Annotated in this window: 83 protein-coding genes, 3 tRNA genes and 1 riboswitch; of the genes, 31 read left to right on the forward strand and 55 right to left on the reverse strand. The window is 32.7% G+C overall.

The features are described 5' to 3' along the window. Nucleotides 1-338: 338 nt before the first annotated feature. The 6 genes from J2Y38_RS23900 to J2Y38_RS23925 form a co-directional block, all read right to left on the reverse strand. Complete coding sequence (locus J2Y38_RS23900) at nucleotides 339-890, reverse strand: DUF6252 family protein (RefSeq protein WP_309847747.1); 552 nt, start codon at nucleotides 888-890, stop codon at nucleotides 339-341. A gap of 305 nt (nucleotides 891-1195) precedes the next feature. Then, nucleotides 1196-1594, reverse strand: coding sequence for an inner membrane protein YiaA (yiaA, locus tag J2Y38_RS23905; RefSeq protein WP_232682648.1), 399 nt, complete (start codon nucleotides 1592-1594; stop codon nucleotides 1196-1198). Between the two features lie 399 nt (nucleotides 1595-1993). Next, complete coding sequence (locus tag J2Y38_RS23910; protein ID WP_309847751.1) at nucleotides 1994-2530, reverse strand: DUF4252 domain-containing protein; 537 nt, start codon at nucleotides 2528-2530, stop codon at nucleotides 1994-1996. 2 nt (nucleotides 2531-2532) lie between these two features. After that, complete coding sequence (locus J2Y38_RS23915; protein ID WP_073486241.1) at nucleotides 2533-3060, reverse strand: DUF4252 domain-containing protein; 528 nt, start codon at nucleotides 3058-3060, stop codon at nucleotides 2533-2535. A 17-nt stretch (nucleotides 3061-3077) separates the two neighbouring features. Then, entirely contained in the window at nucleotides 3078-3533 is a 456-nt protein-coding gene (locus tag J2Y38_RS23920; protein ID WP_309847754.1) for a hypothetical protein, read from the reverse strand. Continuing rightward, nucleotides 3520-4029, reverse strand: coding sequence for an RNA polymerase sigma factor (locus J2Y38_RS23925; protein ID WP_053474321.1), 510 nt, complete (start codon nucleotides 4027-4029; stop codon nucleotides 3520-3522). Before J2Y38_RS23925 ends, J2Y38_RS23920 begins: the two co-directional genes overlap by 14 nt. Before the next feature lie 161 nt (nucleotides 4030-4190). On the opposite strand from J2Y38_RS23925, the gene J2Y38_RS23930 reads away from it, so the two are divergent. Then, on the forward strand, nucleotides 4191-5627 hold the full coding sequence (locus tag J2Y38_RS23930) for a S41 family peptidase (RefSeq protein ID WP_309847757.1): 1437 nt from the start codon (nucleotides 4191-4193) through the stop codon (nucleotides 5625-5627). A gap of 105 nt (nucleotides 5628-5732) precedes the next feature. Here J2Y38_RS23930 and J2Y38_RS23935 read toward each other — a convergent pair whose 3' ends face one another. The 8 genes from J2Y38_RS23935 to J2Y38_RS23970 form a co-directional block, all read right to left on the reverse strand. Next, nucleotides 5733-6770 carry a DUF5074 domain-containing protein gene (locus tag J2Y38_RS23935; protein ID WP_309847760.1) on the reverse strand — a complete coding sequence of 346 codons (1038 nt, stop codon included), beginning with the start codon at nucleotides 6768-6770 and terminating at the stop codon, nucleotides 5733-5735. Nucleotides 6771-6775: 5 nt separating this feature from the next. After that, the gene (locus J2Y38_RS23940; RefSeq protein ID WP_309847763.1) at nucleotides 6776-8626 is read right to left on the reverse strand and encodes a TonB-dependent receptor domain-containing protein; all 1851 of its coding nucleotides are present in this window, start codon (nucleotides 8624-8626) and stop codon (nucleotides 6776-6778) included. Between the two features lie 26 nt (nucleotides 8627-8652). Further along, a riboswitch (cobalamin riboswitch) is annotated at nucleotides 8653-8855 on the reverse strand. 66 nt (nucleotides 8856-8921) lie between these two features. Further along, on the reverse strand, nucleotides 8922-9458 hold the full coding sequence (gene cobC / locus J2Y38_RS23945) for an alpha-ribazole phosphatase (protein ID WP_309847767.1): 537 nt from the start codon (nucleotides 9456-9458) through the stop codon (nucleotides 8922-8924). Continuing rightward, a complete protein-coding gene (locus J2Y38_RS23950; RefSeq protein ID WP_309847769.1) occupies nucleotides 9443-10228 on the reverse strand; it encodes an adenosylcobinamide-GDP ribazoletransferase in 786 nt (261 codons plus the stop codon). Before J2Y38_RS23950 ends, cobC begins: the two co-directional genes overlap by 16 nt. A 110-nt stretch (nucleotides 10229-10338) precedes the next feature. Next, nucleotides 10339-12018 (reverse strand): nicotinate-nucleotide--dimethylbenzimidazole phosphoribosyltransferase, encoded by a 1680-nt coding sequence (gene cobT, locus J2Y38_RS23955; protein WP_309847772.1) that lies wholly within the window; start codon nucleotides 12016-12018, stop codon nucleotides 10339-10341. Nucleotides 12019-12163: 145 nt separating this feature from the next. Further along, nucleotides 12164-12673 (reverse strand): bifunctional adenosylcobinamide kinase/adenosylcobinamide-phosphate guanylyltransferase, encoded by a 510-nt coding sequence (gene cobU / locus J2Y38_RS23960; protein WP_309847775.1) that lies wholly within the window; start codon nucleotides 12671-12673, stop codon nucleotides 12164-12166. 30 nt (nucleotides 12674-12703) lie between these two features. Continuing rightward, nucleotides 12704-13084 carry a four helix bundle protein gene (locus J2Y38_RS23965; protein ID WP_309847895.1) on the reverse strand — a complete coding sequence of 127 codons (381 nt, stop codon included), beginning with the start codon at nucleotides 13082-13084 and terminating at the stop codon, nucleotides 12704-12706. Nucleotides 13085-13121: 37 nt separating this feature from the next. Next, a complete protein-coding gene (locus J2Y38_RS23970) occupies nucleotides 13122-13484 on the reverse strand; it encodes a DUF5522 domain-containing protein (RefSeq protein WP_309847778.1) in 363 nt (120 codons plus the stop codon). A 95-nt stretch (nucleotides 13485-13579) separates the two neighbouring features. Between J2Y38_RS23970 and J2Y38_RS23975 the strand changes: the two genes are divergently transcribed. The 3 genes from J2Y38_RS23975 to J2Y38_RS23985 all read left to right on the forward strand — a co-directional run bounded on the left by J2Y38_RS23975 (nucleotide 13580) and on the right by J2Y38_RS23985 (nucleotide 16678). Next, the gene (locus J2Y38_RS23975; protein ID WP_309847780.1) at nucleotides 13580-14722 is read left to right on the forward strand and encodes an ABC transporter substrate-binding protein; all 1143 of its coding nucleotides are present in this window, start codon (nucleotides 13580-13582) and stop codon (nucleotides 14720-14722) included. A 1-nt stretch (nucleotide 14723) separates the two neighbouring features. Then, on the forward strand, nucleotides 14724-15752 hold the full coding sequence (locus J2Y38_RS23980; protein WP_409025154.1) for a FecCD family ABC transporter permease: 1029 nt from the start codon (nucleotides 14724-14726) through the stop codon (nucleotides 15750-15752). Between the two features lie 149 nt (nucleotides 15753-15901). Then, nucleotides 15902-16678 carry an ABC transporter ATP-binding protein gene (locus J2Y38_RS23985; RefSeq protein ID WP_309847782.1) on the forward strand — a complete coding sequence of 259 codons (777 nt, stop codon included), beginning with the start codon at nucleotides 15902-15904 and terminating at the stop codon, nucleotides 16676-16678. Here J2Y38_RS23985 and J2Y38_RS23990 read toward each other — a convergent pair. The 4 genes from J2Y38_RS23990 to J2Y38_RS24005 are packed head-to-tail and all read right to left on the reverse strand — an operon-like array spanning nucleotide 16675 to nucleotide 19092. Further along, nucleotides 16675-17481 carry a hypothetical protein gene (locus J2Y38_RS23990; protein ID WP_309847785.1) on the reverse strand — a complete coding sequence of 269 codons (807 nt, stop codon included), beginning with the start codon at nucleotides 17479-17481 and terminating at the stop codon, nucleotides 16675-16677. The two genes, J2Y38_RS23985 and J2Y38_RS23990, sit on opposite strands and share 4 nt — an antisense overlap. Nucleotides 17482-17518: 37 nt before the next feature. Then, nucleotides 17519-18001 (reverse strand): hypothetical protein, encoded by a 483-nt coding sequence (locus J2Y38_RS23995; protein ID WP_309847787.1) that lies wholly within the window; start codon nucleotides 17999-18001, stop codon nucleotides 17519-17521. Nucleotide 18002: 1 nt separating this feature from the next. Further along, complete coding sequence (locus tag J2Y38_RS24000) at nucleotides 18003-18458, reverse strand: tRNA (cytidine(34)-2'-O)-methyltransferase (RefSeq protein WP_309847789.1); 456 nt, start codon at nucleotides 18456-18458, stop codon at nucleotides 18003-18005. A 58-nt stretch (nucleotides 18459-18516) separates the two neighbouring features. Further along, nucleotides 18517-19092, reverse strand: coding sequence for a pseudouridine synthase (locus J2Y38_RS24005; protein ID WP_309847790.1), 576 nt, complete (start codon nucleotides 19090-19092; stop codon nucleotides 18517-18519). A 138-nt stretch (nucleotides 19093-19230) separates the two neighbouring features. Between J2Y38_RS24005 and J2Y38_RS24010 the strand changes: the two genes are divergently transcribed. The 3 genes from J2Y38_RS24010 (at nucleotide 19231) to J2Y38_RS24020 (ending at nucleotide 24216) form a co-directional block, all read left to right on the forward strand. Beyond that, a complete protein-coding gene (locus tag J2Y38_RS24010) occupies nucleotides 19231-19605 on the forward strand; it encodes a hypothetical protein (protein WP_309847792.1) in 375 nt (124 codons plus the stop codon). Nucleotides 19606-19750: 145 nt separating this feature from the next. After that, nucleotides 19751-20503 (forward strand): glucose 1-dehydrogenase, encoded by a 753-nt coding sequence (locus J2Y38_RS24015; protein WP_309847795.1) that lies wholly within the window; start codon nucleotides 19751-19753, stop codon nucleotides 20501-20503. Between the two features lie 302 nt (nucleotides 20504-20805). After that, the gene (locus J2Y38_RS24020) at nucleotides 20806-24216 is read left to right on the forward strand and encodes a T9SS-dependent choice-of-anchor J family protein (RefSeq protein ID WP_309847797.1); all 3411 of its coding nucleotides are present in this window, start codon (nucleotides 20806-20808) and stop codon (nucleotides 24214-24216) included. 56 nt (nucleotides 24217-24272) lie between these two features. Here the strand turns inward: J2Y38_RS24020 and J2Y38_RS24025 are convergent, their stop codons facing one another. The 4 genes from J2Y38_RS24025 to J2Y38_RS24040 form a co-directional block, all read right to left on the reverse strand. Continuing rightward, a complete protein-coding gene (locus J2Y38_RS24025; protein WP_309847798.1) occupies nucleotides 24273-24800 on the reverse strand; it encodes a MepB family protein in 528 nt (175 codons plus the stop codon). A gap of 122 nt (nucleotides 24801-24922) precedes the next feature. Continuing rightward, nucleotides 24923-26788, reverse strand: coding sequence for a hypothetical protein (locus tag J2Y38_RS24030; RefSeq protein WP_309847801.1), 1866 nt, complete (start codon nucleotides 26786-26788; stop codon nucleotides 24923-24925). Continuing rightward, a complete protein-coding gene (locus J2Y38_RS24035) occupies nucleotides 26785-27336 on the reverse strand; it encodes an RNA polymerase sigma factor (protein WP_073486209.1) in 552 nt (183 codons plus the stop codon). Before J2Y38_RS24035 ends, J2Y38_RS24030 begins: the two co-directional genes overlap by 4 nt. A 162-nt stretch (nucleotides 27337-27498) precedes the next feature. Next, nucleotides 27499-28350 (reverse strand): protease complex subunit PrcB family protein, encoded by an 852-nt coding sequence (locus J2Y38_RS24040; protein WP_309847803.1) that lies wholly within the window; start codon nucleotides 28348-28350, stop codon nucleotides 27499-27501. Nucleotides 28351-28550: 200 nt separating this feature from the next. Between J2Y38_RS24040 and rmuC the strand changes: the two genes are divergently transcribed. From rmuC to J2Y38_RS24060, 4 genes are all read left to right on the forward strand, one after another. Then, a complete protein-coding gene (gene rmuC / locus J2Y38_RS24045) occupies nucleotides 28551-29936 on the forward strand; it encodes a DNA recombination protein RmuC (protein ID WP_309847805.1) in 1386 nt (461 codons plus the stop codon). A 178-nt stretch (nucleotides 29937-30114) separates the two neighbouring features. Continuing rightward, the gene (locus J2Y38_RS24050; protein WP_309847806.1) at nucleotides 30115-30663 is read left to right on the forward strand and encodes an acyl-CoA thioesterase; all 549 of its coding nucleotides are present in this window, start codon (nucleotides 30115-30117) and stop codon (nucleotides 30661-30663) included. Between the two features lie 42 nt (nucleotides 30664-30705). Then, entirely contained in the window at nucleotides 30706-31101 is a 396-nt protein-coding gene (locus J2Y38_RS24055) for a VOC family protein (protein WP_053474301.1), read from the forward strand. A 519-nt stretch (nucleotides 31102-31620) separates the two neighbouring features. Beyond that, nucleotides 31621-32190, forward strand: a complete 570-nt coding sequence (locus J2Y38_RS24060) for a YceI family protein (protein ID WP_309847809.1) — start codon at nucleotides 31621-31623, stop codon at nucleotides 32188-32190. A 2-nt stretch (nucleotides 32191-32192) separates the two neighbouring features. Here the strand turns inward: J2Y38_RS24060 and J2Y38_RS24065 are convergent, their stop codons facing one another. Then, nucleotides 32193-33104: a TIGR01777 family oxidoreductase gene (locus tag J2Y38_RS24065; protein ID WP_309847811.1), complete on the reverse strand. Its 912-nt coding sequence runs from the start codon at nucleotides 33102-33104 to the stop codon at nucleotides 32193-32195. A gap of 99 nt (nucleotides 33105-33203) precedes the next feature. On the opposite strand from J2Y38_RS24065, the gene J2Y38_RS24070 reads away from it, so the two are divergent. Beyond that, on the forward strand, nucleotides 33204-33866 hold the full coding sequence (locus J2Y38_RS24070; protein WP_309847812.1) for a TetR family transcriptional regulator C-terminal domain-containing protein: 663 nt from the start codon (nucleotides 33204-33206) through the stop codon (nucleotides 33864-33866). Further along, nucleotides 33863-35167: an AarF/UbiB family protein gene (locus tag J2Y38_RS24075; RefSeq protein WP_309847813.1), complete on the forward strand. Its 1305-nt coding sequence runs from the start codon at nucleotides 33863-33865 to the stop codon at nucleotides 35165-35167. The genes J2Y38_RS24070 and J2Y38_RS24075 overlap by 4 nt, the downstream gene beginning before the upstream one ends. A 179-nt stretch (nucleotides 35168-35346) precedes the next feature. Here J2Y38_RS24075 and J2Y38_RS24080 read toward each other — a convergent pair whose 3' ends face one another. From J2Y38_RS24080 to J2Y38_RS24130, 11 genes are all read right to left on the reverse strand, one after another. Then, nucleotides 35347-36642 carry a deoxyribodipyrimidine photo-lyase gene (locus tag J2Y38_RS24080; RefSeq protein ID WP_309847815.1) on the reverse strand — a complete coding sequence of 432 codons (1296 nt, stop codon included), beginning with the start codon at nucleotides 36640-36642 and terminating at the stop codon, nucleotides 35347-35349. A 192-nt stretch (nucleotides 36643-36834) separates the two neighbouring features. Further along, on the reverse strand, nucleotides 36835-37344 hold the full coding sequence (locus J2Y38_RS24085) for an SRPBCC family protein (RefSeq protein WP_073486194.1): 510 nt from the start codon (nucleotides 37342-37344) through the stop codon (nucleotides 36835-36837). 51 nt (nucleotides 37345-37395) lie between these two features. Beyond that, nucleotides 37396-37836 carry a sterol desaturase family protein gene (locus tag J2Y38_RS24090; protein WP_309847816.1) on the reverse strand — a complete coding sequence of 147 codons (441 nt, stop codon included), beginning with the start codon at nucleotides 37834-37836 and terminating at the stop codon, nucleotides 37396-37398. Between the two features lie 225 nt (nucleotides 37837-38061). Beyond that, nucleotides 38062-38901, reverse strand: coding sequence for a phytoene/squalene synthase family protein (locus tag J2Y38_RS24095; protein WP_309847818.1), 840 nt, complete (start codon nucleotides 38899-38901; stop codon nucleotides 38062-38064). Nucleotides 38902-38904: 3 nt separating this feature from the next. After that, nucleotides 38905-40371: a phytoene desaturase family protein gene (locus J2Y38_RS24100; RefSeq protein ID WP_309847820.1), complete on the reverse strand. Its 1467-nt coding sequence runs from the start codon at nucleotides 40369-40371 to the stop codon at nucleotides 38905-38907. A gap of 39 nt (nucleotides 40372-40410) precedes the next feature. Next, the gene (locus J2Y38_RS24105; protein WP_309847823.1) at nucleotides 40411-41310 is read right to left on the reverse strand and encodes a MerR family transcriptional regulator; all 900 of its coding nucleotides are present in this window, start codon (nucleotides 41308-41310) and stop codon (nucleotides 40411-40413) included. Between the two features lie 71 nt (nucleotides 41311-41381). Next, nucleotides 41382-42341 (reverse strand): ion channel, encoded by a 960-nt coding sequence (locus J2Y38_RS24110; protein ID WP_309847826.1) that lies wholly within the window; start codon nucleotides 42339-42341, stop codon nucleotides 41382-41384. A gap of 14 nt (nucleotides 42342-42355) precedes the next feature. Then, a complete protein-coding gene (locus J2Y38_RS24115; RefSeq protein ID WP_309847829.1) occupies nucleotides 42356-44422 on the reverse strand; it encodes a CotH kinase family protein in 2067 nt (688 codons plus the stop codon). Between the two features lie 142 nt (nucleotides 44423-44564). Further along, complete coding sequence (locus J2Y38_RS24120; protein ID WP_309847831.1) at nucleotides 44565-45065, reverse strand: tetratricopeptide repeat protein; 501 nt, start codon at nucleotides 45063-45065, stop codon at nucleotides 44565-44567. 121 nt (nucleotides 45066-45186) lie between these two features. After that, nucleotides 45187-45960 (reverse strand): hypothetical protein, encoded by a 774-nt coding sequence (locus J2Y38_RS24125; protein WP_309847833.1) that lies wholly within the window; start codon nucleotides 45958-45960, stop codon nucleotides 45187-45189. A 166-nt stretch (nucleotides 45961-46126) separates the two neighbouring features. Continuing rightward, nucleotides 46127-47713: a C1 family peptidase gene (locus J2Y38_RS24130; RefSeq protein WP_309847836.1), complete on the reverse strand. Its 1587-nt coding sequence runs from the start codon at nucleotides 47711-47713 to the stop codon at nucleotides 46127-46129. A 391-nt stretch (nucleotides 47714-48104) separates the two neighbouring features. Between J2Y38_RS24130 and J2Y38_RS24135 the strand changes: the two genes are divergently transcribed. From J2Y38_RS24135 to J2Y38_RS24145, 3 genes are read left to right on the forward strand one after another with little or no spacing between them, the layout of a single operon-like run. Next, entirely contained in the window at nucleotides 48105-49940 is a 1836-nt protein-coding gene (locus J2Y38_RS24135; protein WP_309847901.1) for a tetratricopeptide repeat protein, read from the forward strand. Between the two features lie 10 nt (nucleotides 49941-49950). Continuing rightward, a complete protein-coding gene (locus J2Y38_RS24140) occupies nucleotides 49951-50712 on the forward strand; it encodes a LytTR family DNA-binding domain-containing protein (RefSeq protein ID WP_056201482.1) in 762 nt (253 codons plus the stop codon). Nucleotides 50713-50744: 32 nt separating this feature from the next. After that, on the forward strand, nucleotides 50745-53882 hold the full coding sequence (locus J2Y38_RS24145; RefSeq protein ID WP_309847839.1) for a T9SS type A sorting domain-containing protein: 3138 nt from the start codon (nucleotides 50745-50747) through the stop codon (nucleotides 53880-53882). A 73-nt stretch (nucleotides 53883-53955) separates the two neighbouring features. Here J2Y38_RS24145 and J2Y38_RS24150 read toward each other — a convergent pair whose 3' ends face one another. Continuing rightward, nucleotides 53956-54654 carry a hypothetical protein gene (locus tag J2Y38_RS24150; protein WP_309847840.1) on the reverse strand — a complete coding sequence of 233 codons (699 nt, stop codon included), beginning with the start codon at nucleotides 54652-54654 and terminating at the stop codon, nucleotides 53956-53958. Nucleotides 54655-54860: 206 nt separating this feature from the next. Here J2Y38_RS24150 and J2Y38_RS24155 point away from each other — a divergent pair, with 206 nt between their 5' ends. After that, nucleotides 54861-55187 (forward strand): helix-turn-helix domain-containing protein, encoded by a 327-nt coding sequence (locus tag J2Y38_RS24155; protein WP_309847841.1) that lies wholly within the window; start codon nucleotides 54861-54863, stop codon nucleotides 55185-55187. Between the two features lie 15 nt (nucleotides 55188-55202). Here the strand turns inward: J2Y38_RS24155 and J2Y38_RS24160 are convergent, their stop codons facing one another. The 5 genes from J2Y38_RS24160 to J2Y38_RS24180 all read right to left on the reverse strand — a co-directional run bounded on the left by J2Y38_RS24160 (nucleotide 55203) and on the right by J2Y38_RS24180 (nucleotide 57335). Beyond that, nucleotides 55203-55691, reverse strand: coding sequence for a hypothetical protein (locus tag J2Y38_RS24160; RefSeq protein ID WP_309847842.1), 489 nt, complete (start codon nucleotides 55689-55691; stop codon nucleotides 55203-55205). A gap of 55 nt (nucleotides 55692-55746) precedes the next feature. Then, entirely contained in the window at nucleotides 55747-56898 is a 1152-nt protein-coding gene (locus J2Y38_RS24165; protein WP_309847843.1) for a DUF6438 domain-containing protein, read from the reverse strand. 125 nt (nucleotides 56899-57023) lie between these two features. Continuing rightward, nucleotides 57024-57106: transfer RNA gene (locus tag J2Y38_RS24170), tRNA-Leu, on the reverse strand. 43 nt (nucleotides 57107-57149) lie between these two features. Then, nucleotides 57150-57222: transfer RNA gene (locus tag J2Y38_RS24175), tRNA-Lys, on the reverse strand. Nucleotides 57223-57262: 40 nt separating this feature from the next. After that, nucleotides 57263-57335, reverse strand: a tRNA-Lys gene (locus J2Y38_RS24180). Nucleotides 57336-57462: 127 nt separating this feature from the next. Between J2Y38_RS24180 and J2Y38_RS24185 the strand changes: the two genes are divergently transcribed. Next, nucleotides 57463-57981 carry a shikimate kinase gene (locus J2Y38_RS24185; RefSeq protein ID WP_309847844.1) on the forward strand — a complete coding sequence of 173 codons (519 nt, stop codon included), beginning with the start codon at nucleotides 57463-57465 and terminating at the stop codon, nucleotides 57979-57981. On the opposite strand, the gene J2Y38_RS24190 is transcribed toward J2Y38_RS24185, so the two are convergent. Together J2Y38_RS24190 and J2Y38_RS24195 are read right to left on the reverse strand one after the other, a co-directional pair. Further along, the gene (locus tag J2Y38_RS24190; protein ID WP_073486159.1) at nucleotides 57973-58473 is read right to left on the reverse strand and encodes a phosphoribosyltransferase domain-containing protein; all 501 of its coding nucleotides are present in this window, start codon (nucleotides 58471-58473) and stop codon (nucleotides 57973-57975) included. The two genes, J2Y38_RS24185 and J2Y38_RS24190, sit on opposite strands and share 9 nt — an antisense overlap. Before the next feature lie 76 nt (nucleotides 58474-58549). After that, nucleotides 58550-58942 (reverse strand): RNA-binding S4 domain-containing protein, encoded by a 393-nt coding sequence (locus tag J2Y38_RS24195; RefSeq protein ID WP_309847846.1) that lies wholly within the window; start codon nucleotides 58940-58942, stop codon nucleotides 58550-58552. A gap of 79 nt (nucleotides 58943-59021) precedes the next feature. Here J2Y38_RS24195 and J2Y38_RS24200 point away from each other — a divergent pair, with 79 nt between their 5' ends. After that, entirely contained in the window at nucleotides 59022-60179 is a 1158-nt protein-coding gene (locus J2Y38_RS24200) for an FKBP-type peptidyl-prolyl cis-trans isomerase (RefSeq protein WP_309847848.1), read from the forward strand. Between the two features lie 76 nt (nucleotides 60180-60255). On the opposite strand, the gene J2Y38_RS24205 is transcribed toward J2Y38_RS24200, so the two are convergent. The 4 genes from J2Y38_RS24205 to J2Y38_RS24220 form a co-directional block, all read right to left on the reverse strand. After that, entirely contained in the window at nucleotides 60256-61209 is a 954-nt protein-coding gene (locus tag J2Y38_RS24205) for a transketolase family protein (RefSeq protein ID WP_256635855.1), read from the reverse strand. A gap of 74 nt (nucleotides 61210-61283) precedes the next feature. Continuing rightward, complete coding sequence (locus J2Y38_RS24210; protein WP_309847852.1) at nucleotides 61284-62132, reverse strand: transketolase; 849 nt, start codon at nucleotides 62130-62132, stop codon at nucleotides 61284-61286. A 239-nt stretch (nucleotides 62133-62371) separates the two neighbouring features. Further along, entirely contained in the window at nucleotides 62372-62674 is a 303-nt protein-coding gene (locus tag J2Y38_RS24215; RefSeq protein ID WP_309847855.1) for a hypothetical protein, read from the reverse strand. A 111-nt stretch (nucleotides 62675-62785) separates the two neighbouring features. After that, a complete protein-coding gene (locus tag J2Y38_RS24220) occupies nucleotides 62786-63661 on the reverse strand; it encodes a polysaccharide deacetylase family protein (RefSeq protein WP_309847856.1) in 876 nt (291 codons plus the stop codon). A gap of 438 nt (nucleotides 63662-64099) precedes the next feature. Between J2Y38_RS24220 and tgt the strand changes: the two genes are divergently transcribed. The 12 genes from tgt to J2Y38_RS24280 all read left to right on the forward strand — a co-directional run bounded on the left by tgt (nucleotide 64100) and on the right by J2Y38_RS24280 (nucleotide 76219). Beyond that, a complete protein-coding gene (gene tgt / locus J2Y38_RS24225; protein WP_309847857.1) occupies nucleotides 64100-65230 on the forward strand; it encodes a tRNA guanosine(34) transglycosylase Tgt in 1131 nt (376 codons plus the stop codon). Between the two features lie 86 nt (nucleotides 65231-65316). Further along, a complete protein-coding gene (locus J2Y38_RS24230) occupies nucleotides 65317-66405 on the forward strand; it encodes an LptF/LptG family permease (protein WP_309847859.1) in 1089 nt (362 codons plus the stop codon). Next, entirely contained in the window at nucleotides 66392-67279 is an 888-nt protein-coding gene (locus J2Y38_RS24235; protein ID WP_256635853.1) for a DMT family transporter, read from the forward strand. The genes J2Y38_RS24230 and J2Y38_RS24235 overlap by 14 nt, the downstream gene beginning before the upstream one ends. Before the next feature lie 112 nt (nucleotides 67280-67391). Beyond that, nucleotides 67392-68345, forward strand: a complete 954-nt coding sequence (locus tag J2Y38_RS24240) for an acetyl-CoA carboxylase carboxyltransferase subunit alpha (protein WP_053474271.1) — start codon at nucleotides 67392-67394, stop codon at nucleotides 68343-68345. Nucleotides 68346-68485: 140 nt separating this feature from the next. After that, on the forward strand, nucleotides 68486-70033 hold the full coding sequence (dnaB, locus tag J2Y38_RS24245; RefSeq protein ID WP_309847864.1) for a replicative DNA helicase: 1548 nt from the start codon (nucleotides 68486-68488) through the stop codon (nucleotides 70031-70033). Nucleotides 70034-70221: 188 nt separating this feature from the next. Then, the gene (locus tag J2Y38_RS24250) at nucleotides 70222-70575 is read left to right on the forward strand and encodes a hypothetical protein (RefSeq protein WP_309847866.1); all 354 of its coding nucleotides are present in this window, start codon (nucleotides 70222-70224) and stop codon (nucleotides 70573-70575) included. 18 nt (nucleotides 70576-70593) lie between these two features. After that, nucleotides 70594-71229: a hypothetical protein gene (locus J2Y38_RS24255; protein ID WP_309847870.1), complete on the forward strand. Its 636-nt coding sequence runs from the start codon at nucleotides 70594-70596 to the stop codon at nucleotides 71227-71229. Nucleotides 71230-71260: 31 nt separating this feature from the next. Beyond that, nucleotides 71261-72019, forward strand: coding sequence for a hypothetical protein (locus J2Y38_RS24260; protein WP_309847872.1), 759 nt, complete (start codon nucleotides 71261-71263; stop codon nucleotides 72017-72019). 124 nt (nucleotides 72020-72143) lie between these two features. Further along, nucleotides 72144-72893, forward strand: coding sequence for a hypothetical protein (locus J2Y38_RS24265; RefSeq protein ID WP_309847874.1), 750 nt, complete (start codon nucleotides 72144-72146; stop codon nucleotides 72891-72893). 156 nt (nucleotides 72894-73049) lie between these two features. Further along, entirely contained in the window at nucleotides 73050-73838 is a 789-nt protein-coding gene (locus tag J2Y38_RS24270) for an ATP-binding protein (protein WP_309847875.1), read from the forward strand. Nucleotides 73839-73949: 111 nt separating this feature from the next. Continuing rightward, a complete protein-coding gene (locus J2Y38_RS24275) occupies nucleotides 73950-74615 on the forward strand; it encodes a response regulator transcription factor (RefSeq protein ID WP_309847878.1) in 666 nt (221 codons plus the stop codon). A 344-nt stretch (nucleotides 74616-74959) separates the two neighbouring features. Beyond that, nucleotides 74960-76219 (forward strand): asparagine synthetase B, encoded by a 1260-nt coding sequence (locus tag J2Y38_RS24280; protein ID WP_309847881.1) that lies wholly within the window; start codon nucleotides 74960-74962, stop codon nucleotides 76217-76219. Nucleotide 76220: 1 nt separating this feature from the next. Here J2Y38_RS24280 and J2Y38_RS24285 read toward each other — a convergent pair whose 3' ends face one another. From J2Y38_RS24285 to thrS, 9 genes are all read right to left on the reverse strand, one after another. Beyond that, entirely contained in the window at nucleotides 76221-77027 is an 807-nt protein-coding gene (locus J2Y38_RS24285; protein WP_309847883.1) for an endonuclease/exonuclease/phosphatase family protein, read from the reverse strand. 52 nt (nucleotides 77028-77079) lie between these two features. Further along, on the reverse strand, nucleotides 77080-77310 hold the full coding sequence (locus J2Y38_RS24600) for a hypothetical protein (RefSeq protein ID WP_409025155.1): 231 nt from the start codon (nucleotides 77308-77310) through the stop codon (nucleotides 77080-77082). 15 nt (nucleotides 77311-77325) lie between these two features. Then, on the reverse strand, nucleotides 77326-77994 hold the full coding sequence (locus J2Y38_RS24290) for a response regulator (protein WP_309847886.1): 669 nt from the start codon (nucleotides 77992-77994) through the stop codon (nucleotides 77326-77328). Nucleotides 77995-78426: 432 nt separating this feature from the next. Continuing rightward, complete coding sequence (locus J2Y38_RS24295; RefSeq protein ID WP_053474261.1) at nucleotides 78427-78861, reverse strand: carboxymuconolactone decarboxylase family protein; 435 nt, start codon at nucleotides 78859-78861, stop codon at nucleotides 78427-78429. Between the two features lie 79 nt (nucleotides 78862-78940). Then, nucleotides 78941-79513: a Crp/Fnr family transcriptional regulator gene (locus J2Y38_RS24300; RefSeq protein ID WP_309847889.1), complete on the reverse strand. Its 573-nt coding sequence runs from the start codon at nucleotides 79511-79513 to the stop codon at nucleotides 78941-78943. Nucleotides 79514-79636: 123 nt separating this feature from the next. Further along, entirely contained in the window at nucleotides 79637-79981 is a 345-nt protein-coding gene (rplT, locus tag J2Y38_RS24305) for a 50S ribosomal protein L20 (protein WP_309847892.1), read from the reverse strand. A gap of 101 nt (nucleotides 79982-80082) precedes the next feature. Then, on the reverse strand, nucleotides 80083-80280 hold the full coding sequence (rpmI, locus tag J2Y38_RS24310) for a 50S ribosomal protein L35 (RefSeq protein ID WP_007810722.1): 198 nt from the start codon (nucleotides 80278-80280) through the stop codon (nucleotides 80083-80085). 104 nt (nucleotides 80281-80384) lie between these two features. Then, nucleotides 80385-80936 (reverse strand): translation initiation factor IF-3, encoded by a 552-nt coding sequence (gene infC, locus J2Y38_RS24315; protein ID WP_073489566.1) that lies wholly within the window; start codon nucleotides 80934-80936, stop codon nucleotides 80385-80387. A 22-nt stretch (nucleotides 80937-80958) separates the two neighbouring features. After that, on the reverse strand, nucleotides 80959-82905 hold the full coding sequence (gene thrS / locus J2Y38_RS24320; RefSeq protein ID WP_053474258.1) for a threonine--tRNA ligase: 1947 nt from the start codon (nucleotides 82903-82905) through the stop codon (nucleotides 80959-80961). Nucleotides 82906-83968: the final 1063 nt, after the last annotated feature.

The following is an 83968-nucleotide window of genomic DNA, read 5'->3' on the forward strand; positions in this document are numbered from 1 at the left end:
ACTTTGCGCATAAGACGCACTGCTGTGCGTTTCTACGATATACTTTGTGTATTTGTTTGTCGAAAAATGTATATAAATTCCATTCCAATTTTCCGTAGAGGCGCACAGCAGTGCGTCTACGTCCAGTATTCACATCTGTTGATTTACTTTGCGCATAAGACGCACTGCTGTGCGTCTCTACGATATACTTTGTGTATTTGTTTGCTGAATAAAATATATATTCATCCCAATTTTCTGTAGAGGCGCACAGCAGTGCGTCTACGCCCAGTATTCACGATAGGATTAAAATAAAAAAGCTCCCATTAAAGGAGCTTTTTTTATATGGAAACATGTCAGAATTATTTTTCTGGTACATCATATCTGTAGCTAAAAGTACCGTCGGTTACTTTTGTTGTAACAGGGTTAGTAACGCTAATTGGTTCATCATCATCATCTACACAATTAAATGAAAATGTTCCGGTTACTTTTTTAGCAGTTAAGTCAATTGCTGTAATTGATACTGAACCATTAACAGGATATTGACTTTTTCCTTTAGTGTTAAATGAGATTTCAACTTGTGTTTTAGAAGCGTCAAAAGTGTTTTTTGTTATAGGATATGTTCCTACTTTTAGATCGCTTCTTTTAATGTAAAGTCTAATTTCATCTACAAAATTTTTGTTTCTTCCTTGTAAAAGAATATATTCTTCTGCAGGATACATATCAAATAATGTTTTTGTAGCATAATCTGAACCAAACGGATTTTGCATTTCCCATAAAGTACCGTCAACTTTTGCAGTCATTGCAAATTTTGATGATGGTGTTTCTTGATCTTCCGGGTTGTCGCTGTTATCGCTTGAACAGCTGTTTAATGCTAAAAGTAAAAATAGAAAAAGGATTTTTGGTGTTTTCATTAATGGTATTTGTTATATTAAGAAGTAAATGTAAATGAATTTATTTTAACATTTTATTTGTAAGATTGAAAAAAATGTATATTATACAATAAAAAAAGCTCCAATGAAAATTGGAGCTTTTTGTTTTTTTTACTTTGCGCATAAGACGCACTGCTGTGCCGTCTCTACGATATGCTTTGTCTGTATATTTTGTGTGATTTGTTGGTCGAAAAATAATATTCACCCCAATTTTCTGTAGAGGCGCACAGCAGTGCGTCTACGTCCAGTATTCACAATATGATTCAAAACAAAAAAAGTTCTAAAATCTATTCGTTTTGACTAAAGTTCATATTGTCTCTGGTATTTTTTTGTACTGAAATAGCACCAAATAAAGCCAATAAAAATGCAAATGCATAAAATCCTTTTTCGCTTGGTAAAATAGTAGCATTCCATAATCCTACAACTAAAAGAACAATTGACAACAATGTTCCAAACCAGCAGATTCCGTAATAAATATCAGTTACAGGAAGTTTTTCTAAACGATCTCTAACACTTTTTTGCAGCGAAACAACAGCAAAAAGTCCGAACATTAAAACGGTAAAATAATATCCTTTTTCGTTTAACAGCATTTCGGCTCTGGCAAGTCCAACTATAAAACCAATTGTTCCGGCTCCAAGAGCAACCCATGATGCCGCGATAAAGGCATTTGATGTTTTTTGTATCATAATTAATCAGGTTTATTTAAATTTTGAGATCTAAGTTTTTGGCAGCTTTAAATCTCATTTTGTAAATGTAACTAAATTCAATTAAGATCAAAATAAAAATTATCACGTATATTCTTAATTATTTGATTAAAATAATCCGTCCCAAATTTCTGTAGAGGCGCACAGCAGTGCATCTACGTCCAATATTCACGTTTGTTATACTTTGCGCATAAGACGCACTGCTGTGCGTCTCTACGATATGCTTTGTGTGGATTTTTTAGATTGAAAATATAATGAAGTCCGCCCCAATTTTCCGTAGAGACGCACGGTAGTGCGTCTACGTCCAGTATTTATAAAGTAGGATTAAAAACAAAAAAAGCTCCCAAATGGAAGCTTTTTTTTGTTTAAAAGTAAGATGTTTTATTTAACCAACTGCTGTAAAAGTTTCAATTGTTCCATGTCTATTTTTGATTCTTTCAAAACAGACATTAAAGTCATAATGTTATTCGGGTTCATATTGTTTCCTAAAACGCGGACAACGGCAAAACCATTTTCTTTTCTGTTTGCAAAAACTATGAATTCTTTGATGTTGTCATCAGAGCCGACATAACTAATTGATGCGCCGTCTTTACCGGAACCAACTTTCATTAATTCCTGATATTTTGGGTCTTTTAATATGGCCTTAACTTTATTTCGTTCTGCTTCAAATTGTACCTGATTTTTATCATTTGCTTTAAAGGCTAATATGTTCATTTTGTCGAATGAATTTATCGCTTCTTTTTGCTCTGCAGACAATTTAGTACTTTCGAGATTTAAAATAGAAGACGAAACATCGAGTGCAATAAAGTCTTTTTTGTCTGTGTTTTCGACAAAATACTTTTGCAGAGAAGGCTCAGAATTACAACTTACAAAAGTTAGTAATGCTAAAATGGCTGTGGTGAAAACGCTGATTTTCATGATTATTTTTTGCCTTTAGAAGCTTTTTTCAAGTCAGTTCCGCCAGGAAGCTGCATTTTGTCTGTAAGTACTGAGATTTCATTTAAATCGAAATTACCTGTAAGAGACAACAAAACAGATTCTTCACTTTTTGCACCGTCAATAAACATTAGCAATTCTTTTACCTGCGTATCTGTAGCGCCAGATTTCACTAATATTTTTACGTTTCTTCCGCTGTCATTTACTCGCATTAATTCTTCTAAACCGGCAGATTTTACATATTTGTCGGCAGAAGCTTTCATATCAGCTTCGATTTTAGGGTTCTTTGTGGTAAACACTTTTAAGTAGTCTAATTTTTTAATCAGATTAATGTATTGCTGTGTTTCTTTATCAGAAGCATCAACTTTTACTTTACTCATTAAATCAAACATTTTTTTGTTTACAATTACTGAGGTTACATCGTCCTGACCGTCATATTTGTCAAAGGCACTTTGAGCATAAAAAGCTTGTGTAACGAATGCGAAAACTAGTGTTATGATGAAATTTTTCATTTTATTTTTGTGTTTAATTACTGTTTAAAAATTTTGTTTTTTGATTGTTCATATTCGCCAATGTATTGTACACTTTCAATACCTACATTAACATTGTTTGACAATAGAGCTAAAGCTTTTTGCGTTGCTGCAAGAGCTTCTTCAGGATCGTCGTAGGTTCCTAATTCTGACTGTGCGACAACCGGAGTCGTTTTTTCGCCTGCAAAATAATAGGTTCCAATTCCTAGTAAAACAACAACTGAAGCTGCAATCGATATCCACGCCACATTTCGTTTTTTAGTTTTTAGTGGAATTTCCTGCGTTGATTTTTGTTGTTTTACCTGAGAGAAATAACCAAAAATTGGTTTGTACTGCTCCAAATGCTGCGCAACATCTGATGAAGAAAAATAGTCTTTTAATTGATTTTCTTCGGCAATAGTAGTTTCTCCCTGAAAGTATTTTTCTAATATATTTTCTATTTTATCTAATTCCATAACTGTGTGCATTTACCATTGATTCTCTTATTTTTTTTCTTGCTCTCGAAAGTGCCACCCGAATTGCGGTTTCGTTCATATTAACGATTTTTGCAATTTCTTCAAATTCATATTGTTCAACATCCCGTAACTGGATTAATATTTGAAGCTGTTCCGGCAGCTGATTTATAATTTTCCCAACCCATTCTAGACTATCAGCATCTTCTAATTTCCGGTCTAACTGCGGCTCGCGATCTGTAAAATTATTATGAACGATCTGGAGGTTTCCGGCTCTTTTCGATTTTAACTGATCTAAACAATAATTTTTTGTCATGGTCATGGCCAGTGCTTCAACATTATTGTAAGTGTCCAGATTCTCTTTTTTATTCCATAATTTTACCATTACTTCCTGAGTAGCATCTTCGGCTTCCTCGGTACTGGTAAGCAATCGTTTTGCCAGACGAAAAACTTTGTCTTTAAAAGGATTAACTAATTCTATAAACACATTCTGGTTCATAAATTAAAAGGTTATTCGTTAGCTTATATAGTCAAGACGAGCCACAATTATTTTTGTTACAGGAATAATGTAAAATTTTTTTAGGTAAAAAGAATACTACTTAAAACTAAAGGTAGTATTTTTACGTTAATAGAATACCAAGACACCGAAACCTAATTTCTATGAAACCAATTTTAAAGTCAATACTGCTTTTATTTGTATTAACATTTGCCCTGCAATCTTGTGAAGATGAGGATGATGTTAGAGCTCCTGCGGAGTTACAGGTAAACGATTTTGTTTGGAGAGGATTAAATACGTACTATTTATGGCAGGCAGATGTGCCTAATTTAGCCGATGATCGCTTTGGCACAAAAAGTGAATTAAATTCTTTTTTAGCCGGATATTCACATCCAGAAGACTTATTTCAGGATTTATTAAACAAACCGGTAAGCAAATATCCAAGTAATGCTATTGATCGTTTCAGCTGGATTGTAGAAGATTATACCGTTTTAGAACAAGAACTTAACGGAATCACTAAAAATAATGGTGTTGATTTTAAACTTACCAGAGTTGCAGAAGGGTCTAATGATTTAGTAGGTTATGTTCGTTATATTATCCCAGGTTCTGATGCTTCTGGTAAAGATATCAAAAGAGGGGATTTATTTACAGCTGTAAACGGAACTAAATTAACCGTTTCAAATTACCAGTCGTTATTATTAGGGCCTGATACTTATACTTTAAATTTTGCCAATTCTAATGGCTCTTCTTTTGTTTTGAATGGAAAATCACTTTCTTTAACTAAAACCACTTTAGAAGAAAACCCAATTTTAATTAATAAAGTAATTACTTCAGGCAGTCATAAAATTGGCTATTTAATGTATAACGGTTTTTATCAGGAGTATGATGGTCAATTAAATGAAGCATTTGGAGAATTAAAAGGGCAGGGTGTTACAGATTTTATTTTAGATTTAAGATATAACGGAGGAGGTTCTGTACGTACTGCAACACGTTTAGCAAGTATGATTACGGGACAGTTTGACGGCGAAATATTTTCGAAAAGACAATATAATTTTAAACTAATGGCTGGTTTGAGCGCCGAAAGATTAGAGGAGTTTAATGAAAGATTTGTTACTAATTTTGGCGGTAATTCTGTAAATAGCCTAAATATGGCTACGGTTTATGTTTTGACAACTTCAAATACGGCGTCTGCAAGTGAATTGGTTATAAATGGATTAAAACCATACATCAACGTTGTTCAAATTGGCGAAACCACTATTGGTAAAAATGTTGGATCTATAACTCTATATGATTCAAAAAGTTTTGATAAAATAAATGTAAACCCAAATCATAAATATGCAATGCAGCCTTTAGTATTTAAAATTTCTAATGCTGCAGATTTTGGAGATTATACAGGAGGTTTGGTTCCAACGTATGTTCAGTATGAGTATATTAATAATTATGGTGTTTTAGGCGATCCTTCTGAGCCATTGCTGAATTTGGCAATCTCTAAAATTACAGGTTCTGCTGCTAAGAAAATCCAAACAGATCATAACGCAGTTTTACCATACATAAGCGATTCTAAAAAAATCAACGGATTACGTAATGAAATGTATTTGTAAAATGCTCTAAAAGGGTTTTGAAAATATAATAGAAATAAAAAAAAGGCTTTCAGAAATGAAAGCCTTTTTTTACCAAAAACAAATAAAAACTAATTCTAAAGTAAATTAATCATTAAAGTAAAAACCGTTTGGACCCACTCCAACAGTTAATTCTTTTTGTAAACTTCCAGTTAAACTGTAAATGTATGCTTTACTATCAGCCTTATAATCGCCGCTGTCAGCTAAATAAATACGGCTTTTGTTAACTGCAAATCCGTATAAATAACCCAAATTAGCCGTTAATATTGCAGTTGTTGAAGCTTCAGTTGCGCTTGTAGCGATAGCGTAAACAGAATTTCCAACTGTATAATAAATTTTATTTTCGTAAACATCTAAAAATCCAGCTCCGTCTAATGATTCTGGGAATGTAATTCTAGAAATAGAGTTGTCTGCTAATTTTACTTTTACAATTTCGCTTCTGTCTCCGTTAGGGCCTCTTAGGATATATAAAGTTCCATTGTCTTCTTCGATAGAATCTGCATTTGGACCAATTGCTACAGGAGTTTCTAATGCTTTTGTTGCAATATTTACTACTAATAATTTATCACTATTATAGTATTCCGTGATATATAATTTACCGTTTTCTTCTACAAGTCTGTTACCTGTTGCGTTTAAGTTAATTTTAGACTCATATGTATTTGTAGCTAAATTGATTACAGCAACATAATCATCAGTATTTCCGTTTGGATTATTTACTGAAAAATAAGTATTAGCATTAGTTACATAAGCTTTACCATCTTTTACAACACCATATCTTGGATTTGCAAGTCCAGTATCGATTTTAGCAATCAGTTTAAAAGTGTATTTATTTACAACATTTATAACATTTGATCCACCAGCAATAATATAAGCTCTGTCTCCGTCAAAAAAGATATTTTGAGCATATTTTCCAAGCAAATCATTTCCATTTGCCGCCGTATATACATCTTTTGTGAACGAACTGAAATCATTGCTGGAAAAAGAAATACTTCCAACATCAGCACTTCCTTCATTTAAAATAAGGAATCCGTTTTTATATTCTACCTGGTCATTATCGTCATCATTCGAACAAGAAACGAACAACGAAACGCTAAACGCCATTAAAAGTAATTTACTAAGTTTCATAATTATTAAAATTTTAGAGTTAAATACATATTGAAATTTCGGCCCGGCATAGGTCTGTTTTCCAGACTTTCATAATCTTTATTGAAGATGTTTAAAACCTGAAAACCAAGTTTGAAAGAGTCAAGGAATTTAAAATCGTAATCGATCCCAAGATTTGAAATGTTATAATCGTTTATAATTTCGTCCGGATTATTATCGGCCCTTGTGTAAACAAAACCGTTGTATAAAAATTGATAGTAAGCAGAAATTCTGTTTCTTGAATAAGCGACAGAACCCGTTACTTTATTATAAGGAACAAAGAAAAGCTGCTTTTTAGTGGCTTCATCTTTTGAAGCAGTATAAGCATATGAAGCATTTGCACTGAAGTTATTTTTACCGAATTGTTTTTTCCAGCTCAATAAAGTTTCTGCACCGTAACTATTAACATTGTCTTTATTAGTAGGACTCCAGATGCCATTTTTGCCAGGAACCCATTGCAGTAAATCTTTAATTTTGATATAGTAGAAATTCTGTGTAAGCGAAATATTTTTGAAAGTAAACACGTTTCCAATTTCTGCCTGATATGAACTTTCAGGTTTTAAATCAGGATTTCCACCTTCTTCCCAATACAAATCATTATAAGTAGGAATTCTGAAGTTTCTAGATACATTCAGTTTGAAATTGTACAATTTGCTAAACTGATACGAAGATCCTAAAGAGAACAAAACCGGAGATTTATAATTATCCGTAAACTCTTTTCGGATGCCAAGTTCGTTTTTCCACGCCTCAGAAAAATCTTGTTTGATCAATATCCCTGCAGAACTTATTTCACGAACGTGATCGCCAAAACTGCTTCCGTAACCTTTAGTTCTGTTATAATCTAAAATTCCGTTTATTTGGGTTGATTTGAATAAGGTATATCCTAAATCAACTTTTGTAATTAAACTTTCGGTTTTTCCGTAAGTGTAAATATTGCTCGAATTATCAGCAAAATATTGATAGTTTTCAAAGATATACGCGGTTTTAAAATTGGTTTTAAATTTTCCAAAATCACCGTCGTACTCTAATAAACTTCGATTGAAACCATTTACATATTTACTTTTTGTATCAGTTTCTACAACTAAAGAAGTATTTCTGTCCGTATTTGAAAACTGACTATATAGTTTTAAAGTGTTTTTTGAGTCGATTTTATAACCCGCATTAGCGCTCATGGTTATAATATCATATTGACCGTTTTGGTTCCAGCGCTGTTCGCCTCGCCAGGTGTAACGGTTTAAATATTTATAATCGTTTGTGGAACTGTTTTTAGAAAAACCAATTTGTGCGCTCCATTTTTCGTTAGAAATATTCGTTTTATAATTTATTCCAATAGTATTAAAACTTCCGTAATCCAGTTTTAAATTATTCTCAAATCGATTATAAAATGCCAGATCGTTATTTAAATGCACCGTTCCGCCAATTGCACCGCTTCCGTAAATAACACTTCCACCGCCGGCTTTTACACTAATCGAATTATAATCAGAACCCGAAATTGTGTTGAAATCGGTGCTTCCGTTCATCTGTGAATTAATGTTAATTCCGTTCCAGATTACAGCCGTTTGAGAAGAGGTCGTTCCGCGAAAAGAAACTGTAGAAAGCATTCCGCGTCCGTATTCCTTAAAATAAATAGTTGAATTGAAATTTAAAAGATCAGTTAGTAAAGCTTCATTTTTATTGATAATCGAATCACTAAGCTTTAAAACCGATTGTGAATTGGAGTATTTTTTAAGATTGGCATCAGAAACTACAACTTCTTTTAATTTAATAGAATCGCTCTGCGCCGAAATCAATTGGCACAACATTAAAAGTAAAAAAGCAAAACGTATTCTTAAAGTCATAATTTCTACACTCTTTTTCCCGAGAGCTCGATATTTGTTACAAAGGCAGGTCTCCTGGCTTGCGTCTTGTTGTTTACCTTCCCATTCGCCGGGGCGAGCAGTGGTTTTGTAGTTTACAACAAGCATTCTTTTTAGAACTAAGCTTACAGTTGCGGGAACAGCTCAAGATTTTACTTGATTCCCTTTTAATGTGTTTTATAAAAACACAACCTTAATTTGCTGCAAAGATAAAGTTAAAATTATTGAATATTCAAATTTGTTTTACTATTTCAATTAAATACTAAACAAAACTAAATTAAAATGTAATTTTTATAACTTGTCCAAAATCAACTTTATTTTGAAAAGCCTCTTTTAATGGCAGTGAAGTTTGATGGCATAATATGCTTCTGATACTTCCGGCATGCGCTACAATAATTACCGGCTGCTGAGTTTTTGACGAGATTTGTTCTTCTAAAAAATCACCAACTCTTTTATGTAATTCTACAAATGATTCACCATTTAAAACTTGAATGTTTACAAAATCTTCCATCCACGGATTTAATTGTTCAGGCGGAATTTCGTTCCAGTTTTTCAATTCCCAGTCGCCAAAATTCATTTCTTTTAAACGTTCGTCTTCCTGATAAGAAATTGTTTTTATATTTTGCTGAATGTGTTTTGCTAAAATAGAACAGCGTTTTAGCGGACTTGAAAAAATAATAGCTTCAGTAGGTAATTCTGAAACAATTCGGTTAAAAATTTCATCAAAAGGTTCCGCAATATTAACATCAGATTGTCCGTAACAAATTCCTTTTTCGCAGATAGTTTCGGTGTGGCGAACTAGATAAATTTCCATATAAAAAGAATACTTAAATAATAAATTACTTCGCAAACTTGCTGTGTTGCGCCAAGACAATCTCCCGTATAACCGTCAATCCATTTTTGGTAATATCTGGCCAGAAAATATCGGGTTATAAAAACTGGAATTAAAGCTAAAAGAACTTTATAATTGAAATAGGAGAGTGCCAATAACGGAATTAACCCAAAGAAAAAAGATCCAAAAACTTCTTTCCAGCTATGTTGTTTGGCAATTGGTTTACTTTTGCTCGAAGCATCATCACGAGAATATTGATGTGTAAAAATAATGCTGATCGCCGCCAAACGACTTAAAGAATGTGCCGAAATAAATAAAAGATAAATCAGCAAAATGTTATTGGTGAAAAGTAAGATTGATTCTGAAAGCAGTTTGAATTTTGCCAAAAAAAGTAAAACTAATCCAATTGCTCCATAAGCACCAATAGCGCTGTCTTTCATAATCATTAGGATTTTTTCTTTGGTCCAGCCGCCGCCAAATCCGTCGCAGACATCTGCAAATCCATCTTCATGAAATGCTCCGGTTGTTAGAACTGAAATTATTATTGCAAAAATTACAGCTGTTTCTGTTGAAAGAAAAAGGGAAAAAATATAAAAAGCCAGAAATGAAATAGATCCTACAATCCAGCCAATAAAAGGAAAATATCTTGTTGCTTTGTTTAAATAATCTGGATCGTGAGTAATGTTTTTTGGACAAGGAATTCTGGTGTAGAACATTAAACAGGTAAAGAAAATGTGTAGTTCTTTTTTCATTTAAGATAAATTTTTGGTTTGGTTTTGTCATTGCGAGGAACGAAGCAATCACACTAACAATTGATTTAGATAATGAGATTGCTTCGTTCCTCGCAATGACAAATTGAAGTTTACTTGCGGCTAACTCCAGCGCTTTCAAAACTAGCCATTTCATTTAAAAAAGCCTCAGCCGATTTTAAAATAGGAAAAGCAACTGCACAGCCCGTTCCTTCGCCAAGACGCAAATCTAAATTTAAAATAGGTTTTGCACCAAGGTAATCTAATAATTTTTGATGCGCTTTTTCGGCAGAGCAATGGCAGAAAACGGCATTTCTTTTAATATCAGGATTTATTTTAGAAGCAATTAAATAAGCAACAGAACAAATAAAGCCATCAACAAGAATCAGCATTTTATTTTCATAAGCCGTTAACATTCCGCTTGCCATTTGCATAATTTCAAAACCTCCAAAGTAGGCGATTTGTTGTTTTAATTCGGCTTGACCGGAATAATTCCCGATTGCTTTTTTTAGAATATTTTGTTTGTTGAGAAGCTTTTGATCGTTAATTCCGGTTCCTTTTCCAACGCATTCTTCGATTGAAAAACCAGTTAGAAAACTCATTAAAATCGATGCTGTAGAAGTATTTCCAATTCCCATTTCCCCAAAACCAATACAATTAGAACCAGTTTTAGCAATATTTTCTACAATTGATTTTCCTTTTTCAAAACACAAATTCAATTCTGTTTCACTCATGGCGGGAACATGAAGAAAAGATTGTGTTCCTTTTGCAATTTTAGCATTAATCAATTTTGCATTTGTTGGAAAATCATAGTTTACGCCCGAATCTACAATTGATAATTCTATATTATTTTGTTTACAGAAGACATTTATTGCAGCGCCGCCTTCCATGAAATTTGTCACCATTTGTCGTGTTACATCCTGCGGATAATCACTCACGCCATGATTCGCAATTCCGTGATCTGCTGCAAAAACAACAATATTAGGATTTAAAATTTTAGGATTTAAAGTTTCAAAAACGGCCGCCATTTGAAAAGCTAAAGTTTCTAACGTTCCCAAAGCACCAACAGGTTTTGTTTTTGAATCTATTTTTTCTTGTAAAAGTATATTGAAATCGGTTTTGTTTTCAATCTTATTTTCTGTCTTTAAATCAAAATCAGAAATAGTGACTTGATGAATTTCATTGATTTCTTTACAGTCTGCAGTTTCAGATTTTTGTTTCCAATGCAATTGCTGCAGCATAGGCTGATTGCCGTAATTTGTGGCAGGTTTTCCAATACAGAAATAACCAAGAGGTTCTATGTTTTCTGGTAAATCAAGTATTTTTTTAAACTGATAGTAATTCAAAATTGAAACCCAGCCCATTCCATAACCTTGTTCTGTGAGCGAAAGCCAGATATTCTGTGCCGCACAAACCGAACTAAATTTTACCGCTTCATTACTGCCAATAGTTCCAATCGTAAACTGATTTAAAACAGAACGATCGTAAGCAATGATAAGACCAATTGGAGCTTCTTCAATTGCTTCTAATTTTAAGGATCTATAAAGTTCTTTCTGCTCTGGATTATCGGTAAGTTCTTCGGCTTTTTTATTATAGTCTAAAAATAGGTTTTTAATGGCACATTTAACTTCATCGGATTTGATGATATAATATCGCGTTGCATCAGTCAACCCAACAGAAGGCGCCCAATGTCCGGCCTGTAAAGCTTTTTGAATTACTTCATCAGGAACTTCATCGGTTGTAAAATGTCGGGTATCGCGACGTGATTTTAATATATCGTCTAAATGGCTCATAATTTTTCAATTTCAAAAATCAATATCAATTTCAAAGTTCAATATCAATTTTTTCTCTTTATGTAAAGATACTTCACGATATTGGAATTTGGAATTTAAAAGTTTAGAATTTGATTTTTGCAATTGATATTGATTTTTGCCATTGTTAACCTTTGATCTTGACCGGAATTCCAGAAACCATCAAAACAACTTCATCTGCATTTGAAGCAAGGAACTGATTCATCCAGCCTTGAAGTTCGGTAAATTTTCTACCAATTTCGGTTGAAGCGTGAACGCCCATTCCAATTTCGTTGGTTACAATAATTAGTGTCGCGTTTTCCTGATTGGCAATTGAAAGGAATTCTTTTTTAGCTTCTTCTAAACTTAAGGTTACGTCGTTTTTATTGTCTACAAAAAAGTTGGTCAGCCAAAGCGTTACACAGTCGATTAAAGCAACTTTTCCGGAAAAGGCTATTTCGCTTAAATGTTTTTCTTTTTCAATATTCTTCCAGCGTTCGTCTCTTTCCTGCTGATGGCGATCAATTCGATTCTGAAAATCCGAATCCCATTTTCTGGCCGTCGCCACATAAATTGGAGAATTAGAAAGCTGCAAAGCCAGATTTTGAGCATAACTGCTTTTTCCTGATCGCTCGCCGCCGGTAATTAAATAAATCATTTATAATGGTTAATTATTGATTGTTAATTATTAATTTAATTTGGAAACTTTTTTTGCTTCTAAATGATTTTTGGAAGTTTTGAGAATACTCGTTATTAATTTCAAAATTGAAATGGCGTCATTATTAATATTTTCGAATTCCTTTCCATTTAAATAATCAGTTGCTTTTAATAATTCTAACCAATAAACAGTTTCATTAGCTTCTTTCTGAGCAATTGCAAATTTATGAATGAAGTCACTTTTGCTTTCAGCATGTTCAGCTTCTCTAATCATTGCGCCAACGCTAATTCCTGATCTCAGAAGTTGTTTAGAAAGCACAAATTCTTTTTTATCGTTATTTAAATATTGATATAGCTTGACAATTCTGATCGCAAAATCAAAACTTTTATTTTTAACAACGTTGTTTTTCATAATCAACAACTAACAATTTATAATTTATAATTAACAATTAGTACGGGCAATGACGACATTTATTTCCGCAGCAAGTTCCACGTTTTAAATGAAACCAGGCTTTAAAAACCATGTTGCCATCTTCTGTATAATAGTCAATTCCCTCAATTAGTTTTTCTGTTTTGGGTAAAGATATAGCTTTATTTTTAAGGGCATTTTTAGGAGTAATAGTTTCAATATAAGCATCGATTTTATCCTCGCATGCTTCTTTAAAACAAACGGGACAAAGACAGTCTCCTCCTTCAGAAAGATTGAAAATAGGCGGGTAATCATTACACCAGCATTTATTTTCAACCGAAATATCTCCACAGCAGAATTGAGATTCACAGCTCGAGCAAACTTTAATTTTTGTGGTATTCATGATGCAAAGATACAAATTGTTGAATTTTGTAAGAATAAAGATAAACAAAAAATTTAGAAAATGCTTTACCTTTGTTCCTTTCGAAAACGTAAAATATGAGACATTTATTCCCTAAATTGATTTTTATTTCTTCTTTTTTTATTCTCTTCGGATGTAAGAAGAACGAAACGAGCGAAGTAGCTAAAATTGAAACTGCAAAAAATAGTATCGAATACGCATCTGGACTTTCTATTGTGAAATATGATGCTTATTCAGTCGTAACAGTTTCAAATCCATGGCCTAACGCAAATAAGGACTTCAAATATATTTTAAAAGAAAAAGAAGCAAAAGTTCCGGATAGTCTTCAATCATACACTACAATTCAGGTTCCGTTAGAATCTGTTGTGGTAACTTCAACAACTAATATTCCGTTTTTAGAAATGCTGGAAGTGGAAAATAAACTGGTTGGTTTTCCGCATACCGATTATATTTCATCTGAAAAAACCAGAGCCTTAATTGACAAAGGTTCTGTGAAAAACGTTGGACAAAATGAAAAATTAAATATCGAACAATTAATAGAATTATCGCCAGATTTGATTGTGACTTTTGGTGTTGACAACAATAATCCGATGCTGGATAATTTGAAAAAAAGCGGTTTAAATGTTTTAATTCAGGGCGACTGGATGGAACAATCTCCACTTGGAAAAGCGGAATGGATAAAACTTTACGGAGCCTTATTTGGTAAAGAAGAAAAAGCAAAAGAATTGTTTGATAAAATCGTTCAGAGTTACGATCAGGCTAAAAAACTGGCTGCAGAAAAAACAGCAAATTCAACCGTTTTATACGGATCAATGTATGAAGATGTTTGGTACGTTGCCAAAGGAAACAGCTGGGTTGCCGAGTTTATGAAAGATGCTCACGCTAATTATTTATGGGCAGATTTAAAAGGAACAGGAAGTGAAGGTTTGTCTTTTGAAAAAGTTTTAGATAAAGCCAAAACGGCAAATGTTTGGATTGCTTCTGGTTCTTTTAAAAGTTTAGATGAATTGCAAAAAGCGAATCCGCATTATAGTGAATTTGATGCTTTTACAAATAAAAGTGTTTATAGTTTTGAAGGGAAACTGGGTGCAACTGGCGGAACGGTTTATTACGAATTAGCGCCAAGCCGTCCGGATTTAGTTTTAAAAGATTATATCAAAATTTTTCATCCTGATTTAATGTCGAACTACGAATTTACTTTTGCATCAAAACTGAATTAAATTGGCAAACAAAAAACGAAATACCATTTTATTTGTCGTTTTGGCTTTAGGTCTTTTATTGATGTTTTTTGCGAGCATTAGTTTAGGATCTGTCACGATTCCGTTAAAAGATGTTTTTACGAGTTTAACCGGAGGACATGCGACAAAATCAACTTGGGAATATATCATTATCAATTATCGTCTGCCAAAAGCCATTACTGCAGTTTTAGTGGGAACGGGTCTTTCGATCAGCGGACTTTTAATGCAGACTTTATTTCGGAATCCGCTTGCTGGGCCCTATGTTTTGGGATTGAGTTCCGGAGCGAGTTTAGGCGTTGCTTTCGTGATTTTAGGAGCTGGGTTTTTACCTTCGTTTTTAAGTGTTATTGCTTTATCGTCATACGGAATCGTTATTGCTTCCACATTTGGGAGTACATTAGTTTTATTGTTAGTTTTAGTAGTTTCACAAAGATTGCGGGACACAATGGCAATTTTAATTGTCGGATTAATGTTTGGAAGTTTTACAACGGCAATCGTAAGTGTTTTGACTTATTTCAGTACAGCAGAACAATTGCAGAAATTTACCTTTTGGTCAATGGGAAGTCTAGGGAATCTTTCCTGGCCAACCATTGGAATTTTGACGTTCTGTGTTGGAATTGGATTGCTTTTAAGTGCTAAAAGTATTAAACCTTTAAATGCTTTGCTTTTAGGAGAAAACTATGCAAAAAGTATGGGCTTGAATTTTAAAAGTGCCAGATTGATTATCATATTTGCAACGAGCATATTATCTGGAGCGATTACGGCTTTTGCCGGGCCTATTGCTTTTGTTGGATTAGCGGTTCCACATATTGCAAAGCTGACTTTTCAAACTAGTAATCATACTATTTTGTTTTGGAGTACTTTGTTTTTTGGATCGATTATAATGTTGTTTTGTGATATTGTGTCTCAAATGCCGGGGTTTGATGTTACGCTTCCAATAAATGCTATAACGTCTATAATTGGTGCGCCGGTTGTGATTTGGCTTTTGGTAAGGAAAAGAAATTTTCAATAGATATTAATTAGCCCACGGATTTTACTGATTAAACGGATTTTAGCAGATTGTTTTTTTAATCATTTTAATCCTTTATCCCGATAACTATCGGGAGTGGCAAGAAAAAACTTAGCAGCTTAGTATCTTAGAACCTTAGCAACTTTAAAAAAATGATAAGTATTTTAAAAACTTCAAACTTAAATATTGGATATAAATCCAAAAATGCGGTTGTGACTATTGCTGAAGACCTTAATTTAAATTTAAGCTCAGGAAAACTTATTTCTTTGATTGGAGCAAATGGAATAGGAAAATCGACTTTATTGCGAACCATTACCGGAATTCAGCATCCTTTATCTGGGAATGTTTATTTGAATGATAAAAATATTTCAACATATAAACCTTTAGATTTAGCACAGAATTTAAGTCTGGTTTTAACCGAGAAATTACCGCCAAGTAATCTTTCTGTTTTTGAATTGGTGGCACTTGGTCGTCAGCCTTATACCAATTGGGTGGGAACTTTAACCCAAACGGATATCGAAAAAGTTCAAGAAGCAATGGAGCTGACACAAATCGAACATCTTTCGCATAAAAAGCATTACGAAATAAGCGATGGACAACTGCAAAAGGTTTTAATTGCCAGGGCTTTGGCACAAGATACTCCGCTGATTATTTTAGATGAACCAACAACGCATCTTGATTTACTTCATAAAGTTTCTCTATTTAAATTATTGAAGAAGCTAACTCAGGAAACTCAAAAATGCATTTTGTTTTCTACACACGATATTGATTTGGCAATTCAATTAAGCGACGAAATGATTGTTATGACACCAGAAAATGTTGTTCAGGACGAACCGTGTAATTTAATTTCAAACGGAAGTTTTGCAGCTTTATTCAAAGATGAACATATTATTTTTGATGCCGAAAAAGGGAAGTTTATTGTGACTTAGAGATTGTTTTCATAACGTACTCTATAAACATGAAGTAAATTTTCTAAGTCATCAAATTTTACATTTAGATCACCGATATCTACCATTTCATTGTTAAAAGCAAGATAATTAGTGGAATTTTTTCCTCTTGTTTGTGTGAAAACTCTATCGTTATGTATTCTTTTCCATGAAACAAGTTTCTCATTTTTCAATTTAATTCCCTGATCATTTATTGTAATTTGAGGATCGTTGTCTCTTAACTTTTTTATATTATCGTAAGCCATATACAGTCCAAATCCGAGTAGAAATAAAGCAAAGTACTTTTCATGCCAAACAAAATATATTCCTAAAGAAATTAATACTGTACTTACAGCTAATAAGAACATTAAAGAGCCTTTTGAATAAAATATTAATGTTTCTTTAGGAACACTAATATCATCTTTATAAACATCTTTTTCAAGGAATCTTTTCTCTAATTTTTGGAGCTTTGCCTTTTGCTCAAGACTTTTAAATTCTGTTTTTTCAAACCAGCTGTCAGTTCTCCAAATTAACTTTTGATCAATTGCTTTTTGTTTTAATTCATGAACATTTCGAACATTTTCAAATGCCCAAATTTTCCATCTATTAACAAAATAACTCCAAGTTAACCAGCCACATAAAAATCCGAAGACAAAACCTATCGGAATAACCCAGCTTGGAAGTATTTTCATTCCGGTCAACACAAAGCTTAAAATAATGCTGGCTAAAATTATGACTGTGGGCAAATAGACAAGAGTTAATTTTCCTTTGCTTATAGCTTCATTAACTGTAACTGTTTCTTTCATATTATTTTTTAATACTCAAAAGTGAAGTTTATCACGACTAAATTATATTATTTTCTTTTTTAAATCTATTTCGATGAACATTGAGAGCAATACTTAATTCACTTACATCTGTACTTAATTCTTCAAGATCAAACTTCATTACCTGACCCGGTTCGATAATATAATAAATGAAATATTGGCTGTCGTGTTCTCTGTTGGCAGTATGTTCCCAAACTGCTCTTTCGTTTTCAATATTACTCCAGGGGACTAAGAGATCATCCTGGTACTGAATCCCTTTAGAATTAATTCTAAACTGGATTTCGTCAATTCTTTTTATTGCTTTGATAAGAAGAGGAAGTTGAAAAACAAAAAAGCAAAATAATGCTGTAACTACAATAAGTTGGTTTTGGATATAAAAGTAAATAAAGCCTGTAAGAGATCCAGTGACAAATAATAGTCTCTGAAGAATTTCTCTTCTTGAATAATAAATCAGGAATTCTTTAGAAAAACTAAGATTATTTTCATCGACAAGTGGTCTCATATTATTTCTTTAAGCCAATCTGTCTCTTAGCTTCACCAACCACAAAAGCAACAGAATTCGCAATATTAAAAGAGCGAATAAGCGGAGACATAGGAATCGTTAAATGATTTTCGAATCGGGCCATAAACTCTATGCTTAAACCAACGCTTTCTTTTCCGAAAACTAACCAGTCGCCATCCTGAAATTCATTTTCTAAATACGATTTATCAGAATGAGAACTCATTAAAAATACACGGGAATGGTCTGGAATTTGAGCAATCCATTCATCAACATTTTGATATTCGGTTACATCAAGATGAACCCAATAATCCAAGCCGGAACGTTTTAGGTTTTTATCATTAATTACAAAACCAAAAGGATGAATTAAATGCAGTCGGCTTTCAGTTCCTACGCACAATCTTCCAATGTTTCCGGTATTATTTGGTATTTCGGGTTCTACAAGAACTACATTTAGCATTTTTTTGAATTATGAGTTATAAGTTATGAATTATGAGTTTCTAAAAATTATCTAATTATCAAATTGACATATTATCAAATTGATTTACTTCTAAAACCTCACCGGCTTTTAAGTTCTGCAAATATACATTTCCTATCCGAACACGAACTAAACGTAAAGTGGGAAAACCAACTGCGGCAGTCATTTTTCGAACCTGACGAAATTTTCCTTCGTTTACAGTAATCGAAGCCCAGGAAGTTGGGCCGTGTCGTTCGTCTCTGATTTTTTTGGCTCTCGGACCAAAATCGGGAATTTCAGTAACGATAAAAGCAGAGCAGGGTTTTGTTTTATATTTTCCGCCTTCAAAACCTATTTCTACGCCTTTTTGCAATTGTTCAATCGCTTCGAGCGTAATGATTCCGTCAACCTGAACGTAGTATTCTTTGTCGACTTTTTTACTTCTTATCTGCTCGCTTACTTTTCCGTCGGTTGTCAGCAAAAGTAAACCTTCAGAATCTTCATCTAATCGGCCAATCGCCATTGTGCCTTCGGGAAAATCATGAAGTTCGCCCAAAAGCTTTTTCTTTCTTTTCAATTCATAAATAAATTGACTTAAATAGCCGTAAGGTTTAAAAAGAATGAAGTGTCGGTGCATGTTTTATTTTTTGCAAAGATAGCCTTGTTTTTTCTTCATTAGAAATAATCGGTTAATAAACTAAAAGCAATGTTAAACCACTTTCTTTTAAAATTTAAAATTCGTAATATTAAGATAGAAACTCAAAATAATAAGGATATGGAAACTAATAATTTAGGCTCTAAAAAGATAAATGGAGTACAAAAAGATATAGACGAAACGAAAGGAAAAAATATTTCACACGACGGAAAAGCAGATGATGCCAACCTGAAAAAAGAAGTGGTAGCAGATAAAGAAGGAAATAAAGAAATCGTAGACAGAGCACGAAATGAAAATGAAGATATTCAAAAAGTTAAGGACGATGTAAATCCAGATAATCCAAATGCAAACCGCGGCGTTTCCTCTGATGAAGAAGCAAAAAAGACGGTAGAGAATAAAGACAGAAATTCAGATGTTGAACCAAACCGCTATCCAAACTCACATCCGGACAATCATGAAGATCGCGGTAATATGAAATTAGACGAAGATAAATAAGGAAAATTTTCTTGATTTACGGGCTTTTAATGCCAAATAACATTTGATTATGATAAAGTCTTAATCTTATTGTAAACTCCGTTTTTACTATGGTCAGCCGTCAATATCTTCGTAAATTACAGCTACAAATTTAAATTTTAAGAATATGGCACTTTTAGAAAACAAAGTAGCTTTTGTATCTGGCGGCGGTTCAGGAATTGGACGTGCAGTTGCAGAATCCTACGCTCGAGAAGGAGCAAAAGTTGTAGTTTCGGATATTAATGTGGAACACGGGGAAGAAACCGTAAAAATTATAAAAGAAAGCGGCGGAGAAGCCTTTTTTGTAAAAGGCGATTCGTCGAGTGCAAGCGATAATAAACGCATGGTTGAGGTTACGGTTTCAAAATACGGCCGACTTGATATTGCCTGCAACAATGCGGGAATGGGCGGCCCGGCAAAACCAACCGGAGAATATGAACCCGATGCCTGGGATCGCGTAATTGCGCTTAATTTAAGCGGTGTTTTTTATGCCTGCCGTTATCAATTAGAGCAAATGGAAAAAAGCGGCGGAGGAAACATCGTTAATATTGCTTCTATTCACGGACAAGTTGCTGCTCCGTTAAGTCCGGCTTATACCGCATCTAAACATGGAGTTGTAGGACTGACTAAAAATATTGCGGCAGAATATGCTCAAAAAAATATTCGTTGTAATGCCGTAGGTCCCGGTTACATTGAAACGGCATTATTAAAAGATAATTTGAATAATGATGCAATGAATGCTGTTGCTTCAAAAGCGCCAATGAATCGTTTAGGAACTGCTGAGGAAATTGCCGAATTGGTAACTTTTTTAAGTTCTGAAAAATCTTCTTTCACCACAGGAAGTTATATTATTGCCGATGGAGGATATACTGCAGTCTAATTTTCTGTTTTTTATATAATTTAGAAAAAAGCTGTTCTGTTTGGAGCAGCTTTTTTATTGACAAAATAATTTAAAATAAAGTTTTTTCTTATAAAAATAAAGCAGTGTTTCCAGATTTCATAATTCTTAAAAATTAATGGGAAAACGCATTCTGCCTAAATCAGAAAAATTTTAGAATGTAAAATTAGACTTGTTGTTGAAAAAATATTTATGTAAAAACTTACAATTAATTTAAGTTTTTACAATATTCTCTTAACTTTAAACAGTATAACTTTGATTTCTAAACCCCTATTATTAAATTTATGAAAAACATTTACTCAATTCGCCATCTCGTGGCCTTTTTAAGTTTTTTTTGTTGTTCACTAAGTCTGGTTGCGCAAACCTTTTCAACACCTCAGGATTTGCCATATCAGCAGAATTTTTCTATTGCTCCAAGTATTACAGCATATCCTGCTGGATTTCAAGGATGGACAGCAAGTACAGTTCCCGGATCTGCTTTTAATACCAATGCAGCATTAGTTGCAGACAGACCTTTAGTTGCCAACAGTACTGCCGCAACTACAAGTGGTAATTTTCATAATTATGATGGCAAAATTGGTTTTTTAAACACAGGCTCATTAGACTTAACAATTGGTTTTGCTTTTGATGCTACAGGAGAAACAGCCATACAAGTTCAGTATGATGCCATGACAATTCGTAACCCATATGATGTCGCTGCAAACAGTTCACGTATAAATGAAATGGTTTTGCAATATAGAGTAGGTACAAGTGCTCCTTTTATTTCATTATTATCTACTGCTTATGTAAATAATGATGTAAAGCAGACCACTGCCATTACAACGCCTCAAAACTTGAAAACCATAAAAGTAACTTTGCCAGCAGAATGTGATAATCAGCCTGTAGTTCAAATTAGATGGATTTCAAGACAAGTTTCAGGATCAGGTTCGCGTCCATCATTTGCCATTGATAATATCGATATTAAAAGCGATGTTGCAGCTCCGGTAAATGCGTCCGGATATCCAAAAGCAGATAATATTTTAGCACAAAGTTTCGATTTTATTAATAAAGTAGATGAACCGGCAAAAACGTATTATGTATTATTGCCAGGCGGAAGTGCAGAACCTACAATTGCTCAAATAAAAGCCGGACAGGATGCAGCAGGAGCAGCAGCTTTACAATCTGGATTTTTAGATATTACAGATGCATCTCTGGAATATGTAAAAAGTTTTACAGGATTAAGTTTAAGTACGGCATATTCTGTTTTTTCTATTTCCGAAGATGCTTATGGAAACATTCAGTCTACAGTAAATAGAATTGATGCAGCGACATCAAGCGTTGCCCTTCCTAATTTAGTTCCTTCGGTTGTTTCTTTGAATTTAGGTTTTTCTGAAACAAATTTTGATTCCGATATTTTTTCGTACCAGCTTCAAGCTTTAAATCTTACAGATGATGTTGTTTTAACTTCAACAGCAAATTTTACTATTTCTAAAGATAACAGCACTTTTGCATCAACATTAACATTTGCTGCTGCTGATTTTGCTTCAAATGCAACTCCAACAGTTTATGTAAAATTTACACCAAATGCAGTCAACAGTTTTACTGGCGAAATAACGCATGAATCAAACGGTGCCGCAACAAAAATTGTGACACTGACAGGAATAGGAATTAATCCGTATGTGCAGGGATTTAATGACCCTAATGTTTTATCAAATAGCGGATGGACACAATATAACGTTGCCGGAACCATAAACAAATGGTCACCAACAACTGTGGCAAGAAACGTAAATTCAGGATCTGGAGCTGTTTTAATGAACGGATTTTCAGATACAGGAGCAAGTAAAGACTGGTTGATTTCACCAAAATTACATTTAGATACCTTTACTCATTTTGCATTATTGTCTTTTTACTCTCGTAAATTTTATGCCGGTCCTGGTTTAAAATTAATGGTTTCTACAGATTATGATGGAAAAAGCAATCCGGAAACGGCAACCTGGGCAGAAATAGATGGTAAATTTCCAACCGTAACCGGAACGTATACAAAATCACAATATATTGATTTAAGTGGATTTAAAACTGGTAATACTTATGTTGCATGGGTTTATGAAACAACGGCTGGAGGAAATAATTTCGCTGCCGAGTGGTCATTAGATGATGTTGCAATTACGAATGAAACGGGTTATGTAAATTCAAATCCTGTTCTGGATTTTGGAGATGTTGCACAAAATACTGTTTCTGCAAGCCAATCTTTTATTTTTAAAGCCGAAGGTTATGGAGATATTACAATCACAGCTCCGGCAGATTATCAAATCTCATTAGATAATATTACATTCCAGTCAAGTGTAACTGTTGAAGCTACAGAAGCTGCAAATGGCAAAACAATTTATGCAAGATTTACACCTTCAACAAAACAATTAATTATTTCCGGGCCATTAACAGTAACGGGAACAGGATTAAACAAACAAATTGGTTTATTGACTGGTTCTTCTTTACCAAAAGCAGATACATTTGATGTTGTAACCTATAATTTAGAATTTTTTGGAACTGATGTAAAAGGAACTGACGGAGTAGAATTTGGTCCAACAGATGATGCCTTGCAAATTGATAATGTTGCCAAAGTAATGAACAAATTAAATGCAGATGTTTATGTAGTTCAGGAAGTTTCTGATGATCCATCGATTGACGCTTTAATCCAAAAAATAAACATCAACGGAAAAACATTTGACAAAACAACTTCAACGTCATGGTCGTATTCTTTTGAGGCACCAGATCCGAATTTCCCGCCGCAAAAACTAGTAGTACTTTATAACACGCAGACAACAACAGTAAAAAAGACTCGTGTTATGTTTAAAGAGTTTTATGATGAAGTTCGCGCCGGAACAAAAACGTTATCAAATTATCCTGGTGGAAACGGTTCAAGTTTTTTCTCTTCTGGACGTTTACCATATTTAGTAACAATCGAAACCAATATGGGTGGATTTACAAAAGAAATCAATTTGGTAGATCTTCATGCACGCGCCAACAGCGGAACCGATATTTCACGTTACAACATGCGTAAATATGATGCTCAGGTTTTAAAAGACAGTTTAGATGCACATTATTCAAATTCTAATTTAATTATTTTAGGAGATTATAATGATGATGTAAAAGCATCTGTAATTACGCCAAATCCTTCTTCTTACGAAAGTTTTGTTACAGATACTAATAACTACAATCCACTTACTTTAGGAATAAGTCAGGCGGGTGCTTACAGTTTTTTAAGTTCAGGCGGATTTTTAGATCACATTATTATTTCTAATGAATTAAGCGATCAATATATTCCTAATTCAATTGCAGTTTACGATCCTCGTAATGATATTCCAAGTTATACCACAACAACATCAGATCACGGGCCTGTAATTGCTCGTTTTGAATTAAAACAAGATGTTTTATCGACTCCTGATTTTGGAACTAAAAATGGATTTTTTGTAACAGCCTATCCAAATCCGGCAGTTGATGATTTAAATTTCGCAGTAAAAACAAGCGAAAATAGAAACTTTAAATTAAGACTTTACGATATAAACGGACGTGTATTAGGAAATCCTATTGAAATTAAAAGCAGTCAGGAACTTTCAAACACCGTAATGTCAGTTCGTAATTTATATCCGGGACTTTACATTTATACTTTATCAGAAAACAATAAAGTAATTTATAAAGAAAAAATCCTGAAGAAATAAGCTAAGGATTAATTCATAAAAAAGGCAGTTCAATTTGAACTGCCTTTTTGTTTTTATTATTTTCCAAGTAAAAACTTAGCCCGATTTATATCTATTGGATCAGAAATGGGTAAAAAATAATCTAATTGCCATTGCTGGGTTTTTTGTGCCTGTTTGCTTGTTGTTTCATCCCAAGGCGGATACACTCTCGTAGCTCTTATTCCTTCTTTTAAAGTTGTAGTAAAAATTCCTTTTTTGAGTAAAATCTCTTTCGGAAAAATAAACTGCCCCAAAAGATTTTCTTTTTGAACATTTACAATTACAAAATCTATTGTATCAGAATAATCAAAAGGTTCGATAATTCCAGATTTGTTGCGTTTCCATAAAGTTACGAACTGACCCGTTTTGGTTGGCGTAATTTTAGCCGATCTGAATTTAATCTGGCTTTCGCCGATTTTAAAATCGAAAGCTTCATATTCCTGACTTTCCTTTTCGGGTTGAGGTTCAGAACATTCGAAACCGCAAACGTCGTAAATTAGTTCTTTTGCAATTTGGAGATTTTTAGGAACAAATTTTAGATCTTTCCAATCCTTTTTTAGAGTCATTTATTGTTTTATTTTTCCTGCAAATTACAATAAATCAAACATTAATTCAATAAAAAAAGCAGTTCAATTCGAACTGCCTTTTCGTTATATCTATTGGAATTAAAAACAATAAACTATAGATATTAAAAGTTAACATTCAACCCAAAATTCAATCCCCATTGAAATTGATTAAAAGATTGATTGCTTAAAGGATTTGCATAATAATTAACAGCAGGTTCAACAAAAACGTTTGTCTTTTTATAAACTCTATATTGTACCGTACTACTCAAAGTTGTGCCATAAACATAATCGTTTGCATTGACATTTTCGCCCATAGAATTTCCATCGATGGCAACACTGTTCGAAATCAGTTTACCAACAAATCCGCCTGTGTTTAGATTAATGTTTGTTCTGTTTTTATTAAAAACAGAATACGAAACTTCTAAAGGCATTTCGATGTAACGAAGATTTTGGCTCAGATTTCCAGTTTCGATATTATCGCTTTGCAGCACATCTTTTGTAGTATTTGAAACTAAAACATAACGTGTATCGCTTGCAATTTGTGGAACACTTTCATTTTTTACAAAATAATCGCTTGAACTGAAAAGAGCTTGATTTCTTGTGCTTAAATACGAAACATTTGCAACACTTTGTCCCAGTTCATTGATTTTAAAACCAGAAGCAACGGCCCATTTTTTATTGATTTTATACTGTGTTTTTACACCGTACGAATTACTTTGTTTAGAATCGTTTACGTTTCCTAAAGTTTTATTGTTTTTATAATTTTCAGAATTGGCAACACCGGCAAAAAGTTGTAAAGCCCATTTTTCTGATTTAGACAATGTTTTGTCTTCTTTTTTCTTTTTCTCCTCTTCCGGAGTAACAGCAGCAATTCCCTTTTCTAAATTTTGAAGTTCCGCTAATTGCACAGAATCTTTTTTACTCAAAACAGTTGAATTGGCAAAAGCAGTATTGCTTTTTGAATTCCCATTTTGAACACTTGCAATATTTTTGTCAGCAGTCGTTTTTTGAATGTTTTCTTTCTCTTTATTCAACGAAGGACTTAAAGCATTTGGATTTCTTTTTGCTGCAGAATTTGAAGCATTAAGTGCAAGTGCATTTTTATTTTTTGAAGAAGAAAGATTCTCAAAAATTGAATTCGGTAATTGATTCCCTGAAACAGCATTAAAATTATTTGTTTTTGCCGGAGCAAATTTCTTCTCTGCTAAAATCTTGTCAGCATTTCTTTTTTCAATGTCTGACTGACTTTTTGAACCGTAATTAAAAGAATCCGATTTGTTTGGGGCAAATGATTTCTCGGCAACAGCCTTGTTTGAATTCTCTTTTTTAGTGGTCGAAAGTTGATTTTTAGATGCCGCATTAAATCCATTTTCTCCAGCTGAAACAAATGTTTTTTCGGCGACAGCGCGATTTATATTTTCTTTTTTATTGTTAGAAATTTGACTTTTAGAATCTGCATTTAACCCATTTTCTCTAGCTGGAACAAATGATTTTTCGGCTACGGCATTATTTCTTTCGACATTTACTTTTGGTTCAAAGCTGCTATTATTTGTTTTGTTTTGAGAACCCGTTTGAGCTTTAACTGTTTTTGAATTTTGGTTTAATTGATTTTGGTCTGATTGATTAGTTGTTTTTTCTGATGACGAAACCCGATTATTATTAGATTCTTTTTCAAGGATATTTTCTTTAGTTTCAATGCTTCTGGTTTTATTGGTATCATTATTTTCCTGATCCAGAACAACATTGTTATTTTCAATAGAATTGTTTTGTATTGTTTTAATTTCTGAATTATCAGAAGTAAAATGCAATACAGAAGGGAGCAGTAAACCTAATAATAAGCATGCAGCCGCCGACCACCAAAGAATTGCTCTCTTCTTCTTTTTAGGTTTGTCGAGTTTTTCTTCAATCTGACCCCACAATTCAGGAGGCGGAACACTCGAAAAGTCTTCCATTGATGAAAAAATATCTTCTATTTTTTGCTTCTTCATGCTATCTTAAAATTTTTTATGCTCAGTATTCTTTTTTGCAAAATATGTTTGGCTCTATTTAAATTTGATTTTGATGTTCCTTCAGAGATTTTTAGTAATTCGGCAATCTCTTTGTGTTTCATCTTTTCAAATACATAGAGGTTAAAAACCGTTCGATATTGATCCGGTAAATCTCTAATATATTCTAACAGTTTTTCTTGTTCTATTGGGATAACGTCCAGTTCCTCTTCTTCGATAAAATCAGTATCGGGATCAAAAACATCAAGAAAGAAACTCTCTTTTTTCTTCTTATTTAAAGTTTCAATCAGCTTATTAATGAAAATCCGTTTTAGCCAGCCTTCAAAACTTCCTTCAAATTTATACTGACCGATTTTTTGAAAAACAATTACAAATGCTTCCTGGAAAACATCCTTCGCATCATCTTCATTTTTCATATATTTTAGGCAAATACCATATAAAACAGGAGAGAACAACTGATATATTTTCAGTTGTCCTCCTCTGTCATTTTTCATGCAAAGCTTAATATATTTCTCTAAATCGTCTTTCAAAAAATGGATTAATTTGGTTTTGCAAAAATAGTTCTTAAAAGCTTACAAAACTACATTTTGTAAATAGTTAGAACTAGTGGTATTTTGTGTTAGTTTTTGATTATCAAGTATATCTGTGTCTTTTGTTGGGTCGCAAAAGATACAGATGTTACTCAATGAGTATTATTTTAAGCTGTTAATTTTTGACTTAAGCGCCATTCTGAAAGCTTTTATTTCGCTGCTCATATCTGGAGTATCATTATTATCAATAGTAATTTTAGTTACCGTAATTCCCTGACGAAGCTCAAAATAAACGCCACCTTGAGCACCTGGTGTACCATACGTTTTTGTCTGGCCTTTAATTGCTGTAATTTCTGTAGGGATAGTTTTTGACAATGTAGTATATTCACTTCTTACCGTTTTAGCATTGTATTTATATTGCTCAAACTCGTAGTTTCCGGTAGTAACACCTAGGAATTTTAAAATATTGTAGTCATTGATCTGAAAAAAGTCATTTGTAGTTCCAAAACTTCCAATTACGATATTATCAGGACTTTCATTTGTTCTGTTAAACAAAATTGCTTTTGCTGTTTTTGGGATCAAAATGAAATCTGTTGGATAAGTTGGAGTCTGCGTTAAAGTTTCTCCTGTTTGTGGTCCTTTTTCGTAGAAATTAACAATGATTTCGCAGTTGTTTTGTACAATTGAAGTAATTTTTATTGCGTAACCATTTGTAGGTTTTACGCCTGCAAAAAGTGCAATCATATAGTTATCACTAAAATTAATGTTAGGATCGCTTGCAACTGTACAGGTATTGGCATGTTTTGTAAAATAAGCGTCCATTTTTTCCTGCGAAGTTATAATAAGTGCACTCGGATTATTAGGTAAAGTTTTTACACTATAGTTACATAAAACAGGGAAGCCCGAAAAAGGTAAATCTACATTAGTTCCACAGTCAACATTCAGGTCGTCATTACTAAGAGAGCAGGCGCTAAATCCAAAAGCGATAAATAAGCTCAACATTAATTTTTTCATGATTATTTTTTAATAGGTTATATAATGTAGATGAAGCTGCTTTAAAATGGTTGCGTGAAAAATTATTTTTTTAAAGGATTTCCGTAAATCTTATTTAGATTGTTTGATTAATTTAGACCCCATACTAATTCGTGATATTTTAATTTTTAAAACCACGAACTACGTATTATTGCGTACTTTTACTTAAAATAAACTTAGATATGATAGAATTTCTTCCACTTTTATTGGCCTTTGTAATTGCTTTGTTTCTTGGGATATACTTAGGGAAAATGTTGTTTTCGGCTAGATTTCAGGCAGAAAAAGTAAGTTTAGAAGAAAGACTTAATGCAAATGCAAATCAGTTTCAATTACAAAAAGAGCAGTTTGAAACAGAAAGAAATAATTTTCAGAAGCAGCTTCATTTAATTAATTCTGAAAAAGAAAGTATCAGAACAGAAAAAGACAGTCTGGCGATTCAGCTTTCTAAAAAAGAAGTTGATTTTGAGAATCTTTGGGAACGCCATAAAGAACAAAAAAGTGAAATAAACGAACTTCAGGAAAAATTTACCAAGGAATTTGAAAATCTGGCGAACAAAATTCTTGAAGAAAAATCGGCAAAATTTACAGAACAAAATAGTGAAAACATGAAAAATATTCTACTGCCGCTTCAGGATAAAATTCATGTATTTGAACAAAAAGTAGATCAAACACATAAAGAAAGTATCGATTATCACGCAGCATTGCGCCAGCAGATTATTGGTTTAAGCGAAATGAATGCTCAAATGAGCAAAGAAACCCTAAACTTGACCAAAGCATTAAAAGGCGACAGTAAAATGCAGGGAAATTGGGGCGAACTTGTTTTAGAACGTGTTCTGGAAAAATCCGGTTTAGAAAAAGGGAGAGAATATGAAGTACAGCAAAGTTTTGTAAATGCTGAAGGAAATCGTGTTTTTCCTGATGTTGTAATCAATCTTCCAGACGGAAAGAAAATGATTGTCGATTCTAAAGTTTCTTTGGTCGCTTATGAAAAATGGGTAAACGAAGAATCTGATTTACTAAAAATCGATTGGCTTAAAGAGCACGTTTTGTCTATTAAACGCCACGTTGAACAACTCGGAAATAAAAATTATCACGATTTATATCAAATAGAAAGCCCGGATTTTGTTTTACTTTTTATCCCGATAGAACCCGCTTTTGCGATTGCGTTGAACGAAGATTCTACTTTATATAATAAAGCTTTCGACAGAAATATTGTAATCGTTACGCCAAGTACATTATTAGCAACGCTGCGTACCATAGACAGTATGTGGGCAAACCAAAAACAGCAGGAAAATGCTTTTGAAATTGCCCGACAAGCCGGAGCTTTATATGATAAATTTGAAGGTTTTGTTACCGATTTAGTTCGAATTGGAAATAAAATTAAAGATACCAAAACAGAATATGAAAGCGCCATGAACAAGCTTGTTGACGGCAAAGGAAACTTGATTTCAAGTGTAGAGAAATTGAAAAAAATGGGTGCAAAAGCCAAGAAATCACTTCCGGAAAACATTATAAACAGGGCCTTAAACACGGATGAAACCGAATTATTGAATCAAGAAAATATTTAAACACATAGTCCCGATAGCTATCGGGATATTTTTCTGTGAAAGAATTAAAAAGAAACTAGTTTCTAACACATAGTTATCTATGTTTGTTAATACAAGTGAAACGCCTTTAACGACATTGAAAAACTATGTTCCTATGTGTTTAAAATAATAACTATAGAAATTTCCAAAAACAAAAAACATGACTACAGATTTTAAACCCGTTTCTTCATCAAAAATCAGCATTTCAGAATTAATGCTTCCGTCGCATACTAACTTTAGCGGTAAAATTCACGGGGGATATATTTTACAGCTTTTAGATCAGATTGCATTTGCTTCGGCTTCAAAATTTAGCGGTAACTATTGCGTGACGGCTTCTGTTGATACAGTAAACTTTCTTAAACCAATAGAAGTTGGAGAATTAGTAACCATGAAAGCCTCAGTAAATTATGTGGGAAGGAGTTCGATGATTGTGGGTATTCGTGTTGAAGCAGAAAATATTCAAACCGGAGCTGTAAAACATTGTAATTCATCTTATTTTACAATGGTCGCCAAAGATAAAGAAGGAAAAAGCGTTCCCGTTCCGGGACTTATTTTATCTAATCTTGAAGAAGTGCGACGTTTTAGAAAAGCAATTAAACATATCGAAGTTAGAAAAGAAGTAGAAGAACATGAAAAAGTTGCTAATATAAATTCAATCGAAGACTTAGCAAGCTTAGATAAATACAATGTGCTTTTAGAAATCAGCTAAATTTTCCTATCTTTATTTAATACACATTTAAATAAAGAAATCATGATAAAGTTTGGATATACAATTTTATACGTTGAAGACGTAGAAAAATCAATAGAGTTTTATGAAAATGTATTTGGGTTCGCAAGAAAATTTATAAGCCCGGATAATGATTATGGAGAATTAAATACGGGAGAAACAACCATTTCTTTTGCGTCAAAAAAATTAGCATCGCATAATTTGAGCGAAGGTTTTATAGAAAGCAGTTTAGAAGACAAACCTTTTGCAATAGAATTAGGTTTTATTACAGAAGATGTTGGTGACCTTGTTCAAAAAGCAACTTCGTTTGGAGCTGTTTTAGTTACAGAACCAAAGAAAAAACCGTGGGGTCAAGTTGTAGCGTATGTTAGAGATACAGATGGTTTTTTATTGGAAATTTGTACGCCAATGCATGGATAAAATGTCATTAATAATAGCAGTATAGTCCCTACGGACATTTTGGAACTATTCATTGTTTCTTTCTTTCTTTCTTTCTTTCTTTCTTTCTTTCTACCGATATGTAATCTCTACGAGATATTCCGTTAGGAATTAAATATCGGTAGAAAAATTAAAATTGACATACCGTTTTTGTCCCGTAGGGACTATACGGCATTTATTATTTCGCTGTCAAAAAAAATATCTCGTAGAGATATCTCATAGGTAGAAAAAATAAAATTTTAGACCCCAATATTTGTTCCGTAGGAACATCTCATTTTACCTCTCACAAATTACATTTCACATTTTATATCCACCATTTCGTACACCAAAATATTCACAAATATTTAGCACTAGTTCAAGAACTCCGCATCTTGAAATTTCGTAACTTTAAGTATAAACATTAGGTTACGAATTTTTTCACGGAGTACTGCCGTTCTATTTTTGAACTTGTAAAATTCTTCTTAGAAATAGAATGACATAATTGTTTAATTGATGACGATTATGAAAAGAACTACATTACTTATTTTATTTTTTACTGCATTTTCATTACTTGCCCAAGACAAATTTAAAACCACTACGGCTGTTGTAAATTTTGAAGCTTCTGTTCCTTTTTTTGAAGAAGTAAAAGCAGTAAATAAACTCGGAACTATTATTCTCGAACCTGAAACAAGTACTTTAATCTGTACTGTTGTAATCAAAGATTTTCGTTTTAAAATGGATTTAATGCAAGAACATTTTAATGAAAATTATATTGAAAGCCATCGTTATCCAAAATCAGTTTTTAAAGGGAAAGTTCAAAAATTTGACTTGAAAAACGTTGATGAAATTGAAAAAGAGTATGACGTAAAAGGAAAACTTTATCTTCACGGAAAATCGAAAATCATTGAGATGAAAGCCTTGATAAAAAGAGTTCCGGAAGGAATACAAATTTCGTGTAATTACCCCATTTCAGTTTCAGATTTTAATATAGAAATACCGAGTGTTGTTGCCAGCAAAATTTCAAAAACGGCCAATACTCATTTACTTGGAGTTGTACAAAGTGAAGATATGAAGTATCTAACTTTGAAATAATTTTAATTAATGCTTGCTATAAGCGCTTTTTCTAAATCAGTAAACTGAAATTCAAATCCGGTTTTTTGTATTTTTTCTGATGAAACCCTTTGTCCGGTTAAAACAGCTTCGCTCATTTCTCCTAAAACAATTTTAAGAATAAAAGGAGGAATTTTAGGGAGCCAGATCGCATATCCGTATAATGAAGCCAGTATTTTAGAAAACCTCGAATTTGTAGTGTTATCTGTCACAGCCGCATTATACGGGCCATGCATTTGGTCATCTGAAACTGCTTTGCAATAAATTTGAGATAAGTCCTCGATATGAATCCAGGGTAAATATTGCTTTCCTGATCCTAAAACCGCACCAAAACCAGCTTTAAAATTAGGATTGACTTTTTTCAAAAAACCTTCATCTTTTCCCAGCACAATTGCAGTTCTGATTTTTACGGTTCGAATGCCTAATGCTTCGATTTTATCAACTGCATTTTCCCAAATTTGACAGGTTGTGCCTAAAAAGTCATTTGCTGCAGGCGTTTCTTCGGTACAAATTTTATGACTGGTAACAGCACCGTAAATGCCAACTCCCGAAGCTGAAATAAAAGCATCAAGTTTTTTATTGTTTTTTTCTAAAACAGAAAAAATCAAATCAATTGGTTTTGTACGGCTTTCCAGAATTGCTTTTTTTCTTTTTTCTGTCCATCTTTTTTCAACGATTCCTTCGCCCGCAAGATGAATGATGAAATCAGCATTTAAAACAGCATTTTCATCTATATAATTTTTGTTCAAATCCCATTTATAATACGTGATTCCATTAGTGTTCTCTTTATCTGAACGACTCAAAACAGACACAGAATATCCCGCTTCAATGAGAACATTTGTTAAATGTTTTCCAATGAATCCGCTTCCTCCGGTTAATAGAACATTTTGAGCCATAATAGTTTATAATATATTTAACAGTACTTGCCGTTTAATCATTAGTAAAGGTACTTAAACAATGTTTACCTTTATGGCAAATTCTAAATTTTAAATAAAATGACGACTAAAAAGAAGGTAATTACCAAAGATGATATCGTTTCAAAATACATGGATGAAGTTTTAGAAAAAGGCCAAAAACCAAAATCAGTTTATCATTTTGCCAAAGAAAATGATTTTACCGAAGCGGAGTTTTATTCCTTTTTTGGAACATTAGAAGGTTTAGAAAAAGAAATATTCCGACTGTTTTTTGAAAACACAGTCAACTTACTTCACAAAAATGAAGAATATCAGGAATATGACATGAAGAATAAAATGCTGAGTTTCTATTTTACGTTCTTCGAAATCTTAACCGCAAACAGAAGTTACGTTTTACAATCGCTTAAAATTGATAGAAATCCGCTTAAAAATCTGGTTCAGTTAACTACACTTAGAAATAGTTTCAAAGAATATGTTGCAGAAATCCTAACTGATGATTACAGGTTGGAATTAGAAAAACTGCAGAAATATCAGGAAAAAGCCATTCAGGAATCGGCATGGTTGCAATTAATGATTACGATTAAATTCTGGATGGAAGATGAATCTGCTGCTTTTGAAAAAACAGACATTTTTATCGAAAAATCGGTTAATGCATCATTTGAATTAATGAATGTTGCACCAATGAATCATTTAATAGATTTTGGAAAATTTCTATTCAAAGAAAAAATATACAGCAAACAATGAAAACAATCGATTATATTCCAACTTCAAAAATAGAAAGAGCCGGAAAATTAGTTCAAACCGGCGCCAAAATCGGAGTAAATTATATAAAGCACTATGCTGAAAAAGTAGTAAACCCAGATTTAACCCGCGATAAACTTAACGAAAATAACGCCGAAGATATTTACGACGGACTTAAGAGCTTAAAAGGAAGTGCTTTGAAAGTAGCTCAAATGTTAAGCATGGACAAGAATTTTCTGCCTCAGGCTTATGTGGAGAAATTTTCTTTGTCACAATTTTCAGTTCCGCCGCTTTCTGCACCTTTAGTTTTAAAAACTTTCAAAACTAATTTTGGTAAAACTCCTTATGAAATTTTTGATGAGTTCAATGCAAATTCAGTAAATGCAGCAAGTATTGGTCAGGTTCATCTGGCTAAGAAAAATGATAAAAAACTGGCGGTTAAAATTCAATATCCCGGCGTTGCCAATAGTATTTCTTCAGACTTGGCTTTGGTAAAACCTATTGCGATCAGAATGTTTAATCTGCAGGGAAAAGACTCAGATAAATATTTTAAAGAAGTTGAAGATAAACTTATTGAAGAAACGAACTATTTGTTAGAATTAAAACAAAGTCAGGAAGTTGTAGAAGCGTGTAATAAAATTGAAAACATCATTTTCCCGAATTACTATCCTGAATTTTCGTCAGAGAAAATCATTACAATGGATTGGATGACGGGAATTCATCTTTCTGAATTTACGGCAATTAATAAAGATCAGGAAGTTGGCGATAAAATAGGGCAGGCGCTTTGGGATTTTTACATGTACCAAATTCATGTTTTGCGAAAAGTACACGCAGATCCGCATCCGGGAAACTTTTTGGTTAATAATGAAAATCAATTAATTGCGTTAGATTTTGGCTGTATGAAACAAATTCCTGAAGAATTTTATACACCGTATTTTGAGTTAATCAACAAAAATGTAATTACAGACGAGAAGCTTTTTAATAAAAAATTATTCGAATTAGAAATCCTTCGTCCAGACGATACTCCGGCAGAAGTGGAATATTTCACCGATATGTTTCATGATTTATTATCACTTTTTACAAAACCTTTTCAAAACGAAACTTTCGATTTTGCCGATGAAACTTTCTTTAATGCGATTGCAGAATTAGGCAAACGTTTTTCTGAAGATACAAATTTGAAAAAAATGAACGGAAATCGTGGTTCTAAGCACTTTATTTATATGAACCGTACTTTCTTCGGACTTTATAATTTAATGTTCGATTTAAAGGCGAAAATTGTTGTTGAGAATTATTTGAAGTATTAGTTTTTGTTTCAGGTTTCAAGTTTCAGGTTATTAGATTGAACACAATTGTTGTCCTCCTGAGCGAAGTCGAAGGATTGCAAAGTATAGACACACAGTATGGATATGCACGCGATCCTTCGACTTCGCTCAGGAGGACACACTGGATGTAACTTGAAACTTGAAACCTGAAACAAAAAAACTTATTTCAAAATCCCCGCCTTATAAGTCGCAATCGCACGATCTCTCGCAAAGGCATGCTCAACCATAGGTTCATTATAACCAAAATCAAACTCAGGAATCCATTTACGAATGTATTCACCTTTTTCGTCAAATTTCTTTTGTTGGATTTCAGGATTAAAAACTCTGAAATACGGCGCGGCATCGCAGCCTGTTCCCGCGGCCCACTGCCAGTTTCCTACGTTTGAAGCCAATTCGAAATCCAGTAATTTTTCGGCGAAATAAGCTTCGCCCCATTGCCAGTTAATCAATAAATGTTTGCATAAAAAACTGGCGACAACCATGCGAACACGATTGTGCATATAACCTGTTTCGTTGAGTTGACGCATTCCCGCATCGACCATAGGATATCCGGTTGTTCCGGAACACCAGCGTTTAAAATCTTCTTCATTATTTCGCCATTGAATTCCGTCGTAAGCTGATTTGAAATTATGATTGACACAATTAGGAAAACTAAACAGAATTTGAATAAAGAATTCTCTCCAAATCAATTCGCTTAAAAAAGTCTGATTTTTTCGATTTGCCCAGTTTACTAATTTCCGGATACTCACGGTTCCGAAACGTAAATGCGGAGAAAGATAAGATGTACTGTCTAAAGCTGGAAAATCCCTTGTTTCTTTATAATTGGCAATTTGTGTTAAGTTGTGAGGCTGAACTTTTATGGAGCTTCTTTCAAAACCAATTCCTGCTAATTCAGGAAATGGAAATTTATTTTTTGCAAAATTAGATTGAAATGAAACTGAATCATATTCTGAAGCTGATCCTGAAAAATGATATTTTTCAAGCCATTTATTTTTATAAGGAGTATAAACCGTGTACGGAAGTCCGTCGGCTTTTGTGATTTCTTTTTCTTCGAAAATAACATGATCTTTAAAAGAGAAACATTCGATATTATTTTCTTTTAATAGAGAACAAATTGCAGTATCACGCTGGATAGCAAAAGGTTCATAATCTTTATTGAAAAATACGTTTTGAATATCAAATTCTTCTATAAGTGATTTCCAAACTTCTTTTGTTTTTCCTTTTTTGATTAAAATCGAAGATTCAAAAGTGTTTAATTCGGTATTTATTTTTTGAAGTGAATCGTAAATAAAACTTACTCTGGCATCGTTTTTTGGAAGATTGTCCAGAATATCTTCATCAAAAATAAATAATGGAATTACAGGAAAATTCGATTGTAAAGCTTGAAATAATCCGGTATTGTCTTCTAAACGCAAATCGCGTCTGAACCAGAAAAAGGAAACTTTTTGTTTTGTCATTGTATAATTTTCGCTTGACGAATATTTTTGTATTGTGTATAGTCCTTAAACACATAGAAACATAGGTTTTATTTTTCTTGTGAAAGAATATGGAAAGAAACTAGTTTCTCACATATAGCTATGTTTGTTTATGCAAGTGAAACGCCATTCGGCGCTATGCTAACTATGTTTCTATGTGTTTAAATAAAATATTTATATGCTTTTTTGTTCGGCATTAATCTGTATAATCTTTGGCTGCGATTTTGAATTAAACAATTCTTCGATCTTGTTATAACGGAAATCAAAAATGGTCTTTAGTTTGTTCTTCACCACTAATCGATTCATAATTCTCCCCAATATTCCGAGTGGAAGAGCATAATGAACGATGTCTGTCATTTTGGTTCCGCCATCGATTGTTCGTTCAAAAAAGTGTTTGTGATGCCATAATTTATAAGGGCCAAAACGCTGAACATCGATAAAATAGTGATTTTCTTTGCAGGCTGTAATTTCGGTAACCCACGAAATTTTGATTCCTAAAAGCGGTCGCAAAGTATAGGTTATAATCTGTCCGTGATACATTCGCTTTTCGTCGAAATCCTTGATTTCAAAATTCATATTGTCGAGTGTAATCGTCTGCAGGTTTTTTGGACTGGAGAAAAAATCCCAGCAGTCTTCGACCTTGGCGTTTACATATTGTACGGTTGCTATCTTGTATAATTTCATCTTCTAACTAAATCAATTGTTACAAATGCTTCTTTTGGAACGCCCAAATAGCTACATTTTATAATATTTTAAGGGTACAAACAACATTCCGAAACATTCTCCTTTTTCTTTATTTAGGTGTTTGTGGTGTATTTTATGTGCCTTTCGGAGTCCGATGAGGTATTTGTTTTTGGTATTTTTGAACCATTTAAAACGCTGATGGATCAATACATCGTGAATTAAAAAATAACAGACTCCGTAAAGCGTAATACCACAGGCAATAAAAAACAAATAGTTGAACCCGCCCTGAACTCCAAAATAAAATAAAAGAATACTCGGAGTCGCAAAAATGACGAAGAAAATGTCGTTGCGCTCAAAAGTATGCTCATATTTTGGCTGATGATGATCAGCGTGAAAATACCACATAAAACCGTGCATTACATATTTGTGCGTAAGCCAGGTAACACATTCCATAAACAGAAAAACGCCTAAAAAGATTAAAAAAGAAATCATTTTATAAATGTTGTTATTAAAATTATGATTTAAAATCTGTAGAGTTTAGCTTTAGTTTATAAAAGATTGACTCTAAAGATTATTTTTTTGTTTGGTTTTTACTCAATCTTGTCATTCCGAGGAACGAGGAATCTTCGTAAGTAGCTCCGCAATCTAAAGTGACAATCTTTGTCGATCTAGCAACGAAGATTCCTCGTTCCTCGGAATGACAAAACTGAACAAAATTTATACTAACTTCAATTTATAAGTCACAAACGACTGCGCTAAAAGCCCGGCTTTTGTATAATTTGAAACCCGGATTCTTGAATTTCCAATTTCATGAGACGGCGTATTTTTTAGTTTTTTAAGCAGTTTTCTGTAATAAACATAAGCCGTATAAACACCAAATTTGGCTTCAATTGGCAGTTTTACAATTCCCTGATACGCAATGCGGAAATCTTCTTCAATTTCTTTTATGATCTGTGCTTTTGAATCTTCGTTGAAATTGTTGAGGTTAACGCCCGGAAAATAAGTTCGGTTTAAGATCGTATTATCATCTTTTAAATCTCTCAAAAAATTTACTTTCTGAAATGCCGATCCTAATCGCATGGCTTCGTTTTTTAACTGCTCGTATTTTTGTTCTTTTCCCGATACAAAAACCTTTAAACACATTAAACCCACTACATCGGCAGAACCGTAAATGTAATCTGCATATTCCGCTTGTGTGTTGTAAGTTGATTTTATAAGGTCAAGTTTCATGCTTTTTAAAAAAGCCTGAACTAAATCGTCGGTAATATTATATTCTTTCACCGTATGCTGAAAAGAATTTAAAATAGGATTTAGGCTGATTCCCAATTCCATTGCTTTGTAATATTCTTTTTCGAAATCGTCGATAAGATATTCTTTTTCGTAATCATGAAAAGAATCTACAATTTCATCAGCAAAACGAACAAATCCGTAAATGCTGTAAATGGCATCGCGAATGCTTGGTGACAGCATTTTTACTGCTAGGGAAAAAGAGGAACTATAGTTCTTGGTAACTAGTTTGCTGCATTTAAAAGAAACGGCGTCGAATAGTGATTTCATTTTTTAAGATCTTAAAGATTTTTGAATTAATTCAGCGGCTAGTTTTCCTGAAATTAATGCAGGAGGAACGCCTGGCCCCGGAACAGTCAATTGCCCTGTGAAATATAAGTTACGTACTTTTTTGCTTTTTAGTTTTGGGCGCAAAAATGCCGTTTGCAATAATGTATTAGCCATTCCGTAAGCGTTTCCTTTATAGGCATTGTAATCTGCTTCAAAATCGTTTTTACAGAATGATTCCTTAAATATAATGTTATTTCTGATTTCTTGTTGTGTAAGCAGCTCGAAACGTGTAATTATCTTTTCGAAATATTCTTCTCTTAGTGTTTCGTTATCTTCTATTCCGGGTGCAAGCGGAATCAGGAAAAATCCGGTTTCCATTCCGTTTGGCGCTGCAGTCTGATCTGTTTTAGATGGGAAATTGGCGTAAAATAACGGAGCTTCCGGCCATTTTGGATTATCGTAAATATCAGCGGCGTGCTGATTAAAATCGACATCAAAAAATAAAGCATGATGTGAAATGTTTTCAATCTTCTTATTGAAACCCACAAAAAATAGGAGTGAAGATGGCGCAAAGATCCGGCTTTCCCAGTATTTTTCAGAATAAACCTGATGTTCTTTTTCTAGTAAAGTTTCGGTATGCTGATAATCGGCTCCGCTTAAAATAATATCGGCATTTATAATTTCACCTTTAATAACAATTCCTGTGGCGGTTTTATTTTCAACGATTATTTTTTCAATAGGAGAATTTGTTTTGATGGTAACGCCAAGTTCTACGGCTAATTTTTCGATTCCTCGAATGACATCAAACATTCCGGTTTTAGGATGCCAGGTTCCAAGTCCGAAATCGGCATAATTCATAAAATTGTAAAATGAAGGTGTTTTAGTTGGTTTCGCGCCGAGAAATAAAACGGGAAATTCGAGAATTTGAATCAGTCTTTCATTTTTAAATTTCCGGCGAATATCAGAACTGACATTGCTAAAAAACTGATTGAGTTTTAAAGCGGTTTCTTTTGTAATTAATTCAAGGGGAGAAACTCCGGGACGGTAAACTAAATCTTTTATGGCAATATCATAATTGCTTTTAGCTTGATTGATAAAGATTTGAAGTTGTTTACCGCTTCCTTTTTCGATTTCTTCAAACGTAGCTTTAATCTCTTCTAAATTGTCGTAAATGCTGATAAAATCATTTATTCCAAAATAAACACGATAGGCGGGATTTAGCTTTATAAGCTCGTAATAATCGGATGGTTTTTTATTGAAGTCATTAAAAAAACGTTCAAAAACATCTGGCATCCAGTACCAGCTTGGTCCCATATCAAATGTAAAACCATCTTTTTTGAATTGTCTTGCCCGACCTCCAATTGTTGGATTTTTTTCATAAATAGTGACCTTGTTTCCTTGCTGTGCCAGGTAACATGATGCGGCTAACGAAGAAAAGCCCGAACCTATAATTGCGATAGTTTTTGTCATTTTTGTTTAATAAAAGTACAAAAACTTTAAACAAAAAAATTAAATTGTTTCAATTGTTTCTTCCATCGAATCAAAAATACGAATTCTTTCCGGCAGTACTTTTTGATCGATATGTTCGACCATTTTACCCATAAGCCAGATTTCATTGTTTTTTTGCAGTAGTTTTTGTCCCATTGACTTTACGTATTGGTTGATAACGCTGCGATCCGGCTGGATAGTCATGAAGGAAACAAAAGTGATATTTTCAAAATGTTTGGTTAAATCCTGCAGGTTTTCGATAGGCATGCTTTCGCCTAAATAAATGGTTTTGTAACCTTTAGATAAAATTTCATATTGAAGATAAAGTAATCCTATTTGATGAATTTCATTTAATGGAAGGGAAAGAACAAAGATTCTGTCTGTTTTTGTTGGTTTTTGAATCTGAAGGCTTTCGGTATAAATTAAGATTTTCTGCTTGATCAAATGACTCATAAAATGTTCATTTGCAGGCGTGATCGTTTCCGACTGCCACAATAATCCCAATTCTTTTAATAAAGGTAAAAAATGGTCTTTAAAAACTTCTTTAAACGTTTTTTCAGAAATAAGCCAGTCAAACGTGTTGAAAAACAGTTCCTGATCAAAATTCATCATCGCCATTTTAAAAGATGTAATGGCGTAGTTTTGAGAGTTTTTCTTCGAAATAATTTCACGTACCAACTGCGGAATTTTTTCTTCCGGGTAAGTTGCTATTTTAGAAATTTTATAACCGTATTCGTGTAATAATGTGATGTTTAGAAGTTTCTGAAGGTTTTGCAGATTATAAAGTCTGATATTGGTATCAGTACGCATTGGCTCCAAAATGTTATATCTTTTTTCCCAAATGCGAATCGTGTGTGCTTTTATTCCGGATAAATTCTCAAGATCTTTTATACTGAAAACAGTTTTTATATTGTTTACCATTTGATACGATTATGTAAACAAAAGTAAAATAAAATCTCAAAAAACCTTAAAAACTTGATAAAAATGATTCTTTATGAGAAGTTTGTAGTATCAAACTGATCTAATTTGTCTAAATGTAAAATCGTTTTAGTATTATCTTTGCTTCTGTTGTACATAATTTTGAATTTTGCACCGTAAATAATTTCGTTAAAAGTGTACGAAGTTCTGGCTGCTACGGTATTACTAAACATATCATCAAAAGTGGTGATGAAAACTAAAATCTCGCCATGTGTATTTTTAAAATCTTCTTCGGTAAAAGTGTACAAAGGGCTGTTTTCATCAATGGGATGAACTAATGTCCAGCTTAACGAAAGCGCATTTATACGATCTATTTCGAGGTTAAGATTGTAGAATTTATTTACTCGCTGACCGTTTTCTTCAATACTCATTCCTAAAGTAACTTTTGCCGTTGCATCTGTAAAGTTGGTATTTTTAAAAGGAACAAGACGTATCATTAAGCCTTTTCCTTCTCCATAAGGAGAAATTAAAGCATTGTGCGAAAATTTTAAAAAAGCAGTTGGTTTGCTGAACCTTCCAAAGAATAAACCTGTTGCAATGGCAAAACTCAGCAAACCAATTAAAGCTTCGGCTGCAGACAAAGCACTTGTCAGGAATCCGGTTGGGCTGATATGTCCGTAACCAACCGTTGTAAAAGTCTGTGCACTAAAAAAATAAGCCTGTCCAAACTGTGTTAAAAGACTTCCAGACGGTGAAATTCCGTCCAGGTGTTCAATCCCTATGGCATAATAAACAACCGCAAAAATGAAATTGATTATAATATAGAAAGAGAATAAAATAAGCATGAATTTCCAGTTGGGCATATCGATCATGGTATGATACCAGCTTATTCTTCGAAGCAGGTTCATACCTCTTTTTTCGATATTTGGAGTTCCGTTTTTATTTACAAATCTTCCGCCGTAGCTTCCGGCATTCGTGCCAAATCCTGAATTTTTATCTGTTTGAAGGTTATTTATTTTTCTTAAAAGTGACATGCAGTTTTTTACTGTTATTGTTTGATTACCTTTTTGGTGCTGTATCCATTTTCATTGAAAATCGAAATATAATAAATTCCTTTTGGATACAAACTCCAATCTGCTTTTATTGTATTAGAATCTTGTTTTGATTCATACAATAAGCGTCCCAGTACATCATACACTTTATAATTTAAAATAGGTTTGCTCGCCTGAATGGTCAATGTATTTTTTACCGGATTTGGGTATAAAACCGCATTTTTTAATTCAATACTTTCCGGAACAGATAAATTAGTATCAGATGCTGCAATCCAGCTTGAAGCCAGCGCATTGTCAAGATCAGTACTGGAAAGCTGTAAATAGCTTCCGTTTCCATCTGCATTTGGCCACGGAGATACATTTGTATATTCAACAGAATCGATTGTGTTTCCAAAACCATCTGCTAAAACTATTTTTTGTGATGTATTGGATAAATTGCGTGAGAACTGCCCAAAAGCGGTTACTCCGTATTTAGATTCAAAAGTAGTTTTATTGCTTGTAATATAAATACCTTGATTTGCGGCTAATGTTGAATTGGCAGGAAATTGATATGAAAGCCCCAATTCGCTTAAATAAATGCCGGTTAAATTAACAGCAGTGTTTCCTGTATTTCTAATTTCTATAAATTCCAGATCATTGCTGGTTGGAAAAGTTGCCGAAACTCCGGGATTGTAATTTATTTTTGTGATAACAAGCGAAGGGGTTTCGATATTACTGCAGCTGCTAAAACTTCCTAATTGTCCTGTTATCCATGAAATTCTATTGGATAAAAATGATTTTAGATTGCTGATTTCAAGTGCATCGTTTGGAATTGTTCCCCATTTTTGATTTTCTCTCGCTTTTGCTTCGCTGATATAATTTACAGTTTCGTCTATAAACTGAGTAAGGCTGTTGTAGTTTAAAGGCTTTCCTTGTACTGTCAGTTCATTCCATCTTTTGGAGAAATAACATTTAAAAGTAGTGTCATTAAATAAATCCTGCCAAAATCTGGCACCTTCATTATCGCCGTTTGAAAATTGCCAAACGTTATATTTGCTTCTGTCATATCCCCAGCTAAATAAATCATTTCCGTATGTTAGATTAAAATCCCAAATAGGGCCGGCGCGCAGTTTTCCTTCTTTGTCTTTATGGAAATATGTGCTGTATTGATAACTGTCGACATTTGATGCAAATTCAGCCAAAATCATATAATCAACAAATGAAGGAACATCAATAACCGATGAATATCCTGTTGCTAAATCAGTATTATGTGCAGTAGATGTAATTTCCAGATTTTTAAACTGGTTTTTTATATAATCATTTTGCTCAATAGTAACGTTTTCCGGTTTTGGTAATTCGTGTATAAAATCTACAGTACCAAAATAAGAAGACATTGTCCAGGCAACTGGATCTCCGCCTGTTGTTTTATCGGCTTTTGTAATATAACCTCCGCTTACATTTGGAAGTGTATTGTCGGTATCAGCCATTTTAATAACATTTACTCTGTTAACGTTCGATTTTACTTTTTCCTGTAAAATGTATAATCCTTTATATTCATTGTTAATGACCACTTCACAATAAACAGTTCGTGTAGCATAATCGCCAATTTGTCGGGATAAATTATACGAAATATAATCGCGAATACAAGAAGGATCAAAAGCTAATGAATTTAAAATCCAGTCATTTTCTACAGGCATTCCCAGTAAACTGACGTTGTTATTGCTGGTGTTATTTGCTTTTAAAGTGGTAAAACCATAAGGTTTTTTAGGAAGAGACTGTGAAGACGATCCTCTCAGTTCAATACCAATTCTTCCGTTATAATTTAAATAAGCGGCAGTATTACTATCGGTTAAATAATTTCGGGTTCCGTCTGGTCTTTTAATGATTTTCATCGTTGCCAAAACCTTTGGATCATCCGGAATTTCGATTGGTTGATTCGTATTCGGATCTATGTCTGTATTGATAATGACAATAGGTAAATTACTGTCTGTAAAGGTTTGTGATTTTACATTGACTGTAAAAAGAAAAACCAATATAAAAAAGATAGAAGGTGTGTAAGTTTTTGAAAAGTAGTGTTTTATCATGGTTAGGCTAGTTTTGTAACAAATGTAACAACTAACCGGATTATTAAAAAACGGACACTATTTTTTTATGAATAAGATATAAAAAGTAATCTGCAAAGCCATTCTTTTGCAGATTACTTTTTGTTAACACAAATTTGATTTATTATTTACAAAAAGTGCTTTTGTTTTTTATAGCACTTTGACTTCCTAATTCGATTGCTTTTAAGAAATCTTTGCAGGAATTGGCCTTTTCTCCAACTTTATTGTAAGCTAAACCTCGTAAATTGTAAGCAACATAGTCTCTTGGATTTAAGCTAAGTGAAGAAGTACAGTCTTGAATTGCTTCTTTAAATTTTGATAGTTTGAAGTTTACGTTTGCACGGCCCGTAAAAGCATCGGCATTCATATTGTCAAGTTCAATTGTTTTGCTAAAGTCGTCCATTGCGCCTTGTAAGTCATTCAATTGGTATTTTGCAACGCCACGATTTTGATACGCTTCAACAAATTTAGAATTTTTGCGAATGGCTTTTGTGTAATCAGCAATTGCGCTTTTGTAATTTCCGGTTGCAGCTTTGTTAAAAGCTTTGTTAAAATAAATTTCTGCGGTTTGTGACCACGACGAAAAGCTTATCATAATAAATGATAATAATAGTAGGTTTTTCATAAAACTAATTTGGGATTAGCAGGTTAATTATTCTTTAAACGAATTTAGCAAAGTTTTGTTTTTGTGAAAGAATTCTTTTGTAAAATAATTACTAATTATGAATTGTGTTTTGAATAAAAGCTTATTTTTTCTCTGTTACTATTAAATACAGTACAACTCCAGGGCCGGATTTTACCCTGTTAATCTGCCAGTTATAAGATTCTGTATTATGTAGGTCTTTTACAAGATCATTCATTTCTTCAACTGAATAAGTTCTTAAGGAAGAAACAATACCATCCCATAAAACAAAAAGAGGAACTATAGGAATTAAATAAGTGAAAATAATGCGGCCAATTTTAAAAGGCCTGATGAATGGCGTAGTCAATAAAACGCTTATTGGAGAAAATATCATAGCAACAATACTAGCGAAACTTCTTTCCTGAACTTCAAAAATGGCGATTGGAGATTTTGAATCTACAGCATTTTGCAAAATCTGTTTTGCATCGTTTGGTTTAAAATGATGTAAGGAAAGAAATTGAGTTCTAAGTCCGTTTAAGTCTGAAGGAACATTTCGTGCATCAACAGAATGACTTATATATTCAAAATTATCAGCTTGCTTTTTAGTGTATTCAAAAGCTGGAATGTTTGGGTAATAATCGGTCAGAATGATTTTTAAGTTTGGAATTTCTTTTTTTAATTCATTGTTTAACCAAATAAGTCCGCCGCCTCCGCCAGAAGCGAGATCAATAATTGTTGTTGTATTGTTCGCTTTTAAAATATCGACAAGTAAAGGAACAACGGGTTTGTACATTCCGGTTTTGTTCGACAGGAATTGTAAAAAGTCGGTTATGTAGTTTCTTAAAAAAACAGGAAACCATTTTTGATCTTCAAATTCAAATAAATGTATTCTTGCCATACGTTTATCTTTTAGTCAATAATTTTGGAGAAAAAAGCAATCTGTAATTAAGGATGAATTTACAAAAAAGTTTGAAAATGATATATTTAAATTTAGAAGAAGAAAACTATTACGCTTAAAATAAAAACGCACAAAGATTTCTTTGTGCGTTTTATAATTTAGGTTATTATTCATACCATTGAAGCCAAGGTGTTTTTGTATCAAAATTATCGATACCCATTAGCTTACCGTTTTTATACATTCTAATATCAGTAATGGCACCCATAGTACCTACGTTATGTATATAAAAAGTTTTTAATCTACTTATTCCTGATGGCATTTTTAAACCAGGAGTACTCAAAATGAATTGACCATTTTTAAGATGGAATCTTATAGTCCTGTCTCTTTCGAAAGAATTATTGGTAGCCCTATAATCATTTACATAGGGATCTGCTGAATAACGATAAATTTCACCTAAAGTGTTTGTAAATACAGCAGGTTTGTTAAGACCTTCCATTGGAACAATGCAACTCATATATTTACTTGGACCTCCAAGTCCTCCATTCCATAATCGTAATTCAATTCCTTTTTCGGTATTTAAAGGATAAGAATTATTTTTACTTGATTCTATTCTTACTCTTATCTCAAAAGTTAAATCCCCTTCTAAATCAATTCCTTCATTATTAGAAGGTAAGAAATAACTTAGATCTAATACGGGGTTGTTATATAGCTCATAATTAGGCTTTATTAAATCATTATTCCAGTTAAATTCACCATTGTTAATAAAAGGAATTGATTGACCATTTGCAAATTTAAATTTTATATTATCTGCAGAATTACTTATGTCCTTGATTAGGATAATATTAGGTTCGATAGTGCTTTTGTATTTCAATGGATTATCTTTTTGTAATACATACACATCACCGTGCATTGCTTCATCTATTTTGCTGTAAGTAGCCCAGATGTATCCATTTTCACCCCAATTTGATCCCCAAGAATTAAGAAGCCTAAAAGCTTGTTTTTCATCGTCGTAACCAGTTAAAACAACGGCATGATTCCCATAAAAAGCAGAATTGTTTTTGTCCCATAAACGGATAGAGCTGGAAACAAAGTCTCTGTCGACTTCCATTCCTATAATTACAGGGTTTCCTTTTGCAATTTGGCTTTTCATATCTTCTATTGTCCCTCTAAAGCCATCTGGTGTTCTTATTACAGCATAGTCAAATATTCTGTTTTTTGGGGCATTATTTTGTTGAGAAGTATTAGGAAGAACACCACAATTTACAAATCCCATATCAGTATAACTAGGTGTGCCTTCTGTTTTTATAGCATCTAAGGCTTCCCAAAAATAAACACCGTTGCCACAATTGTTCATGTCAACTTTATACTTTTCATATATGTAATCTCCACTAGGATAAACACTAAAGTCTGGAGTTCCGTTAGCTAATCTTTTTGATTCACTTTTTAATAAAGTAATAGCATGGGCGATTGAGTAAGGAACGCAAGATCCTTTTGAACCCTGGTTAAGAGCAGCAGGCAGTTCCGGCAGTTCATAGCGCGCAGGAATAGCTTCTTTTTTCGTGAGTGAAGATGTTTTTAAAGTTCTAAGTTGAGCCAGCTGCTCAGGAGTAGACGGAATATATCCGGTTGCTCTTTCTTCTTCAATTAAAGTATTGTTGTTTTTTGCATTTAACGGAAGTTCATCTTTTTGGCAAGAATGAATCAACAATAAGGCGCAAAACGCTCCTGCTAATTTTAAAAATTTTGTTTTCATAAAAAGGTTTTAATTAATTTGATTAGCAGCTAATATAGTAATTATCTTATAAATATATTATTTATTTGTAATATTTAACTTATAAAAATACTTAATTTGTTTTAAAATTAAGTATTTTTATAAGGGAGATTTTAATAACAAATAGGATAGGCAGTAATTAAGTTTTTGACTGGTTTGATTTTTTAAATAATCGAAAAAATTCAAATAATAAGTGAAACCTGAGAAATAATAATTCATGTTCAGTTACTAAAAAACATATCATACATTTGTCTCACAACAAGCAAAATAAAAAATAGTGAGTCAAAAATTACGTCTGATAATTTTCTTTTTCTTCTTTCTTGCAGGGCAGGTGTCGAATGCTCAAAACGCTAAGATTGATAGTTTGAAAAGAGTGCTTATTTATACTAAAATTGATACTTCAAAAGTCAATGAGTATAATAAAATAGCCGATTTGTACAAAGAAATCAATCCTGATTCAACTTTATTTTATGCTCAAAAAGCAACGAATCTAAGTTTGAAATCTGATTTTACTTTTGGACTTGCTACAGCTTATGTTAATAAAGGAAATGCTTCAATTATTTTAGGAGATTATCCAAATGCTTTAAAATATTTTAAAACTGCTCAATTAGAATTTAGAAAAGTTTTAAAGGAAGATTCAGGCAAAAAAGTAAAAAGCGGTTTGGCGCGTGCCTATGCCAGTTCTGGCGTAGTTTACTCAGAACAAAGCAATCAAATTCTGGCATTAAAAAATTATGAAGAAGCACTGCAATTATATCAGGAAATTGATGAGCAGGCGAATGTTTCTAAAGCACTTAATAATATTGGGATTATTTATAAATCGCAGTTAAATTATCCAAAAGCGCTAGAATACTTAAAAAAAGCTTCTAAAATTCAAACTGAAACTGGAGAAAAAAATGCTGCTGTTACACTCACTAATATTGGTGCAATTTACTTTGAAACAGGTCAGAATAAAAATGCGATTCTGTATTATAACAAAGCAAAAAAACTTTTTGAGAATACAGATAATGCGCGAGGCTATGCACTTTTGTGTAATTATTTAGGAGATTATTACAGGAAAGAAAAAGATTTAAAACTGGCCAATGAATATTATACGAAGTCATTGAATTTGTATGAAGAATTGCAAAACAAATTTGGGGCTTCACTTTCTTTATACAATATCGCAGGTTTACTTCAAGATCAAAAGAAATATAAAGAAGCAATGCCTTTTGCAGAGAAATCTCTTGCTTATGCAAAAGAAATAGGAGTACTGGATCAGACCTATCATTCTGAAAAATTATTGAGTGAATTATACGAAGCTTTAAACGATCCAAAATCAGCGTTAGAACATTATAAAAATTATGTACAAGCGCGAGACAGTATCATTAATGAAACAACAAGCCAGAAATTTGCTTTGGCAGAAGTCAATTACGAATACAGAAAAAAGGAAGCTTTGTTATCTGAAAAAAATAAAAGACAGATTCAGTTTGTTATTTTCTCCATTTTAGGCGCTTTACTTTTAATTGCCTTGGTATTGGTAATTTATAATAGAATGCAGGTTAAACGCCAGCTCACATTGAAAAAAGAAGTTGCCGAGTACGAACAAAAAGCACTGCATTTACAAATGAACCCGCATTTTGTATTTAATTGTTTGAGTTCAATTTCGAGTTTTATTGTTCAAAACGGAACCGATTCGGCATTGAAATATTTATCTAAATTTTCCAAATTAATGCGGCTTACACTCGAATATTCAAAAGGTTCCTTGATCCCAATTGATAAAGAAATTGAAAGCCTTCAGAATTATCTGGAATTAGAAAAACTCCGTTTTCATGACAAATTTGAGTTTGAAATAAGATCAAGCGAAAGAGTCGAATTTAATATGGGATTGCCGCCTTTGCTGATTCAGCCATTTGTAGAAAATGCGATTCTTCACGGAATTGTCCCTAAAGATGGAACCGGGAAAATTGAAGTTGATTTTGATGTTGAAAATGAGCAGTTAATCTGCACAATTAAGGATGATGGAATTGGTTTATCTGAATCGAAACATTTAAAAGAAAACTCAGTTACAGCCCATAAATCGATGGCTTTGGGAATTACAAAAAAGCGTTTGGAAATAATGGAATCCATAACCTCCAAATCTGCACAAATAGAAATTACCGAATTAGAATCAGAAAATAAAAAAACAGGAACAAAAGTCGTTTTGCGTCTGCCTGTTCAATACATACCTTAATTTTTAATAAATGATAACAGCAGTATTAATAGAGGACGACAAACATTTGAGAACGGGTTTAAAAGCGCTTTTAGAACGTTATACAAATGATATTTTAATTATTGGCGAAGCCGAAAGTGTAAAAACCGGAATTGCCGTTATTGAAAAATTAAGACCTCAGGTTATTTTTCTGGATATTCATTTAACCGACGGAACTGGTTTTGATATTCTTGAAAGATTAAATAAAGTAAATGGAAAACTAAATGCTCACGTCGTATTTATCACTGCGCATGAACAATACGCTGTAAAAGCATTTAAATTTAGTGCGCTTGATTTTATCTTAAAACCTGTTGATCCGGAAGAATTGCAAGATACAATGGCAAAAATTAAAGAAGCTGTTGGGAAAAACAATTCATTTGAAAACATTGATTTACTGCTGGAAAACATCCGAAAAAAAGTAGACAATTTTAAACGCATTGCACTTTCTACGAGCGATGGAATTCATTTGTTTGAAGTTTCGGATATCATTCGCTGTGAAGCAAAAATTAATTACACGCAGTTTTTTATTAAAAATCACAAACCCATATTAATTTCTAAAACGCTTAAGGAATACGAAGAATTACTCTCAGAACATGGTTTTGAGCGCATTCATCAATCGCATTTAATCAACTTATCTTATCTGAAATCTTATATCAAAACAGATGGCGGTTATGTGATTATGGCAGATAATTCGAATATTCCGATTGCACAAAGCAAGAAAGAAAAACTACAGGAATTAATAAACGCCCTTTAACGATTTCCCCAAAAACCAAAATATCACTAATTATGAGAAAAAAATTACTCCTATTTTTACTGTTTTTCACAGTAATACTAAAAGCACAGATTTTAAATTTTACCGATCCAACATTTAAAAATATGCTTGTAAATGGCGGTGCGGCAAATTTCACGGCTTATTCCGGCGGCGTTGCTGTTACGAGAATCGATACTAATTTTGATAATCAGATTCAGGTTTCAGAAGCGGTTTTAATTGATAAACTTTGGATAGAAGGAACTAATGCTAATTTGGTAACCAATATTCAGGGAATTGAAGGCTTCACGAATGTAACAGAATTGGGTTTCAACGGAATCAGTACGACTTCGATCAATTTAAGCGGAATGCCAAATCTAAAAACGATTTACGTAAAAAGCCCAGCTTTGACTTCTGCGACAGTTTCAGGAATGAACGGATTAACAGGAGTTACTTTTATGGAAAATCCATCGATGACTACTTTGACAATTTCGAATTGTTCCAGTCTTACCAATATCGTGGCACAGCAAAATCCTGTTTTGTCAGCTTTCAATGCTAGTAATCTTTCAGGTTTGACTCAATTATATTTAGAAGATAATGTTTTGACGGAACTTGATTTAACGGGCTGTCCGAATCTGGAATATTTCAATGCAGTAAATAATAAACTAATAACATTAAATGTTTCGGGATTAAGCAAACTGACTACTTTTTTAATAACAGATAATCCAACTTTAGAAAATATAAATGCTTCGGGATGCACGCTGCTTAATTTTCCGCAGTCTACTTTTCTTCCTAATCAAGTATTGAAAATTGCTGATTTTTCGAATTGTTCCAGTTTAGAAAACCTTCTAATTCAGGATAATCTGCTGACTACTTTAAATTTATCGGGCTGCAGTTCGTTACAGGGATTAAATGTGTATAACAATGCATTGACAAATTTAAATCTCACCGGATGTTCGGCACTTTTGACTATTGAGTGTTCTAAAAATCAATTAACCGCTTTGGATTTGAGTTCGTCTCCAAATCTTACTCAACTAAGAGCAGATGTAAATTCTATTTCAAATTTGAATTTGGCAGGTACTGTGAATTTAAAAAATGTTTTTTTGAATTCTAATCAAATTCCTTCGCTTGATCTTTCGGGAAATACAAATTTGGAAATTTTAGAATTGAATACTAATCCAACTGCAAATCTAAATGTTTCAGGATGTACTAAGTTAAAAGTTTTAAGCATTCAGAATGTTCCGTTAGTGACCGCCGATTTTTCAAATTGCAATGCGCTTACTGTTATTAGTAATACCAGTGAAGCATTGAATTCAATAAATGTTCAGGGCTGCAGTGCGCTTGAAACGCTTGTAATTGACGGCACAGCTGTTCAAAAAGCGCCAATAACTTCATTGAATCTATCTGGATTGACTAATTTGAAACTTTTAAACTGCAGTTATAGTAATATTAATTCAGTTGATTTAACAAATTGCAGTGCATTGATAAATGTATTTTATTCTGATATGCCTTTAGCGACCGCTGATTTCTCTGATTCGCCAAATATTACGGTTTTAAATATTACTAAAACAGGATTGCAAAATATTGATGTTTCGAATTTTTCAGCCTTTCAATCTTTGACAGCAAACGATAATCCGAATCTGAAAATGGTGTTTGCAAAAAACGGACGTGATGAAGATTTCTTTTTTAATACGGGAAATTCAAATTTGATTTTTGTTTGTCAGGACGATGCAAATGTTGCAGATACAAAAAGTTATTTAGTTGGTGTTGGTTTACCGACAGTTGTGGTAAATTCATACTGCAGTTTTAATCCGGGCGGAAACTATAACACGATAACAGGAACAATTGCTTTTGATGTTGATAATAATGGCTGTGATGCTGCTGATTCAAAACAAGCGAATGTAAAAGTGAATTTAAATGATGGTTCTTCTCTAAGTTCGACTTTTACAGATTTAAACGGAAAATATACTTTCTTTACCGATGCCGGAAATTTTAATATAACAACAGCGGTTGAAAATCCTGCTTTCTTTTCTGTTTCGCCAACATCCCCAGTTGTTTCTTTTGCTGATAATAACAATAACACCGCACAGCAGAATTTCTGTGTAAGTGCATTAGGAACAAACAGCGATGCAGAAATCGTGATTGCGCCTATATATCCTGCAAAACCCGGATTTATGGCGTGGTACGAGATTTTGATACGTAATAAAGGAAATCAAACTCTAAATGGTACAGCTAATTTCACATACAATCAAAATATATTGCATTATGGAATAGCAACGCTGGCGCCAAATGTTCAAACTCCGGGCAACATTGGTTGGAATTACGCTAATTTGCTTCCGTTTGAAAGCAGAAGAATTTATCTAGGATTAAATGTAAATACTCCAGTACAAGTTCCACCAGCAAATATTGGAGATATTTTAAACTTTACTGCTTCAATAAATCCAATTGCGGGAGACAGTAATCCGGCAGATAATCAATTTGTTTTTAATCAGGAAGTCGTAGGTTCATTTGATCCAAATGATATTACTTGTTTAGAAGGCGAGAGTGTTTCTCCTTCAACAATTGGGGATTATTTACATTATGGAATCAATTTTGAAAATACAGGCACGGCTGAAGCCGAAAATGTGGTTGTAAAGGTTGTTATCGATGAAAGTAAATATGATATTAACTCGCTTCAGTTATTAGATGCGTCGCATGCAGTGCATGTTGTCGTTAAAGGAAATACTGCCGAATTTGTTTTTGCAAAAATTAAATTGAGCACCTCAAAAACACCGCCGGTTGGAGGCCACGGAAATATTTTGTTTAAAATAAAAACGCTGCCTTCGCTTCAGTCAGGAGATGAGGTTGGACAAGATGCGAGTATTTATTTTGATTATAACGAAGCAGTTGATACCAATACAGCCGAAACAATTTTTAAATCATTAGGTAATAAAGATTTTGAAAAAGACAGCACAATAAATATATATCCAAACCCAACAAAAGGCGACGTGTTTATTAATTGTGACAATACCATAAAAAGAATTGAATTGTTTGATGTTCAGGGAAGAATACTTCAGTCTGTAATTGAAAATAAAAACAGTTCAAAAATTAATCTATCCAATAAATCAAACGGATTGTATTTCATCAGAGTAACTTCTGAAAAAGGAATCTCTGTAGAAAAAGTAATTAAGGAATAAATTTAGGTTACAATTTTATTCTGATTTAAGAGCCTTTCAAAGTTTGATGACTTTGAGAGGCTTTTTATATTAATTATCGGTTTAAATTCAAAAGCACTAATTGATTCTGAATGGTTATTAATTCCTGCATCGAATTTTTAAAATCAGTCGGCATATAATCAATTTCCTTTTGTTTTGCATAAAACTCATTTTCATCTTTGTAATGCGTAATACTCACTAAAAGATTTTTATCTTGAAAAACAGGTAATCTTGGGAAATCATTTTCAGCCATTTCGCTTACCCAAAATGTTATATCTTCTATTTTTAAATTTTTAAGAAAAGGAATATAGGTGGTTTCAAATAGATTAATAACCTTTTCAAGTGTGTTATTACAAATGTAAAAATCAACAACGCTGAATGTTTTATCGGTTTTTAGCAGTTCACTATTGATTTCTTTTTTCAAAGGTCGTAACAAATAGACATTATCCGAGTTTATCATCATCTCGTTCGCGCCTTTGCCATATTCTTTCCAAGTTGTGCTATTAACATAAAAATCATTCAGAAATTCTAATCTGGTTTTCATATCTGTAAAACCACGAAACCAAACAAAGCGATCGTTTACGTCGTTAATTTTAAATTCTCCCAGCGTGTAACCACCTAATTCATTCATGGGAGCAACAAATTTCGAATGAAAATAATCGCGAAACTTATCCGTTAAATTTGATTTTAATAAATAATTCCGGATTTCTAATACTTTTATGTTTTCTGAATTTTGCTGAGCTAAATTATTCATAATGATTTATTTATATGTATTAGTATCTGTTGGTGAGAAATTATAATGAATGACATAAATGATGCTGACTTTTTATATTCATCTTTTTAAAAGCCTTAACAAATAAACTAATTTAATATCTTTATCGCAAGTACGTACATTTTAGTTCTTTATGTTCTAAAAGTATACTTTTGTTGATTATTAGTGGTTTACAGAATAAAATAATAATGGAGAAAAAAAATATAAAAGTATATTGCCCGGTTGATTATGCTTTTCAAAGAATAGGAGGGAAATACAAAGGAAGAATTTTGTGGTATTTAAAAGATGGTTTGATGAGGTATGGTGAATTAAAAAAAGCTGTAGAAGGCATCACACCAAAAATGCTTACGCAAACACTTAAAGAGTTAGAAGCTGATGAACTGATTTCAAGAAAGGTTTATCCTGAAGTTCCGCCTCGTGTTGAATATACTCTTATTGAAAATGGACAAGAATTAATTCCTTTTATCAATCAAATGAGGATTTGGGGAGAAAAGCAAATGAGTTTGAATAAATGATTGAATTGTTTTGATTCATTTTTCTTCAATTCGTATTTTGTCAATGCTTAATCTTTCTCTAAAATTTTCTACCATTGTTAAATATTCGTGTATGGAAAAATTGAATTCATCTAATTTATCAAACCATTCTACGGTCGAACCCGTTTTTTCAGCATCCCATTCTTTTGTTTTGTCAAGCCCAATTTGTTTCCATTGAATTAAGTTTCCACAATTTCTAATTTCGGCAACTATTAAAGTGCAGGAAAAGTCATTGTCATCAGGGCACATTAAAATTGGACAAATGGACGTTTCATTTTTGTTTGGCAGAATTCTTTTCCAAACAACTTCTTTTTCATCTTCTCTTTCCATCCAATACACTAGAGTGGGAATTAGTCCTTTGTACAAATTATTGGGATAAAGCTCATCAAGTTTTTCATCTAGCCAATAACCGTCAATTTGATAGTTGAGAAAGTCCCAATAATCTTCGTAATCGCTTTGATCCTGTATTGCTCTTATTGTATTCATCTATTTGTTACTCGATAAATTTTAAGTTATGTATAAATTTTTATTGCTGAAACTTTTATAAATCATACTTGTCTTTCTGCCTAAATTTCTCAGACAGGTTATTTACAGTTAAAAAATTGTATCCTATATCAATAATTTTGTCTCTGTATTTAAAATATCTCCCGTCAGTATTGATTATTTCTTTTTTGTTCAGATCATCGTTCCAAAATTCAATTTGGTATCTGCTTTCAAATTTATAAGCTGTTTCTTTGCCTTTAAATATTTCAGTTAAAAGATAAAAACTCTCAGATTTTGTAAGGACACAAATTTGATTTCCTTTTGTAAAGCCTATACTCCATATTGATAATAAAGGTTTTTCGACCTTTAAAGGAATCAGGTTTATTTGTTGATACAAATATCTAACAGGCACATAAGCCCAAATTAACGCTGATGGAGATTCTCTTCCATAATCACTAATAGATTTTACTATTTTATTATTTTTAATAAATGAAATAGTGACAGTTTCGTCATCAGTATGATTTGCAGAATAATTGTCTTTGAGATTTTTTATATTGGCTTTTTTAAAATTAGTTTGAATTTTTTGATATTCGTTTTTGGTAATCTTGGATTTAAAAATTCCATTTTTAATACTATACTCTTGACCATAATAAATGACATTGCCATTATTATCAATGCTTATGTTTAATACGGGACAAGAACCGTAACAACCGGAAGAAGAAACTATAATTTTATCATAATTTTCATTAGGGTCTATTTTGTATTTTGTTCTTGCATATTTTGCAAATATACTGTCACTAATTTCTGTTGTTAATGTGTCTCCAATAATTGAAGTTATTTTTTGATTTTCCCAAGTCTTGGTTACTAAATCTAAAATTTTTAAACTATCGTTTTCGATTTTGTATTTAGTTTCAGTCCCTAAGAAAAAAGTCTTTCCATTTTCCCTTTCAACTGCCTCAATTCTTTTAAAATAACCGGATTTGTTTTCACATAAGTTATTTTTTGAAAAAATATATCCAGGTATGTGTCTGCGAAAAGATAGAGGTGGTGATATTCTAACACCGTAGTTTTTTTCTGGTTTTCTTTGATCTTCTGTTTTTATGTAGATCCACTCTCCAATTATATCTTTACTTAATTGTGTGTCCTTATTTCTTTGACAAGAGTTTAAAATGAAAATAATTAAAATATATAGTGCAATTTTTTGCTTCATAATTTTTAATCTACAGTTTTGTAAATATAAGTGATTTTTAAAGCGATAACGAGATAATATATTTTAGTTGGGTGAATAAAAATAAAAAAGCGGAAACCTTTTAAATAAAGATTTCCGCTTTTTAGTGACCATGGAGGGATTTGAACCCTCACGCCCTTGCGAGCACCACCCCCTCAAGATGGCGAGTCTACCGTTTCTCCACATGGCCTAAATGCAAAAAAGGTCAAGTAAATTAATACTCGACCTTTTTGTGACCCGACTGGGGCTCGAACCCAGGACCCCATCATTAAAAGTGATGTGCTCTACCGACTGAGCTATCGAGTCATTGCTTTCAAGAAACTTATTTTGTTAATCACAAGTTTTGTGACCCGACTGGGGCTCGAACCCAGGACCCCATCATTAAAAGTGATGTGCTCTACCGACTGAGCTATCGAGTCATATTCGTTTCTTGAATGCGGGTGCAAATATAAGGAGTTTATTTTATTAATTGCAAGCAATTTTATTATAAATTTGTCTTTTTTTAAACAAAATTTACAATCCCCTAATTTATAGTGTTTTATTAGAATGAAAAAAATCGTCTTATTAGGTTATATGGGCTGCGGAAAGTCAACAATTGCCCAAAACCTTTCAAAAATTACAAATATTCCATTTTTAGATTTAGATAAATGTATCGAAAAAAAAGCAAATTTGTCGATAAATGAGATTTTCGAACAACATGGAGAGATTTATTTTAGAAAATTAGAACACGAAATGTTTCTTGAATTGCTGCAATCTTCAGAAAATACTATTATTGGTTTAGGAGGAGGGACTCCTTGTTATGCAAATAACCATTTATTATTGCAAAATGAGGATTTAGTATCAATTTATTTAAAAGCTTCAATTGATACTTTATATAATAGATTAGTTCACAATAAAAGCAAACGTCCTTTAATTGCGAATATGGATGAGGAAGAAATGAAAGAATTTATCGCAAAACATTTATTCGACAGAAGTTTCTATTATAATCACGCACAACACAAAGTTGTAGTGGATAATAAAACGGTCGACGAAACAGTTGAGGATATTTTAGAAATCTTAGCTTAGAAAGGCGTAATTGTCTCCATTTTCATCAAAAACAACCTGAACGTGCTCTAATAAAGATGTAGATAAAGAAATTCCTTTAAAATCGGCTTTTACAGGATACTTTTTGTGATTTCGGTCTACAAGTACCGCAGTTTTGAATTTCTTAAGCGGAACGTCCAGAAAATGGCGAACAGCGTAAATCAATGTTGTGCCCGAATTTAAGACATCATCAACTAAGACTAATCCTTTATTTGAATATTCCTCTGCTGATAAAGAAGTCTGAATAGGCAGCTGTGGATTTTGTTTGTCAACGCGTACTTCGCAAAGAGAAATTTTCAGAGTAGATATATCGCTTAATACAGTTGCGATTTTTTGAGCAAAAACAGAACCGCTGGAAGCAATTCCGGCAATTACAACTTCTTCTTCGTCAACAAACGTTTCGTAAATTTGATAAGCGATACGTTTTATTTTGTGTTCGATTTCCTGATTGGTTAAGATGATGTTTTTGCTCATGATTTATTTTTTTGCTAAAATACAATTAGAATTTTAGATTTTAGATTTTAGAATTCAGATTTTTTTGAACTGGAATTTAATTTTCATTTTCTTCCTCATCAATAAAATCACTTCCATAATCGTCAATATCTCTTCTGTCTTTTTTAGTCGGTCTTCCAGTTCCTGCTTTACGATAATGTTCTTTAGAAAGTTTTAATAACTCTAAATGTTCGTATGCTTCAGCAGGAGTTTCATTCTTGCGATAAATATCAACTAGTTTAGCTCCCACACGACTTTCCGGAATATCGAGTACGGTTATAATTTGTGTAATTTGATCTTTTCTAAAAGTAATTCTATCAGTAGGAAAAACTTCTTTGGATGGTTTTGCAACTTGCCCATTTACCGTAACATGGTTCTTTTTACAAGCCTCAGTTACCATGTTTCTGGTCTTATAATAACGCACGCACCATAAGTATTTATCTATTCTCATAATTTTTCTAAAATCCAAGTTAAATTCTTTACAAAAATAAATCAATATTGTATCTTGCGCACCTAAAAAATTAACAATAATGAATAAATTTAAATATTATTTTATTTTATTACTTGCGGGTATAGCTATAGTTTCCTGTAGTAAAGACCATGATGATCCGGAAACAGTTCCTTTAAGAGATTATAAAGAACAATATAAAGCTGACAATGACTCTATTGTTAAATATTTAAATACTCATTATATAAAAGAAGTAACGGCTAATTTTGATATAACGATTGAAAAAATTCCGGCAGGAGGAACACAAACTTCAATCATGAATCAAACAGTATATCCTTTGCAATCCAGAGATGTTTACAATCATGATGTAACTTATAAGGTATATTATTTATCTTTAAATAAAGGTAGTGGAGATGCTCCTTTAAATACAGATAGAGTTTATACTTCATATGTTGGAAGTCTGCTAAATGGAACTGTATTTGATTCTTCTTACGGTGTTGCAAGAAGTTTTGAATTATATATGCATGCATCACAGTCTGTAATTGATGGCTGGGGCGAAATTTTCCCACAGTTTAAAACAGGTATACCTAGTGCTCCGGGCTCTGATGGTACAATAACTTATACAGATTTTGGTGCAGGAGTAATGTTTTTACCTTCTGGATTAGGGTATTATGGATCAACTCAAACTGCTATTCCGGCTTATTCGCCTTTAGTGTTTAGTTTTAAATTGTTTAGCCTTCAAAGGTTAGATCATGATTTTGATGGTATTTTTGATTACCAGGAAGATTTAAATGGAGATGGATATGTATACGATTTTAGAGATACTGCAAGATATCCAACTCCGCCATCAACCATGGTAGCTGATGATACAGACAAAGATGGTATTCCTGATTATGTAGATACTGATGATGATGGAGATGGATATTCTACTTATTATGAAATTACAAAACCAGCGGGACAAATTGGTTTTGGTGTAAAGGATGGACAGCCTTTTAACTATGGAGTAAGTACGTATTACCCTTGGGATCCTGCTGTAGACAATCCAAGTACGCCAAATACAGACGAAACGGAGCCAAGAGGAATTCCTAGAAGACCTACAGGAGATTTAACTAAGCCTAATGATCCTACTGACCCAAATGAATCTATAACCAATCCTAGGAAATTTGTAGATGAAGATTATACAGCTGCAGGAAGATTAAGAATTCATTTGGATAAATCATATCCTTATCAAAAGAAATAATAAAAATAGAATACATAAAAAAACCTCGAAATCACTTTCGAGGTTTTTTGTTTTTATAAGGTAAGAAAACTAAAAATTATTTTCTTTTAATAACTCTTTCTACAGCTTCAACAATTGCTTGATTGTTTAGTTTGTATTTTTCCATTAACTGCTCTGGGGTTCCAGATTCACCAAAACTATCTTGTACTGCTACAAATTCTTGTGGAGTTGGATTGTTTAAAGCTAACACTCCTGAAACGCTTTCTCCTAAACCTCCAAGATAGTTGTGCTCTTCAGCAGTAACTACACATCTTGTTTTAGCAACCGATTTAAGGATAGCTTCTTCATCAAGAGGTTTAATGGTGTGAATGTTAATTACTTCGGCAGAAATTCCTTTTGCTTCTAAAGCTTCAGCGGCAATAAGAGCTTCCCAAACTAAGTGTCCTGTTGCGATAATGGTTACATCAGTTCCTTCGTTTAATAAAATTGCTTTTCCAATTACGAATGGTTCGTCAGCAGGAGTGAAGTTAGGCACAACCGGACGACCAAAGCGTAAATAAGCAGGACCATGATGATCTGCTAATGCTAATGTTGCAGCTTTAGTTTGATTGTAATCGCAAGTATTGATTACAGTCATTCCTGGTAACATTTTCATTAATCCGATATCTTCTAGAATTTGGTGAGTTGCTCCGTCTTCTCCTAATGTCAAACCAGCGTGAGAAGCACAGATTTTTACGTTTTTATCTGAATAAGCAACAGATTGACGGATTTGGTCGTAAACTCTTCCTGTTGAGAAGTTAGCGAAAGTTCCTGTAAATGGAATTTTTCCTCCAATTGTTAAACCTGCAGCAATACCAATCATGTTAGCTTCTGCGATTCCAATTTGGAAAAAACGCTCTGGGTGATTTTTCTTGAAATCATCAAATTTTAATGATCCAATTAAATCTGCACAAAGTGCTACTACATTTTCATTTTTTTGACCTAGTTCAGTCATTCCCGCTCCAAAACCCGAACGAGTATCTTTACTTCCTGTATTTTCGTATTTTTTCATTTTATATTTTGCTGTACGCAATAAGTTGTAGGCAATAGGCATAAAGCATACTGCTTAAAGCTTAAAGCTGGTTTTTAATAGTCTGCTAAAGTTGAGATGTTTTGAGCTAAAGCACTTGCCAACTGGTCGTTGTTTGGTGCTTTACCATGCCAAGCATGAGTATGCATCATAAAATCTACTCCATTACCCATTTCTGTATGTAGTAAAATGCAAACTGGTTTACCTTTTCCTGTTCTTGATTTTGCATCATTTAAACCCGCAAGAATTGCATCAATGTCGTTTCCTTTTTCGATATCGATAACATCCCAGCCAAAAGCTTCAAATTTAGCACGGATACTTCCCATTGGTAAAACTTCATCAGTTGTACCATCAATTTGTTTTCCGTTAAGGTCGATTGTCGAAATTATGTTGTCTACTTTTTTAGCAGAAGCATACATGATAGCTTCCCAGTTTTGACCTTCTTGCAATTCTCCATCTCCGTGTAAAGAATAAATTAAATGATTGTCTCCATTTAATTTTTTAGCTTGAGCTGCTCCAAGAGCTACAGATAAACCTTGTCCTAATGAACCAGAAGCTATACGAACTCCAGGTAACCCTTCATGAGTTGTTGGGTGTCCTTGTAAACGTGAGTTTAATAATCTGAAAGATGCAAGTTCTGAAACAGGGAAATAACCGCTACGTGCTAATACGCTATAAAAAACTGGAGAAATATGCCCGTTAGAAAGGAAGAAAAGATCTTCTCCAATTCCGTTCATATCAAAACCTTCTTTGCGGTCCATAATATTTTGGTATAGTGTAACCAAAAATTCAGTACAACCTAGTGATCCACCTGGGTGGCCAGAGTTTACAGCATGTACCATTCTAAGAATATCTCTTCTTACTTGGATCGTTAAATCGCTTAATTGTTGTGTGTTAGGCTTCATTTTATATGTAAAAGTTAAACTGTTGCAAAAGTAATCGTTATTTTGCGGGCTGACAAATGATTTTCTGCTTTAGTTTATCACAATTGTTAAATTCTGTTTCTTTTTTTATTAATCTTAAAAAAAAAGCCTATTTGGTTTAGAATTTTTAAATTCGGCATTTTAGACGTAATGATTTTAAGTAAATTCCTAAACAAAAAAAGCCCCTTGAAGGGCTTTTAAATATATAGAGTGATATATATCTAATTATTATCGCCCTCGCTGTAGAAATTATTTTCTTCGTCTTCTGAACCTATTTCTTCCTGATCATCATCAAGTTCAGAACCTGGGACATCTAAATCATTTCCAATTTTATCACTGTTTTGTTTCCATTCGTGATTGTCCTGATTGATGACTCTTTCGTCAGAAATATCTTCAGGATTGATGTCTTCTAGTTTATTATCTTGATTGTAAATGTCTTCGTTTGCCGGATAATCCATGTTTTCAAGGTTTCTTTCGATTTGTTCGTCCTTGATTTGATCTAATTTTTCTTCTGAGCTTATCATGATTTCTTTATTTTAATATTTTTTATAAAGTTATGAAATCAATGATTTTTGCTTCTTATACTTTTAGCAAGAGGATATTGTAATATTCACATAAAAAAGAAAATTATCTCATTATCTAATTGCTAAATTATCTAATTGTCCAATCTCTTTCCATGTAATTAATTGAATTTCATTCTCTTTTAGTTTTGCTTTGCATTCTGCACTTGTAAAATAATCAAAATCAATTTGACGCCACTGTGAGCCAAAATTTGGATGGTTTACAGTAATGCCCTGCATTTCAAAATCATCAAAAGCCGGATGAAGTAAGAAAACATTAAATCCAGAAGTGATATTGTCTAAAGCTTTTTCGTAAGATTTTTTAAGTTCTCCTTTTTCGAAGTCATTATAATATCCAATTAAAAGATTATCTGCTAAAAGAGTATTCTCAAAGTCATATTTTTCATCAGATAAACGAATAGATTCTACAAAATCTTTATTGATGAAAACAGGTAAATTATATGTTTTTCCGAGTCCTTTATAGATTTTCAAAATTTCTGGAGTTACGCCAACACTGCACATATGCGAGTCAAGATGTGTAGGCTGAATACCAAATTGCAAAGCTTTTTCGATTTGAGCAATTAGTTCTTTTTTGATTTCAGAAGGTTTTGCATTGTCTTTAAAATCCTTTCTGGTTTTATAGAAATAACCGTTTTGATCGACTAAACTTGGGACTTCGGAAACAGGAAGAACCGGACCGAATTTATAATTTTCCCATTCGCAAGTCAGTGTTAAATGAATACCGCAATCATAATTTGGATTGTTTTTGGCAAAAACAGCCATTTCATAAAACCATGGGCACGCTACCATTATACTGTATGAGTTTACAGATCCGTTTTGAAGCGCTTTTATAGTTGCTTGATTTTCTGAATGTGATAATCCGGCATCGTCGGCATGAATGATTAATAGTTTGGTGTTTTCAGGATATCCAAGTTTTTGAGCTAAATTCATTTTATTTTGTTTGAGTTAATGGCACACGGGTTTTCACGGCTTTAAACAGGTTTTGTTTTTTTGTTTGATGGCTCTGCTTTGTGAGCGCTTCGACTTTCCTCAGTCTGAGAATGTTGAGTTTTTTGTTCTTCAAAGAATTTTTAATACTATTCAAATTTAAAAATTTCTCGTGTAACGGTCACGTCTTTTTTGCGTTAGGGATAGAAGCGACATCCTTTTGTGACAAATGTTTGGGCTTAATTAACAATGAGTTTTTCTGGAACAAAAGATATAGCGGATAGCCCGACCGAAGGGAACGCCCAATAGAAGTTAAATGTTATACATAATGTGGTTAGAAGTTTTGTTTTTGAATTAACTCAATTTTATAATGGACAAATGATCTAATTAATTAAATTTCCCTGAAATTAACTTATCTTTGCCGACTGAAAAAAGAAACACATGAAGTTTGATTTATTACAAAAAGATCCGCAGTCTAAAGCAAGAGCGGGAAGTATAACTACTGATCACGGCGTAATCGAAACGCCTATTTTTATGCCTGTTGGAACGGTGGCTTCGGTAAAAGGAGTGCATCAGCGTGAATTAAAAGACGATATTAATCCGGATATTATTCTTGGAAATACGTACCATTTATATTTACGTCCGCAGACAGAAATTCTTGAAAAAGCAGGAGGATTGCATAAATTCATGAATTGGGATCGTAATATTTTGACTGATTCGGGCGGGTATCAGGTTTATTCTCTTTCTTCAAACAGAAAAATTAAAGAAGAAGGAGTGAAGTTTAAATCGCATATTGACGGTTCTTACCACTTTTTTACTCCAGAAAATGTAATGGAAATTCAGCGTACTATTGGAGCCGATATTATTATGGCTTTTGACGAATGTACGCCTTACCCTTGTGATTACAGATATGCACAAAGATCAATGCAAATGACACATCGCTGGCTGGATCGTTGTATTAATCATTTAGAAAAAGTTCCTTATAAATACGGTTACGAACAGACTTTTTTTCCAATTGTTCAAGGAAGTACATATAAAGATTTACGTCGTCAGTCGGCTGAATATATTGCGAATTCTGGCCAACAAGGAAATGCAATTGGCGGATTATCAGTAGGAGAACCTGCAGAAGAAATGTACGCTATGACTGAAGTTGTCTGCGAAATTCTTCCGGAAGATAAACCTCGTTATTTAATGGGAGTAGGAACTCCTATTAATATATTAGAAAATATTGCATTAGGAATTGATATGTTTGACTGCGTTATGCCAACACGTAATGCAAGAAACGGAATGCTGTTTACAGCAAACGGAACAATCAATATCAAAAACAAAAAGTGGGAAGCTGATTTTTCTCCTATTGATGAAATGGGACATACTTTTGTAGATACAGAATACACAAAAGCGTATTTACGCCACTTATTTGCTGCTAACGAATATTTAGGAAAACAAATTGCTACAATTCATAATCTTGGTTTCTACATGTGGTTGGTTCGTGAAGCTAGAAAACATATCTTAGCAGGCGATTTTAGACCATGGAAAGAAATGATGGTTAAAAATATGAGTCAAAGACTTTAAAAAAAGTTTCAAGTTTCAGGTTTCAAGTTTCACGTTCTATAGAGAACTTGAAACTTGAAACCTGAAACAAAATAAACAAAAAACATATGCTGTCAATAATAGATAAATACATCTTAAAAAGATATCTCGGAACTTTTTCTGTGATGCTGCTTTTGTTTGCGCCAATTGGAATCGTAATTGACGTTTCTGAAAAAGTAAATAAGATGCTCGAAAACAAGATTCCGTTTATGGATATCGCGTTCTATTATTACAATTTTACGATCTATTTTATAAACTCATTATTTCCGATATTTTTGTTTTTGTCGGTAATCTGGTTTACCTCTAAACTGGCAAATAATACAGAGATTATTGCGATTTTGAGTTCAGGAATTTCATTTACGCGTTTCTTACGTCCTTATATTATAGGTGCTACAATTGTTTCTATTTTTGTTTTGCTGATGGGATTTTTTATTGTTCCTGCCGCAAGTGAAGGTTATAATAATTTTAGGTACACCTATTTGAAAGGAAATGGAAAGGAACTCATGCGGGGTGAAAATACCAATGTTTACAGACAGATTAATGATCATGATTTTATCTTTGTAAACAGTTTTAATGAAGAGTCTAAAACGGCGTTTAATTTTACGTTAGAACATTTTGAAAAAGATAAACTAACGTATAAAATTACAGCAAGCCGTATTAAATGGGATCCGAAATTAAAGACGTATATTTTGTATGATTATACAAAAAGGACTCTTGCTGATTTGAACGATGTAATTGAAAAAGAACCTGAAAAAAAGATAAAATTTAAGTTTGAACTTGCTGATTTAACGCCTGTTGTTTATATAGCAGAAACATTAACTTTAGGTAAATTGATTGATTTTATTGAAAAAGAAAGAAAAAGAGGTTCAGGAAATATCAATACCTATTTAGTCGTTCTTTACAAAAAATACAGCATCCCGGTTTCTGCCTTTATCTTGACAATTATTGCAGTATCAGTTTCTTCAATGAAACGCCGAGGCGGAATGGGAATGAATTTAGCAATTGGAATCGCGATTGCCTTTTCATTTGTATTCTTTGATAAAATATTTGGTACTCTTGCCGAAAAATCTACTTTTTCACCTTTATTAGCTGTTTGGTTCCCGAATATTGTTTTTGGAATTCTGGCAGTTTACTTATTACGTAATGCGAAACGATAATTTAAAAAGTTACTTAAACCTTCATTTAATTGTTTTTATTTGGGGATTTACGGCTATTCTTGGAGCTTTAATTACAATTGATGCCGAAAATTTAGTGTGGTTCAGAATGTTAATTGCCGGAATTTTTCTTGGCGGATTTATTCTTTATAAAAAGCAGTCTTTTAAAATATCAGCACAATCTTTTGCTAAATTAATTTTCGTTGGATTATTAATTGCACTCCATTGGATTTTCTTTTTTAAAGCCATTCATGTATCAAATGTTTCCATAACATTGTCGATTTTTTCTCTTGGAGCTTTTTTTGCCTCTTTATTAGAGCCGCTTTTTTACGGAAGAAAGATTTTATGGTACGAAGTTTTCTTCGGATTAATCATCATTGCCGGATTAGGATTGATATTGCAGGTTGAAATTAAATATCTTACAGGAGTTTATTACGCCTTAATTTCGATAATTCTTGGGGTTTTATTTACGCTGATGAATGGGAAATTAATCTCAGATCACGAGCCTTCAGTTATTACATTTTACGAATTTGGTGCAGGAGTTTTCTTTATCTCTATTTATTTTTTAGTGATAGGAAAATTCAATGCAGACTTTTTTGTAATGTCATTAAATAACTGGATTTTGCTGTTGATTTTGGCTTCTGTCTGCACGGCTTATGCTTTTACCGCTTCGGTAAAAGTAATGCAGCGCTTAACCCCTTATACGGTAATGTTAACCACTAATTTAGAGCCGGTTTACGGTATTCTTTTGGCTTATTTTATCCTGGGCGGAAAAGAAAAAATGAGTACCGAATTTTACATAGGGGCTGTAATAATTGTTATTACAGTTATTTTAAATGGTGTTTTTAAACATTATAAGAATAAAGAAAAAGTGTAGTATTTGCCTTATTTTTAAATTACAATTTTACATTTTAAACACGAAATAATCACACGAATAGTATAATATTTTTATATTTGCGGTTCGATTTAAAAACAAAATTCAAAAATCCATGGAATATTTAGATTTTGAGCTTCCAATAAAAGAACTTGAAGAGCAGTTAGAAAAGTGTGTTATAATTGGAAAAGAATCTGACGTTGATGTTACGCCAACTTGTAAAGAAATCAACAAGAAATTAGTAGAGACTAAAAAAGAAATATACAAAAACCTTACGGCTTGGCAGCGTGTACAATTGTCAAGACACCCAAATAGACCTTATACTTTAGACTACATCAGAGCAATCTGTGGAGATACTTTCTTAGAACTTCATGGAGACAGAGGTTTTAAAGATGATAAAGCGATGGTTGGTGGTCTTGGTAAAGTAAACGGACAGTCGTTTATGATTATCGGTCAGCAAAAAGGTTTTAATACAAAAACACGTCAATACCGTAATTTTGGTATGGCAAATCCGGAAGGATACCGTAAAGCTTTGCGTTTGATGAAAATGGCAGAGAAATTCGGAATTCCTGTTTTAACTTTAGTAGATACTCCGGGTGCATACCCAGGACTTGAAGCTGAGGAAAGAGGGCAGGGAGAAGCTATTGCAAGAAATATTTTCGAAATGGTTCGTTTACAAGTGCCTATCATTACCATTATTGTAGGTGAAGGAGCTTCTGGAGGAGCTTTAGGAATAGGTGTTGGAGACAAAGTTTATATGTTAGAGAATACTTGGTATTCTGTAATTTCTCCAGAATCATGTTCTTCAATTTTATGGAAAAGCTGGGAGTACAAAGAACGTGCTGCAGATGCTTTAAAATTGACTTCATCTGATATGAAAAAACAAAAATTAGTTGATGATGTAATTCCTGAACCACTAGGCGGAGCACACTACGACCGCGAAACTACTTTTAAAACAGTAGCAGAATACATTACCAAAGGATATAACGAATTGAAAGACTTATCAACAGCCGAGCTGATTGCCCAAAGAATGGACAAATACAGCAACATGGGCGAGTATAAAGAGTAAATTCATATAATATGATGAAAAATCCGAAGCCCTGCGGTTTCGGATTTTTTTTTGGTTATCAACAAATCAAGATTATTTATAAACAATTATTAGTTATAACTAGATAGCAGATTTTTTTTAAATTTTGCTACTTTCGCTATATGGAAAATTTCAAGAATGTAAATCCTGTAAAGGTAGATAAAACCACTATTATTAATCTGGAGAAAGGAAAATTGCCACCGCAAGCACTTGATCTGGAGGAAGCTGTGTTGGGAGCAATGATGATTGATAAAAAAGGGGTTGACGATGTAATTGATATTTTGCAGCCCGATGCTTTTTACAAAGACGCACACAGACATATTTTTGAAGCGATTTTACAGCTTTTTACCGAAACTCAGCCAATCGATATCTTAACAGTTTCAACTCAGTTAAAGAAAAATGGAAAGTTGGATTTAGCAGGTGGAGATTTTTATTTGATTCAGCTTACTCAGAAAATTGCTTCTTCAGCGCATATCGAATTTCACTCGCGTATTATTCTTCAAAAATTTATTCAAAGAAGTTTGATTAGAATTTCATCTGAAATTATAGAAGAATCGTATGATGAAAGTGCAGATGTTTTTGATTTATTAGATAAAGCGGAATCTAAATTATATGAAGTAACACAAGGAAATATAAAGCGTAGTTCTGAAACCGCACAAAGTTTAGTTTTACAAGCTAAAAAGAAAATTGAAGAAATTTCTAAAAAAGAAGGATTAAGTGGTGTAGAAACTGGTTTTCATAACCTAGATAAGTTAACATCCGGATGGCAGCCGAGTGATTTAATTATTATCGCGGCCAGACCAGCGATGGGAAAAACGGCATTTGTACTTTCTATGGCCAGAAATATCGCTATCCAATATGGGCACGCAGTAGCTTTATTCTCTCTGGAGATGGCATCTGTTCAGTTAATTACTAGGCTTATTTCTTCCGAAACAGGATTGTCATCAGAAAAATTACGTACAGGTAAATTAGAGGCCCATGAATGGACAATGTTGAGTACTAAAGTGAAAGATTTAGAGAAAGCACCTTTATTTATTGATGATACACCCTCACTTTCTATTTTCGATTTAAGAGCAAAATGCCGTCGTTTAGCGTCGCAGCATGGTATTAAAATTATCATTATAGATTATTTGCAGTTGATGACTGCGGGAGGAAATAATAAAGGAGGAGGAAATCGTGAGCAGGAAATTTCGACAATTTCCCGAAACTTAAAAGCTTTGGCAAAAGAGCTTAACGTTCCCGTTATTGCACTTTCTCAGCTGTCGCGTGCTGTAGAAACACGTGGTTCTAGTAAACGTCCTTTATTATCGGATCTTCGTGAATCTGGAGCAATTGAGCAGGATGCGGATATTGTTTCGTTTTTGTACCGACCAGAATATTATAAAATTGAGGAATGGGATGATGAAGAAGCTTCACCAACTGCTGGTCAGGCTGAAATTATGATAGCCAAACACCGTAATGGTGGTATTGAAAACATCCGTTTGAAATTTTTAGGACACTTAGGGAAATTTGATAATCTTGATGAATTTTCAGGCAGCTATGATGATTTGCCGTCAAAAATGAATCATGATGATAACAATCCGTTTATTACTCATAATCTCCCTTCACCTAATGAAGCTTTTGGAAGCAATTTAAATGATGACGATGATGACAGTGATGTTCCATTCTAATTCAAATAAAATTCTAAATAAAAAAATCTTTATGAGCTCCCTGCTTGTAAAGATTTTTTTTTATTCAGCGATTAAATACTTCTGTCTATAATTTCACAAAATAATATTTCTTCATAAAAATTAATTCGGTAGCTTAGCGAAACCATAAACAATTTTTAAAACTATTAACTAATTAAAATTTAAAAACTATGAGCGAAAAAAACTTTCCGGGGCCAATTCAAATCCCATTGGCTACTGCAGAAGTGTGGGAAAAAAGGTACGAGGATGATACCACGATCGAAACCCCAGAAAACAAAGTAAAATCTTTTTTAATACCACGAGAAAGTTTAGAAAAAGTATTGGCATTGGATACGGATGCTGTTCGTGCATATATTGGTATTAATGATCAAAAAGAAAAAACTTTACTTTTTGTTGGTGCACAATATGATAAGGAAACAGGTAAATATGTAGATGTTTACGGGCATTTATCATCAGAACAAAATAAATCAGATGCTGCCGGAGATATTGTGTATGATGGAGCACGTCCTAGCCCACCATATTAATAGTGAAGTATATAAAAAATGAATGAATTATTAATATACTCGACTTATTTAGTTTTATTAATAAACCTGATAATCTATTCATATAGCTTTTTCCGAAAGGGAAAAGCTAATGTTTTTTTTGTCTTATATCTAGCCTTTTGTTTTGCTATGCAATTCAGTATGGAGTTATGTTATCAACTAGGAATGACCAATTTAATTTTTGTTAATATATTCTTTATAGGTCAAATGATAATGCTTGGGATTTTCTACAATTCATTGACACAGGTAAAGAGTCAAAAAATATTCATAAAAATTAGTCTGGCTTTAGCATTACTGGTTTTAGCAATACAATTCTATATAGATTCAAGTGAGTTTTTAAAGTTTAATTTATTTGAAATTACTTTAACAAATTTACTTATAGTAATTTATGCCTTATTTCATTTTTACAATATGCTTACAGAAAGTAAAAGATATTATTATACTACTGTGGGACTTGTATTATATTTATTGGCAAGCACCGTATTGTATTTAATAGGAAACTTTTCTGTAGGACTTAACAGTGAACTTAAATATTTAACCTGGATATTAAACGCTTTTTTACTTTTAGTCAACCAGTTATTTATTTTATACGATTGGAAAATAAATTTTTATAAAGAGATTACAATTAAAAACTAACAATTAACTTTATCAAAAATCAAATTTAATTATGAAGAAAAGAAATTTTTGTATTGCTTTAATGACATTACTTGTCACGTTTTCATGTCAAAAAGATACATCACAAGATGATGGTTCTTTAAATACAGCTTCGAATAAAAAAGAAAATTGGTTAAAAGCCGATTTAAATACGGACTTTGCAAGTTCTCAAAAGCAAGTTACAGCCTATTTATTTCCAACAGAAGAATTGGATAAATTGGTAAACATACCTAATGTAGAAGAAATTCGCTTTGTTCTTGGATATGAAGATAACACAATACAAATAGAAGTTACCGGAGTTGATAAAAGCGGTCAAAAGTTAGGATCAGTTGAGTCAACAGTTTTGAAAGATGTCAATGTTCAAAACAATCTTATTGAACTTAAGAAACTGACTGTAAACACTACAAAAAAAAGAAGTTTATTATTAAACGAACATATTTTGGTACCTTCTTATGCTTTTGCATGGATAGACGCTTGGCAAGAAAAACTTAGTTCTGTTTCTGATTTAGATGAAGTACTTTCATATGAAGGCACCCGATTTCGTTACTACAGCCTTGAAGCTGATGTGGTAAAGGAAATGACATCTAAAAAAAGCGAAAATGTAGGTTTGTTTTTAGGACTTAACCCAAAAGGAAAAGTTACAACAATACTGATCAATCTTGATAAAAATAATGGAATTAAAAAAGCATCTCTAACTTCAAAAGATGATGCTGATGATGTTTATGATGGTAGCCGCCCAGTTCCTCCTTACGGAGATCCTGAAACACCATAATACATATTTATTTTAATCTCTATTAGACATTCTGATAGAGATTTTTTTATCTATTTAAGTAAGGCCTTTTAGTAATTTAAAAATTGGAATATTTAGCTTATTTATTAATTGTAAACAAAATAATATGAAAAAAATAAATTTTTATCTCGTTGCTATTGTAATATTCGTTATGTTTTCATGTCAGAGAGGAACAACTCAGGATGAAATAAGTACAACAGCATCAGAAAAGAGTAATTGGTTAAATGCTGATTTAGATAATAAATTTGCAAGCTCGCAAAAAGAAGTTAAAAGCTATTTATTTTCATCACAAGATTTTTCTAAATTGACTTCAACTCCAGATTTACATCATTTACGATTTGTATTAGGATATGAAAATGGGATTATAAAAATTGATGCAGCAGGAGTGAACTCTGCCGGAAAAGAAATAAGCAGAATAAATTCAAAAGTATTATTTGCATCTTCAAACCAAGATAAATTAACAGATCTTAATGAGGTAACAATTGACTTAACTCGTAAAAGAACAGCAGTATTAAATAAACATTTACTATCGCCAAAAACAGCTTTTACAGGTATTGAAGCCTGGCAGGAAAAACTAGATAAAGTAGAGGAACTAAATGAAATAACATCATACGATGGCTTAAGAATTCGAAGTTATGCTATGGAAACAGAGGTGATTACATCTATACTAAATAAAGCAGGAATTGAAAAAGTTGGATTGTTTTTAGGATTGAATAAAGAAGGAAAAATGACCACTATTTTTGTAGGTTTAGATAAAGACAATAATATTAAAAAGACGTCAGCAACATCTAAAATAGTAGATGGAGTTTACGACTTTAGTGAGCCAAGTCCGCCATGTACAGATGATGATCATTAATTTGTTCTATACAACTTCAAAAATCTCTATCAGGTATGTGTCTTGATAGAGATTTTTTTATTTAATAATTATTTTCAAGAAATAATCACATTCAAATTAAATGAGATATATTTGATTTCAACATCAATAAGCATTTTTTTGTAAACCTAAAAAGATATGAATACCCATTCAATCCCTGAAAAAGAACTGGTTGCCATTATATTATATATCTCTCTTTTCTTTATAATTGTTGCAGTTGTATTGATAATATTTTTCTATTTCTCCAGAAAAAAAATAATTCAGAAAGAATTGGAGAAAAAAGATTTGGTATTACAGTATCAAAAAGAACAGCTTCATGCCATTATAGTTACGCAGGAAGAAGAACGTAAGCGTATTGCACAAGATTTGCACGATGATATAAGTTCAAAACTTAATATTGTTTCCTTAAATACGCATTTGCTTTCTGCGCCTAACTTAACCGAAGAAGAAACTATCGAGATTACAGATAATATTATTAATCTAACGGCAAAGGCCTTAGAAAATTCAAGAAAAATTGCTCATAATTTATTACCGCCGGTTTTTGAAAAATTCGGATTAAATGCGGGTGTTGAGGAATTATGCGAAGAATTTGAAAGTAGTAAATCAGTTAAAACTTATTATAAAAATGAAATAGATTTTGATGATAATCTCGATCGTCATTTACACATTTTTAGAATTTTGCAGGAATTGATGAATAATTCGCTTCGCCACGGTAAAGCAACAGAAATTTGGATTGCCTTTAAAGATAATAACGGAATAAATACTTGTTATTATGAAGATAACGGAATTGGTTTTGACAGCAAAAATAGTGAAAACCAAAAAGGACTTGGAATGAAAAATATTGACAGCCGGATTTCCTTTTTAAACGGAACTATTAAAATAGATTCAGAAATAAATAAAGGTATTGCTGTAATTTTTACCTTTTAATATAAATTTTAGTAAATAATTACGCTTTAGCATCAATAAAACAAGGTTCTTTAGCTATTATTAATTCATATTTTGTAATTTCGGGAAACCAAATGACCAAAAACAGACAAAATGAATGCCGTAATTAAAATCGCCTTAGTCGATGACGAAGTATTGTTTCGGAAAGGAATAGCTTTTTTATTGCAAAGAGAAGACAATATTGAAATTATTTTTGAAGCTTCAAACGGTGAAGAGCTGGTTAACAAATTACAGAATAATGATGTCAAGCCAGATATTATTATAATGGATTTGAAAATGCCGGTTTTAAATGGTGTCGAAGCAACAAAAATTATTCGAAAATCTTTTCCAGATATTAAAATTATAGCCCTGACCAGCTATGATTCAAAATCATTTATAGCAAATATGATTCAGGTTGGAGCAGTGGCATACCTCATTAAAAACACAACTCCAAAAGATTTAATCAAAACGATTAATGAAGTTAACAGAAAAGGATTTTTTTACAACGAAAATGTATTAAAAACCATTCAGGAAACTATCGTATCTTCTAAAAATTCAAAAGGCAATCTTGAAACAAATTTTCTTTCTCCGCGTGAAATTGAAATTTTACAGCTAATCTGTCAGCAAAAAACAACTACAGAGATAGCAGAACATCTTTTTTTAAGCCCGCGAACAGTAGAAGGACACCGTAATAATTTATTACTGAAAACAGAATCACGAAATATTGCTGGTTTGGTTGTTTATGCTATTCAAAATGAAATTGCAGTTTTGACATTGTAATTTTAGCTTGTTAAAAATTGAATGGATAAAACATAATAAACGATTATTGTAAAAACGAGTACACAAATGCCTATTTTTTGCATTATGGTAAATTCTTTTGGTTGATTATTTTGGTTGTAATTCATTTGGTTTGATTTTAATCGATTAATTTGGTCGATTTTAAGATTCCAAATTTAGGCAGAAAAAGTTGTCATAGTTTACGTATTTTTACCTGTTTTTTACAAAATTTCAATCTTTAAATGTTTTTGTATTCTTGTTAATTAACAGTTTTATATTATTATAAAACTACTCTTCTATTGTGATTTTATAAGCTTCCTTTATATCTTTACTTAAAATATTTTTTGATGAAAAAAAGTTTAGTTTATATTTTCATTTTATTGCTTTCCCTTAATGCAAAAGCTTCGTTTATTTTACTTCCGATGGATGAAACAACGCAGCAAAATCACTTAAAAGCTTACGGTATTACATATTGGTGTTTGAGTAGAGATTACAAAGCAAGTTGGTTACTTAATTATCGCGGAGGTTCTTTTTTATTACCGGATGCTGATGAAATTCGTAAAGAATGCAAAATTCGAGGTGTTAGCTTTGAGATACTTTCAGATAGTGAAGAAGCTTCAATTTTAAATGATATTTCGAGTCCATCACAAAATATGGAATCCGTTATTCTTGAAAAAGCGCCAAAAATTGCAGTTTATACTCCAAAAGGAAAACAACCTTGGGACGATGCAGTAACATTGGTATTAACTTATGCAGAAATTCCATTTACACCAATATATGATGAAGAAGTTTTAAGTGACCAATTATTATTATATGATTGGCTGCATTTACATCATGAAGATTTTACTGGACAATACGGAAAATTTTATGCAGCTTATAAAAATACACCTTGGTATATTGAACAGAAAAAAGATGCCGAAATTTTAGCTTCTAAATTGGGTTATTCTAAAGTTTCTCAGGAAAAAGGCGCAGTAGCAAAAAAAATAAGAGATTTTGTTATTGGCGGCGGATTTATGTTTGCCATGTGTTCAGCAACTGACAGTTTTGATATTGCGCTTGCGGCAGATGGTGTTGATATTTGCGAAACTATGTTTGATGGAGATCCAAGTGAATCTAACTATCAATCAAAACTAAATTACGCAAACTCTTTCGCATTCAAAGACTTTATTTTAGAACGAAGACCAGAAGTTTACGAGTTTTCAGATATTGATATGACTGGAAAAAGAAGAGTCCCAATGGAAAAAGATTACTTTACCTTAATGGAATTTTCTGCAAAATGGGACCCAATTCCAAGTATGTTATGTCAAAATCATACCCAATTAGTAAAAGGATTTATGGGACAAACGACTTCTTTTAATGAAACATTAGTAAAATCAAATGTATTAGTGATGGGAACTTGCGAACTTAATGGTGAAGCAAGATACATTCATGGAGAAAAAGGAAAAGGAATGTTTACTTTTTTTGGAGGCCATGATCCCGAAGATTTTCAGCATCAGGTTGGAGATCCGCCAACAGTTTTAGATTTACATCCTAATTCTCCTGGTTATCGTTTGATTTTAAATAACGTTTTATTCCCGGCAGCAAAAAAGAAAAAGCTCAAAACATAATTTAATTCAACGAAAATTCTAACCAAATAGGAATATGATCGGATATTTTTCGGGCATCCTGAAGCGTATTGAATTTTTTATAGAATAAAATAACTCCTGAATCGATATGATTTAATCTATTTGGATTGTAAAAAGTATTATCAAATTCAGAAGCAAGACAAACATCTCCATTACATTTTTGTTTTAAAGTAGTTTTTTGCTTTTGCAGCATTGAAGTATATCCCATTTTCTTTAACGGATTAAAAACAGTATGAGATTCCGGACAATTAAAATCTCCGGTAAATACTAAATTGAGATTCGGATATTGCTGAGGCAGAAATTTGAAATATTTAATTTCAGTTTCTGGCTGTTTGCTTTTTGTGATTGCATGAAAATTGACCAGAGTAAATGTTTTTTTGTTTATCTCGAAAGTTGCAAAATAGGGTTCGCGGTCAATTTCTAAATTATACTTTTTTTCAAGCCATGGTTCTCCTTTTAATTTGGCTTTATTTGTTTTCCAAAGAAAAGCATAGCGTTCTTTTTTATAGCTGGTTCCACTTGTAGGATCACTAATAACATAATCCCATTTTGCTCCTTTTTCATTTAGCAATGTGGCAAGTTTCGAAACACTCTGCGAGCCGCCGTACCCGGCAACAACTTCCTGAATAGCGACAATGTCATAATCACGTACAGTATTAGCTATAAAATTTAAGGTTGATTGTGATTTAGATTTTCCAAAGTTTTCCAGATTCCAGGAAATAATTTTAGTCTGTGCTAAAGATTGGAAAGAAATGAATAGTAAGAGAACGTAATTTATAAGAATTTTCATGAGGCTTTAAAAAATCAAATATAAGCATTTCGATATTTTTAAATCAAAATACTTAAAGCTTTTTATATCTATTTTGTAAAGCTTTTCCAATAATTATTATTTGCAGAACAAGAAGTGCAGGTATAAAAATAATCTTCCAGTCTATTTCAAGCCAGCCCGTTTTTTCAGAAACATAAGCAAAACATATAGACAAGAAAAGACAAAGCAGTAATGTTTTTATGATAATTTTATTGCTGGCTGTGTTGATCTTCGATATCAGATTAAATTTATATTTAGGTTTCATAAAGTTTAATAGAATTTAAATTAAGCCGAAATCTTTGGCTATAGCAATTAAGTGCACATTGTTATTAGCTTTAAAATATATTTTTAATTTATTAATTCGTTTCTCAATACTGCTGGTTCCGTTTGGAGTTATCGATTTTGCCTTAAATTCATTTGAAATGCTCCCTAAAATATAACCTCTTGCCATTAGGGTTAAAATAGAAATGTCATAAGATTCAATTTCAATTAAAGATTTATCATTAAAACTAAAGCTTAAATCTGAAGAAAGTATTTTTTCTTCATTTTTATAAGCCTTTTGCATGGCAATTTTTAACTCCTCAATACTATTTCTTCCTTTAGAAACATACGCCGTGATCTTTAATTCATTAAAAAGCTTTTTTATCCTATATGATTTATCTTCTGATGAAAATACAATTTTCTTTAATTGAGGATGTATTTTATTCACAGAGTTAATAAGCTCCTCACCATTCAAAATGTTGGTGTTTCGATGATCTATTTTAAAAGATAAATCGGTAATTAACAAATCATACGGTTCATTGTCAAGAAGACTTTTTCTGATTTTTAATAAACCATCATCATAATATTTTACATGGTGGATTACCGGAATTTCTAGTTCTTCAAGAACTTTTATAATTGTTGCACTAATACTGTCTATGTCCTCTGCAATTAAAACCTTTTTGAACATACAAATTTTATTATTTTATAGTAAATTTAAATCTATTGCTTTTCAAAATTAATCCTCTTAGTTGTAGTCTTCGTACGGATTTCCGTATTTCCCCGTACATATAAACAACTAATGAAAAATCCGATGAAGTTTTATAATGGTTATATTTTTTAGTTGTAAGTTTTTTAAATTAGAATATTTATGATATTCCTTCTGGCATGCAAAAAAGACAAAAGAAACTGCCATGGAATATGAATTTATTGTAGTGTATTTTGAAATCATAAACCAAAAATAGAAAACCTAAATTCCCATGAAAGAGTATAAATACCTGTTTTTGTAAAATGATTGAATTTTTATTTGACTAAGTCTCATTTACAGGTAAATACAAAGAAACCCTCTGACGGGAGGGTTTAGAATTTTAAAAATGTTGTAAAATTTATCCTTATAAAGGAATTATACAGCTCTTAATCCAGTAGTAATTGCTAGTCTGTTCCAAGAGTTAATTGTAATGATTGCAAGGATAATTTCTGCTAAATATTTTTCATCAAATAAGTTTGCTGCATTTTGATAAACTTCGTCAGTAACATGGTTGTTAATTAAAGTTACCTGCTCTGTTAAAGCTAAAATAGCTTTTTCTTCTTCAGTATAAACATCAGCTTCACGCCATGCACTTGTTAAGTATATTCTTTGTTCAGAAATGCCATGTTTTCTCGCATCAGCAGTGTGCATGTTAATGCAATACGCACAACCATTAATTTGAGAGGCACGTATTTTAATTAATTCTTTATGGACTGGAGTTAATGAGGTAGTAGAAATATATTTTTCTAAGTTAATTAAAGCCTGATAAGCTTGTGGGGCAGCTTCTGGGATAAGAATTCTTGATTTCATTTTTATGTGTTTTAAAAGTTCATTACAAAGGTCAGTAATGTATCCTTTTAAAAACTTGAACTACTTCAAGAAATTGAAATCAGACTTTTCCAGCCCTGATTTTGCTCATAAATTCTGCAGAAAAATCTAAATAGGAGGCAAGCATGTATTGCGGTACACGCTGTACAAACTCCGGATTTTGATTATTAAAATGATGATACCTTTCTTCGGCAGACATTGTAAATAAAAATTTAATACGCATTTGAGCCGCGCCAAATGATTTTTGAGAAACGATTCTAAAATATCTTTCCAGCTTAGGAATTTCAACTAATAGAGACTCTAAAGTCCCTTTTTCAATCGCTATTAATTCACAATTTTCAACAGTCTGAATATAGAAGTGAGATGGAGTAGTGTTGTGGTAACTTAAATAATCAGTTATCCACCAATTTTCAACAGCAAATTGCAAAGTTTGTTCTACACCTTTCGGATTAATGATATATTGTCTCGCACAGCCTTTTAGTATAAAATATAAGGTATTACAAACTTGGCCTTCCTGTAATAGATGTTCTTTCTTTTTTACTTTCGAAATAGTAAGACATGTTTCTAGTGTCTCAATTTCTGAAGGCTCTAATGTTATAAATTTCTGTATATGATCAAATATTGCCGTAAACATTTTACAATTGTTTTATGATAGGATTAAAGGTAAAACAGATTATTGTAAAAACAAAAAACCATCCGAATTAACGAATGGTTTCTTTATGATAAGTAAGTAATCTAAATTGAGTTTATAAAACGTTTATTTTACTCTATTAAGTATTGCTTTGAAAGCTTCTGGGTGGTTCATCGCTAAATCAGCAAGAACTTTACGGTTCAATTCGATTCCGTTAGCTTTAACTTTCCCCATGAATTGAGAATAAGACATTCCTTCTAATCTAGCTCCAGCGTTAATACGTTGAATCCATAATGAACGAAAATTTCTTTTATTCTGTTTTCTGTCACGGTAAGCGTAGCTCATCGCTTTCTCTACCGCGTTCTTAGCAACTGTCCAAACGTTTTTACGTCTACCAAAGAAACCTTTGGCTTGCTTCATTATTTTTTTTCTTCTTGCTCTTTTAGCAACTGAATTTACCGATCTTGGCATAATTTTAATGTGTTTTTGTAGCAGGCGTCCTGAATTGAATCAAAGGAACTTGAAAGCCATACTCCAAGGTTATATAAATAATTTTTTAACCTAAAGAATTATTAGATAATTCTTAATTGTTGTTTGATGCTTTTCATATCTGTTGAGTGAACTAGCGCTGAGTGTGTCAAAGCTAATTTACGTTTTTTAGATTTTTTAGTCAAGATGTGACTTTTAAAAGCATGCTTTCTTTTAATCTTTCCAGAACCAGTAACTTTAAAACGTTTCTTAGCGCTAGATTTAGTTTTCATTTTAGGCATTTTTCCTAGTGTTTTAATTTATTCTTACTTACTTATATTTTCTAAGCTTTAGGCAGTAAGCTTTAGGCAAATGGTTTTGCTTAAAGCTTACTGCTTATAGCAAATTATTTTTTCTTTTTCGGAGCAATGAACATAATCATTCTCTTTCCTTCAAGAACCGGCATAGCTTCAACTTTACCATGCTCCTCTAAATCTGTTGCCAAACGTAAAAGTAAAATTTGTCCTTGATCTTTATAGATGATCGAACGTCCTTTAAAGAAAACAAATGCTTTTAATTTAGCTCCCTCTTTTAAGAACTTCTCAGCATTCTTTCTTTTAAATTCATAATCATGCTCATCTGTTTGAGGACCAAAACGAATCTCTTTTACTACAACCTGCGATGATTTAGCTTTTAATGCCTTATCACGCTTCTTTTGTTCGTAAACAAATTTCTTGTAATCCATGATTTTACAAACCGGCGGCTCAGCATTTGGCGAAATTTCAACCAAGTCTAATTCAAACTGATCTGCTAGACGTAAAGCTTCTGCAAGCTTAAATACACCTGGTTCGATGTTCTCGCCTACTAACCTTACTTCCTGTACACCACGAATATTGTTATTTATTCTGTGTGCATCTTTTTTTTCTACTCGAGGTTGAAAACCTCTGTTACTTTTTATTGCTATGACTTTCTAATTTAAGTTAAACTGTAAATACTTTTAATGTCTTTTTTATTTCTTCGTCTACAATCGAAGCAAATTCTTCGATAGAAACAGTGATATTACCTTTTCCTTCTTGGCCGTGGCGACGAATAGAAATAGTGCCGTTTTTCTCTTCCTCTTCACCCACGATAAGCATAAATGGAATTTTTTGCATTTCTGCATCTCTAATTTTCTTACCGATAGTTTCATTTCGGTTGTCAATTAGGGCGCGAATTTCGTGATTTTCTAGCAAATCTAAAACTTTTTTAGCATAATTTTCGTATTTCTCGCTCAAAGACAATATAATAGCCTGCTCAGGCATTAGCCAAAGTGGGAAATTTCCTGCTGTGTGCTCTAGTAAAATTGCTATAAAACGTTCCATAGATCCAAAAGGAGCTCTGTGAATCATAACCGGGCGATGTAATTCATTATCAGCACCTTTGTATGTCAAATCAAAACGCTCAGGAAGGTTATAATCAACCTGAATTGTTCCTAACTGCCATTGTCTTCCCAAAGCATCCTTAACCATAAAGTCAAGCTTAGGTCCATAAAATGCAGCTTCACCATATTCTACTACAGTATTCAATCCTTTGTCAGCCGCGGCATTGATAATTGCGTTTTCAGCTTTCTCCCAGTTTTCATCCGTACCAATATATTTCTCTCTGTTTTCCTGATCTCTCAATGAAATTTGAGCAGTAAAGTTTTCAAAACCTAACGAACCAAATACATATAATACTAAGTCAATTACTTTTTTGAACTCTTCATCCAATTGTTCCGGAGTACAAAAAATATGCGCATCATCCTGAGTAAAACCTCTAACACGAGTTAAACCATGTAATTCACCAGATTGCTCATATCTATATACAGTACCAAATTCAGCATAACGCTTAGGTAAATCTTTATATGACCAAGGTCTTACATTGTAAATCTCACAGTGGTGAGGACAGTTCATTGGTTTCAATAAAAACTCTTCACCTTCTGCAGGAGTATGTATCGGCTGAAAACTATCAGCCCCATATTTAGCATAATGCCCAGAAGTTACATAAAGCTCTTTTTGTCCAATATGCGGACTCACAACTTGCTCATAACCTGCTTTCTTTTGAGCTCTCTTTAAAAATTGCTCTAAACGTTCTCTAAGCGCAGCGCCTTTAGGTAACCATAAAGGTAAACCTTGGCCCACTTTCTGAGAGAAAGCAAACAATTCAAGTTCTTTTCCTAATTTACGGTGGTCACGACGCTTAGCTTCTTCAAGAAGTTCAAGATATTCAGTTAAATCTTTTTGTTTAGGGAAAGAAGTTCCATAAACACGAGTCAGCTGCTTGTTCTTTTCATCACCTCTCCAGTAAGCACCAGCAACGCTCATGATTTTCATAGCTTTGATGATTCCAGTATTCGGAATATGTCCACCACGACATAAATCAGTAAAAGTAGAATGATCGCAAAAAGTAATAGTACCGTCTTCAAGATTAGAAATCAATTCAGTCTTGTAAACATTGTCTTTATACATTTCTAATGCATCAGCTTTGCTAACCGGACGCATTTTAAATTCGTGTTTGCCTCTTGAAATCTCAAGAACACGATCTTCGATCTTTTTAAAGTCAGCTTCAGAGATTTTTTGGTCTTCAAAATCCACGTCATAGTAAAACCCATTAGCAATTGCAGGCCCAAGAGTTAATTTAATTCCAGGGTACAATTCCTCAAGAGCTTGTGCCATTACGTGCGAAGTCGAATGCCAGAAAGCTTTTTTACCTTCAGCATCATTCCAAGTATATAATATAAGATTACCATCGGTCGTTAATGGGGTCTCGGTTTCAATAGTTGTACCATTAAAAGATGCAGAAATCACATTTCTTGCAAAACCTTCGCTAATGTTTTTAGCGACCTCCATTGGAGTTACGCCTTGAGCGAACTCTCTAATTGACCCATCGGGTAAAGTAATCTTGATCATTGTTTATAATTTTGTGAATGCAAATATAAGTGATTACAAAAATACATACAATATATATATGTAGAAGATTACTTTATTATGTAAGAAGCTAGGTATACTAATACTAAGAGTAGCTATTATTTCTATAATTCGACAGGGTTTTAAAACCTGCGGGGTTTATTTGTATACATATATAAGTAGAAAACTCTACTATAATATATATTAAGAGTAAAAAGACTATATGGCTTGAATGAAACTGTTGTTAGGTTTTGAATGCTGATTGTCCGGCTGAGCGAAGTAGAAGCCTTTTAAGTTTGAAGATTAATAAGGAGCTTAATCCCGCTATCCGCTCCAATCTTTTGTGCCGAACCCCGGCACAAAAGGATTTTCGCTGCTATCGGGGCTAGGGCATGAGTTTTCAAAAGAAAAACATCCCAAAAATAGAAACTTTGCGCCTCTGCGTCTCTGCGAGATTAATAAAACGGAAGAAAAAGCAATCTTTGTGAATTAGTGCCTTTGTGGCAAAACCAGTCAAAAAAGACTCAAAACTTAATAACTCTTCAAAAACGGTATTGCAGAAAGGGCATAAAATAAGGAAAAAGCAATGCGGTGTAGAAAAACCTGACAATGTTTCAAAAAAGTTTAAATTGTAAAACTTGTGTTATCAGAGAGTTAAGAAATAATTGCAAAAAAGATTAAAAATAGTTTGCAAAAAGGCTTGCGTAACTGGAATTGTTGTGTACTTTTGCACCCGCAACAACGAAAGAGGTTCACTGAAAGACTGGCAGGAAAAGAAATCAAAACTGAAAAATTTTTCAGAAAAAAGATTAGAAAAAGCTTGTGAGATTTGAAAAATGCTTTTACATTTGCACCCCGCAAAACACGGAAGTTCATTGAGAGACTGGAAGGAAAATTGATAAAAAGGAGACGAAAAAAAAGTTTCAAAATTTTTTTAAATTTTTCTTGCGAGAAACAAAAAGAAGTTTTAGTTTTGCACCCGCTTTGAGAGACAAGCGAAAAAGAAAATAAGACACGTTCGTAGACATATTGAATTGACAGCCGTTTTGAAAGAGATTTCAAAACA

The sequence above is a fragment of the Flavobacterium sp. 2755 genome, assembly GCF_031455715.1.
Taxonomy (GTDB): domain Bacteria; phylum Bacteroidota; class Bacteroidia; order Flavobacteriales; family Flavobacteriaceae; genus Flavobacterium.

Coding starts and splice junctions, on each gene's coding strand:
- J2Y38_RS23900 (WP_309847747.1), bottom strand. CDS start 890: ATGAAAACACCAAAAATCCTTTTTCTATTTTTACTTTTAGCATTAAAC.
- yiaA (WP_232682648.1), bottom strand. CDS start 1,594: ATGATACAAAAAACATCAAATGCCTTTATCGCGGCATCATGGGTTGCT.
- J2Y38_RS23910 (WP_309847751.1), bottom strand. CDS start 2,530: ATGAAAATCAGCGTTTTCACCACAGCCATTTTAGCATTACTAACTTTT.
- J2Y38_RS23915 (WP_073486241.1), bottom strand. CDS start 3,060: ATGAAAAATTTCATCATAACACTAGTTTTCGCATTCGTTACACAAGCT.
- J2Y38_RS23920 (WP_309847754.1), bottom strand. CDS start 3,533: ATGGAATTAGATAAAATAGAAAATATATTAGAAAAATACTTTCAGGGA.
- J2Y38_RS23925 (WP_053474321.1), bottom strand. CDS start 4,029: ATGAACCAGAATGTGTTTATAGAATTAGTTAATCCTTTTAAAGACAAA.
- J2Y38_RS23930 (WP_309847757.1), top strand. CDS start 4,191: ATGAAACCAATTTTAAAGTCAATACTGCTTTTATTTGTATTAACATTT.
- J2Y38_RS23935 (WP_309847760.1), bottom strand. CDS start 6,770: ATGAAACTTAGTAAATTACTTTTAATGGCGTTTAGCGTTTCGTTGTTC.
- J2Y38_RS23940 (WP_309847763.1), bottom strand. CDS start 8,626: ATGACTTTAAGAATACGTTTTGCTTTTTTACTTTTAATGTTGTGCCAA.
- cobC (WP_309847767.1), bottom strand. CDS start 9,458: ATGGAAATTTATCTAGTTCGCCACACCGAAACTATCTGCGAAAAAGGA.
- J2Y38_RS23950 (WP_309847769.1), bottom strand. CDS start 10,228: ATGAAAAAAGAACTACACATTTTCTTTACCTGTTTAATGTTCTACACC.
- cobT (WP_309847772.1), bottom strand. CDS start 12,018: ATGAGCCATTTAGACGATATATTAAAATCACGTCGCGATACCCGACAT.
- cobU (WP_309847775.1), bottom strand. CDS start 12,673: ATGATTTATTTAATTACCGGCGGCGAGCGATCAGGAAAAAGCAGTTAT.
- J2Y38_RS23965 (WP_309847895.1), bottom strand. CDS start 13,084: ATGAAAAACAACGTTGTTAAAAATAAAAGTTTTGATTTTGCGATCAGA.
- J2Y38_RS23970 (WP_309847778.1), bottom strand. CDS start 13,484: ATGAATACCACAAAAATTAAAGTTTGCTCGAGCTGTGAATCTCAATTC.
- J2Y38_RS23975 (WP_309847780.1), top strand. CDS start 13,580: ATGAGACATTTATTCCCTAAATTGATTTTTATTTCTTCTTTTTTTATT.
- J2Y38_RS23985 (WP_309847782.1), top strand. CDS start 15,902: ATGATAAGTATTTTAAAAACTTCAAACTTAAATATTGGATATAAATCC.
- J2Y38_RS23990 (WP_309847785.1), bottom strand. CDS start 17,481: ATGAAAGAAACAGTTACAGTTAATGAAGCTATAAGCAAAGGAAAATTA.
- J2Y38_RS23995 (WP_309847787.1), bottom strand. CDS start 18,001: ATGAGACCACTTGTCGATGAAAATAATCTTAGTTTTTCTAAAGAATTC.
- J2Y38_RS24000 (WP_309847789.1), bottom strand. CDS start 18,458: ATGCTAAATGTAGTTCTTGTAGAACCCGAAATACCAAATAATACCGGA.
- J2Y38_RS24005 (WP_309847790.1), bottom strand. CDS start 19,092: ATGCACCGACACTTCATTCTTTTTAAACCTTACGGCTATTTAAGTCAA.
- J2Y38_RS24010 (WP_309847792.1), top strand. CDS start 19,231: ATGGAAACTAATAATTTAGGCTCTAAAAAGATAAATGGAGTACAAAAA.
- J2Y38_RS24015 (WP_309847795.1), top strand. CDS start 19,751: ATGGCACTTTTAGAAAACAAAGTAGCTTTTGTATCTGGCGGCGGTTCA.
- J2Y38_RS24020 (WP_309847797.1), top strand. CDS start 20,806: ATGAAAAACATTTACTCAATTCGCCATCTCGTGGCCTTTTTAAGTTTT.
- J2Y38_RS24025 (WP_309847798.1), bottom strand. CDS start 24,800: ATGACTCTAAAAAAGGATTGGAAAGATCTAAAATTTGTTCCTAAAAAT.
- J2Y38_RS24030 (WP_309847801.1), bottom strand. CDS start 26,788: ATGAAGAAGCAAAAAATAGAAGATATTTTTTCATCAATGGAAGACTTT.
- J2Y38_RS24040 (WP_309847803.1), bottom strand. CDS start 28,350: ATGAAAAAATTAATGTTGAGCTTATTTATCGCTTTTGGATTTAGCGCC.
- rmuC (WP_309847805.1), top strand. CDS start 28,551: ATGATAGAATTTCTTCCACTTTTATTGGCCTTTGTAATTGCTTTGTTT.
- J2Y38_RS24050 (WP_309847806.1), top strand. CDS start 30,115: ATGACTACAGATTTTAAACCCGTTTCTTCATCAAAAATCAGCATTTCA.
- J2Y38_RS24055 (WP_053474301.1), top strand. CDS start 30,706: ATGATAAAGTTTGGATATACAATTTTATACGTTGAAGACGTAGAAAAA.
- J2Y38_RS24060 (WP_309847809.1), top strand. CDS start 31,621: ATGAAAAGAACTACATTACTTATTTTATTTTTTACTGCATTTTCATTA.
- J2Y38_RS24065 (WP_309847811.1), bottom strand. CDS start 33,104: ATGGCTCAAAATGTTCTATTAACCGGAGGAAGCGGATTCATTGGAAAA.
- J2Y38_RS24070 (WP_309847812.1), top strand. CDS start 33,204: ATGACGACTAAAAAGAAGGTAATTACCAAAGATGATATCGTTTCAAAA.
- J2Y38_RS24075 (WP_309847813.1), top strand. CDS start 33,863: ATGAAAACAATCGATTATATTCCAACTTCAAAAATAGAAAGAGCCGGA.
- J2Y38_RS24080 (WP_309847815.1), bottom strand. CDS start 36,642: ATGACAAAACAAAAAGTTTCCTTTTTCTGGTTCAGACGCGATTTGCGT.
- J2Y38_RS24085 (WP_073486194.1), bottom strand. CDS start 37,344: ATGAAATTATACAAGATAGCAACCGTACAATATGTAAACGCCAAGGTC.
- J2Y38_RS24090 (WP_309847816.1), bottom strand. CDS start 37,836: ATGATTTCTTTTTTAATCTTTTTAGGCGTTTTTCTGTTTATGGAATGT.
- J2Y38_RS24095 (WP_309847818.1), bottom strand. CDS start 38,901: ATGAAATCACTATTCGACGCCGTTTCTTTTAAATGCAGCAAACTAGTT.
- J2Y38_RS24100 (WP_309847820.1), bottom strand. CDS start 40,371: ATGACAAAAACTATCGCAATTATAGGTTCGGGCTTTTCTTCGTTAGCC.
- J2Y38_RS24105 (WP_309847823.1), bottom strand. CDS start 41,310: ATGGTAAACAATATAAAAACTGTTTTCAGTATAAAAGATCTTGAGAAT.
- J2Y38_RS24110 (WP_309847826.1), bottom strand. CDS start 42,341: ATGTCACTTTTAAGAAAAATAAATAACCTTCAAACAGATAAAAATTCA.
- J2Y38_RS24115 (WP_309847829.1), bottom strand. CDS start 44,422: ATGATAAAACACTACTTTTCAAAAACTTACACACCTTCTATCTTTTTT.
- J2Y38_RS24120 (WP_309847831.1), bottom strand. CDS start 45,065: ATGAAAAACCTACTATTATTATCATTTATTATGATAAGCTTTTCGTCG.
- J2Y38_RS24125 (WP_309847833.1), bottom strand. CDS start 45,960: ATGGCAAGAATACATTTATTTGAATTTGAAGATCAAAAATGGTTTCCT.
- J2Y38_RS24130 (WP_309847836.1), bottom strand. CDS start 47,713: ATGAAAACAAAATTTTTAAAATTAGCAGGAGCGTTTTGCGCCTTATTG.
- J2Y38_RS24140 (WP_056201482.1), top strand. CDS start 49,951: ATGATAACAGCAGTATTAATAGAGGACGACAAACATTTGAGAACGGGT.
- J2Y38_RS24145 (WP_309847839.1), top strand. CDS start 50,745: ATGAGAAAAAAATTACTCCTATTTTTACTGTTTTTCACAGTAATACTA.
- J2Y38_RS24150 (WP_309847840.1), bottom strand. CDS start 54,654: ATGAATAATTTAGCTCAGCAAAATTCAGAAAACATAAAAGTATTAGAA.
- J2Y38_RS24155 (WP_309847841.1), top strand. CDS start 54,861: ATGGAGAAAAAAAATATAAAAGTATATTGCCCGGTTGATTATGCTTTT.
- J2Y38_RS24160 (WP_309847842.1), bottom strand. CDS start 55,691: ATGAATACAATAAGAGCAATACAGGATCAAAGCGATTACGAAGATTAT.
- J2Y38_RS24165 (WP_309847843.1), bottom strand. CDS start 56,898: ATGAAGCAAAAAATTGCACTATATATTTTAATTATTTTCATTTTAAAC.
- J2Y38_RS24185 (WP_309847844.1), top strand. CDS start 57,463: ATGAAAAAAATCGTCTTATTAGGTTATATGGGCTGCGGAAAGTCAACA.
- J2Y38_RS24190 (WP_073486159.1), bottom strand. CDS start 58,473: ATGAGCAAAAACATCATCTTAACCAATCAGGAAATCGAACACAAAATA.
- J2Y38_RS24195 (WP_309847846.1), bottom strand. CDS start 58,942: ATGAGAATAGATAAATACTTATGGTGCGTGCGTTATTATAAGACCAGA.
- J2Y38_RS24200 (WP_309847848.1), top strand. CDS start 59,022: ATGAATAAATTTAAATATTATTTTATTTTATTACTTGCGGGTATAGCT.
- J2Y38_RS24205 (WP_256635855.1), bottom strand. CDS start 61,209: ATGAAAAAATACGAAAATACAGGAAGTAAAGATACTCGTTCGGGTTTT.
- J2Y38_RS24210 (WP_309847852.1), bottom strand. CDS start 62,132: ATGAAGCCTAACACACAACAATTAAGCGATTTAACGATCCAAGTAAGA.
- J2Y38_RS24215 (WP_309847855.1), bottom strand. CDS start 62,674: ATGATAAGCTCAGAAGAAAAATTAGATCAAATCAAGGACGAACAAATC.
- J2Y38_RS24220 (WP_309847856.1), bottom strand. CDS start 63,661: ATGAATTTAGCTCAAAAACTTGGATATCCTGAAAACACCAAACTATTA.
- tgt (WP_309847857.1), top strand. CDS start 64,100: ATGAAGTTTGATTTATTACAAAAAGATCCGCAGTCTAAAGCAAGAGCG.
- J2Y38_RS24230 (WP_309847859.1), top strand. CDS start 65,317: ATGCTGTCAATAATAGATAAATACATCTTAAAAAGATATCTCGGAACT.
- J2Y38_RS24235 (WP_256635853.1), top strand. CDS start 66,392: ATGCGAAACGATAATTTAAAAAGTTACTTAAACCTTCATTTAATTGTT.
- J2Y38_RS24240 (WP_053474271.1), top strand. CDS start 67,392: ATGGAATATTTAGATTTTGAGCTTCCAATAAAAGAACTTGAAGAGCAG.
- dnaB (WP_309847864.1), top strand. CDS start 68,486: ATGGAAAATTTCAAGAATGTAAATCCTGTAAAGGTAGATAAAACCACT.
- J2Y38_RS24250 (WP_309847866.1), top strand. CDS start 70,222: ATGAGCGAAAAAAACTTTCCGGGGCCAATTCAAATCCCATTGGCTACT.
- J2Y38_RS24255 (WP_309847870.1), top strand. CDS start 70,594: ATGAATGAATTATTAATATACTCGACTTATTTAGTTTTATTAATAAAC.
- J2Y38_RS24260 (WP_309847872.1), top strand. CDS start 71,261: ATGAAGAAAAGAAATTTTTGTATTGCTTTAATGACATTACTTGTCACG.
- J2Y38_RS24265 (WP_309847874.1), top strand. CDS start 72,144: ATGAAAAAAATAAATTTTTATCTCGTTGCTATTGTAATATTCGTTATG.
- J2Y38_RS24270 (WP_309847875.1), top strand. CDS start 73,050: ATGAATACCCATTCAATCCCTGAAAAAGAACTGGTTGCCATTATATTA.
- J2Y38_RS24275 (WP_309847878.1), top strand. CDS start 73,950: ATGAATGCCGTAATTAAAATCGCCTTAGTCGATGACGAAGTATTGTTT.
- J2Y38_RS24280 (WP_309847881.1), top strand. CDS start 74,960: ATGAAAAAAAGTTTAGTTTATATTTTCATTTTATTGCTTTCCCTTAAT.
- J2Y38_RS24285 (WP_309847883.1), bottom strand. CDS start 77,027: ATGAAAATTCTTATAAATTACGTTCTCTTACTATTCATTTCTTTCCAA.
- J2Y38_RS24600 (WP_409025155.1), bottom strand. CDS start 77,310: ATGAAACCTAAATATAAATTTAATCTGATATCGAAGATCAACACAGCC.
- J2Y38_RS24290 (WP_309847886.1), bottom strand. CDS start 77,994: ATGTTCAAAAAGGTTTTAATTGCAGAGGACATAGACAGTATTAGTGCA.
- J2Y38_RS24295 (WP_053474261.1), bottom strand. CDS start 78,861: ATGAAATCAAGAATTCTTATCCCAGAAGCTGCCCCACAAGCTTATCAG.
- J2Y38_RS24300 (WP_309847889.1), bottom strand. CDS start 79,513: ATGTTTACGGCAATATTTGATCATATACAGAAATTTATAACATTAGAG.
- rplT (WP_309847892.1), bottom strand. CDS start 79,981: ATGCCAAGATCGGTAAATTCAGTTGCTAAAAGAGCAAGAAGAAAAAAA.
- rpmI (WP_007810722.1), bottom strand. CDS start 80,280: ATGCCTAAAATGAAAACTAAATCTAGCGCTAAGAAACGTTTTAAAGTT.
- thrS (WP_053474258.1), bottom strand. CDS start 82,905: ATGATCAAGATTACTTTACCCGATGGGTCAATTAGAGAGTTCGCTCAA.